Here is an 85,562-nt window from a genome sequence, read left to right as displayed (position 1 = left end):
TTTTGTTTTCACTGCGAGACGGTTCGACGCATCCTGCTCAACAATAGACTGGTCAGCTGAGTCCGGCGCAGAACGACGTTGCGGTTCTGATGATTCTTGTAGACCGGACTGACCCGGACTACGCGAACTAGGTTGAGCAGCATGCATCTTATAGCTCAAGGCACGAAATGGAAACGGATGGGAGCAAGAGCGCAGGCTGTAAATGAGAAATGTCGCGTTAGCCTGATCGCCGAGGCTCAGCCACTTTCCGGCCGCGATTAGGGTGGTGTCACCCTCAAAGGGAAAAAGGGCCTGCGGATAAACCTGCTGATTGGCGAGCGATGCTTTTAGGGCTGACGTGCCTATATGCACCGCAGCCCGCCATGCCGCCGGATCCAAGTGCAGGCGTCCAATGTCGGCGGCCGATGCACCAGAGATTTTCTCGGCCAAATGAAGGACAAGACACCGGGTTGCATTGTCGAACCTTGCGTGACCGTACAGAGACTTGCATCGCAGCGGCGGCAGAAACAGTTTGGTGATTAGGTTGCTTGACGATCCAAAATAGAATCGGATCAGCTCGATACAAGGAATGATAATGCGATGGCCGTCATCCAGCTCGACCATCACACAATACGAATGTGTGCACTGCAGATGCCAGGGATGTTCGGACAGCGGAACCAGAAAGCCCCTATCATCCAAGTTCAGACCAGCCTTGACCAGATGAACTGTGGCATCGTCGATTCGCAGATTTGGAAATTGTTCGAGCTGATAATCGGGGGCAGCCGCCAACTTTCCGTCGCGCCAGATGTCTCCGATGCGAAGCATTGGCAACGTCCCAACCGAAACCCAAACCTTGCGCTGAAATCGGGCAGGTGCGGTTGAGTCGCGCGATAGCAATATGGACGGATCGTCGTCGAAATTGTAATCGAGTACCCTCGACAAGTATAGGAGCAGTGAGGGCTGGGTACGTCGAATAGCTCGGTTCGGAAAGGCCAGCTCGCCAAACCAATCTATTCGCCAAAATTTCCCGTCCTGAGGAAATGCAGAGACAGAAGGCAAGTCATTGCTTACAAACGGTGTTTTCCGATCCAAGCCAGTCCGCCACCCTCAAATTGTCTCAATAACTTCTGAACTGTCGCATTATCTACTGGTCAGTCTCATTATCTTCTAATTGTTCACAGCCACGCCCGCGTTATGGGCCTGCTCGTCCGCATGGTACGAGCTGCGCACCATGGCGCCGACGGCCGCGTGCACGAAGCCCATCTTGTAGGCTTCTTCCTCGAACATCTTGAACACGTCCGGGTGCACATAGCGGCGCACCGGCAAGTGGTCACCCGACGGCGACAGGTACTGGCCGATGGTCAGCATGTCGACGTTGTGGCTGCGCAGGTCGCGCATCACTTGCAGGATTTCCTCGTCGGTTTCGCCCAGGCCAACCATGATGCCGGACTTGGTCACCGCGTTCGGGTACAGCGCCTTGAAGTCGCGCAGCAGTTCCAGCGAGTGCGTGTAGTCGGAACCGGGACGGGCTTCCTTGTACAGGCGCGGCACGGTTTCGAGGTTGTGGTTCATCACGTCCGGCAAGCCGTCGGCGAAGATCGCCAGCGCCTTGGCCAGGCGGCCGCGGAAGTCGGGCACCAGCACTTCGATGCGGGTGTTCGGCGAGAGCGCGCGCGTTTGCTTGATGCACTCGACAAAGTGGCCGGCGCCGCCGTCGCGCAGGTCGTCGCGGTCGACCGAGGTGATCACCACGTACGACAGGCGCAGTTCGGCGATGGTCTTGGACAGGTTGTGCGGCTCGTTCACGTCGAGCGGGTCGGGACGGCCGTGGCCGACGTCGCAGAACGGGCAGCGGCGCGTGCACTTGTCGCCCATGATCATGAAGGTCGCCGTGCCCTTGCCGAAGCATTCGCCGATGTTCGGGCAGCTCGCTTCTTCGCACACGGTCACCAGGTTGTTGGCGCGCAGGATGTCCTTGATTTCGTAGAAACGCGACGACGCCGAAGCGGCCTTGACGCGGATCCAGTCCGGCTTTTTCAGGCGCTCGACTTGTCCGATCGGCACGATCTTGATCGGAATGCGCGAGGTCTTGCTGGCGCCTTTTTGCTTGTCGCTGGCGTTGTAGACTGGGGCGATGCTGGTATCGGTGTCAGAAGTCATTTGGCTGCTTGCCCATGGGGCTCGGTGGTGTTGTTCGATGCGTTGTTATGCGATTCGTTGTACGGTGCGCCGCCCGATCCGAGCTGCTGCACCAGTTCGCGCGCCAGGGCTTGCTGCACGTCGGCCAGCGCGGCCTCGGCGCCCATGCTGCGCATGTCCACCGTTTCCAGGCCCGCATAGCCGCACGGGTTGATCCAGGAAAACGGCGCCAGGTCCATCGCCACATTGAGCGACACGCCATGGTAGGTGCAGCCGTTGCCGCGCACTTTGAGGCCGAGCGCGGCAATCTTGGCGCCCTTGCGCGGCCCGCCGGCGATGTAAATGCCGGGCGCGCCGGCAATGCGCTCGCCAGCCAGATTATACGCTCCCAGCACATTGATGATCGCCTGCTCGATTTTTTCGACGAATTGTCGAGCGTACAACTTGCCGCCCGGCTTGTTGCGGCGCAGGTCCATCAGCAGGTAGATCACCACCTGGCCGGGGCCGTGGAAAGTCACTTCGCCGCCGCGGTCGGTCTGCACCACGGGCACGCCGTGGGCCGGGGTGTCGGCGCCGGCCAGCAGGTGGGCGCGGTCGGCGCCCAGGCCCAGCGTAAAGACGGGCGGATGCTCGACGATCCACAGTTCGTCGGTGGTGTCGGGCTCGCGCGCGTCGGTAAAGGCGCGCATGGCGGCAAACACCGGCTCGTAGTCGGCACGGCCGAGGTCGCGGATGATCGCCTGCGCAGGGCGGATGGGGAGCATGGGTCGTCGATCGGGGATAAAGGGAGCCCTGCCATTATAAGCGAGGGCTCACCTGGATGCTGGTCAGAGGCCGCATGAGCATAGTTGACATTCGTTGCCTATGCCGCATTCGCTCATCTGGTATCGATGTCTGGAACAATGCCGGTGTTTGTATGGAGTTTTGCCGACTATCGGCGTGCGTTTCACAACTCGAAAAGACCGCTGGCTTTTTCGAGGTCATCGAAGAGCTCGTCGGCGGTGGCAAAGCGGGCGCGGTTGCTCTTGATAATCTCTTCGGCCTCAGCCATTGCCGCAAGCGTGGCGGCGTTAGGTGTCCTGGAGCCGAACGGCAGCGTCTTGTCGTCGATAACATGGCTAAGGAACATGCGCACCGCATCGGGAAGGGTTAAACCCATCGCCGCCAGTGTTTCGGTCGCCTGCGCCTTGGTCGTTTGGTCCACACGGACGCGTATTGTGGTCGTCGTTGAAGCAGTCATGATGACTTCCCCTGATTGTGCATCTCAAGACCATGTTATCGCGCACGGGGCGTCATCGCACACTGCGATTCGATTGAACGCCAGCCCATCTGCCCAGGTGCAGAAAGCCAGTTGACCGCCTTGATCCCGAACAAAGCAATGACTCGGCAATATTGATCGCAGCGTGCCACCAGCCGCATTAGCATAGTTGAAATGCTTCGTTGCCGCGCCAAACGCGCGCCGATAAGCTGGGTGCTCGATCATCACCCGTTCACCGCCATGGCCGCCGTCCTCGACACCCGTTTCGACATCGCTCCGCTGGGCGCGGCCATTAGCGGCCTCGACCTGTCCGTTCCGCTGAGCCGGGAAGATTTCGCCCTGATCCACCACGCCCACCTTGAGCACCGTGTGCTGGTGTTTCGCGACCAGCACATCACGCCGGCGCAGCAGGTGGCCTTCAGCCGCCGCTTCGGCCCGCTGCAAATCCATGTGCTGCGCCAGTTCCAGCTGCCCACCCAGCCGGAAGTGCTGATCATTTCCAACGTCAAGGAAAGCGGCCAGCCGCTCGGCCTGGGCGATGCCGGCCATTTCTGGCATTCGGACCTGTCGTACAAGGCGGTGCCCAGCCTGGGCTCGATGCTCCACGCGCAGGAGTTGCCGCTCGATGGAGGCGATACCCTGTTCGCCAACCAGCACCTGGCCTGGGACCAGCTGCCCGGCTACCTGCGGCGCGCCATCGACGGGCGCAGCGCCGAACACAGTTACCTCGCCAAATATGCCGAACTGCAAAAGCGCAGCCGGTGGCGCACCGACCTGACCCGCGCCCAGATCGACGAAGTGCGGCCGGCGGTGCATCCGATCGTGCGCACCCATCCGGAAACCGGGCGCCGCGCCCTGTTCGTCAGCGAGCATTTCACCACCCGCGTGACGGCCTGCCCGACAGCGACAGCCGCGCTGGCTGCCAACCCGGCGCGCGTTCGCGGCCGGCATGCTGTCGGGCGAGTTGCCCGGCTATGTGGCGGCGGCGCTGGCGGTGCTGGTCCAGGGTTACGCGCTGGGCGTGGCCGGCGCGCTGTTGCTCACCTCGCTGGCGATCGGCAGCCGCGCCGGGCGCGACCTGCCGGAAACCCTGACCGCGATGTTCAATCCGCTGCCGGCGATTGCGCTGCTTCCGCTGGCGCTGCTGTGGTTCGGCCTGGGCCGCGCCAGCCTGGTGTTCGTGCTGGTGCATTCGGTGATGTGGCCGCTGGCGCTGAACGCCTGCGCCGGTTTCGGCAGCGTCCCGGAAACGCTGCGCATGGCCGGACGCAATGTCGGCCTGAACGGGGCGCGGCTGGCGTTCCAGGTGATGATTCCGGCGGCGCTGCCGGCTATTCTGTCGGGATTGAAAATCGGCTGGGCGTTCGCGTGGCGCACCCTGATCGCGGCCAAGCTGGTATTCGGGACGACCTCGGGCAAGGGCGGGCTCGGCTGGTACATCTTCCAGAGCCGCAACGAACTGTTCACCGACAAGGTGTTTGCCGGGCTGGCGGCGGTGATCGCCATCGGTTTGCTGGTCGAAGGCCTGGTGTTCCAGACCCTCGAACGCCTGACGGTGCGCCGCTGGGGCATGCAGCGCCAGGCGCTGGGCTCGCCTACATGACGATCTTGACCATCGGATGGCCGTGCAGCGCGCGGTACAGGTCGTCGAGTTGGGCGCGGCTGGTGGCGCGCACGGTCACTGTCAGGCCGGTGTAATTGCCTTTCGGCGAAGGGCGCACTTCCATGCGGCCGATGTGAAACGTGGGGTCGAATTCGAGCACCACGTCGACGATGGTCGCCGCGAAATCCGCGTGGGTGGCGCCCATCACCTTGATCGGGAAGTCGCTCGGGTATTCGATAAGGGATTCAGTCGGGTCCATACACCATCCAGTTCTAAAAATTGACAACACAAATGACAACACAGCAGTATTCCCGTCACGGGAACACCGGTTTCAGGCTCTTGGTGACATTGTAGCCAAAAAAAGGCCAGCACTTGGCTGGCCTTGAACTATTCCCTTGGGGGGGAACAGGTGAGACTGGTACGGAGCCGGGCGGCTCAGCGAATATCTTGCTGCACGTTGTTGCGGCGATCCTGGCGTTCCTCGCGCGCGCGTTCGCGCTTGTCGGCCTGCTCGGCTTGCCGCTGTTGCTGCTGCTGCACTTGCTGCGGTTGCGGCTGTTGCGCTTGCTGTTGCTGCTGAGCCTGGCGTGCCGCGGCGGCCTCGCGCTGCTGGCGTTCGGCGTCGCGCTGCTGGCGCTCGGCCTGCTGGCGGCGCTCGTTGTCGGCGTCGCGCGCCTGGCGTTCAGCCTGCTGCTGGCGTTCGGCCTGCTGGCGGCGCGCGTTCTCGGCATCCTGCTGCTGGCGTTCGGCCTGCTGGCGGCGTGCATTGTCGGCATCGCGCTGCTGGCGCTCGGCTTGCTGGCGGCGCTCGTTGTCGTGCTCGCGCTGTTGCCGCTCGGCTTGCAGACGGCGTTCGTGGTCGGCGTCGCGCTGCACCCGTTCGACCTGCAGGCGCAGGTTGGCGTCGCGCTGCTGTCGCTCGGCCTGCTGGCGATGGTTGGCGTCGCGCTGCGCCTGCAGTTGCGCCTCGGCGTCGCGCTGGCGCCGTTCGTTGTCGATCGCTTGCTGGCGCTGGCTTTCGGCGCCGCGCAGGCGCTCCATCTCGCCCTCGCGCCGGCGCTCGGCCAGTTCGGCTTCGCGCTGGCGTTGCTGGCCCTCGGCGACACGGCGGCTGTCCACTTCGACTTCGCGCATGCGGCGCTCGTTGGCCATGTCGCGCTCGCGCCGTTCGATGTCGGCTTCGCGCTGGCGCCGGTCGCGTTCGGCCAGGCTGCGCTGAGGCTCGCCCACCGTGAGCACCGGCGGCGCCGGATTGGTCACGACCGCGCGCGGTACTTGCGGCGGCGTGCGCACCAGGCGCTCGTTATCGGACGGACGGCCATCGCGGCGGCTGTACGGCACCACCGGCTGGGCGCCGTTGGGCGGCACCGTGATGACGCGGCCCGGCCCGTTACGGTCGGGACGGCCATCGCCGTCGCGGTCGAAACGGTTCGACCAGTTGCCCTGCGGGCGCGGCGGCCCGCCGAACGGGGCGTTTTGCGTGGACTGCGGCGTGAGCACGGGCCGCGGCGCGCGCGGCACCACGATCTGGCCGCGGCCGTCGAACAGGTTCAGGCCGACCACCGTCAGGCCGTCGCGCCGGCCCGGGCGATAGTCGGGACGGGCGTGGCGGTTGTGGTGGCGCAGGTGTTCCGGGCGCAGGTGGTAGCCTGGCACGTAGTTCTCGCCCGGATTGAGCGGATACCAGCCCTGCGCCGGCGCGGCGCGGCGCCCGCCATGATCGGTGAAGGTGAGGTTCCAGTTATTGCCGCCAACCCAGCCCACCAGCGCCGGGGCCCACACCGGACGCCCGATATTGCGGCCCGGCGCCCACGACCAGCGCTGCTTGACCATCACCCAGCGCCCGTAGTGCGAGGGCGCGTAGCCCCACGGCGCGTTGTCGACCCAGGTCCAGCCCCACGGCGCCAGGTAGGTCCAGCGGCCGTCGCGGTACGGCACCCAGTCGGCCGCCACGCGGCGCGGGGTCCACAGGGGGCCGTAGTCGCTGTCCTCGCGCCACACGCCGTGCTGGTCGAGTTCTTCGTAGCCGGTCATTTCGCTGGTGACGTAGCGGTCGGACGTGGTGCGCACGTCGCGCTGGTCGCGCTGCAGGGCCCACTCGTCGAAACCGTCGCGTACCGCCAGCGCGGTGCGCACATCGTCCTCGTGCACGTCGACGCGCTTGCCGGCGCGTACCGTCAGGCTGGAGCCGCCCCCCTCGACCTGGGCCACGCCCTCGAACACCGACACGTTGGTGGTGTCGCGCACGCGTTCGGCATCGATGCGGATGCGGCCCACGTCCTTCATGCGCACCTGGCCTTGCGGCGTGGTGATTTCCAGGCCGCGCAGCACCTCGGCGTTGCGCACGCGGATGCTGGCGCTGCCGTAATGCAGGCGCAGGCGCAAGGTGTCGTCGTCGAGCTCGACAACTTCAAGCGAGGAATCGCTGTCGAGCCGCACCGAGGTCGACCCGATGCGGATTTCGGTGCGGCCGTCGCGCCCGGTGTTGATCTGGCTGCTGGAGGTCACCGGCCAGTTCACCAGCGCGGCCGTGGCTTCGTCGCCCACTTCGGAGCTGATATTGACCGGTCCCTGGGTCAGGGCGATGCGGCCCACGCGCGCGGGCGTATCGGCCAGCGCCAGCGTCGAGATGGCGGAAAACGCCAGCAGCATCACGGTTTTACGGAAAGGAATAGTCATACAAGCTCCAGGGGCGTACGAGGGATGGCGTCCAGTTGTAACGCGCGAGGGCGCGGGCGGACGACACGGGTTACAAACAGTTGCACATTCTGCGCTACTGTTACCTGTTGAGCAACTCAGCTGTGGTTGCCGCGCTTCACGAAAAACAGGGCGCCGCCGATGAACACCAGCACGGCGCCGAAAAAGCGGTTTTGCTTGCGCACCGCGCCGGCATCGCGGAAATAGTGCTGCATGGACGAGGCCAGGAAGGCGTAGCCGTGCATGACGATGGTATCGATGACCAGCATGGTGGCGCCAAGAATGAGCAGCTGCGGCAGCAGCGGCAGGGACTTCGAGATAAACGTCGGCAGCACCGCGACCATGAAAATGATGCCTTTGGGGTTGGTCGCATTGGTCAGGAAGCCCGTCAGCGCGCGCTTTTGCCAGGATGGATGGGCCGGCAAGGGCGCGCCGGCCTGGCCGGCGCCGGCCACCACCGGGGCGCGCCACTGCTGCACGCCGAGGACCATCAGGTACAGCGCGCCGATGATCTTGACGATATTGAACGCCAGTTCCGACGCCAGCAGCAGCGAACCGACGCCGGCGCCGGCGATGGCGAACACCAGCAGCAAGCCGCATTGCAGGCCGGCCACGGTGGCGCTGGCTTTGCGCAAGCCGTAGGCCAGGCCATGCGACATCGACAGCACGGCGCCCGAACCGGGTGAAATGGCGATCAGCGAACCGGCGATGACGAAGGCAATCCAGGTGGCGAGCGGCATGGGAATGTGGTGCGCAGTAAAGGGGACCAGCAGGATACAACAAGATACAGCAGGATGCGGCAGGATGCAGCAGGATGCAAAAGAAGGGGAAACACGCGGCAGCTGAAGCGGCGAAGCCGGTCTGGGACCGACGCCGCCGCTTCAGGCCGCGCGCAGAGTCGCTTGCTGCTTCGCTTACTTCTTCTTCGGGTTGACCGCAGCCTTCAGGGTCGCGCCAGCCGAAAACTTAGGCGACTTCGACGCAGCGATCTTGATCGCTTCGCCAGTCGATGGATTGCGGCCCTTGCGCGCAGCGCGCTTGGCAACGGAGAACGTACCGAAACCGGTGATACCAACCGTGTCGCCTTTTTTCAGACGCTCGGTGATGATATCGATGATCGTGTTCACCGCGCTGTTGGCAGCTGCGCCGGACATTTCTGTACGCTTCGCAAATTCCGCAATCAGTTCGCCTTTTTTCATAAAAATCCTCCCGTGTTAAAAGAGCGGGAAGATTAGCATAATTATTGCCTAGTGTAATAAATTCCGAAGAGTACGCGCAAAAGTAACCCCCGCTGTGACTGGATCACGACGATATCGGGGACGATCGTGCGCGGTCCGAAAAGCGCCGCGCGGGGGGTGTGCGCGATGCGCATCGGCGAGCGCCGCGCCCGCGCGGCGGCAGGCATCGGACGGGCCGGCGGCGCCGCCGGCGCGCTTACTCGGCCAGCGCCGGCTCGGGGCGCGCCTGCGGCAGGCGGGTGCGCAGGGCGGCGTTGATCAGGGTCTGGTAGCCCTTGCCGCTCTGCTCGGAAAGCGAGCGGAACTGCTGCAATACCTCGTCGTCGAGGTAGATGGTGATGCGCGTCTTGCGCTTGACCGGGCGGCCGGCGGTGTTGGCGGTGTTGGAAAAGTCGTACTCGGATTTCATGGTTGCCTCGCTTTACATCGAATGGTTGGCTTGCGTGCGTGGTATCGATCAGAGCAGGCCCGGATCGCATGGAAAATTGCCGGGCCTTGCACTGATTTCACTATACGTACATGACACGGCGACAACGCCCGGAAAGCGACGAGTTGCAGATTCCGGGGGGTGAAACGCAAAAAGCCGGGCTGAACGGACTCGGGTTAAGATGCTCCCTTTCGACCAACTTTGGAGCAGGACAGATGGCTGCAAGCAGTTTACTGGCATTAATCGACGACATCGCGACCATCCTCGATGATGTCGCGGTGATGAGCAAAGTGGCGGCCAAGAAGACCGCCGGGGTGCTCGGCGACGACCTGGCGCTCAATGCCCAGCAGGTGACGGGGGTGAAAGCGGACCGCGAATTGCCGGTGGTATGGGCGGTCGCGAAGGGTTCCTTCATGAACAAGGCGATCCTGGTGCCGGCCGCGCTGGTCATCAGCGCCTTCCTGCCGCAGGCCATCACGCCGCTGCTGATGATCGGCGGGGCCTACCTGTGCTTCGAGGGCTTCGAAAAGATCGCCCACAAATACCTGCACAGCCCGGCCGAGGACGCGGCCCACCACGAACAGCTGGTCAAGGCGCTCAGCGACGAGTCGGTCGACCTGGTCGCGCTCGAGAAAGAAAAGATCAAGGGCGCGGTGCGCACCGACTTCATCTTGTCGGCCGAGATCATCGTCATTTCGCTCGGCACGGTCGAAAAGGCGGCGTTCGGGCAGCAGGTGGCGGTCCTGACCACGATTGCCATCGTGATGACGGTGGGCGTGTACGGCCTGGTGGCCGGGATCGTCAAGCTGGACGACGCCGGCCTGTACCTGAGCGAACGCGCCAACGGCGCCGCGCGCGCCTTCGGCCGCCTGCTGCTGTCGGCCGCGCCCAAGCTGATGAAGACCCTGTCGGTGGTCGGCACGGCGGCCATGTTCATGGTCGGCGGCGGCATCCTGGAGCACGGCATCGGCGCGCTGCACCACCTGGTCGACGACGCGGCCACGGCCGCCGGCGCGGTGGCCGGCATCGGTCCGGTGCTCAAGGCGATTGTCCCGACCCTGATCGACGCCATCATCGGCATCGTCGCCGGCGCCCTGGTGCTGGGCGTGGTCATGGGCGCCAAGCGCCTGTTCAAGGGCAAGCAGGCGACCGGCCACGCCTGACCGTCATGCCACCCGGGCGCTGTCCGCGCCCGGTCACCGAAGTCTGACCGAAGCCATGCCAGGCGACCAGGGCGTTCTTACCTCATTATCACATCGCCGTCCTGTTCCAACTCGTCTGGGTAGGCCTCCGCCATGACAGTGTCCTCCAACACATGCAGCGCTGCGCTGCGGGGCCGATAGGCCTCCCATGCGGCAATGTCGGCACGTGGGTCCATGTGCGTGGCGCCCAGCACCCAGGGCGGCATCACGGGGGTACTGTCGCGCCAGAACTGCACGCCCTCCGCAACCAGTGGGTTATCCCGGTGGCGATATATCCAGCGAAGTTCCGCATTGGTAATGGAACGTACTTTTTGCTCGAATGGCAGTCCGCCGCCGGATGTCTCTTCACAGATGCCAGGAAGCTGATAGTTCTTGCCGAGGACCTTGCTCCAGTCGCTGCTCTTTGTGCCGTCACTGTTGCAGAGCTCACCAAGACCGTCGAGGATGAAATGGACGGCAGGTTGAGGTTTGCCAGCAGAGGGACGCAGCAGCGCCCACTCCAGTCCAGCTTTGCATTTACGGCGAAATAGCGCGTTCTTATGGGCATGTTCACCTCGCTGGAAAACAGTCTCCTGGCCAAGCACGCTTGCATATTTTCCCGTGCCGACGGCTTTCAGAAATTCCGCATTCCTTGGCGGTCTTACTGTGCGTTCCGGCCTAAGTCCCGGCTTGTCGCCGATGTTGTAGGCATCGATCGTCAAACCCAGGTCCAGAATGGCGTTCTCGAGGTCTGTCGCCCTCGTATGTGCGCCAAAATCTATCCGCTTCATATACTCAAGACGAGGTCCAGCGAGACCGTACATCAGATCGCCTCGAACGTAATCACGAAAAGGTGGTTTAAACGGCATATTTTTCCTCCGGGTCGGTTGAGCATCGCGATATCAAGCTTGGTTGCGCATCGATCCACGATAGGGCAAGGCGGCACTGCAAACAACATTCATTAGAATCATTAGGAAGCATGCGATTCCCCATCTTAGTGAGCGGCCTGAGCGTCCCGCGCGGCAGCCGTCCTGCCCGCCGACCTCGTCCTTACCTTCTCCGGGTTGCTGCGTTTCTTACGCGGAACTGACGAAACTATCCAAACTGTTGTTATCAGATCTGCATAACCCCCTTCGGAATTGACTTTGCCATATCTTCGTCCCAGTATGGTTCGGCAAGATTTCCGCTATTTACATGACTGAGTTGATAGGTTGAGTTAAAACAAAATTAATATTTCACCAAGGGAGCAGGTATGCAGACAACATTCGCACCGAAGAAGCACGTATTGGCATTATCGATTGCAGCGCTGTTCGCCACTGGAGCGGCAATCGCCCAGGACGCAGCACCGAATGACACTTCAAATACCGTGGTCGTGACCGGCACCCGCGTGGCCAACCGCACCGCGCTCGACACCGCCTCCCCGGTCGACATCATCTCGGCCGAATCGCTCAAGAATTCCGGCACCACCGAAATCAACCAGGCCCTGGCCGTGGCCCTGCCGTCGCTGAACTTCCCGCGTCCGGGCCTGGCCGACGGCACCGACACCATCCGCCCCGCCACCCTGCGCGGCATGGCGCCCGACCAGACCCTGGTGCTGGTGAACTCGAAACGCCGCCACGCTTCCTCGCTGGTGAACGTGAACGGCACCATCGGGCGCGGCTCGGCCGCCGTCGACCTGAACACGATCCCGACCGCGATCGTCAAGAATATCGAAGTGCTGCGCGATGGCGCGGCCGCCCAGTACGGCTCGGACGCGATCTCCGGCGTGGTCAACCTGCGCCTGCGCAGCAACCGCGACGGCGGCGAAGCGACCATCAATTACGGCGCGCGCCTGACCGAATACGAGTTCCTGACCGGCCCGGCCCCGGCCAACGCCACCTGGCAGGCCCAGAACTCGCGCAAGCGCACCGACGGCCAGACCGCCACGGTCAGCATGTGGAAGGGCCTGGCGCTGGGCGAAACCGGCTATCTGACCATCGCCGGCGAATTCAAGGACCAGAAGCACACCGAACGCAGCGGCTACGACATGCGCCAGCAGTACGCGCTGGCGGGCGGCGCGTTCGATCCGCGCGAAAACACCATCAACCGCTTCAACACCTGGTACGGCGAGCCGGAAATGAAGCAGTCGACCGTATTCGCGAATGCCGGCGACACGCTCGGCAACGGCGTCAAGGTCTACGGCTGGGCCAGCTACCAGAAGCGCGAAGCCAGTTCCGCCGGCTTCTTCCGCTGGTCCAACGATCCGCGCAACATCCCGTCGATCTACCCGGACGGCTTCATGCCGATCATCTCGCCGGTGGTCGACGACTTCGCCGCCACCGGTGGCGCCAGCTGGAGCATGGGCGAGTGGGAAATGGATACCTCGCTCGGCTACGGCAAGAACAAGATGGCGTTCACCATCGAAAACACCCTGAACCGCTCGATCGGCCCGAGCAGCAAGACCTCGTTCGACGCCGGCGGCTTCGAATACGACCAGCTGGTGTTCAACCTGACCGGGGTGCGCTCGGTGGCGCTGGCGGCCCTGTCGTCGCCGCTGAACGTGGCGGTCGGCGCCGAGGCGCGCCGCGAAGGCTACAGCCTGTTCGCCGGCGAGCCCGATTCCTACCGCTTCGGCGGCCAGCTGCTGCCGAACGGCCAGCCGACCGCGCCAGGCGCGCAAGTGTTTTCGGGCTTCCGTCCGCAGAATGAATCGGATACGCACCGCACCGCCATCGGCGCCTTTGTCGACCTGGAAGCGAACATCACCCCATCGCTGCTGACCTCGGTCGCGATCCGCGGCGAGCATTATTCCGACTTCGGCGACAGCCTGGCCGGCAAACTCGCGGCCCGCTACGATTTCAGCAAGGCGTTCGCCCTGCGCGCGTCGGTGCAAAATGGTTTCCGCGCGCCGTCGCCGCAGCAGCAGAACTTCACTTCGACGGCGACCAACTTCATCACCGGCGTGCCGTTCGAGATCACCACCTTCCGCCCGACCGATTCGGTCGCCGTGGCGCTCGGCGCCAAGCCGCTCGACGCCGAAAAATCGGTCAATGCCTCGCTCGGCGCCGTCATGCGCCTGGGCGGCGCCAACGTCACCATCGACGCCTACCGCATCAAGGTGCGCGACCGCATCGTGCTGTCGGAAAACCTCACGTCCGCCGATGTGCGCAATTTCCTGACCAAGCAGGGTTTCATCGGCGTGGGCGGCGGGCGCTTCTTCATCAACGGCGTCGATACCACCACCGATGGCGTGGACGTGGTGGTGAACTGGGCGGCCAATGGCGGCGCGGTCGGCAAGTTCGACTTCACGGTGGCCGGCAACTTCACCAAGACCGACGTGACCAAGGTTCCGGCCACGGCGCAACTGGCGGCGCTGCCGACGCCAACCCCGCTGTTCGACCGCCTCAACGTGCTGTCGCTGGAACAGGGCCAGCCGAAGAACAAGTTCAACGCCAGCACCAACTGGAAACTGGGCCAGATGGGCGCCACCCTGCGCGCCACGCGCTACGGCAAGGTGCTCTCGCCGAACGCCTCGCCGGCGCTGGACGTGACCCTGGGCGCGAAAACCGTGATCGACCTGGAAGGGCGTTACGCGGTGACCTCGAAGGTGAACCTGGCGTTCGGTGCGGAAAACCTGTTCGACAAGTATCCTGAATCGGTCGGCAATGCGCTCAATCCGAGCGGCAATGCGCCATTCCCGAACTACGCCGCGTTCGGGCGTGGCGGGCGCTTCGTGTACGCACGCGCCACCTACGCGTTCTGATGGGCGCGTAAGCTACAAGCCGTCGCTGCCGCCCATGCGGGAACGGCGGCGCAGCCTTGATGCCGCCAGGCCATCGCGCACACTCCACCCGAGTGCGGCGATGGCCAATCCGCTCAAGACCCGGCTGGCCCAGCCATGGTCCACGCGCACCAGTGCCGGCGGCAAGGCCGCCCACGCCAGCAACTGCTGCCCCAGCAGCGCAATGATGATCCCCAGGTTGACGAACAGCAGCACGTGCGCCGCGCGTTCGGTGGACGGCAGCGTGCGGATATCCACCTCCAGTACCTGATCGACCGTCGAGATCGCCAATTCCAGTGCCAGCAGCGCGACGATGGCCAGCGCAAACGTGCCATGCCACTCGAACCACGCCAGCGCGCCGGACAGCGCGGCAAACACCCCTTCGCGCGCGCTGTGCAGGCGCTGCTCGCGCGCCGCCCCGCGCCGGCGCGGCACTTTGGCGATCAGCTCGTGGTTGATCAGCACATCGAGCGCGCCAATGACGCCGTGACCGATGAGCGCGAGCAGAAAACCCGCTATCATCCCGACTCCGGTGCAGGCTAGTCGCGCCGGATCAGCAAGGCGCCCGCCGCCAGGCCCAGCCCGAAAGCGCCGTAGACCAGCGCCAGCGAGGGCCGCGACAGGCGTTTTTCAAAGCCGGGCTTGAGGCGCTCGGGCGTCATCCGGTAGTCGACGAAGCAGGCCACGGCCGACGCCGCCGCAGCCGCTTGCAGGGTGGCCAGCGGGTCTTTCCTGTCGAGCTGGCGGCCCATCAGGCGCTCGAACAGCACGGCCCAGAAGGTCGCGCTGGCATGGTGGATCACGTAGCCGGTCAGGGTGTAGCGCAGCGACGGACCGTCGCGCCGCGCCGCCTTGTCGCCCCAGAGCCAGTGGCTGATGGCATTGGTCGGGCCGTAGCTGCTGCCGTCGGTTGCCTTGCCCAGGGCGGCCAGGGCGGCGCTCGAGAGCAGGCTGGCGCTGGCGCCCGAGATAAGGCCGCGTTGGGTTGCAGATTTCCAGGTATCCATGAATGTCCTCGTGGAATTAAATGAACGTGTCGTGTTGGTATAGGCTCTATGGGTATGAATGGTAAGGAGGTCGGATGCGCATTTTGCTGACAGGAGCGAGCGGGTTTATCGGCAGGCATCTGCTGAACGTGTTGCTTGCCGAGGGTTACTACGTGGTGGCCGCCGTGCGCAAGCCGCCCGCCGCCACGCGTGCGCGCCTGCGCTATATCGAAGCCGACTTCGTCAAGGATACCGATAAATCGGTCTGGCTGTCGCGCCTGGACGGCATCGATGTGGTGATCAATACGGTGGGCATTTTTCGCGAGAGCGGCAAGCAGACCTTCGCCACGGTTCACAGCGATACGCCGCGCGCCCTGTTTGCCGCCTGCGTCGAGTCGGACGACGTGCGCATGGTGCTGCAGCTGTCCGCGCTGGGCGCCGACCAGCAGGCCGAGAGCGCCTATCACCTGAGCAAGAAGGCGGCCGACGATTACCTGGCGCTGCTGCCGCTGCGTTCGGCCATCCTGCAGCCGTCCCTGGTGTACGGCAAGGACGGGGTCAGCGCGCGCGTGTTCCGCACCCTGGCCAGCATGCCCTTGTGCGCCCGTTTCGGCAGCGCGCCGCAACTGGTGCAGCCGATCCACGTGGACGACGTGGCCAGCGCCATCGCCAGCCTGATCCGGCGCCCGCTGCCGGTCGGCCCGGGCGGCGCCACGGCCCAGCGCATCGCCCTGGTCGGCCCGGCTGCCTTGCCGTTCACCGATTATCTGGCAGCGTTGCGCAGCGGCATGGGCCTGGGCAAGCTGCGCGTGCTGCGCTTGCCGGCCTGGTGCGGCAGCGCGCTGGCCGGCCTGGCACGCCTGCTGCCGGGCAGCCTGCTCAACCGCGACGCCCTGCGCATGCTCGACCGCGGCAGCAGCGCCGATCCCGGCATGACGGTGCGCCTGATCGGCCGCCTGCCGCGTCCGGTCAACAGTTTCATCGACGACCCCGCCGCCGAGCGCATGCAGGCCAAGCTGCACTGGCTGATGCCGGTGCTGCGCATCAGCATCGCGGCGGTGTGGATTGCCACGGCGGCGGTGTCGGCCGGGCTGTACCCGGTCGAACAGAGTTACCAGTTGCTCGAACGCACAGGCGTGCCGGCCGCGCTGGCGCCGCTGATGCTGTACGGCGCCTGCGCGCTCGACCTGCTGATCGGGATCGGCATCCTGACCCTGAAGCGGCGCCGCTGGCTGTGGGCCGCGCAACTGCTGCTGATCGGTTTCTATACGCTGGTGATCGCGTTCAAGCTGCCCGAATTCCTGCTCCATCCCTACGGTCCGCTGACCAAGAACCTGCCCATGCTGGCGGCCATCTGGCTGCTGTTTGAACTGGAGGAAAAATAATGGACTACATGATCGTCAAATGGCTGCACATCCTGTCATCGACCTTTTTGTTCGGCACCGGCATCGGCTCGGCCTTCTACATGTTGTTCACCAGCCTGAGCCGCGACGTGCGCGCCATTGCCGTGGTCAGCCGCCACGTGGTGCTGGCCGACTGGATTTTTACCACCACCACCATCATCGTCCAGCCGGTGACCGGCCTGTACATGATCTACCTGGCCGGCTATCCCTTGACCAGCGCCTGGATTGCGTGGTCGTTCGCCCTGTATTTCTTTGCCGGCGCCTGCTGGCTGCCGGTGGTATGGATGCAGCTGCGCATGCGCGACATGGCCCAGGTGGCCGCGCGCGACGGCACCGAGCTGCCGCCCCTGTACTGGCGCTACCTGCGCTTCTGGGTGCTGCTGGGGATCCCGGCCTTCTTCGCGCTGGTCATCATCTTCTGGCTGATGGTGGCCAAACCCGTATGAGCACGCCCATGACCCCGTACGCGAATCTTTCGGGCGACTCCGGCGTGCAGGCTTACCGCATCGGCGCGCGCCAGATCGCCGTGCAGTTCGCCGGCGGCGCGGTGTATGTCTACACCCATGCCAGCGCCGGGCGCGAGCACGTGGAGCAGATGAAGCTGCTGGCGCAGGCGGGGCAGGGCCTGGCGACCTACATCAGCCGGCACGTGCACGACGCCTACGCCAGCAAGCAGCCTTAAAGGCCCGGCAACGATGCGGGCAACTGCACCCGGAAGCAGCAGCCTCCCGGCTCGCCCGCCAGGCAGCGCACTTCGCCGCCATGATGGCGCGCGATCTGGCGCACGAGACTGAGGCCCAGGCCGACGCCGCCGGCCGACTCGCTCGCGCCCGGTACCCGGTAAAACGGCTCGAAGATGCGTTCGCGCTCCGCCTCCGGCACGCCGGGGCCGCTGTCGCACACGTCGAGCACGATCGCTTCCTTGCCGTGCAGGCGCAGGCTGGCGTGCACGCCCGAGCCGGCGCCGTAGCGGGCCGCGTTTTCCAGCAGATTGCGCACCAGGCGCCGCAGCAGGCGCGCGTCGCCCGGCAGGGTCAGCGCCGCCGCGTCGAAGGTCGCGCCCACCCGCGTGCACTCCTCGGCCACGATGGCGGCCAGGTCGGCCTGCTCGTCGCTGCGCGCCAGCTCGGCGGTGGCGTCGAGCCGGCTGGCCAGCAGGACTTCATCGATCAACTGGTCGAGTTCGCCGATGTTGCGTGTGAGCTCGTCGCGAATCGCCGGCGCCGCCTGTTCCTGCATCAGTTCGACCGCCATGCGGATCCGCGCCAGCGGCGAGCGCAGTTCGTGCGAGGCGTTCGCCAGCAGGTTCTTCTGCGCGCCGACCAGCGCCTCGATGCGCGCCGCCGCCTGGTTGAAGCTGGTGGCCAGGCGCGCCACTTCATCCTTGCCTTCGACCGCGACGCGGGTGCCGAGCTGGCCGCCGCCCCAGGTTTCCACGCTCTCCTGCAAGCGTTCCAGGCGCCGCGTGAGGCGCCGCACCGCCGGGTAGGCGGCCACCGCCACCACCAGCGCGATCAGCACCAGCATCGCCAGCAGCCCGAGCGGGGCGCGCTTGCCGTAGGCGCGCTGGCCGACCAGCCAGCGGCCGTCCGGCAATTGCAAGGTGAACACCGCCATCGGTCCGAACAGCTTGGCGCCGCGCCGGGCCTTGGTCAGCGGCGGCAAGGGCTCGCCGGCGGCCGCGACCGGCACGCCGGCGCGCGTGTACAGCGCCAGGTCGGTGTGCAGGCGCCTGGCCCAGCGGGTCAGCGCGGCTTGCTGCTGCGCACTCGACGCGCTGGCGGGCGGCAGCACGCTGGACGCCAGCTCGGCGATGGCTTCGTTGCCCGAGTTCAGGTGTTCCGGATCGTAAAGCCAGTGCGCCAGCCCGAACAGGCAGGCCGCCAGTCCCAGGCTGATCATCAGCGCACCGTAAATGCGCAGGTACAGGCGGTGCGCCATCGAAAAACGCCGTCCGCGCGCTGCGCCATCGGCGCGCACCGCCTTGCGCTCGCGCCTACGCATCCTGGACCTTGGCGAACACATAGCCGGCACCGCGCACGGTGATGATGCGGCGCGGCTGCTTGGGATCGTCCTCGATGGCCTGGCGCAGGCGGCCGATATGCACATCGATCGAGCGGTCGAACGGTTCCAGCGACTCGCCCTTGACGGCGTCGATCAGGTGTTCGCGCGAGAGCACGCGCCCGGCGCGCTCGGCCAGCGCCAGCAGCAGGTCGAACTGGTAGGCCGTCAGGCTGCGCGGCTGGCCGTCGATGCTGACCTTGCGCGCGCCGGTGTCGATCGCCAGGCGCCCGAACTGGCGCACGCTGGCCTCGGCCCCGGCCAGCTGGGGACGGCGCAGCACGGCGCGCAGGCGCGCCAGCAGTTCGCGCGGCTCGAACGGCTTGGGCAGGTAATCGTCGGCACCGAGTTCCAGCCCCACCACGCGGTCGAACGGGTCGCCCTTGGCGGTGAGCATGACGATCGGCACCGAGGCCAGCGGCGCGCCCAGGGCGCGGATGCGCCGGCACACCTCCAGGCCGTCGGCGTCGGGCAGCATCAGGTCGAGCAGCACCAGCGCCGGCGCGTTCGACTGCAGCTCGGCCAGGCCGGCGGCAGCGGTGCCGGCGTGCGCCACCGTGTACCCGTTCTGGCCGAGGTAGGTGACGACCATGCCGGCCAGGCGCTCGTCGTCTTCGATCATCAAAATGCGCGGAAGCATGCTGGAGGTGACTTGTCGTCCAAAGTGTCGGAAGGCCCAAGGATACATGGCTCGGTGGATTCGGGGCAGGCGCTCATTGCATGCGTTTTTTCATGTGCGCGGCGAAGCGCACGCGCTGCTCGGGGGTGAGCACGTCGGCCGCGTCCGTCACCGCGTCCAGGATGCGTTTGCTGACATGGTCGAGCCGCTGCATTTCGTCCACGCGCAGCTGTTCCAGGGCGACCCGGTCGATGCTCGGGGCCGATAGCAGCGCGTGCGCCTTGTGGCGGCTGGCCTTGTGCTCGCGGTGCATCGGTTGCAGGTCGGCGAAAGCAGCTTTGGCGATGGCGGACAGGCGCGCCTTTTGCTCGGCCGTGCCGTCGCCCAGGAGATGTTCGACCATCCTGTCGATGTGCTTGGCGGCGTCGGCCGGGTCCATGGCGGCGACATGGCCGCGATGGCCGTGCATGCCGCGCCCTTCGCCGGCAAAGCTGGCGCCGGCCAGGGACATGGCGCCGGCGGCCAGCCCGAGGGCGGCGCCGACCAGCCAGCGGCGGCCGCGCCGCTTGGGGCCATGCTCGCCGTCAGGGTGGCCGTGGTGGTGGTGCGGATGCGGGTGCGAATGTTTATGCGGATTCATGGGCTGCCTTTCGTAAGTGCAAGACCAGGGTGGGCTCGCAGGGTTCCACTGTAGGCGGCGCCCCTGTCTGCTTCGTGTGCGGCCGGTAAAGTTTTGTAAAGCGGGCGCTTGTGCATCTTCGACGTTTCCAATATTAGGGAAACATCGAAGATGGAGTGGAAAATGGAAAACAAGAACGCACTGGCGGCGCTGTCCGCGCTGGCCCAGGAATCGCGGCTGGCGGTGTTCCGGCTGCTGATCGAAGCGGGGCCGGGCGGCATGTCGCCGGGGCAGATCGGCGAGCGGCTCGGCATTGCGCCATCGTCGCTATCGTTCCACCTGAAGGAACTGAGCCATGCGGGGCTGATCGCACCGACCCAGGGCGGGCGCTACCTGATCATTCACTTCAAGAAAATGCCCATGAAAAACGTCCTGTTCCTCTGCACCGCAACTCGTGCCGCTCGATTCTGGCCGAAGCGACCGTCAACCATCTGGCCCCGGCCGACCGGCGAAGTGCATCCGCGCTCGCTGGCCCTGCTGGCGCGCGAAGGCATTGCCAGCGCGGGGTATCACAGCAAGTCGTGGGATACGCTGCCGGTCGTGCCCGACATCGTCATCACGGTCTGCGGCAGCGCAGCCGGGGGAACCTGTCCCGCCTACCTGGGACCGGTGCTGCGCGCGTACTGGGGCGTGGACCACCCGGCCCATGCCAGCGGCACCGACGCGCAGATCGACGCCAGCTTCATGCAGGCGTACGCCACGCTGCGCGCGCGCATCGAGGCGCTGTTTGCGCTGCCCGCAGCCACCTTGGACGGCGCGCCCGACACCCTGAAACACGAACTCGACCGGATCGGTACGCTGCACGGATAACCGGCAGTCGGGAGCTGCACCGCAGTAACAAATTGTTACATCTTGCCATTCAGTTAAAAAAGCTGGAGGTGCGATGGCGAACAGTGTTGCCTAATACGTAGGCATACCCTGAAGACAAGTAAGTTAATACGGGCAGCAGATGAAATACCGGGGGAAGGAAGCACGCAAGGCCTACGGCATGTCCCGCATGGTCAAGGCGATCGACCGCGCCATCGACTCATCGTCCGACGAGGAGAAGGCACGCGCGGCGCGCTGGGCCTCGGCGTGGGGCGCGATCAGCGGGATTCACTCGCGTGGCATCCGGCTGCGCCGCACCGACCTGTTCAAGCAGCTGCCGCGCAGAAAAACGGCCTCGAACGCCTGACGCGCCGCCACGGCTGTTACACGCGCCCTAACTCCTCCATCACGATCCGCGTTGCCGCAGCCAGAATCTCGCTATTGGCCTTGGCGTCCGGCGCCGCCTGCGTGTAGTACAGCGCCAGCACCACCGGCGCACCCTTGGGCGGGAACACGATGCCGATATCGTTGCTTGAACCGTAAGCGCCGGTGCCCGTCTTGTCCGCCACTGCCCAGCCGGCCGGTACGCCCGCGCGGATGCGTGTCGCGCCGGTCGTGTTGCCGCGCATCCATGCCTGCAGCAAGTCGCGGTGTGCCGGCGGCAAGCCATCATCGAGCGCCACGCGGCGCAGCAGGGTCGCCATCGCCTCCGGGGTGGTGCTGTCGCGCGGATCGCCGGGAATCGCCGAGTTGAGCTCGGTTTCCCAGCGGTCCAGCCGGAACGCGGTATCGCCCACGCTGCGTGCGAACGCCGTGACGCCAGCCGGGCCGCCGATCATTTTCATGAGCAGGTTGGCGGCTGCGTTGTCGCTGTACTGGATGGTGGCCTCGCACAGCTCGGCCACCGTCATGCCCTTGTCCAGCTCTCGCTCGGTAATCGGGGAATACGTCACCAGGTCGGCCTTGGTGTAGCGGATGCGCTGTTCCAGCAAGCCCGGCACGTTCCTGGCGTGCGCGAGGATGGCGGCCGAGGCGATGGCCTTGAAGGTGCTGCACATCGGAAAACGCTCGCCGGCGCGATGTCCCAGCTGCCGGCCGTTGCCGGTATCGACCGCGGCCACGCCCAGACGTCCGCCGGCGGCCTTTTCCAGCGCCGCCAAGCGCGCTGGCGTGACGGCGACCGGGCCGGACGTTAAAGCGCAGCCCGCGAGCAGGGGAGCGCAGGCGCCCGCGACCAGCAAGGCGCGCCGGCGTGGGGAAAAGGGGAGTGAAGAAGTCATGGAGGCTTTCGGTTAGGGGGTGGACGGCACAGTGTTGTAGAGCCGCCATTCTCCACGATGCCTTGTCCCATCTCAACCATTGTCTTGTGGAAATATGGTCTTCTGTCGATATCCCCTCTCCGCTTGCGCACGGTGCGCAGGGCGCCGCCGGGCTGTCCACAGAAAAGGAAACTCCCGATGAAATCCGAATCGTTCCGCCTCACTATTTTCCACAAGCTGGTGATCACCTTGCTGGCGGTATCGCTCATTCCGCTGCTGGGCGTCTGGTACGCGGGCAGCAGCCAGGCGCGCTCCGACGCGACAGCGACCAGTTCGCAGCACCTGATGATGACCGCCAGCGGCATCGCCACCGGCATCAACGGCTGGGACGAGGCGAACGTGCGCGCGCTGCGCCAGACCGCCAAGCTCGACGACATCCGCAGCATGGAGCCGGCACGCCAGACGCCGATCCTGCGCGCCATGGGCGAAACCTACGATTGGGCCTTCGTGGTCTTCACGATCGAACCGACCGGCGAGAATATCGCGCGCAGCGACGACAAGCCGCTGACGCGCTTCGGCGAACGCAGCTATTTTCAGTCGGCCATGAAGGGCGAGATATCGAGCCGCCAGGTGCTGATCAGCAAGTCGACCGGCCGTCCCGCCCTGACCTTGGCCGTGCCGGTCCGCAATGCCATGGGCGGCACGGTCGGCGTGCTGGCCATGGCCATGAAGCTGGACGATATTTCCAGGGTCATCAAGGATACCCGCATCGGCGAGACCGGCTACGCGATCCTGCTCGACGCCGATAACAAGGTGATCGCCTCGGGCCGGCCCGACCAGGCCACCGACGCGGTGCAGGACATGAGCAACTATCCGGCCCTGAAGATCGATGGCATCGCCGATCAGCCGACCGTGTATGCGTCGGGCGAGAAGCGCGTGGTCGGCTACGCCCGCAAGTTGCCGCAGGGCTGGACCTTGCTGGTGGAACAGGATTACGCCGAAGCCTACGCCACGCTGGAACGCATCGAAACCGGCGCGCACGCACTGATCCTGCTGACCGCCGTGCTGGTGGTGGGCGTGGCCGCCTTCCTGGCCAAACAGTTGACGATGCCGATCAACCAACTGATCGTGGTAGCGGAACAGCTGAGCAAGGGCGAGTTTACGGAGACCATTCCGGGCACCATGCGGGGTGATGAGATCGGCTCGCTGGCGCGTGCCATCGAACGGCTGGGCATCAGCATCCAGATGGCCATCAGCCGGCTGAGCCGCAGAGCTTGACGCACGCAAGGGGAATGCCATGGCACACCAGGAGCTGATGCCGTTCGGCGGCATCGTGGAACAGTTGCGGCATTTCCGCGACCAGCGCCGCACCGGCACCGCGTTCATCGTCAGCGACGACAACCGCATGGCCCAGGTGCACATGGACAGCGGCAATATCGTCATGCTGCTGTGCCGCGGGCATCGCGGGGAAGCGGCGGTGGCGGCGATGCGCACCATGCTGCGCGCCAGCGTGCGCTTCGACGACAGTTATGTGGCGAAGCAGACGGGCACCGGGGCGGCCGGGGTCAACCTGATGGACTTGCTCAACGATCCGGCGCCGCTGCGCGCGCCGGCACGGGTGGGGCCGCTGCCGACGCGCCCGCGTCCGGCGCCGGCCGCGTTTGCGCGCGAGGACCTGCTCAAGCTCGAACGCATGCTGGCCGTGCACATCGGGCCGATGGCGACCATCGTCTGCGCCGAACATGCCAGCGAGGCGAGCGACCTGCGCACGCTGGTGATGGCGCTGGCGGCCGATATTCCGGACAAGAAGCAGGCGGCGGATTTCCGGCTCGATGCCGGGCGCGCGGTGGGGCTGGGGGCGGTTTAGGGTGGCGGGGAGGGTGCGGTTTCCAGGGTATGGCCACGACGAGCAGCAGCGCGCCCCCAGCCATCATCAGCAATGCGTTTTCCATGAATTGCATGGACCAGGCGAATTTGCCACATAGCATGCCGGCCCCGCATACCACCGCGCCGCTGTAGACAAGCACCTTGCGCCAGAGGGGCTGGTCGAGAAGCGGCTCGGCCAAAGTCGCGCCGGTCAGGGCCAGCGGTGTTTCAGCGGCGCCGGCCAGCATCGGCGGTCCTTCGGCGGCAACGGCCCGGGCCGCGCGTTTCAGCAGAATATCTTCGCCGCGCGCCGCTGCGGCAAACCCGCAGGCGGTACAGGTATCGCGCGCGGCGCTATTGCTGCGTCTGCAGATGTGGCATTGCCACTCGTAAGCTTGCATGGTCGGACATCCATAAGTGAATGCGACGCAGTGTAGCATCGGTTCACTTCACATTCAGCACATTCCCACCGCACATGCGCTTGCTACGCTCGTGGTCAGACAAGTTTCCCTGGAACGCCATGATCGACCATTACGAGGCGGTGCGGCTGCCTTTCAAGCCCGCGCTGCCATATCACACGCTCAGTGATTCCGTTCGCGCAGCGCTGTGGTTTGGCGGCGTGATCCTGCCGCTGATTTCGCTCGCGCTCGTGCACGTCGGCTATGTGGGGGGCAGCATGCCGCTACCGGGCACCATGCTGATCCACGTGTTCCTGATTATCAGCGTCCCGCTCGCCAATGCGCTGCTGCTGCGTGCAATGATGAGCGAGCGGCCTTCGCCGCCGCGCCCGCTGGCGTTGCTGCACGGTTTCGCAGCGACCGTCAGCACCATCTACACCATCGTCTTCCTGCCGCTGATTCCGATCACCACGGCCGTAATCCTGAGTTACGGCATCTTCTTGCTACTGGTGCTCGCACCGCTGCTGTCGCTGATCGCGTTGCTGGCCGGGCGCCGCCTGCTCGGCGAGATGGTGCGGGAGACCGGTGGGGCACCGCTGCCGTCCGCGTGGCCCGGTGTGCTGGTGGCGATGGCCGTCGTTGCCGCTGTCGAGTTACCGGCCGCCGTGACGCTGATCGGCATGCGCATGGCGACCAGCAGCGTGCATGCCACCAGGGCCGACGGCGTGCGCCTGCTGCGCCACTTGGGCAACGAGAAAATGATAGCAAGCATGTGCAAACGGCAGGACACCAGCGTCACGGACCTGAGCGGGCTGATGCTAACGATAGCCAACCCGATCAAGCGGACGCAAGCGTGCCCCGTGTCGTAGGCTTGCATCGTTGGTTATCCTGTCATTGCTGCGCAGTAGCGTATTATCGGCCGACTTCACATTCAGCACATTCCCACCGCACACGCGCTTGTTATGCTCGTGGTCTGTCAAGTTTCCTTTGGAATGCCATGATCGATCTGTGCGACTCCGCAAGCCCCGCCGTCGCGCCAGCGCCGCCCCACGCAGTGCGTTCTCATCTGCGCGCAGCGATCTGGTTCGCCGGCGTGATCCTGCCGGTGATCGCGCTCGCTGCCCTGTTCGTCGGCCTGCGCTGGGAAGGCGCTGTCCTGTCGCTCACCTTGAAGGTCTACATCGTCTTCATTGCCAGCGTCCCGCTGGCCAATGCCATGCTGATACGCGCGGTCGATAGCCAGCGGCTCGAGCTGTCGCGTCCGCTGGCGCTGCTGCACGGATTTGCGACCGGGATCAGCGCCGTCTTCACCATCTTGTTTCTGCCGCTCACACCGGTAGGCGTAGTGGGCCTGATTGTCTTCGGCATCGGCCTGCTGCTGCTCGCGCCGCTGCTGGCGCTGATCGCAACGCTGGCCGTGCGGCGCGTGCTCGCCTGCCGCCTGCTGCACAGCGGCGGCGCGGCGCTGCCCTCCGCGTGGCCCGGCGCGCTGCTGGCGCTGGCCATCGTCGGCGCCATGGAACTGCCGTCCGTCGTCACGCGGGCCGGCATGCGCATGGCGTCCGACAAGACACACGCCACCAGCACGAACGGCATACGTCTGCTGCGCTACCTCGGCAACGAGAAAATCATGCTGCGCATGTGCCACGGAGAGGGCGATTTCCCCGTCGACCTGACGGGGATAGTGCTAAACAAGCGCGGCTCGACCAGCGCCGAGGAAGCGCGCGCCGTCTACTACCGCACCACCGGCACCCCGTTCAGCGCCGTGCCGGCTCCTTCCGGGCGACCCGTGCACGCTGGTGATGGCGCTGGCGGCCCGTATGCCGGACAAGAAACAGGCCGCTGATTTCCGGCTCCAGCATCACAATACCGGCCCACTTCACGTTCAGCACATTCGCACCGCACACTGCCTTGTTATGCTCATGGTCTGTTAAGTTTCCTTTGGAACGCCATGATCGATCATCACGAGTCCGTAAGCCCCTCTCCCGCGCCGCCGCCAGCAGTGCGCTTTTCCGTTCGCGCAGCGATCTGGTTCGCCGGCGTGATCCTGCCGGTGATTGCGGTTGCGGCCCTGCTCATCGGGGTATTCTGGGCGCAGATGATCCATCTGCTCACCTTGTCCGCGCACCTGTTCCTGATTGCCAGCGTCCCGCTGGCCAATGCCCAGCTGATGATCGCCCTCAAGAGCGGGCAGCCTGCGCTGTCGCGCCCACTGGCGCTGCTGCACGGCTTCGCGATCGGGATCAGCGCCTTCTTCACCGTGCTGTTCCTGCCGGTCACGCTGGGCGGCGTGGCCATGATCATCTACTTCGGCATCGGCTTGCTGATGCTCGCACCGCTGCTGTCGCTGGTGGCGACACTGGCCGCGCGCCGCTTGCTCGGCCGCCGCCTGCTGGAGACGGGCGGCGCGCCGCTGCCCTCCGCCTGGCCCGGCGCACTGCTGGCGCTGGCCATCGTCGGCGCAATGGAACTGCCGACCGCCGTCACGCGGCTCGGCATGCGCATGGCGACCGACGAAGCACACGCCACCAGTGCGAACGGGATACGCCTGCTGCGCTACCTCGGCAACGAGGACATCATGCTGCGCCTGTGCTACGGAGATGGCAACGTCGGACTCGACCTGATCAGCAGCATGCTGATGAAGGGCCCCGGGACGAGCGCCGAGGACGCGCGCGCCGTCTACTACCGCCTCACCGGCACCCCGTTCAGCGATGTGGCGAACCTGCACCTGGCCAGTTCGCGTATCGATGGCACGCTCGATGCGCGTGCTGCACTCGGCTCGCTGGAATGGACCATGGTGCTTCGCAAGGAAAAGTACCATTGGAAGGAAGCGCACGCGCAGGTCACGTTACCGGCCGGCGCCGTGGTCACGCGCGTCACGATGCGCGACGACAGCGGGGAGCACGAGGCGACAGTCGCCGGGGGCGCACGGTCGCGCGCGGAGCAGGAGGAAATCGCTTGGTCCAAGCGTCCGCCCATCCTGGTGACCACGGCCGGCAAGGACCGCATCATGCTCGCGCTGCGTCCGGATCAGAAGGGAAGCGAGCTGACTTTGCGGATTGCGATGACCGCGCCGCTGGTGCTCAATGAAGCGCGCCTGGGCTATCTTCAGCTGCCCGCGTTCAGCGAACACAATTTCGAGATCCCGCCGGCCTTGCGCCATGCAGTGTCGGTGGAATCGGCCAGCGCGCTGCAGGGCGCGCCCGGCATGCGCGAGGAAACCGGCGCCACGCTGCCATTCGCGGTGCGCGGCGATATCGCCGAGCCGGTGCCCGGCGTCGGCGCGGCCATCATCAGCGCCTTGCGCGCGCCGGACGATACGCAGGCGTGGAGCCCCGACCCGACGGTGCAAAACGGAGCCATCGTGCAAACCATCAGCCAGAAAGCTGCCCGCATTCCGCGCCGCGTGGCGCTGGTCATCGACGGCTCGATGGCGCTGGCGGCGCAACGGGAGCAGCTGGCGCGCGCCGCGACCTCCTTCCCGGGCAATGTGGAACTGGGTGTGATCGTGGCCGGTAACGAGGCGCCGCAGGTGTTCCTGCACGATCATTCCGATTCGCTGGCCAGCGTGCGCCATCTGCAGGACATCGCGTATGAAGGAGGTCACGACAACAGCGCGGCGCTGCTGATGGCGTGGGAATGGGCGGCGGCCAGCAGCGACGGCGCGGTGGTGTGGATCCACGGGCCGCAACCCATCATGCCGCGCTCGGCGAACGCGCTGCTGCAGCACTACCGGCAGCGCCCGGACCAGGTGCGCATGTTTGCGCTGGAAGCGGTCACCGGTCCCAACGTTCTGTGGGAAAGGATGGAGGGCATCGCCGCCCTGTCACGCGTGCCGCGCATCGGGTCGCTGCACGACGACCTGGTGCGCCTGCTCAGTGGCTGGAAACCGGGGGCGCAGCAGATCGTGGCCGAACGCCGCCGCAGAACGGAGCGGCAGCCGGCGCAGGAACAGACCTCGCCGCACCTGACACACCTGTGGGCGGGCGAACGCGCCGCACTGCTGCGCGCGAAGAACGCCCTGGCCACGCCGCAGGAAGAAGAGCAATTGCGGGGCCTTGAGCAACTGCCGTTGGAGAAGACGGATACGCCGGTGCCCGGCGCGCAGCCGCAAGCGGTCACCGGCCGGAAAGCGGCGCAAGCGGCCGGCATGGGCATCGTGCCCGAACCGGAAACCGTGTTGATCACGGTCGTCGCTCTGGCCGTGCTGGGATGGCGCATGCGCTTCCATCTGCGCACGCCCTACCCGGCTTCGCCCGAGTGAGGCGCGAGCCTGGTCAGCTATCCAAAGTGCCGCTGACCAGGTCCGCCACCAGGGTGGTCAGGCGGCAGCGCGCCCGCGCGGGCGCAAACGTCTGCGCATGGCGCCATGCGCCGGGGGCGAAGGCGGCAAAGCCGTGCGCCTGCCACGGCGGCGAGCGGACCAGCGCCAGCTCGTCGCCGATGGCCTGGGCCAGCGCCGCGATGTCGCCCGTCGGCACCAGGCGCGCCAACCCGCCCGCGATGGCCGGCGTGTTGGAATTGTCGTAGCAGACCACCCGGCACCCGGCCGACAGCGCTTCGACGATCGGCACGCAAAACCCTTCATGGTAGGTGGGCAGGACGAATACGTCACCCTGCGCCAGCAAGCGCTGTTTGAGTTCGTCCGGGGCGTCGCCGTGCAGGCGCAGCGTGACGCGCGAGCCGAAAACGCGCGCCCACTCGGCAGCCGCGCCGTGCACCGCATCGACCAGCGCCGGCTCGGAGAAACCCAGGTTGGCCACCAGGTCGAGCGCGATGCGCGCGCTACTGTCGGCCCGCAGGCAGCGCGCCACCGCGTCCAGCAGGTCGGCCACGCCCTTCGACTGCACCAGGCGGCCGATGAAGACGATACGCACGATGCCATCGGCATGCCCCGGCTTGGCGGCGCAGGGCTGCGCCTGTCCGTGCACCGCCAGCGGCAGCACGCTCGCCGGGGTGGTCACGGCCGCCGCGCGCAGCACTGCCAGGTTGCTGGCGCTGTCGCAGGCCACGTGGTCGGCGAACATGACGTTTCCCATCTGCGCGAACGACTTGTCGATGGTGGCGTGATGTTCGGCGCCGACGAACTGCTTGGGCGTGATGTTATGGAACACCACCAGGCGCCGCGCATGCGCCGGCATCAGCATGATCAGGTCGAACAGCGGATAGAAAATCCCGAAATGGAAAATGACCGCATCGCTGGCCTGGAAATGCGGGTCGGGCACGATGTCGGTGACGTCGCGCACGAGCCGGTGCGGCACGGCGGCATGCTCGCAGGCGTAGGCGAACAGCACCACCTCGTGGCCGGCCTCGATCAGCCAGCCGATGTTGTCGGCGATGGCGTTCGAGATGGCGTCGTTCCTGACGCAGATGCCGTGGACGACCGAAATTTTCATTGACGCGCCTGCGCAAACCGGCCGAGCGCGATGCCGTACAACGGCGCGCTGTCCTGCGCCATGCGGGACGAGATGAATTTGTCTTCAAACAGCGCGCGCCCCGCGCGGCCCATGACGGCGCGCAGTTCTGGCGATGCGGCCAGCGTGCCGATGGCGCCGGCCAGCGCGGCACTGTCGTCCGGAGCCACCAGGATGCCGTTGACGCCATCGCTGACCACTTCGGGCATGCCGCCGGCGGCGCAGCCGATCACCGGGCGCGCCTCGCGCATGGCTTCGACGAACACCAGGCCGAACGACTCGTAGCGGCTGGGCGCCACGAACACGTCGCAATCGCGGTAGGCGGCGCGCAGGGTCGCATCGTCGACGCGGCCTTCAAACGTGACCCGCTCGCCCCACGCGGCCAACTGGCCATTGCGGCGGCAGTGTTCCTTGTAGCTGATCGCCGCGCCCGACATGAGCAGCGTATCGTCGCCGATGATGCGAAAGCGCACCCGCGGATGCTGCGCCAGCACCGGGTCGACCGCGGCAAGCAGCACGTCGATACCCTTGCGCGCTTCAAGGCGGCCGACGAACAGCACCGTGATGCTCCCATCGGCGCGGGTGGCCGGCGCCACCGCGTGCGGCACGTCGGGCATCCCGAGCGGCACCAGGCGCAGGGTGGCGTCGTCGAAGCGGAAGCCGTAAGCCTGCTCGATGTCGCGCCGGATCGCGGCGCTGTTGGCGCGAATCGCCTGCGAACGCTGCATGAGTTCCTTTTCGAGCGCCAGCATGGGCGTGCCGAAGCGCGCCATCCACGCGGCATCGTCGCGCAGTTCGGTGCGGCCCTGCAGCGAGAAATGCAGGGTCGTGTGCAGGCTGGTGACCAGCGGCCACTCGGCGGCCAGCAGAAAGGCCGCGCCTTCGGCATCCCAGATGGGCGCTTCGACCAGGTCCAGCGGACGCTGGCTGGCAATGCGGCGCGCCGCGGCCAGCGCGGTGGCGGACCAGTTCCAGATTTCTTGCGGGATGCTGCGCTCCATCGCTTCGCAGGTACGCGCGTACTCGCGCAGCGCGATCCGGTGCACCCACACACCGCCCACCAGTTCAACGTGGCTGTGGGTGGCGCTTTCGGTAATCACGTACACCTGGTGGCCTTCGGCGGCCAGCGCCTCGGCCAGGTCGCGGCTGAAGGTGGCGATGCCGCCGCGGTGATTGGGCGGGTAGTCGCGCGAGACCAGCACCAGCGTGCGGGCCTGCGCATTGCCGACGGTGGCAAACGGCAGGAATGCACCCTGCCAGCGCGCGCGTTTGGCGGCGTCGATGCCGCCGGCGACCGGTTTCAGGCCATGAAGAGTGCCGATGTTCCAGGCGCGCGCATGTTCGTCCTCGAACCGGGCGCGGCGCTCTTCGCCGGCGCTGCCGTTGGCGATCATGAATTCAAGGTGGCGCCGCTGCGACGCGGCCGCTTCGCCGTTGTGGGCGTCGATCTGGGCACGCGTGGCGTACGCCAGGCCGTGCTTGAGCGAGAAGTAGATGGTGTTCTTGAGGATCGGGTAAATCGCGCGCGGCAGCCGGGCATGATCGCGCACTTCGTTGGGCGCGGTCTTGTGGTGCACGTAGGCGTGCGGCAGCTGCTTGAGCAGGTAGCCGGCATCGACCAGCCGGCAGCAGACGTCGGTCTCGTCGAGGAAGTACTCGAACTCCTCGTCGAAACCGCGCACTTCCAGCAGCGCCGAACGCAGGAAGGAGGCGTTGGTCCCCTGCAGATAGGGAAATTCGCGCGAGCCGGGAAAGCACAGCTGCGGCGTGCCTTTGCGGTGGCTGATATCGACGTCGCCAAGCCGGTTGGCGGTGGCGTAGTGGTACTGGAAAGTGTAGCCGCTGCTGTCCAGCACGCGCCCGCCGGCGCCGCCCACGCCCGGCTCCTGGTAGGCCGCGGCCAGTTCGGTGAGCCATTCGGGTTCGGGAATGGCGTCGTCGTCGATGAACGCCACCACGTCGCCGGCGGCCATGCAGATGCCGATATTGCGCGACACCGACAGGTTGCCAACATCGCAGCGGGCGGTGCGGATGCGCGGCAGCCAGGACGCGATCACCTGCTCCGAATCGTCGGTGGAAGGTCCGTTGACGACGATAACCTCGAACCGGCCCGCGTAGCGCAGGCGGCACAGGCTCTCGAGCGTTTCCTGCAGCAGGGCGGCGCGGTTGAGGGTATTGATCACGATCGAAAAAGTGATCATGGGCGCTGCGCGGCCTCCAGCTGGTCGAGGCGCTCGCGCAGCGCTGCCAGGTCGCGCCCGATCAGGCGCAGCGCGACCGGCGTGGACACGACCAGGTTGGCCGGATCGCGCTCGGCCGCCAGTACGCGGGCGTTGAGCTCGGACATCGTCTTTAGCAGCATCGGCAACTGTTCCCTGGCCAGGGCATCGCGCCGCAGGTTATCGTCCGGCAGGCGCACGACGGCCACCACGGTCCGGATGAGGCGGCCCAGCAGCGGCCATCCCGCCATGCTGCGCACGGCACGTTTGATCAGCGTTTTCATCGGACAGCACCTATTTTCTCTATAGCAAGACTGGCGGATTCTGGGGGGGCATTAAGTATCTGTCAATAGTGCTCAAGAGGAAAGTGGGCTTGACGGCCTCAAATAGAATCTATATTCTATTTGAATGGTCAGACTCGCAAAATACAACGCACATACATTCATCGACGGCGCCATCGGCATCGCCGCCGCCTGCGGCATCGGCTCGGTGTCGATGTCGGCGATCGCCATCCGGGCCGGCGCGCCGATCGGATCGGTGTATCACCGCTTCGATTCGCGCAGCACGCTGCTGGCGCACGCCTGGCTGACGGTGAAAGCCGATTTTCGCGAACAGGTGGCCCGGCACTGGGATGAAGACGACACGTGGATACCGGTGGCGGCGTTGCTCGACTGGTGCCGCAGCAACCCGGTGTACGCGCGCTTTTTGCTGCAGTACGAAGACTGCCCGGACCTGGGCGCGCCGCCCGGGCCGGAACTGAACGCGCTGCTCGAAGCGGAGCAGGCGCGCCTTGATGCCTGCTTCGAGCGCTGCCTGCAACGCCGCGGCGCCGCAGGCGACGATGCGGCCCATACGCTGCGCTTCATGCTGATCGACGCCCCGATCGCCATCGTCAAACCCTACCTGGCCCAAAACAAGGCGATTCCCGCCACGCTCGACGCGATCCTGCGCGCCTCGCACGACGCCGTCGGGGCGCTGGCCGCCACACCTCACTGAGAAACCCCATGCGCTATTCCACACAAACAGAACACGGCAAACCGATTCCCCTGTACGACGAAGCGGGCTTCGAAGCCATGCGCGCGGCCGGCCGCGTGGCCGCCGACACGCTCGATTTCATCGCGCCGCACGTGCGCCCCGGCGTGTCGACGGCAACCCTGGACGCCATGTGCGAAGAATTCATGCGCGCCGCCGGCAGCATTCCGGCCACCATCGATTACCACGGCTACAAGCACGCCAGCTGCATTTCGGTGAACCACGTGGTCACGCACGGTATTCCGTCGGACAAAAAGATCCTGCGCGAGGGCGACATCGTCAACATCGACGTCACGCCCAAACTCAATGGCTGGTTCGGCGACACCAGCCGCACGTTTGAAGTGGGTACGGTATCGATCCTGGCCAGGCGCCTGGTGAGTTCAGCCTACGAGGCGATGATGACGGGCGTGCGCACGGTGCGTCCGGGCGCCACCCTGGGCGACGTCGGCGCGGCGATCGAGACGTATATCAAGGCGCAGGGCTTTTCATCGGTGCGCGATTTTTGCGGCCATGGCATCGGCCAGGTGTTCCACGATACGCCGCAGGTGACGCACTACGGCCGCCCCGGCACCGGCATCGTTCTCGAACCGGGCATGATTTTCACGATCGAACCGATGGTCAACGTCGGCACCCACCAGGTGACGGTGTTGCCGGACAAATGGACCACCGTGACCAAGGACCGCAAGTGGTCGGCCCAGTTCGAGCACTCGGTGGCGGTGACGGAGAGCGGCGTCGAAATCTTTACGCTGTCGGCCGCCGAGCGCTAACGGTTCTGGTAGGCGCCGATTTCGGCTTGCGCCGCCGCGCCCAAACGCTGGCGTATGCGTTGAAACATCGACTGCCTCCCGTTTAACTGTCTTCGTCCGTCACTGAACCGGCCAGGCGCTTGTGGGCGGCCTGTTTCGACACGCCCAGTGCCTGTGCAATGTCGCTCCACGACCAGCCCTGCTTCACCGCCGCGTTGACCGCCTTGCGTTCGAGCGCATCGGCGTAACGGCGCAGCGCCACGACCGCCGCCAGGGCTTCGGCGGGGGCGTCGGGGGAAGGCATCTGGCGCGGATCGATCATGGGAGCGAAGATAAGCCAGGAGGGCGATTCTGTCAACATATGTTGACGAACGGCCTGGATAACGCGGCACGGACGTTAATACCACATTTTTACGCTTGCCAAATTGGTATGCATAAAACATGGCAATCGGCACCCGGCCGCGGGATGCCGCCTGGAATCAAGTGTTGGTGCAGGCCTTGCCGGACAAGCCATCGGCCACGCCGCGCAAGGCCGGCTTTTGCTGATAGGCGCCGTCGAACAGCAGCGGCCAGTCGGCGTGCGCGTTTTTGAACAGGTCGCTGATGAGCCAGCTGCTTGGATCGCTCACGCCCCACACCGTCACGCCGCCGCGCAGTTGGGCCGGTACCGTGTCCATATACGCTTTCACGACTTCGCAATAGCGCTTTTTCTGCGCCAGCGCCAGTGCCGGCGTCAGTTCGCGCTTGATGTCGCCGGCCTGGTACGGCGGGCTGAATGGATTATTGATGGGGATATCGAGCTCGGTGATCTTGACCTTCAGATTGCGGTCCACGGCCCGTTTGAATGCGGCCGACATGGTGCTCACCGACGGATAATCCATAAAAATATGCATCTGGAAGCCGACCCCGCTGATCGGCACCGAACGCGCCTTGAAACCGTCGAGCATCTCGGTCAGGGTTTGCAGCTTGGCGGCGTCGGCCTCGATGTTGTAATCGTTGTAGTACAGGTCGGCCTTCTTGTCGACGGCGCGCGCATTGATGAACGCCTGTTCGATATAGTCGGTGCCCGTTTTCTGGTAAAAAATCGAATTGCGGTAGCCGCCGCCGTCGTTAATGGCTTCGTTCACCACATCCCAGCTCGCGACCTTGCCGGAGAAGTGCCTGGTGATCGTTTGCACGTGGGTCTTGAGCATCGCCAGCCAGGCCGCTTTGTCGCCCTGATAGTTTTTCATGAACGCCGGAACCTGATAGTCGGCGTGCCAGATCAGGGCGTGCGCGTGCAGGGTTTTGCCATTGTCCCTGGCGAACTTCAAAAAGTCGTCGGCCTGGGTGAAGTTATAGGTATCCTGGGCCGGATGCAGATAGCTCATCTTCATGATGTTACCGGCCGTGAGCTGGCTGAAATGCGTCTTGATGACTGCCTGCTGCGCCGGGCTGTTGGTATAGCTGAAGGCTTCATTGCCATAGGCGACCGAAACACCGACCGGGAATTTGGCCAGCCTGCTTAATCTGCTGACGTCGGTCCCGCTGGTTTTTTCGGATGAGCCGGAGTCGAAGCCGGTCATGCTGTCGTGCGCCTCGCCAGCCAACGCAGGCGGCGGCGCATCGTCGGCCTGCGGGATCGCATCGGCCACCGCGCCGGCGGCCACCGGCGGCGCTGGCGCGGCTGTGGGGCTGCCTGGGTCGGCGTCACCGCCGCAGGCGGAAAGGAGCAGGCATACACTGAACGTGGCAGAAGAAAGTCGCATCGGGTCTCCAGAATGGTTTTAGTGGGTTGCAACATTGAATGCAGCGAATCATGAAAACGTTTTCATTAGCAAATAAATAACGTTTTGATTTTTGGATTGTGCGGTAAACACATGCGCAAGTCAATCACCGCAATCCCGCCGCTACCACTTCCCGGCCTGCATTTGTCGGCCCCGACATCGTTATCTTTTTGCTTGCAACAGAACCTTCCATCCCGCACTGGTATTGCTCCCAGTGGCAATTTTGAAAACCAGTTGACTACCACTTTCACGGCGATCATCCTGACGGATTTTGAACTGCAAGCGAGCGCGCGATGTCGGCCCGGACCGGCTGTATGCGTGCTTCCGACGTCGTCCTGCCCGAAAGGTAAATCAACATGAAAACACTCACCACCATCGCCGGCGCCTGCGCGCTGTTATGCAGCGCCAGTGCCATGGCACACGGCTACATCACCCAGCCCGAATCGCGCAACCTGCTGTGCAAGCAAGGCGGCAACAGCGCCTGCGGCGCCATTCAGTGGGAACCGCAAAGTCTGGAGGCGCCATCCGGTTTTCCGGCCCAGGGACCGGCGGACGGCGTCATCGCCTCGGCCGCACTGGCGCAATTCGGCGAACTCAATGAACAGACCAGCAGCCGCTGGACCAAGCGCCCCATGCAGGCCGGCGCCAACGTCTTCAAGTGGCAGTTCACGGCCAACCACGCCACGCGCAACTGGCGCTATTACATCACCAAGTCGAACTGGAACCCGAACCAGAAGCTGACGCGCGCTTCGTTCGACCTGACCCCGTTCTGCGTGGTCGACGGCGGCAACCGCCAGCCGCCCGCGCAGGTCAGCCACAACTGCACGGTACCGCAGCGCACCGGCTACCAGGTGATCCTGGGCGTGTGGGAAATCGGCGATACGCCGAACAGTTTCTATAACATGGTCGATGTGCTGTTCAAGGATGGCGGAACGGTGCCGGTACCGGAATGGACGCAGCGCGGCGCGATTTATCCGTCGCTCGACCTGGCCGCCGGCGACAGCGTGGCCACGCGCGTGTTCGACGCCGCGGGCGAGAAACCGGAACTGCAAACCAAGGTCACCATCGGCAGCGCCAGCGAAGGCTTGCGCAATAACTGGGCGTATCTGCTGGCCACCCGCATCAACGCCGAACAACCGCAGCTGCACGCGGGCCAGATGGGCCAGGACGGCAAGATCACGCCGGTGTACGGGCAAAACACCGTGTATGCGAAAACGGCCAGCGCGCTGACCCGGGTCGAAGTGCAGATCAACAAGGACCAGACGCCGCCGCCGGCCGACTTCAGCGTCAGCGATTTGCGCACCTCGTATGTGATCAAGGGCGGGCAACTGGCGATCAACTTCAGCGTCAGCGCCAATGCCGACATGGACGTCAGCGCGTATGTGTACGACCAGGCGGGCGTGTCGAAGGGCTTTGCAACGGCGCCGCTGAACAACAACAGCGCGGCGCTGGCGCTGAACCTGAACGCACCCAAGGCGGGCGCGCACCAGCTGGTGCTCAAGGCGGTGGTCAAGGACGGCGGCGCGGTGCTGCAGAAGACCTTCCCGCTGACGCTGACGGAAGAGGGCGGCAGCGCGGCCTACGATCATGTGTTCCCGGCGTCGCTGGCCACCTACAAGGCCGGCACCCGCGTGCTGCAGCAGAAGAACGGCAAGGTCTACACCTGCAAGCCGTTCCCGTACAGCGGCTGGTGCACGCAGTGGACCGCGGCCTCGACGCATTATGAGCCGGGCGTGGGCGCCAACTGGCAGGACGCCTGGATCGCACCGTAAGCCGGCAGGCTTGCTTATCTGGTAGCGGCGGCGGGGGTGCTCATGCGCACCTCCGCCAGCTTCCACGATGCCAGGCCGTGTCGCTCCATCACGAGCGACATGCGCCGGTCGCCGGGTTTGTCCGGGTCGAGGTGCATGATGAACTGGCTCAAGCCGACACGCTCTGACGTGTACGTCGGATCGGGCTTCTTCGCCGCATCGCCTTCCACGCGCTGCGGGCGTGGCGTCAGCGTTCCCTGTTCCATCGCGCGCATGACGAATTCCGGCCGCACCATGGCGTCGACCATCTTGTCGGCCATGGCCATTCCCAGCATCTTGCCGATCGCCGCACCGGCCTCACCGAGCCCGCTGGTATCGCTGCGCTTGACTTCCCCGTTCATGGCGGCACCAAGCTGCGCCTTGACGCTTTCGCGCAGGCGCGGGTAGTCGACGCGCTCGTTGAAGCGCTCGGCGTTGTTCTCGCGGGCCGCCGCGCGCATCTGGTTCAGCGCGATCAGGGGGGAGTAGTACCAGTACGCCGCGCCGGCGGCGACGCAGAGCGTGGCGATACCGAGTTTGAGGTGAATTGCCTTCACGATGTCCTTCTGTAGGTTGACGGTGTGCCGATCGCACAGGGCGGATTCTACACGGCGCGCGCCGTCAAAACGTGATGATGAAGCGCGCCCCGGCGCCGACCGATTTGGCATAGCGCACGGCGCCGCCATTGCGGTATTGGTTCCATGAGATTGCGGCGCCGAAGATGGCTCCGCACAATATCCAGACGAGCATGAGGGTGAGTCTTGGTGCCTCATGTTCCTGCTGGGGACCGACTGGGCAGCGCTTGCGCAAGTCTGACCCAGCCATTCTACAAAGGTCGTGCGGTAGAATCGGAACGGTCGGCCCGCACTTTTGCGGCAGCCAATGCTCATTTCAGGTATCCGCATGCAGACACTGATTCAGATCATCGAAACGTGCTGGACCGGCGCATCGCGCGGCGCGCCGGGATCGGTTTTGCGAAACGCCGTTCCGGAGCGCGTTTCGATTCCCGATTGCACGCTGTCCGACCCGGTTCTGTTGCATCTTGTGCGATATGATGAAAGCCGCCGGTTCGCCATCGATCATGGTACGGAAGTGGTTCGTTTCGCCCAACAGCACAGCGAGGCCTTTCCGCTCACTATTGAACACACGGCGGCAGGCGTACATGTCGCTTTCCTTGGCTATCACGCCCGGCGCAGACCGGCGAAACCCGTTTCCGGCGTGCTGCTGGAACCGAACTGCTGGGTGCGGATCATCGGGAATTATCGCGTGGCGCAGGAGAGCGGCTGGGTGTACCGCAAGATCGTGTTCAACATCTTCCACGGCCCGGCGCTGCGGGCCAACGAACTGATGGCAAGCAAGCCGCCGGTCGCGCGCATCGATCATCAGCGTCACCTGTGGTGACGCGGTTGGCGAATCAGCCTGCGCCGACGTCGCGCAGCATGTAGACGTCGTCGTAAAACACACCGTCGACGCACAGGGCGCGCGGCTCGTGCCCAAATATGCGAAATCCCATCGATTCATACAGCGCCAGTGCTGCCGCGTTGCCGGCCGTAAGGGTCAGCGTCACCTGGCGCAGCCCGGGCATGGCGTCGGCGAAGGCCAGCGCGTGCGCGAGCAGCTGGCGGCCGACGCCCTTGTTGCGCCAGGCCGGCGCCACCACCATGCCGCGCACGAAGCCCTTGTGGCGCAGCTTGGGCGCACTCTCGCGGCCCACGCCGACGATGCCGACGAGTTCCGCGCCATCGAAGGCGCCGAAGCGGTTGCGTCCCGAGTCCGGGGCCATGTGCGCTTCGATGGTGGACAGCGGCGTGTCGCACTCTTCCTCGTAGCTGGAGCTGAAGGCGGACGGGCATTCCTGCAGGGACGCCAGGCGCAGCGACTGGAACGCGGAGGCATCGGAGGGAGCAAGGCGGCGAATCTGCATGGGAAGGCCAGTAGAGGGAGTCGGATGACGATGATAACCCAGGCGTCCTGCGCCCGTGGCAAGGGCTATTTTTGGCCGCCGGCGGGTGCGTAACACTGCCACAAGCCGGTTTTCCGTGATGCGATGCCGGCCCGCGCCGGCGCGACCAGGAACCCGGGCACATGGCGCGCCAGCGCCCGGCCAAAACGCTTGCGGTGCATGAATTCCACGAGTACGGTGATGTGCCGGCCATCGGCGGTATCGATCAGCCATTCGGTTTGATTGCTTTTGCTAAAGTCTTCGTAGGAACGCGAGAAGCGTATATCGCGTATCTCGTCCCAGCGCGCACTTTCGCTGCTTCCTTCGTATCTGTAAAAATGAAAACCGTCCTCTGTCATCTCGATCGCGTGATAGTTGACCGGTTTGCTGATCCCGGCCACGGTTCTGGCCAGGACGCACAGCCAGAACATGGTCCACACGAAGGCGGAGATCGCGGGAAATGTGGACGATACGGCCATCACCACGAACATGGCCAGGACCGTCACGCTCGACTCGATATGGTCGCGATTCATGGCCGCATGGCTTTGTTGAGGGTGTTCATGGAAAACGTGGCGGCCAGCGCGGCTTATTGGCAGCCGCCGAGCAGTTGGCGAACCTGCTGGACGAATTTCTGTGCCACCTGCGGTCCCTGCACTTCGCTTTTCATATAGCTCACGCGCAGTTTGACGAAGTTGTTTTTCATGGCGGTCAGATAGGACGCCGAGGCCAGTGTGCCTTCCGGCAGGTCGATCTCGAACTCGCGCACGATGAACTGGGGGCCGCAGCCGGCGAACGTGGTGGTTCGTTCGTTTTTTCCGACCGCTTGCGTCATGCGCACCTTGCCCGTGCCATCCCATGCTTTCAGGTCGGCGATGACTTGTTCAAAATGCTTGCGCACGACCGGCGCGTCGATATCCGCCGGCACGGAGGCCAGCCCGCCATTGTAGATATACAGCGCCCCGCGCATCCTGTCGCTGCCGGTATATTCGATCGCCACGCCGAGCGCCTTTTGCGGAAACGCCGTGCGACCCTGGAAGGTCAGGCCGGCGATTTCAAAGGGAAACGATACACCGATGGACGGTTCATACGTGATGGCTTGCGCCATGCTCGTGGTGGTGACGCAGCAAAGTGCGAGGGCGACTAGATGATTGCGCATGCTGGGGTTCCGGTGCGTGGGATCTGGGTTCAGACGGGGGAAGACGGGATTGTAGCCTGCCTGACCGTGGCGCTTTCGATTTGTCCGGCCGGCCCGAGGGAGCGGCGGCATTCATGCTGCTGAGAACAGCATGTCAGCCAGCGGCATCGTCCCAGGGACGCAGCATGTCCGCCGAGGGCAAGAATGATGGCGCGGCGCCGGGCAAGCCGACAACCTCTATGCCGCTCAACACACCCTCGCTTGAAAAGATGAATATGCCGGCCAGATCGTCGCCGGTGCCGAACACAAAATCGCCAAGGACGTGAACGCCAGCAGGGGCGGGGGGACGGCCCCGTACCTCGAAGTTGATGCTGGCGCAGCCGCATCCGCAGCGCCATGGCGTGACCTCCAGCAAGTCCAGCTGGCCGAGGTATTGCTGTGCGTCGGCGTCGCCGTTGCCTGGCATGTGGCGCACGAGTCCGGGCTCGGCTTCGGTGAGGGCACGATTGGCGGCAGCCGGCGGCACGGGGCCGTGGGTGGCGTGCGTGCCTGGCACACTCATCGGGCCGATGCAGACAGCCATCAGTCCAACGGCAAGCTTAACAAAACGATACCACTTTCCCGGCCGGGCAGGATATATTTTCACCAAGCAATGCCGCTTCATCGCATACCATAGCGTCCCAAGCGGACTGCCGGGAACGGACCAGTTCTTGTTTCATTTTTACTTCACAGCCATGTCCCCTTCCAAGCGCACGTCCACCGTCATCATGCTGCTCATCTTCGCCACCACCTGGATCAATCCGCCGTGGCCGGTGGAACAGGCGCTGCATAGTTCGCTCACGCTGGCCGGCTTTGCGCTGCTGTGGAAGTTTTCCCGGCGCGGTGGCTTGACCGACTTCGATTTCCTGCTCATTGCCGTGTTCCTGTCGGTGCACTCCATCGCCGCGCGCTGGCTCTATTCCAACGTGCCTTACGATGCGTGGGGACAGGCGCTGTTTCACTTTTCCATCGACCAGTCGTTCGGATGGACGCGGAATCACTTCGACCGGCTCGTGCATTTCCTGTTCGGCCTGTGCTTCACGCCAGGCGCCATTTCGTACCTGACTTCCCGGCGCGGGCTGTCGGTGCGGCTGGGATTCTATATTGCCGTGTCGGCCGTAATGGTCACCAGTCTCTGGTACGAGTGGTTCGAGTTCGCGGTGGCGATGATCCTGTCGTCGGAGGACGCCGAGTCGTACAACGGGCAACAGGGCGATATGTGGGATGCGCACAAGGACATGCTGCTCGCTACGCTGGGCAGCCTGGTGTGGGCCTGGTCGGCGTTGCGCGCGCCATCCGGCGGGCGTCGCCCTCATGCCGGCGTTGAACAATAAAGCGGGAAAGGCGGGAAACGTGCTTGACGGGACAGGCGCGGGACGCCGCTCAGTGCGGTGGCGCTTCCAGGTCGAACACGTCTTCGATGCTGGTGCCGAACAGGCGCGCGATCTTGTAGGCCAGCGGCAGGCTGGGATCGTACTTGTCGGTCTCGATGCAGTGCACGGTCTGGCGGCTGACGTCGAGCGCCGCCGCCAGGTCGGACTGGTTCATCGAACGGGCCTTGCGCAATTCGGCTATCCGGTTCTTCATTGCCGCTCCCGGCTCCCCGCGCTCAGGCCAGCAAGCCGTCGCGCTCCAGTTGTTCCACATGATCGCCCAGGGTGCTGGCGATGCTGCGATAGCTCAGCCCCAGCCCGGTGCGGCTGCGCGCGGTATTGTACAGCGCCGCGAAACCGACGTTGTCGCGCACATAGTCGCGCCGCATGCCAATGGCCGGTGCCGCCAGCCAGACCAGCCAGCGCGGCAGTTCGCGGCGTGGCATCCTGGCCCGGAAGGCGGGACAGCAGTCGCTGATGGTGGCGCCGATGCGCAGCAGCGGGCAGCTTTCGGCCACGAGCAAATAACGCCCATGCGCGGCTGGATCGAGCACGGCCCGCACGTGCGCCGCCGCCACGTCGCGCACGTCGACGACGCCCAGATGCAGGGCCGGCACGCCGGCCGCAAAGGAGCCCTTCAGAAATTGCTGCATCATCTTCACGCTTTCGGCGTCGCTGCGGCGCGACAGCGAGGGACCGAAGATGGCGCCGGGATTGAGCACGACCAGCTGCCATTGCGCTTGCGCGCCGCAGATGTCCCATGCCGCCCGTTCGGCACAGGTCTTGGCGTAGCTGTAAGGCTCGTCATCGGTGGTGCTGCCGGTATTCCAGTGCGATTCGTCCAGCATGTGGCCGGGATGGGCGTACGCGTCGCGCAGGCTGCTCATCATGGCCATGATGCTGCTGGTGAGGGCGACCCGGCGCAAGGTAGGACAGCGGTTGGCGCTGGCCAGCACGTTGCGCGTGCCGTCCACGGCGGGGCCGAGCATGTCGCGCTGCACGTCGCGCAGGGCGGCGCGGGTGTAGGGCGAGGCGGTGTGGATCAGGTAGTCGGCCTGGACCAGGGCGGCGTCGAAGGAGCCGTCGCGCAGCAGGTCGGCCGCGAACAGATGCAACTGGCCGGGATGGCGTGCGCCGAGCTGGAGGAGATGCGCGGTTTTGGCCTCGTCGCCAAGGTCGCGCACGGTGGCATGTACCTTGTGGCCGAGTGCCAGCGCTTCGGCCACGACCCACGATCCCAGGTAGCCGGCGGCGCCGGTGACGGCGATAGTGGCCATCAGTGCTGGCCGCGGCCGGCGAGCATCAGTCCCGGCGACCAGGTGGCCACCACGCTGAGGAAACCGGGGAAAGCGTGCAGCGGGCCGAACAGGCTGGCAGCGGCCGGGATTCTCGTCAGGTACATCGGGTCACTGAAAGTGCTGGTCTGCATACTGCTCCTCGGGTTGGGTCGGGATATCGGCGTGCCGCGGAGCAAACTGTAGGGCTATCGACGTTAAATGTATAGAACTCTTTACATTGCTGTTCTGGCGCAGGCAGCGGGAATTTGGTGCAATGTTGCATGCCAGCCACGCGCGGCCCGGCGTTGCGTTCGCGTGAATGCGTGGCAGGCAGAAGGGCGCGGCCGATTGTCGTCGCGGCGTATGATGTTAGCTATCCACAACGATATCCCTACCGGAGACGGCTTATGGCACGCCAGGAAGTCACATACGACGAAGTTGCAGAGGCGGCCATCAGCCTGCAGGACGACGGCACCCGGATCAGCATCGATGCGGTGCGCGAGGCGCTCGGCGCCGGTTCTCCCAACACCATTCACCAGCATCTGCTCGCCTGGCGCGCCAGCCAGGCCGCACCGCCCGAGCCGCCCAGGGCGGATATTCCGGACTCGGTCGCGACGGTCCTGAGCAACTGGGCGCAGCAGTTCGCGCACGAGGCCGGTGCCGGCGTGCGCGACGCGCTGGCGCAGTCCGACAGCGACATGGCGGACCTGTTCGCGGCAAGCCAGCAGCTCGAAGCCGAGCGCGACGACCTGCGCGCGCAGTTGACCGGCATGACGATCGCGCGCGACCAGGCGTTGGCGACAGTGGCTGAGCGGGACGAGGATATCCAGCGCCTGACGGTGGAGCTGCGCAACGCGCGCCTGGTTGCCACCGAAGCGCTGGTGGGCAAGGCAAAAGACCAGCTGGCCATCGAAGGCAAGAATGAGCAGCTGGTGGACTTGCGCGCGCAGATCGAGCGCAATGTGGCGTCGCAGGCGGCGGTATCGGATGCGCGCCTCACCGCCGAGATGGAGCTGATCGGCGCCGTGACCGCGCGCGACAATTTCGAGGCCGAGATCAAGGATCTGCGCGCCCGGCTCGATGCATCCAACGCAGACCGCAGCGCTTTGCGGGCCGAGGCGGAAGCGCTGCGCGCGCAGCTGTAGCCGGACCCGGCGCGCGGCGGCGTTCACCCGCATGGCGGTTCATGTCCGGTTAATGGACACGCCGCCATCGGTCATCAGGCTCGATCCGGTCGTGAAACTCGATGCGTCGGATGCCAGGTACAGCGCCGATTGCGCAATCTCCTGCGGCCGCGCCAGACGCTTTAATGCATACAGCCCCTCGACGAAGGCGCGCGCTTCGGGCGTATTGGCGACGGCGCGTCCCATCGGCGTATCGGTGCCGCCCGGCAAAAGCGCATTGGCGCGGATGCCCTGCGTGCCATATTCGACTGCGATCACTTGCATCAGGCCGATCAGGCCGGCCTTGCTGGCCGCATAGGCGCCCATGCCCGGAAAGCCGACGGTATGGCCGACAAAGGTCGACGTGAAAATGATCGAGCCGCCGCCGCGTTTGAGCATCGCCGGAATCTGATATTTCGCGCCGAGGAAGGCGCTGGTGAGGTTGGTGCCCAGGATAGCGTTCCAGGCCTCGGCCGACATGTCGGCAAGCGGCACGCTGTCGCCTGTCGTGCCGGCGTTATTGAAGGCGATATCAAGTCCGCCGAAGCTGCCGACGGCCACTTCCACCAGGGCGCGGGCGGTGTCTTCTTCCCTGATGTCGCCGGCGACGGCAATCGCTTCGCCGCCGCTGCGTTCGATTTCGGCGACGAGCGCGTCCAGCTCGGCCTGCCGGCGCGCCGTGACGACCACTTTGGCTCCCTCGCGCGCGAACAGCCTGGCCGTTTCGTAGCCAATGCCTGAACTTGCACCCGTCACAATTGCCACCTTGCCTGATAACTGGTTCATTTACCTATCCTTATGCTGCTTGTCTGTCGGGCTTTCAGCATAGGGAAGGCTTGATCGCCGATCTATCCGTTTCTTGCTGTGACATGCGGCGGGCGCGGATTCATTGAACCCGGCAATCGTTCTTTTGCGGCCGCAGGCGCGCGCCGCTATCCGCGTGCATGCGATTGGCTACAACGGGCACTGCATCACCCTTGCGCCAGATGCCTGGTGAAGAACGCCGTGAGCTTGTCCCACGGGATCAGATTGACGCGGTCGTACAGGTCCACGTGGCCGGCGCCGGGAACGATGAACAGTTCCTTGGGTTCGGCCGCAAGGCGATAGGCATCCTCGCTGAATTCCCTGGAATGCGCTTTGTCACCGGTGATGAAGAGCATGGGGCGAGGTGAAATCGTCTCGATGTCGTTGAACGGGTAAAAGTTCATGAACTTGACGTTGCTGCTGAGCGTAGGATGCGTCGTGTGTTTGCGCGAGGAGCCGTGCGGCGTGTATTCGCCCCGTTGGGTACGGTAAAAATCGTAGAACTCGCGCTGGATCGGATGGGTATCGCTGTTGAGCTCATGCACCGTCCCGCCCGTGTAGCGGATGTCGCCTCCCGCGAACTCCGCATGGCGCTGCTGCGCGGCTTCCTCGATGATCTTCTTTCTCTGTGCGACTGTCTGCGAATGGTTAAGCGCATTGCGGTTGGCGGCGCCCATGTCGTACATGCTGACCGTCGCAATGGCTTTCATGCGCGGGTCGATTTTGGCCGCACTGACGACAAAGCTGCCGCTGCCGCAGATGCCAAGGGCCCCGGTGCGATTGCGGTCGACAAACGGCTCGCTTCCCAGGAAATCGATCGCGGCACTGACATCCTCGGCGTAGATTTCCGGCGACACCAGGTTGCGAGGCTGGCCATCGCTCCCGCCCCAGAACGACAAATCGAGCGATAGTGTCACGAATCCCTGTTCGGCCATTTTCGTGGCATACAGATTCGCGCTCTGTTCCTTGACCGCCCCCATCGGATGACCGACCACGATGGCAGGATGCCGCTTGTTCCGGTCCAGCCCCTTGGGAATGAAAAGATTGCCTGCAACACCCATGCGATACTGGTTCTTGAAAGTGACTTTTTGCACGGTGACCCGGTCGCTCGTGTAAAAATTATTCGCGCCATTGGACAAGTCCCCGCTCGCCTGCGCGGCGAAAGCCGGACTGGCGCCAGTCACCGACATGACTCCCAACGCCGCTGCGCCGATGCCGGCCATTTTCAGGAAGCCGCGTCGCTCGGAAGCGGGGCCGGACAAATCGTCCGTGGAATCGTGCTCTGCGATGGATGCGATGATCATGGTTGACACTCCTGTTGACGGTTAAACGTGGTGCAAGTTTGACGATCAATCGGGGCTTGGACTAGATAATGAATGCTTAAATGGCTTATTAGCCCTTCTAATCAATCTTGCTGATAAACTGGGTCCATGGCACGACGCAACCTCAACGATTTACTGGCCTTCGTCACCGTCGCGCGCGAGGGCAGCTTCACCCGCGCCGCCGCTACGCTGGGCGTGACGCAATCGGCGCTGAGCCAGGCGATCAGCGGGCTGGAGGCGCGTTTGCGCATCCGTCTGCTGACCCGCACCACCCGCAGCGTGTCACCGACCGCGGCGGGCGAACGCCTGGCACTGGCGATCGGTCACCGCTTCGATGAAATCGAGGCCGAACTCGATGCCTTGACCGACTTGCGCGATAAGCCCGCCGGTACGGTGCGCCTCACTTCCGGCGACCATGTGCTGCACACGACCTTGCTGCCCAAGCTTGCGCCCTTGCTGCTGAAATACCCTGACGTGAAAGTGGAATTCGACGTCTGCTATGGCTTTCGCGACATCGTGGCCGACCGTTTCGATGCCGGCGTGCGTCTGGGCGACTACATCGACAAGGACATGATTGCGGTACCGATCGGCCCCGAGCTGCGCATGGCCGCTGTCGCCACGCCGGCCTACTTCGCCGCCAACCCCGGACCGGCAACCCCGCGCGAGCTCATTGCGCATCGCTGCATTAACATCCGTTTTTCAGCGCAGAGCGGCGTGTATGTCTGGGAGTTCGAGCGCGACGGCCAGCCCTTGAATGTGCGCGTCGATGGCCAGGTGGTGTTCAACACCACGCCGCATGTGGTGGCCGCGGCACTGGCCGGACTCGGTATCGCCTTTTTGCCGGAAGAGGAGTTCGCGCCGCATATCGAGCAGGGGCGCCTGGTGCGCGTGCTGGAGGACTGGTGTCCGCCGTTTGCCGGCTATTATCTGTACTACCCAAGCCGCCGGCAGTCGTCGCCGGCGTTCTCGCTGGTGCTCGATGCGCTGCGCGTGAGTCCGGCGGCTTGAGACTCGATGGCGCGATTACAGTGGCTGAACTTCGAGGCGCTCGACGATATCCCGGCTTCGCGTAATGAGAAACATGTTCGGCGCGCCGGCGCCAAGTACATGAAGCGGGCCGTGCTGACGGCATACCAGCGCAAGCGAAAGCGCAACAGGGTGGCGGGCGAGATGCTGTTCTCCAGATGGGTCGACTGGCGCCGAGTGTAGGGCCGGATGATTAGCGAAAGCCTAACAAGCGCCGATCCTGGTCCTGCCCATCACAAACCGCTGTTGCCACCGTCTCATGTGCGCGCCATCAAGCGCAGGCTCACGGCCAGGTCAGCGAAAACATGCCTTCCCGGGCCGAGCCGATCAGCACCTCGCGCGAGCCGGGCAAGTAGAGCAGCCGCCGGCTCGATGGCGGGATACCGGATCGCTCATCGAGCGTCGCGACATGGCGCCGCTCCGCATCGAGCAGTACCACTTGTCCTGCCGAGAACAGAATCCACCACCGGCCCGCGTCGTCGATGACGAGATCGACCGGATGGCCCAGCGGGCGAGACGGCTTTGGTTCAATCGCAAACAGCACGGGAACCATGCGCTCGCCGTCCCAGTACTGCACGGTAGCCCCGACCGCACCGATGATATTGCGTGACGCATTGCGGTACAGCGCTTCAACGCGCTCTGCCGATATGCGTCGTGGGGCTCCCCTGGCGTCGGCTTCAATGATGCCAATGCGCGTGCCGGCCCACACCCGGCCGTCAGGCCAGGCCATCAGCCGGCCGCTCGGCTGGGCCTGGCGGTCCGGCAGCGGCACGAAGCGGGCGTTGCCCTCGTTGGGCAGGAAGTGCAGGCCGGCGGAACCGCCGCCCAGCGGCGTGCTGCCGGCCGCGATCCAGATGCCGCCGGGCGTTATCGCCACATCGAGCGGCGTCGTGCCTTGTTCAAGCTCCACCGCTTGCGTTCCTCCTGGCCGCAGGCGTAGCAAGCCCTGCGACAGCTGCACGGCAATGATCTGGTCCGGCTCCGCGTACGCGGCGGCGCCGTACACGCCGGCCGGCAGGTCGATACCGGCCCGCCACTGGCGCGCCACCTGCCAGCCGTCGGCGCTGCGTGCCAGCTCCAGCAGGCCGGCAGTCGGCGAACTGAGAAGCGCAAGCGCGCCCTTCGCCTTGTACTCCATCGGCAAGGCGTCGATGGGAATCCCGGGCCCGGGCGCAGGCGTCAAGGCCAGCGGCGTGCCGTCCTTCCCAAGTTGCCAGACGGCGGCGTCGGTGGCCACCAGCAGGCCCAGGCGGGCGTCGTGCGTCAATGCGGTGGCGTTGCTCACGCGCGGGTCGGTGGAAATCGGCTTGAGCGGCCCGCAGGTCAAGGCATGAACGCCGGCGCCGGCGCGCGCGACGATCAGGTCCGGGCCCGATTGCACCAGCCCTGTCACCTGCTCCTTGAAGCTGGCCTTCGAGCAGTGGGGCCTGAGCCGGCCATTCTTGTCCAGGTTCATCACGACATGGCGGCGCGAGGCGGGATTGGCCGCGGACTGGGTCACCATCACCAGGATGGTGGAGCGGCCATCGGCTGCCCTGGCGATGGCGGCAACGCCAATGGTGCCGGCGGGCGCACCGTCGGCAAGGCGCCAGGTACGCAGCTGCCCACCGCACTGGCGGGCGTACCAGGGCCGCTGCGCCGCGCCATCGACCTGGATGCCGGCGAGGTGAAAACAGCCATCCTTGCGGTCGGCCAGCCCGGCCGTGGCCACGACCCCGCCGCCGAGCCGCACATCCCAGGGTTGCACGCGCTGGCCATCCCAGTGCCATAGCGATGCTTCAGGCTGGCCCTCGGCGCCGTAGGAATCGAGCTGGGTGAGCTGAAAGATCACCGAGCTCCCCCGGGTAGCGGCCAGCACCAGGTCGGCCGCCATGGTTTGCTGGCCCATTTCCGGTGGCGCGATCGGCGTGCTGCTGCGCTCGCGCGGGTCGACCAGCACCAGCCCGCCCTGGGTGCCCACCACCAGGCGGCCGTCGGGCAGCGCTGCGAGTTCCTGCGCGACGGCCGAGGGCAAGCCCTGGCCGACATCGAAGCGCATGGTGCGCGCAGCGCGTTCATACCCGATCAGGCCGCCGCCGCGGCTGGCCACCCACAAGCGCCCGTCCACGACCGCCATCGCGGCGCCCGCCAGGGGCGGCTCAAGCACGCGCCGCGCCGCCGGCAAGCTGGCGGCGAACGCGTGTCCGATCGATGCGACGGCGAACAGGGCGGCGATCACGCGCCCGGCGCACTTGCTCTGGTGTGGGGCGCGCATCAGTAGTCCGATCCTCCCGTGGTGGTGATGACGGCATAGGGCGGCGGAACGGTCCACAGGCCGGCGGCCGGAGAGGTGGAGATGCGTTCGTTGCCATCGAGGGCGTCGCGGGTGCGGGTGCGGTAGTACAGGCGCGTGAGGTGGCCGCCGCTTTGCAGCGTTGTCCACTGCGCCGCATTCGGGGTCCAGGTGTCGGAGCATTCCGGCGACGCCGGCGTGGCGGTGTTCAGGTCGACCACGCGCCAGCCGCTGTTGATGGTCGATGCCGGCGAGAAGGCCGGATCGGTCGACGCTTCGACAATATACTTGGCATTGCAGATCGCCGTGCCGCTGACGGGGCGGGCGCTGGTGCCGGTAAAGCGGAAGCGCGGGCCGGTCCAGACCTGGAAGGTCGGTGCGGGGCCGCCCAGCTTGAGGAAGTCCGTCTCGCGGTGCGAAATGCCGTCCACCACCAGATCGTCGGCGAGGTCGTTATCGTTCATGTCGATCACCGCGTCGCCGCCATTCTCGCCGGCGGGGCAGATGGCCGCATCGGAGGTGGTGTTGTCGCCGTCGATACAGGCCGATGGCAGGGCAAACACGCCGCCCTTCGCGAACCCGGCAAGCACTTTGTTGGTCGTGTGGTTGCCGTTGTGCGCGAACGCCGGCGGACCGCCCGGCAAGCCGGATGTGGCCCATTGCTCGACCATTTCAAGTTCCAGATCGCGCAGCACGTTATAGATGCCGCGGTCGCCGCTTCCGGGCGCGCCGGACAGGCCGGCGTTCTTGAGCGCCCGCGTGAAGCGCACAAAATACTGCGGATGTCCGGACGGCCTGCACTTGCTGCGCATGCCCTCGCGCACCTGCCACAGGATCGCCGAACCGATCTGCATGTCGGCGTAGTCGATGGTCGAAAAATCGCGGTGTTCGGGGAAATGGTCGCCCGGGATGGCGGGATTGAACGGCGTCGTCACTTCATGCAGGCGCGGCAACCTGCCGGCCTCGTCGTGGCCGCGGCTGCCCTGGCAGTTGTTGCTGGCATTCACGCCGCCCAGGTTCTTGGCGACCCAGCCGGCGGTGCAGTTGGTGTTATCGAAATGGTCGGCCCAGGCGTCGGCCAGGTCGTGCAACTTGCTCATGCCCACTGGAATGGCACAAGGCGCCATCCCGCACCAGTTGCTGGGGCGGTCGTCGGTAAATCGTTGCACGGCATTGTGCGCCAACTCGTGACTGACGACCGTGTTGTCGTGGGCAAAGTTCATGTAATTGGCGCCGGCCGTCGTGCCATCCGAATAGTTGGGACATGCCGCGTCGAAGTAGCCCTGGCAGGCGCCGAAGTCCATGCTGGACCAGGCATTGCAGCCGGCCGACCCCGACTCGATGCGCGGGTTCCATGGGCTGGTCGGGAAGGGCGTGAAGATCCCGTGCGAGATCGATTGCTTCCAATTCATATGGAACACGCCGAAGTAGTTAACCTGCTGGAACCTCGGATTGGCGCCGCTGGAACAGACGCCGCTCGCGCCGTTGTTGATGGGCGCCTGGTTGAAGTTCGCCAGGGTGGCGCTGCTCCCGCCCAGCGTGCTCGATACCGACACGTCCTCGGCATCGAAACCGTCGCCCTGGTGGTCCACGCGCGAGACGACGCCGGCCAGCTTGAGCGTGTATTGTCCGCCGAGCGCGGGATCGACCGCGAAGCTGCGCACCTGGGTCGCGCCGGTGCCGGGATCGCGCCGCCACACATTGCCCACCGCGTTGACATCGGAGACGAGCGGGCGCATTTTCAAAATGGTGCCTGTCGCGGCATCGGACCAGACCCGGAACGGCACCGGCCTGCCGAAGCTCATGCCGCGCACGACCATGCGCCATGCGTAGCGCAGGGAAACGCCGCCGGCGCTGTCGTTACCATAAGGCAGCAGTACCAGGAATGGGCCGTCGAGCACGCGCTTGCCGTCGACGCTGTCGATGCCCTTGACCCTGCTCAGGGCGGCATACGCGCGCAGATCGGCACCTTCCGGGCTTTGCGGGCGCGCGTTGGCGATCGAATAGCGGTGGATCAGCGAGCCGCGCACGCTGGTGACGGTCTGGCCTTCCCAGCGCGACGCCAGCAGCATGGTGTGCTCGATCGGCACGTCGCCTTCGACCTGCATGAAGGGATAGATAATTTCCTGGCGTTCGATGTCGGCCTTGAACTGCGAGTAGGTCAGGCCGCGCGCGATCATCAGGTTGCGCTCGACGTCGTCGGTTGGCGCGCGCTTGCCGAGGAAGGCGTCGACCATGTCCAGGGTGCGCGGGCGGGTGGCCTTTTCGTTGCCCTGATACTCAAGGGAGAGCAACTGGGCGACGCCGTCGAGCTGCGGACGCGTTTGCGGCAGGCCGGCATCCGGGGCGCGGCGCAGACGCCGCATGCCGCCTTCGAAGCGCATCGCGGTCAGCAGCGGCGTGATCACCTTATCGGCAACATCGGCGGCCGATAAGGTGACCGCCTGTCCTGGCGGGATGCGCAGGAAAACGTGGCCCATGTCCTGGTTGGGCAGGGACGCCCTGGCGCCCTGCGGCAAGGCGCGCAGATCGACCACCGGTGCGCGGCCGGGCTTGATGTCGGGGGTATCGATCGATGGGAAGGTAACTTCCGACGGGGCAGGGCCGTTGACCAAGCCCAGTGTGCCTGGCGGCGTGGCTGCCAGGGCGGTGCAACTGCCCATCAGGAGTGAGATTGCACCGAGCAATGGGCGCAGCTGAAAGCGGCGCGGGAGCGAGCGTAAAGAGTCCATGTTGCATCCTTCCAGGGAACCAACGAACGATTGACCAAAATCAGTATAGGTACTGTATTTACGGACAATCTCACCGATTGTCACTGTGGTGAAAATGGTAAAAAAGAGGCGCGGTAGCGCGGCTGGGCGGGCACGTTTGCAGCAGTCATCATGGGCCTTGAGGGTATGATGTTCATTCCCCTAGATCAACATCACGATGCCGCAGCCGCCGCGTGGCGCGGCCGTGTTCCCTACCGATGACTTTTTTGAAGAACCCCATGCGACCACGCTCGATGAACATCCTGATGGCCGCCGCAGGCCTGCTCGTTTCCGCCGCGATTCAGGCCGCACCCGGCAAAGCATGCGACGTCGACACTGGCAAGACATACCAGGCGAGCCAGGATCATGCGCGCGCCGTCGCTTGTTATGAAATTGGTGTGGCCAACGGTATCGGTGAAGCTTTCTTACTCCTCGGGAGCATGCGCCTCGATGGCCTGGGGGTGCCCCAGGACACGGCAAAGGCGAAGGAACTGTTCCTGCAAGCTGCGGCGAAAGGCGTGGCGCCGGCCATGTACAACCTCGGGGTGATGCACGAGCGTGGGGTTTTGGGAGCGCCGGATATGCCGGCGGCGGCAAAATACTATCGCCAGGCCGCCGATCTCGGTATGGCCGAGGCACAGGGGAACCTCGGTCTCATGTACTTGAATGGCAACCTGGTGCCCAGCAATTACGAGGAGGCTGAGCGGCTATTGACACTGGCTGCGGCGGATGGCCAGGTCCAGGCACAGTTCAACCTGGGCGTGCTCTACATTAATGGCTTCAAGAAAGCGACCCACCTCGGACAGGCGGCGGTCTGGCTTGAGCGCGCCGCCCTGCGCGGCCATCCTGTTGCTCCGAAAATCCTCGGTGACATGTACGCCGGCGGCCATGGCGTGACAGCGGACAGGAAGCAGGCTGCTACCTGGTTCTTCATCGCCGACCGGGCCGGCAATCCGGAGGCGACAAAGTCGCTGGGCAAGCTCCCGGGCGGCTTGAGCGAAGCGGAGCGCGAGGCTGCGCGCAAGGGTATGCGGGAATTCCTGGACAAGCAACAAGTCGTCATCGCGCGGGAAGCATCGTCCTCGCCCAACGACACGACTCCCATCCGTTCGCGGTGTGCCGTGGCCGTCATCACGATGGCGCCGCCAGAGTCGAGCGGCGACGGGGCAGTCCAATTCAAGCGCTTGATGGCCCTCACCAATCAAAATACCAGCGGATTTCTTATCGATCAACTGCGCGACTACCGCTTGCTGGTGTTGAAGATCGACGCTGCCGACGCCCTGCGCGCGGGTGAATCGATGACTACCGCGATGCGGGAAAATGACTGTTCCCAGGCGATCGAATTGACCCACGAGTATGGCAAGGTGGCGGGCGGCGGCGGCGGCGGCGGCGGCGGCTTCGTGCAATACACGCTGAACGTCTACAAGCGTCCCGCCAACGGCGCGCCACGGGGCGATATCGTCCACACCAAGGTCTACCGCACGAACATGGCCGACGCCTTCGAGAGTCTCGATTTCAGGACCCTGGCCGGCGTGTTCGTGGAGGATCTGAAAGCAAGCCGCATCCTGGTCGAAGCAGCCAGATAAGTTCCGTGCGCGATGGCGCCGGCCCGAACAAGATCATCACTTCCCTTTGCCTATGTATCGTACCGTCATCCCTCATTGCACCGTTGCCGGGCCGGTCGACCCGGTTCCGTACAGCCATTTCATCAGCGGGGCGATCCCGCGCAAATGCGACGCGTGCAAGGATATGTTCGAAGGCGGGTGTGTGAGGGCGATGGACCAGGTGGAAGGCTATCTAACGCTCGACCATGGCCCGTGTCCAGTGAAAGGGCCGACCCATCCCGTGCTGGTGGAAACCGAGTACTACACGAGCAAGGTCTTTGTTCCTGCAAAATGCCTTCGTTGCCTGCATTTGGATCTCGATCGCATCCGCGGCTTCGTCTGCAGGCGCGATAGCAAAACCTGGGGCGCGTTTCCACGCACCCTGGACTGGGGCGCCTGGCGTCCCGATCACCCCAATCTGGCCCTTCAAAGCGGCCGCTCGCTGACTGTGGAGATGCTTGAGGCAATTGTCGCGCGCGACGAAGTGCGCTGGATCAAAACCTTCCGTGCATCGCACGCAGATGCAACCATTCGCGAGGCGCGCGATGCGTTTGCGGAACTGGTTGCCAAGAGCGCGGACACAGCCGGCTGATGGGCTCACAAGGCCGGATGCGATTGGGCTGGTGCCGGCTGCTGAATGAAGTCGATGAAGGCACGCAAGGGCGCGGGCAGATGGCGCCGGCCAGCATAATATAAAGACGGGCCGGGAAAACTCAGCCACCACTCCTGCAGCACCGGCTGCAGCTGGCCGGAGGCCATGTAGGGCTCGAGCCACTCTTCAAACAGATACACCAGTCCATGCCCCGCCACGGCGGCGTGGACCGCCAGGTCGGCCACGGTGGGCGTGACGATCAAGGGCCCGCCTGGATCGACGGTCAATGCCTGGCCGTCGCGCTCGAACTCCCACGGATACACCAGCCCGCTGAGGAATTTGCCGCGCAGGCAGGCATGCTGCAGCAGATCGCGCGGATGTTGCGGCACGCCGCGCCGCGCCAGGTAGGCAGGCGAGGCAGCCAGTGCGAAACGTTCCGTGCGCGGTCCGATCGGCACTGCGATCATGTCCTGCTCCAGCCGCTCGCCGTAACGAATGCCGGCGTCGCAACCGCTGGCGACCAGGTCGACAAAATTGTTGTCGATGACGATGTCGAGCACGATGTCCGGATACATGCCCATAAACCGGTCCAGCATCGGCTGCAGGAAATGGCGCGCCGCGCTGACCGGCACGTTGAGACGCAAGGTGCCGCGCGGACTGTCGCGCAGCTCGTTGAGCACATCGAGTGCGCTGGCAACCTGCATCAACGCGGGTTGCAACCGGCTCAGCAGCAGTGCGCCGGCCTCGGTCGGCGCCACGTTGCGGGTGGTACGCTCCAGCAAGCGGATACCGAGCTGCGTTTCCAGCCGCCGTACCGCCTGGCTCAAGGCCGACGCCGACTGTCCGCTCGCGCGTGCGGCCTGGCGAAAGCCCCGGTGCTTGGCGACCAGCGCAAAGGTCGATAAATCCGCCATGGAATGGAGTTCTATGCTCATCGGTATGCCATCTTCATTGTGCGCAATTGTGTACAGCCTGTACGCCATTACCCCCATTATCACATGCAGTGATCCCCGCTAGTATCTGTGCATGTGACGACCTGCAAGCCATGGGCAGGTCGCACAGGCATCTGTCCAACCCCAGCAAAGGATTTCTGTGAACACCTATTCGCCTTCCCAGCATCAATTCAGGCCTGCCCACTGCGACCGCAATTTCAACCGCATTGGTTACGGCGCCATGCAACTGGCCGGCCCGCATGTGTGGGGCCCGCCGAAAGATCGCGCCGCCGCGGTAGCCGTGCTGCGCGAGGCGATCGAACTGGGAATCAACCATATCGACACGTCCGACTTTTACGGCCCGCATGTGACCAACCAGATTATTCGCGAAGCGCTGCATCCGTACCGTGACGACATCACCATCGTGACCAAGATCGGCTTTCTGCGTGGTGCCGACCAGTCGTGGATGCCGGCGGCGGCGCCCGCTCAACTGCGCGAGGCCGTGCACAGCAATCTGCTCAACCTGGGATTGGAAGCGCTCGATGTGGTTAATTTCCGCGCCCCGGGCCTGGAAGGCGCCGATGGGTCATCGATCGGTGACGCGCTGGAGGTGCTGGCCAGATTGAAGAATGAGGGATTGATCCGGCATATCGGACTGAGTAACGTCAACGCGCAACAGGTGGCCGAAGCGCAAGCGATTACCGGGATCGTCTGCGTGCAGAATCATTACAACCTGGTCCATCGCGGCGACGATGCGCTGATCGACAAGCTCGCCGTGCAGGGCATCGCCTACGTGCCGTTTTTCCCGTTGGGCGGATTCACGCCGCTGCAGTCGGGAACCCTGAACGAGGTGGCGGCAGCCATGGGCATCAAGCCGATGCAGGTGGCGCTGGCCTGGCTGCTCCAGCGTGCGCCGAACATCCTGGTAATACCTGGCACGTCGTCGCTGGCCCATCTGCATGAGAACGTTGCGGCGGGCGGGCTGCAACTCGATGCCTCGGCATTGGCGGCGCTGAACGCCATGTGAGTCGATTTTCCAGCTGCCGGAGCACGAGCAAGTACCGGCACTGCCGCGTATCAAGGGCTTGTCTCATACCAAAAAAGTATCAAGAGAAAGGTATTGGATCACACTTGAAGGTCGGGCATACAGTGTGCGTACTTGATCGGCCCGAAGGCGAGCGCACGGTGATTGCGGATGGCCTGACCAGCCCCGTGGAGCTGGCACGTGCACCCGATGGCAGCCTGATGGTGGCTACGTGGGGCGCCAACAGCGCGCTTACCGGTCTGCTGAACTTGCCACCTGATCAGTGCAAGGGCCGACGCGTTTCAACTCGTACTCGAGCGCCTCTAATGACGAGGCCAGCGCATCCTCATTCGCCGACCACCCTCCTTGCTGCTTGCACTCGCGAAGGATGCGATGCGATTGCAAAATGAATGAATCGATAAACGGCCTGGCCGCAGCTTCGCCTGTCGCCGTTTCGAAGCCGCTCGGTATTGCGTTCACGGCCCGGAACTCAAACGTAGCAGCGGATGTTTTCAGCACTTTCACCGCATAATCTCCTTCCATGAAAGGCACGGTCACGGTGCAACGATCGTTAACCGACAAGCGCAGCAGTGCCTGTGCCCACCATCCCAAGATGGTGACCACAAAATCGTCCCACCCCTCCGTCGGAAATGCAACGCCTCCGATGGTGAGGAAGAGGACCCCTGTAGCTGACCCATTTGGCCGCGTCTTCACCGTCGTTGGGTCGGTAGTCAAAAAGGTGTCGATGTTCATGTTTCAGTTGTCCTGACAGCGCAAAGTGGTGGGTTTTGGTCGAGCGCCGCAGATTGCCTGACGCAATCCGAAGTATGAGGCAAGCTGCATGAACTGACGCGGCATCTTGACAACTGCCGGTAAGGCGCGGGTAACGGTGTTCCGATGGACTCAAGCCTGTTTCCCTGATAGCGAACGCGGACGCCCGATGTCCTTTTCCGGTTCCCGCATCCGGCATGGCGTTGTGCGCGAATGTGTGTTTAACTTCATCACCGGTACCCGACAAACTGACGAAATAACGCGCGCTGCCGTGCGCGTCCTTTTGAGAAAAATCGAGGCAGGCATGGCGATCAACAGCGCGCACGCGACTCTCCCCGACGGCGATGACGGTGCCGATCCCGGCCTGCTGGCCGACTTGCTGGCGCAGCTGGGATATGCCGAGTATGTCGGGCATTTCAATCCCCTGGCGCCCGATCCCGCGGCCTGGCGCGCTTGCCGGCTGGCCGCGCCAGCCGCCTTGCAAGAATTGATCGCGCTGTTCCTGCTCAACGAGCCGGTCGCCATCGATGCCCTGCCTCCGGCGTTGCAGGCGCTCTTGCCGGACCTGGCCGCGCTGGCACTGATCGTCGAGGAACCCGGAGCCCGGGTCAGCACGGGCGGCCTTGTGCTCCTGCCTATCCTCGGCCACTGGCTGTTTTGCCACCCGCCGCAGGCGAACCCCGGTTTCTATTTCAACGAAGACAGCATGGCCCTGCTGACCCGCATGGCGCCCGGCCGCGGGACCTGCCTGGACCTGTGCGCCGGGCCGGGCTTGCACGCGCTGCACAGCGCCCGCTACGCGGACCGGGTGACAGCGGTCGAAATCGATCCCGCCTGCGCGCAACTGGCGCGCATCAACGCGCGCCTGAACCGCGTCGCCGGCCGGATGGAAGTGCTTGAAGGCGACCTGTATCAGCCCGTGGCCGGACGGCGCTTCGACACGCTGACCGCCAATCCGCCGCTGTTGCCGTATCCGGCCGGCTTGCGCCCGCCCGCCATCGGCCATGGCGGGCCGGACGGCATGGAAATCGTCTGGGCGATCCTCCATGGCTTGCCGCATGCCTTGAGCGAGCGCGGACTGTGCCAGCTGGTGGGCATGAGCTTGAGCGATGGCCGCAAGCCCCTCGCCACCGATCAGGTGGCGGCGCTGGCGAAGACCAGCGGGCTCGACATTCGCCTGACGGGTCTGTCGCACATTTCCCTCGGTCCCGGCAGCGCGTACCTTGGCGCCTTGCTCTACACGGTATGCCTGGTGTCGGGAGAACCGTTCGCACGGGTCGAGGAGGCGATGATGACGCTGCTCGGCGACGCAGGCGCAAGCCATGTTTGTCCGATCTTCCTGAGCGCCCGCCACGGCGCCGGGCAATTCGAATTGCTCGAACTGCCCAGCGATTACCAGCACGCGCGCTGGCACGCGGGAGCGCGGCAATGACGACCGTGATCAAGATCGGCGGCAGCCTGATTCCCGGCCATATCGCGCCCCTGTGCCGGGCCCTGAAGGCGGCGCCGCCGCAGCGCAAGCTGGTGCTGCTGGCCGGGGGCGGCGAGATCGTCGATGTCATTCGCGGCTACCGGCGCGCGCTCGGCCTGGACAACGACACCACCTATGCCATGGCATTGCTCGCGCTGGACCAGCACGCGTTTCTGCTCTGCGCGCTGGGGGCATTTCCCCTGGTGCGCAGCCTGCGCGAGGCTGGCGCCAGCGCCGATCCGCTCAGCGTGCTGGCCCCGGCCGCCGACATGCTGGCCGCCGCGCCGGGCGAGGGGGTCGATATCGACCGCGCCACGTCCGATTCGGTGGCCGCCCTGATCGCCGCGAAACTCGGCGCCGACCTGGTCGTCCTGACCGACGTCGATGGCATCTATAGTGGCGATCCCAAGACGTACCCGGATGCCGCACTGCTCGACCGGGTCGACGCCGGCACCTTGTTGCAAGCGACCTCGCTCGACGCCGAGGCCGCGGCCACGATCCGGCGCTACCGCATCAAGACCGCGGTGCTCAATGGCATGCAGCCGGAGCGGCTGCTCGCCTATCTGGCCGGACGCACGACGCGCGGGACGGAAATTATCTTCTGACAGCGTCACCTGGCATGGATCGCGGCGCGGCGCGGCCAGCCCGGGGCACCATCGTGGGCTGCGCGGCTGTGGTGGTGCCGGCGCGGAACACATCCATGGCCTGGGCCAGCATGTCCCTGGCGCTCAGGCGCCCATCGATGCGGGTGAGGGGAATAGCCGCGACATACTCAAGCATGGTTTCCCGTATCGCCCGCTGGAACGGCATGAAGTTGGCGACATCGCCATTGCACTCGAAGAAATTGATGTCCGATTTACGTTCCAGGGCCAGGGCCACGGGCGTATCGAGATAGACAATGTGCCCGGGGCGCGGCAGCGTCTGGCATAGCGGTTCCAAGAACGGCGCCGCCATCTCCAGCACCTCCATCTTGGCCACGAATTTGTACCAGTAGGAATCGACCACCACCGTCTTGCCCTCCGCCAGCGCCGGTTCGATCATCATTTCGTACTCGAGCGCAGCAAGGTAGCAAAACTGCGCGGCCCGCGAACGCGGCCCCAGGCAGCGCAGCGTGTCGTGCGGGCTCAGGCCGGGCAGGAGCTCCGGCAGCAAGGTCACGCTCGATAGCTGTTTCCAGTTCACCGTCACAATGTCCGGGCACCGTATGGCGAGGGCGTCGAGCAGGGTCGACTTGCCGCTGCCGTCGCCACCCAGCAGACAAAAAAAGCGGTCGTTGGCCGGATCGTTCATTGCATGGCTCCTTTTGCGTTGTTGGCCGGGGCGCTGCCCTTCAGTGCACGCATGACATAGTTGACAGCCGCGCCAGGGCGCGCGGTATCGGGGCGCGGCTGCCGCGTGTTCCAGGTGGTCTCGGGCCGGCTCTGCAGCAGCACGATATTGCCGGGAAAGGCCGCGTGGCGATCGATGGCCCATTCGATGTCCTGGGGCACGCCAAAATGCCGCTCGACCCGCTTGGCCAGCGCGGCCAGCGCCATCACTTCGCGCGCGCTCAGGCAGGGCGCCGTGCGCCGCCCGGCGGGCACCGCCATCTTGCGTACGGCGTCCAGCTCGCCGTCGACCTGGTATTCGCACACTTTGTCCGCGATGGTTGCGCTAATGAGGTGCAAGGTCACCTTGTCGACCAGATAGCGGTCGGGATCGACTTCGCCGGCCACCACGCTCTCGCCGAAGCCCCAGCCTGCTTCGATCACGATCTTGGATGGATCGCCGTTGCCCGGATTGAGCGTAAACAGCACCCCGGCCGCCCTGGCGTCGACCATGGCCTGGACCCCGACGGCAATCAATGCACGCTCCGGCGGAAACCCGGCACTGCGGCGGTAAGCCATGGCTTGGGCGGTAAACAGGCTGGACCAGCACTGGCGCGTCCTGGCCAGAAGCGCATCGGTGCCTTTGACCCAGAGCCAGGTCTCCTGCTGTCCGGCGAAACTGTGCGTGGCCAGGCATTCGGAAGTCGCGCTGGAGCGCACCGCCACGCACGCAAGGTCCACGCCCATCGCCTGGGCCAGGCGCCGGTAGCCCAGCGCGAGCTGCTCGGCGATGGCGTCGGCGACCGGGCTTGTTTCGATCAGGTCGCGAATGCGGCGGCTGGCCGCCGCCAGGGCGGCCGGGTCGTCGCCGGTGGTCGCGGCCAGCATGCGCGCCAGCTGCGCGCCGGGACCGCTGCCGAGGAAGCCGGCATAGGCATCGGTGCCGAGGACGAAGCCGGGAGGGACGGGAAAGCCGGCATGGATCAGCTCACCCAGGCGGGCAACCTTGCCGCCCACCAGGGCGATATCGCCGAGACGGCAGGCGGCGAACGAACGCGTCAGTTGTGCGGCCCCGGCCGTTGCGCCGCGCATCAGTCGATCACCGCCACGCAGCCGGTATCGCCATCGACACGCACCCGCTGCCCGGTCCGTATCACCTGGGTACCCACGCCGGTACCGACCACTGCCGGCAAGCCGTACTCGCGGGCGACGATCGCGCCATGGCTCATGATGCCGCCGACATCGGACACCACCGCCTTGATGCGCCCGAAGATCGGCGCCCAGCTGGGCGAGGTGACGGGGCAGATCAGGATATCGTCCTGCAGCACATCGGGCAACTGGTCCGCACTGGACACCACCCTGGCCCTGCCTTCGACCACGCCGGGCGACGCAGCGCAGCCCTTCAGGCGCACCGCGGCACCGCTGCCGGTATCGGTATCGGAAGAGGCGCCCAGCCAATTCCGGATCGTCTCCCCGGTCAGGCCCCACAGCATGATCACCAGGGGATCGGCGACGTTCTCGGGTGGCACCCCCAGGGCCGGCGGCGCCGTCCAGTTGCACAGTCCCGCGCGGATGTGCTTGCGCCGCACGATCTCGGCCGGCCACATCGCCGGTCCGCGCGCCGGCGTCGCCACGGCCCAGCCGGTGACCAGATCGAACAGCGCGGCCTCGATCTCGTAACGGTTGAGATGGAAGATATCGTCGATCTCATGCACGAATCCATGCGCCTTGAACACCTTGCCGAATTCCCGGATCTTGTTCCAGAAAACAGTGTGGTGCCAATGTTCGACGAAGAAATTGTGATTCTCGACGTAGGGAAACACGGTGCGCGAGAGCTGCAGCAGCTCGGCGAAACAGCCGCGGTCCTCTTCCGAGCCGAGCAGCGCCATGTATTCGGCGGCGATGCGCTCGCGCTCCTGGCGCACCGCGTCCAGCGGCCGCTCGATGTCGTCGCCGCGTTCGAGCCGTTCGACATAGTCGCGCATGGCGAGCAGCGGCAGCGACAGGTCGTCGATCCAGCTGCGGTCTTCGTGGGAGAACCCGGTGCCGCTGGAGAAATTGAACCACGGCTGTTTGGCGCGATCGAGGGCGCTCAGCCAGGTCCGCCCCGCTTCGCAGGCGCGCATGGCGGCCAGCACGCTGTCGGCATCGGCCTCGCCCTTGAGCAGGTGCTGCAGGCCGAGATCGATCGCCAGCCGCGCCAGCTTCTTGAGTTCGTCATCGGGCTGGAACAGCAGCACGTCGATGCCGGCCACCATCTGGGCGACGGTCTGGACCTCGATGCCGGGAAACGCCCCCTTGCAGAAATCCATGAAGCTCAGGTAAGCGGTGTAGCCGAGATTGAGCATCTCGAAGTGATACTGCCAGATCTTGAGCAGGCTTTCGATGACCCGGTTCCAGGCAACGATGAGTTGATAGCCCGAACCGATGCCGCGGCCTTCGGTGACCATGGCCTCGGGTTCGATGTCGGGCAGGTCGCCGATCTCGATCGCCTCCAGCTCGGCAATATGGGTACGCACCTTGGCCTGCCACTGCGCGTACAAGCTGTCCCAGTTCTCGAAATAATACCCGGCGCGCTGCTTGAAGACGCTGGCACGCTGTTCGATCAGGGCGGGATCGTCGATGCCATTCGGGCTCAGGTACAGATAGCCGTTCAGGATGCGCTGGTCGATGCCCAGGGCAGGGGGAATCAGGAACACGCGCGTGTTGTACTGCGACACGCCGATCCAGTGCGCCTCGCAGATGATGGCGTCGAACGGGTAGAGCGGCGCGGGATGGTGGATCTTGTCGGCGAACCAGAACTTGCTTTCCTCGAAGACGCGCCGCTCCTCGCTGAAGGTGTGATAGTAGGGATAGAGTTGCTGCCAACCCTCGCCGCCGGGCGGCGTCGGGATGTCGAAGGGACTGGGAAAGCTGGACGCGGCTGGACGCGGAGCGGGCGCCTCTGGCGTCGCGCCGCGGTCCGCTTGCAGCGCCGCAGGGCAGGCTGGCGCGATCAGGCCGGCATCGGCGAGCCGGGACGCGAGCGCGTCGAGCCGCCGTTGCGCCGGCATGGCATCGCTCGCGCCATCGGCATGGCGGGCTGGCGCCGGCCCGCTGGCCGCGCCGTCGAACAGGAGCGCCAGCCTGAATTCCTCGCCGCTCAGATCGAGCACGACGCCGAACTCGTTGATGCGCGCGATTTTCACACCCGTGGCGGTGCGGCAGAAGTCCATGTCCAGGGCCAGCGGCGGCAATGCGGTGCCAGGCATGTCCGCCCGGCTCTCGCCGTCATGGCGCTGCGCCGTTTGGTCCAGCAGGGCTTGTTCAGCCCAGAAGAAGACCGCGCGCGCGAAGGCCGAGACCGAATGGACGTAGGCCAGCGACTGCGCGTCGTGGTGCTCGGGAATCCGTTGCAAGCGCCAATACAGCTCGCTCGCGGCCAGGCCCGAGGGGCGGCAGGCCAGGGACGACTCCCAGTTGTCCGGGAGCCGCTGGAGCAGGCGGTGGCGCCATTTGGAGATCGGATTCGACAGGCCGTGCCCGGCCAGCAAGGCATCGATCGCATGGCCGAGCAGCTTGTGCGCGGCGAACACCAGGGTGGGAAAATCGCCGCACTCCTGGTAGCCGGCCATGTCGACCTGGATCGTCTTGGCGGTGTGGCGCGCCACCTGCAATTTCAGGCGCAGCAGATGGGATATGCGCGGCCGGTATCCGGGGTCACGCTGCTGGTCCGGCGGCTGTTGCCAAACCAGGCCGCAGGCCAGCCGGTGCAGCAGCACGCGTTCGTCATGGCTGAAGCCGGATTGATCGGATGCATCCCAGGCACGGCTGGCCCAGGTGTCCAGGCGGTCGAGCAGGGACCGGACCCGGCCCCAGGGCAGGATGCGCACATCGACCAGGCAGGTGCCGAGCGAAAAGATGAACTCGTCCTTGTAGCCGAACGCGTCGCTCTTGCGCTCGGTGACCAGGATCATGTCGAGGTCGGACTTGTGCGAGCCCAGCCCCTCCGCCAGGGAACCGGCCGCCAGCAGGATGTCGCCCGCCTCCAGGCCGATCAGGCTCTCCACATTGGCGATGACGCCAGCCTGGTCCGTGCCGCCCAGGCGCAAGAATTCGTCTATGTTCATAAGTGGTTCCAAAGGAGCTGGCACTTCAGTGCCGATACCACGGGCCGGCGCATTGCCTGCCCGGCGTCGCCGCGCCTGGCGGCGGCGCCGGTGACAGCGCGAAACTCAGTCGAACACGCCTTGCTTGAACTCATCGACGGTAATGTCGTTGAAGTCCTGGAAGCGCCTGCAGAACAGGTCGATCAAGCGCTCGATGCCGGCCTCGGCGGACATCTCTTCGATGAGCTTCGCGGTATAGCTGACATGCCTGAGTTCATCGCGCAGCAGCCGGTCGAGCAGCTTTCTGACCTTGGGCAGTGCGTGCTCGTCGCAGCAGGCGAACAGCGCGCGCCGCTGCATCAGGTGATGCAGCGTGGTGCGGATCTCGGCGATGTTCATCTGGATGAAATCATCGATGGTCGGCGCCCGGCCATACGGCGAGCCCTCGACGATGAACAGCGATTGCGCCATCGTGTATCCGGGCGAGAGTTGGCGCAATTGCTCCCGGAACTCGTCGTCCACCGAGTGCGGCAGGGCCAGGTCGAGCAGGGCCAGATAGAAGGTGGCATGGTTGGACTCGTCGACGGCATGCTGCTTGAGCAGGGCCTGGATGCCGGGGTCGTCGGCGCAGGCGGCCAGCGACCAGAGCCGGGTCGCGCCTTCGCCTTCGCGATACGAGTTCGTCAGCAGCGAGGCGGCCATCCAGCGCCGGTCCGCCGAGGCTTCGCGATAGGCGTCTTCATACACCTGCGATGCATACGGCGGACTGGCGCTTAAAGCGGTGCCGAGGGCGTCCAGATAGTGCGGACACTGCTCCGAGAAGCCGGACTCGTCCAGAGCAGCCTGGGCAGCGATGAAGACGCGCTCGGTGGACTGCTCGGAAGCGAGCAGCGTGTCGATATCGACAATATTCGTCCGGATCGGTGTCGTCACATTAGCGAGTTGCATCACCTTGCGCTCCTAGATCGCGCGCGAGACAGGGTCGAACGGCGAGTTCATCGCCACGAAGGCGCGATCGGCGTTCGGGAATTTCCTGGCGATCTCATCCAGGGTGGCTTGATCGAGGACCAGTTTTCCATCCTTGATTTGGCCGGACAGCACCATTCCGAGCCGGTTCTTCTCGAGTTTTTTTACAGCGGGAAGGACATCTTCTATTTTGTAAGAAGGAGCGGGGGTGGGAGAAGTCGAATTAGACATAGGTAACTCCTGTTTTAAATGAGGGAAGGAAATAAGGATAATGAACTCATCTGTTCATCATCGATGACCGTGTCATTAATAAACAAAAACTTCCAAGAAACAAGACGCAGCGATTTTTAATACGTTTGCGAAACTATTAAGGTATTTTTTATCTTTCCTCCTTTCTGTATAGCTTATGCAGAAAATCCAGTAAGAAATTTCCGTTTTTCAATATCCTGATTATCGAGGCAAAATCGCTCTACCGCCTGACGGGCGTAGGGCGCCTTCGATTGGAGTAACGGGATTTTTATTCTGCTCCAGAAAAAACCATCAAATCTATCAGATTGTCACCGGCGGCGATTTAATCAGCATGAGTGCATTAAAAATGCGGGAATAACAACACTGTATTATTGATGAGTTTTAATGCGCGCGATGACAAGCGCAGCGCGAGCGCGGCGGGATCAGCGGCAGGGTGAGGATCATTCTGGTGTGGAAATAATATCCCCACGGAATTCAGATATTCCTGCCGGATAAAACCTGCAGCCGCAGCGAGGTGGCGAGGCTGCCGATCGGGCGGCCTTATCGGGCGCGTCAGGCAGCGACCAGCTTGCGCAGCCACCCCAGCAGCACCGTGGGCAGCAGCTCGGCGCGCTGCAGCAGCGCGTAGGCATGCTCGCCGAACACGGCCGGCAGGTAGTTCGCGGCCTGGCGGTCGATGGTCAGGCAGAACGGCGAGATGCCCTGCAGGCGCGCCTCGGTGACGGCCTGGCGCAAGTCTTCCACGCCATAGCGCCCGTCGTACTGGTCGACATCGTTCGGCTTGCCATCCGAAATCACGATCAGCAGCTTGTGCCGGGCCGCCTGCATCATCAGGGCGGCGCTGGCGTGGCGCACGGCGGCGCCGGCCCGGGTATAGTTTTCCGGCTCCAGCCCGGCGATGCGCAGCGCCACGTCATTGCCGTACGGTTCCTGGAAGCGCTTGATGGCGCGCACCACGACCCCGCCCGGCCCCTCGCCGGAAAAGCCGAGCACGCTGAACGGCTCGCCCAGGCCCTGCAGGGCCGCGCAGACCATCAGCAGCGCTTCGCGTTCGACGTCGATCACGCGGCACTGGCCGGACACCCAGCTGTCGGTCGAGCCGCTGATATCGACCAGCAGCATCACGGCCAGGTCGCGCCTGGCGCGCCGTTCGGCTTCGTACAGGCGCTGGTCGAGGTTGCCGCCGGCGAGCTTCTGCGCCTGGTTGTCGATCCAGCCCTGCAGGTCGATGGCATCGCCGTCGAGCTGCTGGCGCAGCCGGGTGCGCTGGGCGCGCAGCAGTTCGAACTGGCGCCGCACCTCGCGCAGCATCGGCGCCTGGCGCCGGAAGATGGCGTCCACCGTGGCCTGCGCGCCGGGCAGCGCGGTGCACACCGTGACGATGGCGCCGGGATCGCGGTAGCAACGGGTTTTCCAGTCCCATTCCGGATACGGACAGGCTTCGCCGCCGGCGGCCTGCGGCGCCATGCCCGGCTGCCTGGCCTGGGCGTCGGGCGGGTCGTCCGAAAGCAGCACTTCGCGCGCCGCGCCGGGGGTCGACACCATGCGCGCTTCGGGCAGTTCGGACAGCGCGTCGGCAAAGTCTTCGGCGGCGCTGCTGGTGTCGCGGTCGGTAGGCCGCTGCACGCCCATGGCGTCTTCGGCCTGCTCGTGCGGCTGGGCGGTCTGCACCATCATCGGTCCGGCCGGCTGCTCGTCGTCCTCCTCCTGCGGCTGGCGCGCGCGCGGCCGCCGCGCCAGCCGGGCGCTGCGGCGCGGCCCGGAATCGTCCTCGCGTTCGCCGTCGCGGGAACAGGCCCGGGCCGCGCCGCCGGCCGCCGCCGGCATCAATTCGCCCAGCCACTCGTCGCGTACCAGGACCCGGCGCAGCGCCGCTCCGGCCAGCGGGACCAGGCCGGCCGCCATGCCGCGCGCCTGTTCCAGCACCTGGAGGGCGGTGCCGGCAGCGGCGGGCGCGCCCGACAGCACGGCGTGCAGCGCCTGTTCGAGCGGGCGCAGGGATGGCGCGAGCGTGCGCAGGGGCGGCCGCGCGGCCAGCGCCGCCAGGCGAAAATCCTGTAGCGCGCCGGCCATGCCGGGCAGGAGCCGCGCCAGCGCATCGTCGGCCGCGCGCGCTTCGAGCAGGTGGTAGCAGGCTTGCACCCAGGCGCTCTCGCGCTGCGGGTAGTGCAGGGCGCTGCCGCGCGTGGCGCGCATGGCTTGCTGCAGCAGCAACAGGCGATAGCGCGCCAGCGCGCGCTGTTCCACGCCGCCCGAGCCGATGGCGCGCGGCAGCCAGATGCTGTCGCCATCGGTGCCCGGCAGCGCAGCGGCCGCAGGAGGCGCCTCATGGCGGCGCAGGATCTTGTCGAGAAAGGTGCGCGGCGAGGGTGGCTGGGAAGGGCGCAGCCGGAAGGTGCGGCCGAAGACGGCGTGGGCCAGCAGATCGAGACGGGCGGCCACGTCGGCCAGTTCCAGCTGCGGCACGCCGGGACGCGGGCGGTGGCGCCGCCAGTATGCCTGCATGAAGACGGTGGCATGCCGGGCGGCATCGGTGATGACGTCCTCCGCCTCCGCCATGGCTAGATGAAACTGGCGCCGACCAGGTCGCGCATGGCGCCCACCAGGGCCGGTTCGTCCGACAGGGGAGCGACGATGGCCGCGTAGCAGGCGTCGGCCACCGGGATGCCGCTGCCGATCAGGCGCGCGGCGGCGATCAGCAGGCGCGTGCTGGGCACCTCGGCCAGGCCGCGGTCGCGCAACTGGCGCAGGCGGGTGCCCAGCGTGACCAGGGCGATGGCCAGGCTCGCTTCGACCTGCCCCTCGTGCTCCACGATGGCGGCCTCGCGCGCGGGCGGCGGAAAGTCGAAATCGAAGGCGACGAAGCGCTGGCGCGTGGACGGCTTCATGTCCTTGAGCATGCGCTGGTAGCCGGGGTTATAGGACACCACCAGCTGGAATCCGGGCGCCGCCGCCACGGTTTCGCCGGTCTTGTCGATCGGCAGCATGCGCCGGTGGTCGCTCAGCGGGTGCAGCACCACCACCGTGTCCTGGCGCGCCTCGACCACTTCGTCCAGATAGCAGATGGCGCCTTCGCGCACCGCGCGGGTCAGCGGGCCGTCGTGCCAGGCGGTGCCGGCGGCGCCGATCAGGAAGCGTCCCACCAGGTCGGATGTGCTCAGGTCGTCGTGACAGGAAATGGTGATCAGCGGACGCTGCAGGCGCCAGGCCATGTATTCCACGAAGCGCGTCTTGCCGCAGCCGGTCGGGCCCTTGAGCATCACCGCCAGCTGGCGCCGGTGGCACTGCTCGAACAATGCCACCTCGCCGGCGTTTTCCAGGTAATAGGGCGCCGCTGCCGCGGGATCATCCTTGCTCACGCCGGCTGCACCCCTGGCGCCGGTGCCGCTGCGTCGCCTTCCTCGACCGGCCCCAGGCGCGGTGCGAAGCGGAAGAAATCGATGATGAACAGCGCCACCCCGATCGCGAACAGGGACCCGGTGGCGAGCAGCATGACGAAGTGAATCTGGATTTTGAGCTGGGTGTCCAGGAAGCCCAGGCCCATGATGCGTTCCAGGTACACCTGGCCGATGCCGGCCGTTGCGAACGACAGCGTCATGCCGAACATGCCGCCGAGCTGCAGCCAGAACGACCAGTAGCCCATCGCCGTGCCTTCTTCCGGACGCCGCGACAGCCCCGGCATGGCATAGGTGATCATGGCCAGGACGATCATGACATAGGCGCCATAGAAGGCGGCGTGGCCGTGCATGGCCGTGATCAGGGTGCCGTGGGTCCATTTGTTTACGGCCGGGAAGGTGTGCGCCAGGCCCAGCAGGCCGGCGCCGAACAGGGTAAACACGGCGCTGCCCACGGTCCAGTGCAAGGCCAGCTTGTTCGGATGCGCCATGCCGGAGCGCTTGATGGTCGAGTAGGCGTAGATGGCCATGCCGACCAGGGCCACCGGTTCGAGGGCGCTGAAGATGCCGCCGATGGGCAGCCAGTAGGCCGGCACGCCGACCCAGTAGTAGTGGTGCGCCGTACCCAGGATGCCGGCAATGAAGACCAGCCCCACGATCACGTACAGCCACTTCTCCATCACCTCGCGGTCGGCGCCGGACAGGCGGATCAGGAGATAGGCCAGGAAGCCGCCCTGGATCATTTCCCATACCCCCTCCACCCACAGGTGGATGGTCCACCAGCGATAGTAGATCGAGACGGTGTAGTTTTCATAGTGCAGCAGGGCCGGCAGGTAGAGCAAGGCGGCCAGGCCCAGCCCGCCCAGCAGCACGCCCTCGGTGGTGGTCAGGCGGCCCGACTTTTTGATGGTCATGCCCACGTTGTAGAGGAACATGAGCATGACGATGACGATCACGATCTTGTGCGGCAAAGGCTGCTCCAGCAGCTTGTTTCCGGTGCCCCAGCGAAACAGATAACCGATGATGGCGGTCACGCCCATCAGCACCCACAGCACCAGCTGGATGTAGGCCAGCTTGGTGCTGTGCAGCTCGGTGCGCGATTCGTCCGGCACCATCCAGTAGGTGGCGCCCATGAAGCCGCACAGAACCCAGACGATCAGCAGGTTGGTATGGATGACCTTGGTGACATCGAACGGCAGGATATACAGCAAGGGATCGGGCCCCAGGTACTTGGCAGCCGAGAGCAGGCCGAACACCAGCTGCAGGCCGAACAGGGACAGCGCGACGGCGAAGTACCAATAGGCGACAGACTGCGACTTATATCTCATGACTATAGCTCCGCAAAACAATTCGGCTCCAGCGTTGCTGGGCAATGACGCTTACTTCAGCGAGGACAGGTAGGCGACCAGTTGGGTAATCTGCTCCGGCGCGAGGGCCTTGCCGTAGGTGTCGGGCATGAAGGACTGGCCATTGGCCGAGTACATGGCGCCCGGCACCACGTGCGCGCTGGGCGACACCAGCGACTCCCGGATATATCCTTCCACATCGGTGGCCTTGCCCGTGTAGCCGGCGCCGGCCAGCAGCGCCGTGCTGCGCCCCACCAGGCCTGCCAGCGATGGCCCGGCCAGATTGACGCCGGGCGCGGTGGAATGGCAGGCGCTGCATGCCGGCACCGCGCTGCGGAACACCCGTTCGCCCAGCGCGATCGGATTGTCGTCGCCGGTGGTGGGCCGCGCCGCCGGTGGCGTGGCCGCCGCACCGGGTGCGGCCGCCGTGGCCACGTCGGTGCCGGGGAAGGTGGCGCCGGTGACCAGGATCGGGCGCGGCGGCCAGCCCTGGTTGTCGACATTCGATACCCAGTCGAGGAAAGCGATCAAGGCTGCAATGTCGGTGTCGCTGATATCCTGCTTGGGCATGAGGCGCCGGTGCCGCGTTTCGTCGTAAAACTTGGACGGATCCTTCATGTACGCGGTGAGGTAGGCGTTGCCACGCAGCTTGGTGATCTTGGTCAGGTCGGGAGCGTAGTAGGCCCCCTCGCCAAAGATCGTGTGGCAGTTGATGCAGTTGTTTTCATGCCACACATCCTTGCCGCGCGTGACCTGGGCAGTGATCTTGTCGGCATTGGTCAGGCGGCCGAACTGGCGGTGGCTGTCGAGCGTCAGGGCGAGAAAGGCGAGCGTGGCCACCACGGTGGACCCAATCGCAAACAGACGCGCTTGTCGTTTGTTCATGGTGCCTTCCTAGACTGAAATGGCGGGCCAGTAGCGCACCGAGATGATCGCCGCGTAAGCGATGGCTGCGAGCATGAGCAGGATCACCATGTACGCAAACCATTTAAGGGGAGAAATCCATCCTTGCATAGTGCCTCCTTGCTGGGAACTGCAGCCACACTAGCACGATTAACATGATTATTCTTGTTTAAAAAAACATATGCGAGGAATTTGTCCATGGTCGCGATCGGCGTGCACGGTGGGTTTGCCCCGGCTGATTCGAGCGAAAAATCCTTCCCGCATCAGCCGCGAAGCCGCCTGACTTGCTACGGCGCAAGCGCTGAAAACCCAATCTACGCGGGCTTCCCACCATCTTCCCTGAAGAAGCTGGCTCGGATAATGACAGAGCAATTTTGCACTGTTACAGGAAAACTGATGGAGGAACGTTGTTAACAGCGTATTTTTGCTCTCTTAGCCCACTTCAGCAGACAGTCACAGCGCAATACTGCAATTTCACCCTGTTATTGATGATACAGAGCGGTGCAGTGCTATAATAAAGTGAAATTGCTCTGTTATGGATGTAACATGAAAATCAAGTCGTTTGAGCAGATGGGTGCCGTTCTGCGCGCCACCCGTCTCGCGCTCAATGTCCCGCTGGCCGACCTGGCCGAGACATTGGAGACGTCCCAAACCCTGTTGCGGCGGCAGGAACAAGGCCACTCTACGGTAGCGCTCAAGAAACTTTTTGCGACAATGAAAGAGCTTGGGATCGAAATGCATCTGTCCATGCCACCGGCAATGGATGAAAGTGCCATCGACCTGGATGGCAAGACCACGACGAGGAAGCGAGCTCGACCATGAACCGGGAACTGTGCGCCTACATTGACAAGTCCTTCGTCGGTACGCTGTCGGAAAACACCGGAGTGTGGTCGTTCCAATACGATCAGGCATGGGTCGAACAGGGATATGAACTCTCTCCCGGCCTGCCTCTGAGGACGGCTCGACATGAAGACGGTGGAACCGTTCGTCCGGTCCAGTGGTTCTTCGACAATCTGCTACCGGAGGCGGACGCCAGGCTGCAGCTGATGACGTACATGAAGAACGGCGTCACGGCCGGCGTGGATGCCTGGACCATCCTGGCGCACTTTGGCGCCGAATCGGCAGGCGCCCTGACCTTGCTTGCACCAGGGAACGCGTTGCCGGAAGCGGGCCTGCTGCCACTCTCCGACGACGAACTTGAAGCGCGCATCAAGGCGATGCCCCGACAGCCGCTCTCGGCCAAGGCGCCGAAAAAAATGTCGCTGGCCGGAGCCCAGCAAAAACTTGCCATCGTCAAGATTGACGGGCAGCTTTTCGAGCCGACCGGTGCGCGCGCGTCCACCCACATCTTGAAAGCTGACGCGCCGCGAAGGGTGACCAGCCGGAGAAGAAATGCTTCCTCTCCGGCGCTGGATTACCTGCGATAGACGCGAACGTAGTCGACCTGCATCCGGTTCGGGAACGCGGTGGATGCATCCGGACTGCCAGGCCAGTTGCCGCCGACGGCCAGGTTAAACAGGAGGAAGTACGGCGCATGGAACTCCGACGTGCCGTTGATGCCGCCGGCGATATTGACTTCGTGGAACTTGTTACCGTCCACATACCAGCGGATCACCGAGGCATCCCACTCCACGGCATACACGTGGAACTGCGAGAAGTCCAGCTTGCCCGATGGGCCGCCATAATTGGCATACGCGTTGTTATGATCCGACCAGTGGATGGTGCCGTGGGTAACCGCTTCGGAATTGACGTGCTCCATGATGTCGATTTCGCCGCTTGCGGGCCAGCCCGCGCTGCTGATGGAGTTACCCAGCATCCAGAAAGCCGGCCACGTGCCCTTGCCGGTCGGGATCTTCATGCGCGCTTCCATCCGCCCGTACTGCCAGCTGGCCTTGTTCTGGGTGGTAATGCGGCCCGAGGTGTACTGCTTGCCCATATAGGCTTCCTTGCGCGCCTCGATGACCAGTTCGCCGCCGCCGACACGGATGTTCTCCGGACGCGCGGTGTAGTACTGCAGCTCGTTGTTGCCGCCGCCATGTCCGTTGACCTCGATGTTCCACTTCGAGGTGTCCAATGCGGTGCCGTTGAACTCGTCCGCCCAGGCCAGCGTCCAGCCGGGTGGTGGTGGCGTTGAGCCGCAGCTGGCGCCGGCGATACTGATCCAGTTCAGGTTGAAGCCCGCGCTGCTGACGAAGGTGCCGAGGTTGTAGGTACCGGCATTCACGTTAATCGTGCGCTGCACGGTGGTCCAGTTCTGCCAGCCGCCCGTTGCCGGAACCGAGGTGGTGCCGAGCGGGATCGTGCCTCCGTTGAGGTCGGCCGAAATCACGCCGCCAGCGGAAGGGGCCGCGACACGGTAGGCAATGGTATAGGCGCCGCTGGTGGGAAAGGTGATGTTGTTGTGTGCCAGCCATTCGCCGTTGGCAGTCCAGGCAACGTTATACCCTCCGCCGGCATCGGTGGTGGCTTCAATATCGACATTGTCGGTGCGGTGCTGGTTACCCGTATTGCCGGCAGTGGTGTCGAACGCGTTGGCATAGTCTTCAGCCTGGAGCGTGCAGACGGCGGCGATGTTGGCGCTGGAACCTGCCGCGCTACCTGTCTGCGCCAGGGATATGGGAGTTTTCCCGCCATCGCCGCTGTCGCCCGACGTGTTACCGCCACAGCCGGCCATAGTGCCGCCAGCCAATAATGATGCCAGCACGACGTTAATCGTCTTCATCTTCATGTTGAAAGTCTCCGAAGTTATCGTTAGGTTTTACGTTCGGGCAACAACCACTTCCAAGCGGCGTTATCAGCGATAACGATGTTGATGGAAGCGTTTCCACTGCGCTTGAGTATCCAGCACATTGGGCGTATTGTCAAAACCCGCACAAGCCTGGCCTCAGTCTCGGCCCGGTTCTGTCGGGTTTACGCCAATGTTTCTTCACGTCATTAAGCGCTCCGCACCCAATCGGCTACCACAGCAAGCGCAAGCAACCCGGCAATGAACCCGGAGCTCCCCTTGTTCTTGCTGCCCGCAGCAGCATCGCCTCCCATGTGAATTTTGCATAAGCATTGTCGTTGCCACCTGTTCATGGGAATATTGCGCCATGCGACGGTTGGAATTCCCGGGCCGTAAGGAAAAAACGACGTGAACACCAGAGACCTGCTCTTCGCATTTGCCGCACTGCTCCCGCTCGCCCCCCATGGCGCGGCGCAGGAGTCGCCGACCTTGCGAAAAATCGCGGAAACGGGCGTCATCAGCATTGGCTTTCGCGACAAATCGATCCCGTTTTCCTATCTCGACAAGCAGCAGCGGCCGACCGGCTATTCGATCGAACTGTGCTATCGCATCGTCGACGCCATCCGCACCCGGCTCAAGGCGCCCGGCCTGGAAGTGATGCTGCGCCCGGTCACCTCCGCCAACCGCAGCGCGTTCATGGTCAACGGCATCGTCGACCTCGAATGCGGCTCGACCACCAACACGCTCGAGCGGCAAAAGGAGCTGGCGTTTTCGGTGACGACCTTCGTCGCGGCCACCAGCCTGGTAGCGAAAAAGACGGCCCACATCGATTCGCTGCAAGCGCTCAAGGGCTCGACCGTCGTGTCGACGGCCGGCACCACGGCCATCAACGCGCTGGCGGAAACCGCTCAGGCACTGGGGCTCGACCTGCACATCATTCCGGGCAGGGATCACGCCGAAGCGTTTTCGCTGGTCGAGGCCAACCGCGCCGTCGCGTTCGTGATGGACGATGTGCTTCTGCACGGGCTGGTCGCCGCCGCCAAGGACCCGGGCATGTATGCCATCGCCGCCACCGATTTGCCGGTGCAGCCGTACGGGATTGTCGTGCGCAAGAACGACCCCGAATTCAAGAAACTGGTGGACGAAGCCATCGTCGCGCTGTTCAAGTCCGGCGAAGTGCAGCAGATCTACCGCAAGTGGTTCGCGCCACTCCAGCTACCGATGAGCCCGGCGCTGAAGAAGGCGATTGCCTCCCCCACCGATTCGGGCGACCCGGCCGCCTACCGGTGAAGCAGGGAATTGGCGCGGTCTACCGCGCCCCTGCGCAACGAGCCTGCCTTGCAAGGCAGGCTTCCTTCGCCCGTTATCATAGGGCTAATCCTCGCAAAGATTTTTCGCCGTCCCGCAGCACGTAAAACGCGTCATGAAAATGGCGTCGCCTGCAAAAAACCACCGTCCCTTTAGGAGATCGCATGCTTCACAAAAATCCCGCGCAATCGATGATCGCGCTGTTCGGCCTCTTGGTCTGCATGGCCTCGGCCACGCAGGCGCAACAAGCCGCGCCCAAGCTGCCCAACGTGACCATCCTGGCCACCGGCGGCACCATCGCCGGCTCCGGCGCGACCAGCACCACCACGGTCGGCTACACCGCCGCCACGGTCGGCGTGCAGCGCCTGATCGCGGCGGTGCCCGAACTGGCCAAGGTTGCCAACGTCAGCGGCGAACAGACGTTCCAGATCGCCAGCGAGAACATGACCAACGAGCACTGGCTCACGCTGGCCAAGCGCGTCAACGTCCTGCTGGCCCAATCGAACGTGGACGGCATCGTCATCACCCACGGCACCGACACGCTGGAAGAAACGGCATATTTCCTGAACCTGGTGGTCAAGAGCCGCAAGCCGGTGGTGCTGGTGGGCGCGATGCGGCCATCGACCGCGATCTCGGCCGACGGCCCGATCAATTTGTACAATTCGGTGATGCTGGCGGCCAGTCCCGAGGCGGTCGGCAAGGGCGTACTGGTGGCGATGAACGACCAGATCCAGTCGGCGCGCGATGTGACCAAGGTCAATACCTCGACGCTGGACTCTTTCCGCACGCCGGAACTGGGCCTGCTCGGTTATATCCAGGGCGGCAAGCCATTCTTCTATCGCCAGCAAATGCGCAAGCACACCACCGAGAGCGAATTCGACATCGGCGCGCTGCAGGCGCTGCCGCAAGTGGACATCGTGTATGGCTATGCGAACGTCGGACCGGTAGCGGTCGATGCGCTCATGGCCGCAGGCGCCAAGGGCATCATCCACGCAGGCGTGGGCGACGGCAGCCTGGCCGCCAGGGTCAAGCCGGCACTGGTTGCCGCGCGTGCCAAGGGGGCGGTCGTGGTGCGGGCCAGCCGCGTGGGCCAGGGCATCCTGGCGCGCAACGGCGAAGCCAATGACGACGAACTGGACTTCGTGGTGGCCGACACCTTGAGTGCGCAGAAGGCGCGCATCCTGCTGATGCTGGCGCTGACCAAGACCGGCAGCACCAAGGAGATTCAGCGGATGTTCTATACCTACTAAGTTCTGCCTGGGAGCCTGCCCTGCAAGGCAGGCCCCCTACCCAGGCGGCTAGAGCGCGCCGCCCGGCGCCGGCCGGAAGTCGTCGATGACGATGCCGTGCCGGTGCAGCTTGTCGTACAGGGTCTTCTTGCCGATGCCGAGCGCATCGCAGATCGCTTGCGGACGTCCGCCGTGCTGCTTGAGCGCCTGTTCCACCAGGGTCTTTTCGACCATGTCCATCTGCTGCGCCAAGGTCATCGGGGCCGCGGCCGAATCGGCGGCGCCCAGGTGCATCCCCGGCAGTCCCAGCACGAAACGGTCGGCCGCGTTGCGCAGTTCGCGCACGTTGCCGGGCCAGTCGCCGGCCATCAGCTTGAGCATGTCCTGTCCGGCCAGGGCCGGGGCATCGCGCCCGTAGCGCAGCGCCGCCTGCAGCGAAAAATGTTCGAACAGGATCGGAATGTCCTCGCGCCGTTCGCGCAGCGGCGGCAGTTCGAGCACGGCGACGTTGAGCCGGTAATACAGGTCGCTGCGAAACTTCTGCTGCGCGCTCAGTTCCTTCAGGTCGCTCTTGGTGGCGGCGACGATCCGGAAGTCGACCGGCACACCCTGGTTCGAGCCGAGCCGCTCGATCTTGCGTTCCTGGAGCGCGCGCAGCAGCTTGACCTGGAGCGCCATCGGCATGCTTTCAATTTCATCGAGCAGCAAGGTGCCGCCGTCGGCATGCTCGATCTTGCCCACGCGGCGCTTGCTGGCGCTGGTGAAGGCGCCCGCTTCATGCCCGAAGATCTCGCTCTCGAACAGGCTTTCGGGCAGGCCGCCGCAATTGATCGCGACGAAGTTGGCCTTGCTGCGTTTGCTGTACTCGTGCAGGCAACGCGCCACCACTTCCTTGCCGGTGCCGGTTTCGCCGAACACCAGCACGTCGGCCGGCGTATCGGCCAGGTTCAATATCTGGCGCCGCAGTTCGCGTATCGCCGGCGAGTTGCCGAGCAAGGTCGCCTCGATCCCGCGCCGGTCCTGCAGCTGGCGCTGCAGCGAGTCCACTTCAAGGCGCAGCGCGCGCTTTTCCATGGCGCGCGACGCCACCTCGACCAGGCGCTCCATCGCGAACGGCTTCTCGATGAAATCGTAGGCGCCGCAACGCATTGCCTCGACCGCCATCGAGACGTCGCCATGGCCGGTCACCATGATCACCGGGATGGTGGCGTCGACCGCGCACACCCGGCGCAGCAGTTCGAATCCATCCATGCCGGGCAGGCGCACGTCGCTGATGACGATGCCGGCAAAGCTGGTGCGCAGTTGCCCGAGCGCGTCCTCGGCCGACTCGAACGGCGCCACGTCGAACCCGGCCAGCTCCAGCGTTTCGGCGACGCTGCTGCGCACGGCCAGGTCGTCTTCGACGAACACGATGGTGAAACCTTCATACATGACTTGTTTCCTCTATTAGTGGCAGGTCCAGTTCGAAGGCGGCACCGCCCGCACAATTCGACGCGCGCAAGGTGCCGCCGAAGTCGCGCACGATGTCGGCCGAAATGGCCAGGCCGAGTCCCAGTCCCTGGCCCGGCAGCTTGGTGCTGAAAAACGGCTCGAACAGGCGCGCCATCACGGCTTGCGGAATGCCGGCGCCGCTGTCGCTGACCCGGATGTGCGCGCGTCCGCCCGCGCTCCACAGGCGGATGGCCAGGTTCTTGACCGGCGCGTCCAGCATGGCGTCGAGCGCGTTGGCGCACAGGTTGATCAGCACCTGTTCGAGCCGGTTGGCGTCGCACATGGCGCGCACCGACGGCGCCAGGTCCAGCTGCACGCAGGCGTGTTCGGTGCGGATCCGGTTTTCCAGCAGCTGCAAGGTATTGTCGACCGCCTTGGACAGGGTCAGCGGGGCCATGGCCAGGGGCGTCTTGCGCGAGAAGGATTTGAGCTGCTCGGTCAGGCGGCCCATGCGTTCAGTCAGGTCGGTCACCGAGCGCAGGTTCTTTTCCACGCGCGCCAGGTCGCCGCGCTTGAGCAGCAGCTGGGCATTGAAGGAAAGCGAAAGCAGCGCGGTGAGCGGCTGGCTGATTTCGTGCGTGATACCGGCCGACATCTGGCCGAGCAGGGCGAGTTTGCTGGCGTGCAGCAGGTCGTCCTGGGAAGCGCGCAGCACCTGTTCGGCGTGTTCGCGTTCGCCGATTTCGTGCAGCAGTGCGCGGTTCATCGCATGCAATTCGGCGGTGCGGTCGGCCACGCGCCGTTCCAATTCGTCGTGCGCGCGCTGCAGCGCTTCGCGCGCGTGCAGGCGGCTCGCGATCGCGCGCCGGCGCATCGCCACGAACATCGCGAGCAAACCGAGGAACCCGGCCAGCAGGCCAGCGGCCACGGCGTTTTGCCCGGCCTGCAGCTTGACCGGCGCGGCATTGGTGAGCGTGAGCAGGCGCCAGCCCTGGCGCGCCATCGGCCGGCTCAGGCTTGCGTAGCGGGTCGATGGCGCGGCCGGGTTGAGTGCGGGCCACGCGACGACCGGCTTGCCCTGGTCGATGGCCTGGAGGTCGGCCTTGCGGTTGCGCCACTGGGGCGCGGACGAGAGAACGATCGTGCCGTCGGCGTCGAGCACCATGAAAAAATCGTTGTGCGGCTGCGCGGCCGACGCCACCCAGGTCGACTCGATCGGGTCGAGGCTGATCTTGACCACCACCACGCCAAGCACCAGGCCGCCTTGCAGCACTTGCTGGGCAAAATAATACTCGGGCGAGTTGCGCGCCGCCGCGCGCGAAAAATAGCGCGCAGGCCCGCCCTGCATGGCGCCGGAAAAATACGGCAGGGCGGCCAGATCCATGCCGACGCTGGTCTCCGGCTGGTACCAGTTGCTGGCCGCCCGCACCAGGCCCGCCGTGTCGAGCACGAAGATGGAGAGCGAGCCGGCGCGCGCGTTCAGGCTGGTCAGGCGCTTGTTGGCGCGCTCGCCCAGGCCGGCGCCGCCCGGGTTCCTCAGCAGGGCATGGACGTCATGATCGAGGGCGACGATGCCGGGCAGGTATTCATGCCGGCCCAGTTCGCTTTCGAGGGCCGCCGCGTACAGGTCGAGCTGCTGCGCCTGGACCTCGCCAAGCTGCGCATAGCCGCGCCGTTCGCTCCATGCATACACGAAGGCGACGGCGGCGCTCAGGCCGATGATCGCGGCCCATGCCGCGACTGTGCCCGCGGAGCGGGAAACGGCAAATTGTCGGAACGCCTGCAATGCTCACCTCGGCGCGTGTGGTTAGGGTTGGCGCGGTCCGGCAAGGGGAGGCGACTGCGGTCTATCTTACCCCAGAACATTCTGCCGGATATTAATTTCGGCAATAGCCAACAGCCCGGGTTTCTAAATCCACACGCCGCAAAACGGGTTTGTGTGGAATACCGCACGCGCGCCGCTGATCGGCGTTTCCGGACGATTGAAAATATCCATTCCAATCAAGGCGCTGGGGCGCTTCCCGGAATATTTACATTGCTGGCATGCAAACTGCTATGCATAGGAGGTAGGGATGGAAACACATGCCGAATAATCGGCAGTGCAATGGGTGACGGTCAATCGCGCCGGCCCATTAAAAAATAAATATAAGCGGGAGACAGCAATGGACATGAAATGGGTCGAAGACTTTCTTTGCCTGGCCGATACGCGAAGCTTTTCGCGTTCCGCCAGCGAGCGGCACTCCAGCCAGCCGGCATTCAGCCGGCGCATCCGCTCGCTTGAAACCTGGCTCGGCGCCACGCTCGTGGACCGCAGCTGCAACCCTCCCTCGCTTACGCCGGCAGGCCACGTATTCCGCGGCCATGCACTCGGCATTATGCAACAGGTCCACAAGGCCAAGCATATCCTGCGGCACGCTTCGGATTATCCCGGCGGCGCCATTTAGATTATTCCCCAGCGCGGCAATTCACCTGTTCCATGCACGGCGTGGAATGGACCGGTATTGCCGATCAAATATAAAAAACGATAAATTACAGAGGAAACGAATGAATAAGATCATTATCGCCATCATGGCATCGAGCCTGGTTCCGGCAGCCGCCATGGCGCAGTCGGCGGTGACCGTGTATGGCGTGGCCGACGTCGGCTTTGTGCGCGAAACGGGCGGCGCGGCGGGCAGTGTCAACACGATCAACAGCGGGGTCGCCTCCGGTTCGCGGCTGGGCTTCAAAGGCACGGAAGACCTCGGCGGCGGCGTCAACGCCTACTTCGTCCTGGAACACGGCGTCAATATCGATACCGGCAGCTCGGCCCAGGGCGGCCTGCTGTTCGGACGCCAGGCATTCCTGGGCGTATCCAGCAAGCTCGGTGCGGTCAGCTTCGGGCGCCAGTATTCGCCGTACTACCGCGCCATGCGCGACATCGTCGATCCGTTCTGCGACGGTTTGGCCGGCCAGGCGGGCAACATCACGGTCTCGAACGCCCGCCTCGACAACATGGCCGGCTACGCGTCGCCGACACTCTATGGCTTTGCGGCGGAGCTGGCCGTGGGCATGGGTGAAGTGCCGGACAATTCAGCCGCCAAGCGCGCCTACAGCACGGTGCTGTCGTATACGGCCAAGACCCTGGTCGTCACGCTGGGCTGGCATCAGCAGCAAAATGCGCTGGCCACCGACAGCAGCGCCAATACGCTGCTCGGCGCCAAATACAACTGGGGCGTGGCCGAAGGGCACCTGGGCTACGCGCGCAACAAGGGCCTGCTCGGTGCGCGCAGCGAAGACGCGATCGTCGGCGTGAGCGTGCCTTTCGGCGCGCACAAGGCGTACGCCTCGTATGTCCGGCATGACGACACCACGCACGCCAACCGCGACGCTTCCCAATGGGCGCTCGGCTACACCTATGCACTGTCCAAACGCACCGACGTGTACGCGGCCTATGCGCGCATCGGCAACCGCAATGGCGCCAGCTTCAAGGTCGGCAACGCCACCACGGACGGCACCGGCAACACCGGGGCAAACCTGGGCATGCGCCACACCTTCTGATCCTGTTGAGTTCCCCCCGGCCGCCGGGCGGCCGGTTTATCGCTTCGTGCTTTCTTCACCCCTTTGGAGTTACCCGACATGAATTATGCAAAATATCTCGTTGTACTGCTCAGTGCATCCCTGTTCGGCGCCACCGCGCAGGCGCAGGAACCGACCGGCACGCTGGCCAAGATCAAGAAGAGCGGCGTCATCACGCTGGGCGTGCGCGACGGTTCCATTCCCTTTTCCTACCTGGACGACAAGCAGCAGTACCAGGGCTATTCGATCGACCTGTGCATGAAGGTGGTCGCCGCCCTGCAAAAGCGCCCGGGCCTGGCCTCCTTGAAGGTGGCGATGAATCCGGTGACCTCGGCCAACCGCATTCCGCTGATGGCCAACGGGACCATCGACCTCGAATGCGGCTCGACCACCAACAACCTGGAGCGCCAGCAGCAGGTCGCCTTCGCCCCGACCATGTTCGTGGTCGCCAACCGCCTGCTGGCCAAAAAGACGTCGAATATCCATACGCTGGCCGACATGAAGGGCAAGACGCTGGTGGCCACCGCCGGCACCTCGACCCTGAAGCAGATGACGATCCTCAACCGCGAGCAAAACCTGGGCATGAACATCGTCGTCGGCAAGGATCATCCCGAATCGTTCCTGATGGTCGAGACCGGGCGCGCCGCGGCCGAGGCCAACGATGACATCCTGCTGGCGTCGCAACGCGCCAACGCCAAGCGGCCGGACGACTACCAGATCACGGCCGACGCGCTGTCGGTCGAGCCGTACGGGATCATGCTGCGCAAGGACGACCCGGCCTTCAAGAAGGCGGTCGACGACGCCCTCATCGCCTATTACAAGTCGGGCGACGACGTGTATCGCCTGTACCACAAGTGGTTCCTGTCGCCGATTCCGCCAAAGAACATCAACCTGCGCTTCCCGATGCCGCCGGAGCTGATCAACGTGCTCGCCCGGCCGACCGATTCGCCCGACCCGGCCGCGTATGCGGTGGTGCCGGACGCGCAAAAAGCGGCCTCCAAAAAGCGTTAATTTTTCTGTAGCCCAGCCTGGAACAATACTAAATACTATGAACTATCACTGGAACTGGCGCATCTTCTGGGAGATTGCGCCCGATGGTGCCGGCACGTATCTCGACACCCTATTCTCGGGCTTGATGTGGACCTTGGCCACCGCGCTGACGGCCTGGATCATGGCGCTGGCGCTCGGCCTTGTGGTCGGCACCGTGCGCACCACACCGAACAGATGGCTGGTACGCCTGGCCAACGGCTATATCGAACTTTTTCGCAACGTGCCGCTGCTGGTGCAGATGTTCCTGTGGTATTTCGTCGCTCCCGACGTGCTGCCGCAAGCCGTCGGCGACTGGATCAAGGCCCTGCCCAACGCGCCGTTCGTCACGGCGGTGCTGTGCCTGGGCTTGTTTACCTCGGCGCGGGTGGCGGTACAGGTTTCGGCCGGCATCGCCGCTTTGCCGAGCGGGCAAAAAATGGCCGGCACCGCGCTCGGCCTGACCTTGCCGCAGACCTACCGCTACGTGCTGCTGCCGATGGCATCGCGCGTGATCCTGCCGCCGCTGACCAGCGAGTTCCTCAACATCATCAAGAACAGTTCGGTGGCCTTGACCATCGGCCTGATGGAACTGACTGCCAGCGCCCGCGCGATCCAGGAGTTTTCATTCCAGGTATTCGAGGCCTTCAGCGCCGCGACGCTGGTCTACGTGATGGTCAACGCCGTGGTCGTGTTCATCATGCACCGGATCGAGAAAAAAATGGCGATTCCCGGCTTGATCGTCGCCGGCGGCGCGGCGGGGGGACACTGAGATGGCACTCGACTTCGATTTCGACGTGATCGCCCGCTCGTGGGTCTATCTGTTCCAGACCGGGATGGTCTTCACGCTCAAGCTGACCGTGCTGGCCATGACCGGCGGGATCGTGCTCGGTACGCTGCTGGCGCTGATGCGCCTGTCCAGCATCCGCGCGGTGTCGCTGCTGGCGTCCGGCTACGTCAACCTGGTGCGCTCGATCCCCCTGGTGCTGGTGATCTTCTGGTTCTACTTCCTGGTGCCGTATATCGCCGCCTGGATCATCGGCGCCAACGAGCCGGTACAGGTGGGCGCTTTCACGTCCGCGCTGATCACCTTCATCATGTTCGAGGCGGCCTACTACTGCGAGATCATGCGCAGCGGGATCGGCTCGATCCCGCGCGGGCAGGTATGGGCAGGGCGGGCGCTGGGCATGACCTACTGGCAGACCATGAGCCACGTGGTGCTGCCGCAGGCGTTTCGCAACATGATTCCCCTGCTGCTGACGCAGACGATCGTCCTGTTCCAGGACGTGTCGCTGGTGTACGTGCTGTCGATTCCCGATTTTGTCGGCGCCGCCAGCAAGGTCGCCCAGCGCGACGGCCGCCTGGTCGAGATGTACAGCTTCGTGGCGCTGGTGTATCTGGTCCTGGGCCTGGGGCTGTCGTCCCTGGTGCGCCGTCTGCAGCAGCGCGTGGCGATCATCCGCTAGCGCTTTCAAATTGGAGAAGAAAAATGATAGAACTTAACAATATCAGCAAATGGTACGGCAAGTTCCAGGTGCTCACCGAGTGCACCACGCGGGTCGGCAAAGGCGATGTGATGGTCATCTGCGGCCCGTCGGGTTCGGGCAAGTCGACCCTGATCAAGACCGTCAACGGCCTTGAGCCGTTCCAGAAGGGGGGCATCAGGGTGGACGGCGTGGAGGTGGGCGACCCGAAAACCAACCTGTCCAAGCTGCGCGCGCGGATCGGGATGGTGTTCCAGAATTTCGAGCTGTTCCCGCATTTGTCGATCCGGGAAAACCTGACCATCGGACAGGTCAAGGTGCTGGGGCGCAGCGCCGACGAGGCCAACGCCAAGGGCCTGAAGTACCTGGACCGGGTCGGCCTGCTGGCGCAGCAGGATAAATTTCCGGGCCAGCTGTCGGGCGGCCAGCAGCAGCGCGTGGCCATCGCCAGGGCCTTGTCGATGGATCCGATCGCGATGCTGTTCGACGAGCCCACCTCCGCGCTCGACCCCGAAATGATCAACGAAGTGCTCGACGTGATGGTCGGCCTGGCGCAGGAGGGGATGACGATGATGGTCGTCACCCACGAAATGGGTTTCGCCAAACGGGTGGCCAACCGCATCGTCTTCATGGACCAGGGGAAGATCATCGAGGACTGCACCAAGGACGAGTTCTTCGGCACCCGGCGCTCGGACCGCGCGGCCGACTTCCTGGCCAAGATCATCCACTAAAAGACACCACCTTCAAACTACAACAACGGAGCCGCCGCATGACACGCCAGCACGACATTCCATCCTACCTCCTCCCCAAGGAAAACAACCCCTGGAGCGTTTACCTCGAACAGATCGACCGCGTGACGCCGCACCTTGGTGCACTGGCGCGCTGGGTCGAGACGCTCAAGCGGCCCAAGCGCATCCTGATCGTCGACGTGCCGATCGAGCGCGACGACGGCAGCATCGCCCACTTCGAGGGCTACCGCGTACAGCACAACATGTCGCGCGGCCCCGGCAAGGGCGGGGTGCGCTTCCACCAGGACGTGACGCTGTCGGAAGTGATGGCGCTGTCGGCATGGATGACGGTCAAGAACGCCGCCGTCAATGTGCCGTACGGCGGCGCCAAGGGCGGAATCCGGGTCGACCCGAGGACGCTGTCGCAGGGCGAACTGCAGCGCATGACGCGCCGCTATACCAGCGAGATCGGCATCATCATCGGGCCGAACAAGGACATTCCCGCCCCGGACGTGAACACCAACGAGCAGACCATGGCGTGGATGATGGATACCTACTCGATGAACCAGGGCAGCACGGCGACCGGCGTGGTGACGGGCAAGCCGATTTCGCTGGGCGGCAGCCTGGGACGGCGCGACGCCACCGGGCGCGGCGTGTATGTCGCCGGCTGCGAGGCTGCCCTCAAGTGCGGCATGCAGATCGAGGGCGCCAGGGTCGCGGTACAGGGCTTCGGCAATGTGGGCGGGATCGCCGCGCGCCTGTTTTCGGAGGCCGGCGCGCTGGTGGTGGCGGTGCAGGACCACGGCGGCACGATCGTGCATGACGGCGGCCTGGACGTGGAAGCCTTGCTGGCGCACGTGGCGCAGACGGGCAGCGTGGTGGGCTTTGCCGGCGCCGAGGACAGTATTGCGCCGGAGCGCTTCTGGAACGTCGCTTGCGACATCCTGATTCCGGCCGCGCTGGAGCAGCAGATCACCAGGGAGAACGCCGCCCAGATT

General features: G+C 64.8%; 83 protein-coding genes and 5 pseudogenes. 40 read left to right on the top strand and 48 right to left on the bottom strand.

Features of this window, described 5'->3' with window-relative positions:
* From RBA41_RS28150 to RBA41_RS28135, 4 genes and pseudogenes are all read right to left on the bottom strand, one after another.
* Positions 1-804 (bottom strand): annotated as a pseudogene (locus RBA41_RS28150) (hypothetical protein); the annotation flags it as partial.
* Between the two features lie 342 nt (positions 805-1,146).
* Positions 1,147-2,139: a lipoyl synthase gene (lipA, locus tag RBA41_RS28145; RefSeq protein WP_306627688.1), complete on the bottom strand. Its 993-nt coding sequence runs from the start codon at positions 2,137-2,139 to the stop codon at positions 1,147-1,149.
* Positions 2,136-2,882, bottom strand: a complete 747-nt coding sequence (gene lipB / locus RBA41_RS28140; protein WP_306627687.1) for a lipoyl(octanoyl) transferase LipB — start codon at positions 2,880-2,882, stop codon at positions 2,136-2,138. The genes lipA and lipB overlap by 4 nt, the downstream gene beginning before the upstream one ends.
* 182 nt (positions 2,883-3,064) lie before the next feature.
* Complete coding sequence (locus RBA41_RS28135; protein ID WP_306627686.1) at positions 3,065-3,358, bottom strand: type II toxin-antitoxin system RelB/DinJ family antitoxin; 294 nt, start codon at positions 3,356-3,358, stop codon at positions 3,065-3,067.
* A gap of 258 nt (positions 3,359-3,616) precedes the next feature.
* On the opposite strand from RBA41_RS28135, the pseudogene RBA41_RS28130 reads away from it, so the two are divergent.
* Both RBA41_RS28130 and RBA41_RS28125 read left to right on the top strand, forming a co-directional pair.
* Positions 3,617-4,290 (top strand): annotated as a pseudogene (locus RBA41_RS28130) (TauD/TfdA dioxygenase family protein); the annotation flags it as partial.
* Positions 4,287-4,979: pseudogene (locus tag RBA41_RS28125) on the top strand (ABC transporter permease); the annotation flags it as partial. The pseudogenes RBA41_RS28130 and RBA41_RS28125, both read left to right, overlap by 4 nt.
* Here RBA41_RS28125 and RBA41_RS28120 read toward each other — a convergent pair.
* From RBA41_RS28120 to RBA41_RS28100, 5 genes are all read right to left on the bottom strand, one after another.
* Positions 4,972-5,238 (bottom strand): DUF493 family protein, encoded by a 267-nt coding sequence (locus RBA41_RS28120; RefSeq protein ID WP_167090974.1) that lies wholly within the window; start codon positions 5,236-5,238, stop codon positions 4,972-4,974. The pseudogene RBA41_RS28125 and the gene RBA41_RS28120 sit on opposite strands and share 8 nt — an antisense overlap.
* A 176-nt stretch (positions 5,239-5,414) precedes the next feature.
* On the bottom strand, positions 5,415-7,658 hold the full coding sequence (locus RBA41_RS28115; protein ID WP_306627685.1) for a DUF6600 domain-containing protein: 2,244 nt from the start codon (positions 7,656-7,658) through the stop codon (positions 5,415-5,417).
* 116 nt (positions 7,659-7,774) lie between these two features.
* Positions 7,775-8,416 carry a LysE family transporter gene (locus tag RBA41_RS28110; RefSeq protein WP_306627684.1) on the bottom strand — a complete coding sequence of 214 codons (642 nt, stop codon included), beginning with the start codon at positions 8,414-8,416 and terminating at the stop codon, positions 7,775-7,777.
* A 174-nt stretch (positions 8,417-8,590) separates the two neighbouring features.
* Positions 8,591-8,875: an HU family DNA-binding protein gene (locus RBA41_RS28105; protein ID WP_054265369.1), complete on the bottom strand. Its 285-nt coding sequence runs from the start codon at positions 8,873-8,875 to the stop codon at positions 8,591-8,593.
* A 235-nt stretch (positions 8,876-9,110) separates the two neighbouring features.
* Positions 9,111-9,323, bottom strand: coding sequence for a BrnA antitoxin family protein (locus RBA41_RS28100; protein WP_306627683.1), 213 nt, complete (start codon positions 9,321-9,323; stop codon positions 9,111-9,113).
* A 233-nt stretch (positions 9,324-9,556) separates the two neighbouring features.
* Here RBA41_RS28100 and RBA41_RS28095 point away from each other — a divergent pair, with 233 nt between their 5' ends.
* Positions 9,557-10,504, top strand: coding sequence for a DUF808 domain-containing protein (locus tag RBA41_RS28095; protein ID WP_306627682.1), 948 nt, complete (start codon positions 9,557-9,559; stop codon positions 10,502-10,504).
* A 77-nt stretch (positions 10,505-10,581) separates the two neighbouring features.
* Here RBA41_RS28095 and RBA41_RS28090 read toward each other — a convergent pair whose 3' ends face one another.
* Positions 10,582-11,391 carry a hypothetical protein gene (locus RBA41_RS28090; protein ID WP_306627681.1) on the bottom strand — a complete coding sequence of 270 codons (810 nt, stop codon included), beginning with the start codon at positions 11,389-11,391 and terminating at the stop codon, positions 10,582-10,584.
* A 383-nt stretch (positions 11,392-11,774) separates the two neighbouring features.
* Between RBA41_RS28090 and RBA41_RS28085 the strand changes: the two genes are divergently transcribed.
* Positions 11,775-14,264 (top strand): TonB-dependent receptor plug domain-containing protein, encoded by a 2,490-nt coding sequence (locus RBA41_RS28085; RefSeq protein ID WP_306627680.1) that lies wholly within the window; start codon positions 11,775-11,777, stop codon positions 14,262-14,264.
* A gap of 12 nt (positions 14,265-14,276) precedes the next feature.
* On the opposite strand, the gene RBA41_RS28080 is transcribed toward RBA41_RS28085, so the two are convergent.
* Both RBA41_RS28080 and RBA41_RS28075 read right to left on the bottom strand, forming a co-directional pair.
* Positions 14,277-14,804, bottom strand: coding sequence for a hypothetical protein (locus RBA41_RS28080; protein WP_306627679.1), 528 nt, complete (start codon positions 14,802-14,804; stop codon positions 14,277-14,279).
* A 17-nt stretch (positions 14,805-14,821) separates the two neighbouring features.
* Complete coding sequence (locus RBA41_RS28075) at positions 14,822-15,289, bottom strand: hypothetical protein (protein ID WP_306627678.1); 468 nt, start codon at positions 15,287-15,289, stop codon at positions 14,822-14,824.
* A 74-nt stretch (positions 15,290-15,363) separates the two neighbouring features.
* Between RBA41_RS28075 and RBA41_RS28070 the strand changes: the two genes are divergently transcribed.
* Genes RBA41_RS28070 through RBA41_RS28060 form a run of 3 tightly spaced genes read left to right on the top strand, consistent with a single transcriptional unit; the run spans position 15,364 to position 17,353 of the window.
* A complete protein-coding gene (locus RBA41_RS28070) occupies positions 15,364-16,653 on the top strand; it encodes an SDR family oxidoreductase (RefSeq protein ID WP_306627677.1) in 1,290 nt (429 codons plus the stop codon).
* Entirely contained in the window at positions 16,653-17,117 is a 465-nt protein-coding gene (locus RBA41_RS28065; protein ID WP_306627676.1) for a DUF2269 family protein, read from the top strand. Before RBA41_RS28070 ends, RBA41_RS28065 begins: the two co-directional genes overlap by 1 nt.
* A gap of 8 nt (positions 17,118-17,125) precedes the next feature.
* A complete protein-coding gene (locus RBA41_RS28060; protein ID WP_306627675.1) occupies positions 17,126-17,353 on the top strand; it encodes a hypothetical protein in 228 nt (75 codons plus the stop codon).
* Here RBA41_RS28060 and RBA41_RS28055 read toward each other — a convergent pair.
* The 3 genes from RBA41_RS28055 to RBA41_RS28045 form a co-directional block, all read right to left on the bottom strand.
* A complete protein-coding gene (locus RBA41_RS28055; protein ID WP_306627674.1) occupies positions 17,350-18,675 on the bottom strand; it encodes a HAMP domain-containing sensor histidine kinase in 1,326 nt (441 codons plus the stop codon). The genes RBA41_RS28060 and RBA41_RS28055 overlap by 4 nt on opposite strands.
* Positions 18,668-19,372 (bottom strand): response regulator transcription factor, encoded by a 705-nt coding sequence (locus tag RBA41_RS28050; RefSeq protein WP_306627673.1) that lies wholly within the window; start codon positions 19,370-19,372, stop codon positions 18,668-18,670. Before RBA41_RS28050 ends, RBA41_RS28055 begins: the two co-directional genes overlap by 8 nt.
* 73 nt (positions 19,373-19,445) lie before the next feature.
* Positions 19,446-19,991 (bottom strand): periplasmic heavy metal sensor, encoded by a 546-nt coding sequence (locus RBA41_RS28045; protein ID WP_306627672.1) that lies wholly within the window; start codon positions 19,989-19,991, stop codon positions 19,446-19,448.
* 162 nt (positions 19,992-20,153) lie between these two features.
* Here RBA41_RS28045 and RBA41_RS28040 point away from each other — a divergent pair.
* The 3 genes and pseudogenes from RBA41_RS28040 to RBA41_RS28030 all read left to right on the top strand — a co-directional run.
* Positions 20,154-20,331, top strand: a pseudogene (locus RBA41_RS28040) (ArsR/SmtB family transcription factor); the annotation flags it as partial.
* Between the two features lie 59 nt (positions 20,332-20,390).
* A pseudogene (locus tag RBA41_RS28035) lies at positions 20,391-20,840 on the top strand (arsenate reductase ArsC).
* A gap of 139 nt (positions 20,841-20,979) precedes the next feature.
* Positions 20,980-21,204 carry a hypothetical protein gene (locus RBA41_RS28030; RefSeq protein ID WP_099873190.1) on the top strand — a complete coding sequence of 75 codons (225 nt, stop codon included), beginning with the start codon at positions 20,980-20,982 and terminating at the stop codon, positions 21,202-21,204.
* A gap of 16 nt (positions 21,205-21,220) precedes the next feature.
* Here the strand turns inward: RBA41_RS28030 and bla are convergent, their stop codons facing one another.
* Positions 21,221-22,117, bottom strand: a complete 897-nt coding sequence (gene bla / locus RBA41_RS28025; protein ID WP_306627671.1) for a class A beta-lactamase — start codon at positions 22,115-22,117, stop codon at positions 21,221-21,223.
* A gap of 177 nt (positions 22,118-22,294) precedes the next feature.
* Between bla and RBA41_RS28020 the strand changes: the two genes are divergently transcribed.
* The 5 genes from RBA41_RS28020 (at position 22,295) to RBA41_RS28000 (ending at position 28,624) form a co-directional block, all read left to right on the top strand.
* Complete coding sequence (locus RBA41_RS28020; RefSeq protein WP_306627670.1) at positions 22,295-23,374, top strand: HAMP domain-containing protein; 1,080 nt, start codon at positions 22,295-22,297, stop codon at positions 23,372-23,374.
* A 19-nt stretch (positions 23,375-23,393) separates the two neighbouring features.
* A complete protein-coding gene (locus RBA41_RS28015; protein ID WP_306627669.1) occupies positions 23,394-23,963 on the top strand; it encodes a DUF8082 domain-containing protein in 570 nt (189 codons plus the stop codon).
* A gap of 519 nt (positions 23,964-24,482) precedes the next feature.
* On the top strand, positions 24,483-25,229 hold the full coding sequence (locus tag RBA41_RS28010) for a hypothetical protein (protein WP_306627668.1): 747 nt from the start codon (positions 24,483-24,485) through the stop codon (positions 25,227-25,229).
* 128 nt (positions 25,230-25,357) lie between these two features.
* Entirely contained in the window at positions 25,358-26,206 is an 849-nt protein-coding gene (locus tag RBA41_RS28005) for a hypothetical protein (RefSeq protein WP_306627667.1), read from the top strand.
* 105 nt (positions 26,207-26,311) lie between these two features.
* Positions 26,312-28,624, top strand: a complete 2,313-nt coding sequence (locus RBA41_RS28000; RefSeq protein WP_306627666.1) for a vWA domain-containing protein — start codon at positions 26,312-26,314, stop codon at positions 28,622-28,624.
* Positions 28,625-28,637: 13 nt separating this feature from the next.
* Here the strand turns inward: RBA41_RS28000 and RBA41_RS27995 are convergent, their stop codons facing one another.
* Genes RBA41_RS27995 through RBA41_RS27985 form a run of 3 tightly spaced genes read right to left on the bottom strand, consistent with a single transcriptional unit; the run spans position 28,638 to position 32,277 of the window.
* Complete coding sequence (locus tag RBA41_RS27995; protein WP_306627665.1) at positions 28,638-29,756, bottom strand: glycosyltransferase family 4 protein; 1,119 nt, start codon at positions 29,754-29,756, stop codon at positions 28,638-28,640.
* The gene (locus RBA41_RS27990) at positions 29,753-31,975 is read right to left on the bottom strand and encodes a glycosyltransferase (RefSeq protein ID WP_306627664.1); all 2,223 of its coding nucleotides are present in this window, start codon (positions 31,973-31,975) and stop codon (positions 29,753-29,755) included. The genes RBA41_RS27995 and RBA41_RS27990 overlap by 4 nt, the downstream gene beginning before the upstream one ends.
* On the bottom strand, positions 31,972-32,277 hold the full coding sequence (locus RBA41_RS27985; RefSeq protein WP_306627663.1) for a hypothetical protein: 306 nt from the start codon (positions 32,275-32,277) through the stop codon (positions 31,972-31,974). The genes RBA41_RS27990 and RBA41_RS27985 overlap by 4 nt, the downstream gene beginning before the upstream one ends.
* 124 nt (positions 32,278-32,401) lie before the next feature.
* On the opposite strand from RBA41_RS27985, the gene RBA41_RS27980 reads away from it, so the two are divergent.
* Together RBA41_RS27980 and map are read left to right on the top strand one after the other, a co-directional pair.
* On the top strand, positions 32,402-32,989 hold the full coding sequence (locus tag RBA41_RS27980; RefSeq protein WP_306627662.1) for a TetR/AcrR family transcriptional regulator: 588 nt from the start codon (positions 32,402-32,404) through the stop codon (positions 32,987-32,989).
* Between the two features lie 8 nt (positions 32,990-32,997).
* Positions 32,998-33,792, top strand: coding sequence for a type I methionyl aminopeptidase (map, locus tag RBA41_RS27975; protein ID WP_306627661.1), 795 nt, complete (start codon positions 32,998-33,000; stop codon positions 33,790-33,792).
* An 82-nt stretch (positions 33,793-33,874) separates the two neighbouring features.
* Here the strand turns inward: map and RBA41_RS27970 are convergent, their stop codons facing one another.
* Both RBA41_RS27970 and RBA41_RS27965 read right to left on the bottom strand, forming a co-directional pair.
* Positions 33,875-34,132, bottom strand: coding sequence for a helix-turn-helix domain-containing protein (locus RBA41_RS27970; protein ID WP_306627660.1), 258 nt, complete (start codon positions 34,130-34,132; stop codon positions 33,875-33,877).
* Positions 34,133-34,250: 118 nt separating this feature from the next.
* Entirely contained in the window at positions 34,251-35,519 is a 1,269-nt protein-coding gene (locus RBA41_RS27965; protein ID WP_306627659.1) for an endo-1,4-beta-xylanase, read from the bottom strand.
* Between the two features lie 374 nt (positions 35,520-35,893).
* Between RBA41_RS27965 and gbpA the strand changes: the two genes are divergently transcribed.
* Positions 35,894-37,309: an N-acetylglucosamine-binding protein GbpA gene (gbpA, locus tag RBA41_RS27960; protein ID WP_306627658.1), complete on the top strand. Its 1,416-nt coding sequence runs from the start codon at positions 35,894-35,896 to the stop codon at positions 37,307-37,309.
* Between the two features lie 14 nt (positions 37,310-37,323).
* Here gbpA and RBA41_RS27955 read toward each other — a convergent pair whose 3' ends face one another.
* Both RBA41_RS27955 and RBA41_RS27950 read right to left on the bottom strand, forming a co-directional pair.
* The gene (locus tag RBA41_RS27955; RefSeq protein WP_306627657.1) at positions 37,324-37,884 is read right to left on the bottom strand and encodes a DUF2939 domain-containing protein; all 561 of its coding nucleotides are present in this window, start codon (positions 37,882-37,884) and stop codon (positions 37,324-37,326) included.
* Positions 37,885-37,948: 64 nt separating this feature from the next.
* Positions 37,949-38,077, bottom strand: a complete 129-nt coding sequence (locus tag RBA41_RS27950; RefSeq protein ID WP_306627656.1) for a hypothetical protein — start codon at positions 38,075-38,077, stop codon at positions 37,949-37,951.
* 153 nt (positions 38,078-38,230) lie between these two features.
* Between RBA41_RS27950 and RBA41_RS27945 the strand changes: the two genes are divergently transcribed.
* On the top strand, positions 38,231-38,728 hold the full coding sequence (locus RBA41_RS27945; RefSeq protein WP_306627655.1) for a hypothetical protein: 498 nt from the start codon (positions 38,231-38,233) through the stop codon (positions 38,726-38,728).
* A 13-nt stretch (positions 38,729-38,741) separates the two neighbouring features.
* Here the strand turns inward: RBA41_RS27945 and RBA41_RS27940 are convergent, their stop codons facing one another.
* The 4 genes from RBA41_RS27940 to RBA41_RS27925 all read right to left on the bottom strand — a co-directional run bounded on the left by RBA41_RS27940 (position 38,742) and on the right by RBA41_RS27925 (position 40,966).
* The gene (locus RBA41_RS27940; protein ID WP_306627654.1) at positions 38,742-39,251 is read right to left on the bottom strand and encodes a GNAT family N-acetyltransferase; all 510 of its coding nucleotides are present in this window, start codon (positions 39,249-39,251) and stop codon (positions 38,742-38,744) included.
* Positions 39,252-39,316: 65 nt separating this feature from the next.
* On the bottom strand, positions 39,317-39,775 hold the full coding sequence (locus tag RBA41_RS27935) for a hypothetical protein (protein WP_306627653.1): 459 nt from the start codon (positions 39,773-39,775) through the stop codon (positions 39,317-39,319).
* 80 nt (positions 39,776-39,855) lie between these two features.
* Complete coding sequence (locus tag RBA41_RS27930; RefSeq protein ID WP_306627652.1) at positions 39,856-40,536, bottom strand: hypothetical protein; 681 nt, start codon at positions 40,534-40,536, stop codon at positions 39,856-39,858.
* A 22-nt stretch (positions 40,537-40,558) separates the two neighbouring features.
* Positions 40,559-40,966 carry a hypothetical protein gene (locus RBA41_RS27925; RefSeq protein WP_306627651.1) on the bottom strand — a complete coding sequence of 136 codons (408 nt, stop codon included), beginning with the start codon at positions 40,964-40,966 and terminating at the stop codon, positions 40,559-40,561.
* A gap of 172 nt (positions 40,967-41,138) precedes the next feature.
* Between RBA41_RS27925 and RBA41_RS27920 the strand changes: the two genes are divergently transcribed.
* Entirely contained in the window at positions 41,139-41,777 is a 639-nt protein-coding gene (locus RBA41_RS27920) for a DUF2238 domain-containing protein (RefSeq protein WP_306627650.1), read from the top strand.
* A gap of 49 nt (positions 41,778-41,826) precedes the next feature.
* Here RBA41_RS27920 and RBA41_RS27915 read toward each other — a convergent pair whose 3' ends face one another.
* Genes RBA41_RS27915 through RBA41_RS27905 form a run of 3 tightly spaced genes read right to left on the bottom strand, consistent with a single transcriptional unit; the run spans position 41,827 to position 43,245 of the window.
* Positions 41,827-42,030, bottom strand: a complete 204-nt coding sequence (locus RBA41_RS27915) for a helix-turn-helix transcriptional regulator (protein WP_306627649.1) — start codon at positions 42,028-42,030, stop codon at positions 41,827-41,829.
* Between the two features lie 22 nt (positions 42,031-42,052).
* Positions 42,053-43,093, bottom strand: coding sequence for an NAD-dependent epimerase/dehydratase family protein (locus RBA41_RS27910; protein ID WP_306627648.1), 1,041 nt, complete (start codon positions 43,091-43,093; stop codon positions 42,053-42,055).
* A complete protein-coding gene (locus tag RBA41_RS27905; protein ID WP_306627647.1) occupies positions 43,093-43,245 on the bottom strand; it encodes a hypothetical protein in 153 nt (50 codons plus the stop codon). Before RBA41_RS27905 ends, RBA41_RS27910 begins: the two co-directional genes overlap by 1 nt.
* Before the next feature lie 255 nt (positions 43,246-43,500).
* Between RBA41_RS27905 and RBA41_RS27900 the strand changes: the two genes are divergently transcribed.
* Positions 43,501-44,238, top strand: a complete 738-nt coding sequence (locus RBA41_RS27900) for a DNA-binding protein (RefSeq protein WP_306627646.1) — start codon at positions 43,501-43,503, stop codon at positions 44,236-44,238.
* 39 nt (positions 44,239-44,277) lie between these two features.
* Here the strand turns inward: RBA41_RS27900 and RBA41_RS27895 are convergent, their stop codons facing one another.
* Both RBA41_RS27895 and RBA41_RS27890 read right to left on the bottom strand, forming a co-directional pair.
* Positions 44,278-45,042 carry an SDR family oxidoreductase gene (locus RBA41_RS27895; RefSeq protein WP_306627645.1) on the bottom strand — a complete coding sequence of 255 codons (765 nt, stop codon included), beginning with the start codon at positions 45,040-45,042 and terminating at the stop codon, positions 44,278-44,280.
* Between the two features lie 185 nt (positions 45,043-45,227).
* On the bottom strand, positions 45,228-46,364 hold the full coding sequence (locus tag RBA41_RS27890) for an alpha/beta hydrolase (RefSeq protein WP_306627644.1): 1,137 nt from the start codon (positions 46,362-46,364) through the stop codon (positions 45,228-45,230).
* A 126-nt stretch (positions 46,365-46,490) separates the two neighbouring features.
* On the opposite strand from RBA41_RS27890, the gene RBA41_RS27885 reads away from it, so the two are divergent.
* Together RBA41_RS27885 and RBA41_RS27880 are read left to right on the top strand one after the other, a co-directional pair.
* Complete coding sequence (locus RBA41_RS27885) at positions 46,491-47,390, top strand: LysR family transcriptional regulator (RefSeq protein WP_306627643.1); 900 nt, start codon at positions 46,491-46,493, stop codon at positions 47,388-47,390.
* A 6-nt stretch (positions 47,391-47,396) separates the two neighbouring features.
* Positions 47,397-47,591, top strand: coding sequence for a hypothetical protein (locus RBA41_RS27880; RefSeq protein ID WP_306627642.1), 195 nt, complete (start codon positions 47,397-47,399; stop codon positions 47,589-47,591).
* 100 nt (positions 47,592-47,691) lie between these two features.
* On the opposite strand, the gene RBA41_RS27875 is transcribed toward RBA41_RS27880, so the two are convergent.
* Positions 47,692-49,662: a hypothetical protein gene (locus RBA41_RS27875; protein ID WP_306627641.1), complete on the bottom strand. Its 1,971-nt coding sequence runs from the start codon at positions 49,660-49,662 to the stop codon at positions 47,692-47,694.
* On the bottom strand, positions 49,662-52,412 hold the full coding sequence (locus RBA41_RS27870) for a hypothetical protein (protein WP_306627640.1): 2,751 nt from the start codon (positions 52,410-52,412) through the stop codon (positions 49,662-49,664). The genes RBA41_RS27875 and RBA41_RS27870 overlap by 1 nt, the downstream gene beginning before the upstream one ends.
* A gap of 272 nt (positions 52,413-52,684) precedes the next feature.
* On the opposite strand from RBA41_RS27870, the gene RBA41_RS27865 reads away from it, so the two are divergent.
* Positions 52,685-54,016 (top strand): tetratricopeptide repeat protein, encoded by a 1,332-nt coding sequence (locus tag RBA41_RS27865; RefSeq protein WP_306627639.1) that lies wholly within the window; start codon positions 52,685-52,687, stop codon positions 54,014-54,016.
* A 52-nt stretch (positions 54,017-54,068) separates the two neighbouring features.
* Positions 54,069-54,626: a hypothetical protein gene (locus RBA41_RS27860; RefSeq protein WP_306627638.1), complete on the top strand. Its 558-nt coding sequence runs from the start codon at positions 54,069-54,071 to the stop codon at positions 54,624-54,626.
* Positions 54,627-54,631: 5 nt separating this feature from the next.
* Here the strand turns inward: RBA41_RS27860 and RBA41_RS27855 are convergent, their stop codons facing one another.
* Positions 54,632-55,561 carry a LysR family transcriptional regulator gene (locus RBA41_RS27855; RefSeq protein WP_306627637.1) on the bottom strand — a complete coding sequence of 310 codons (930 nt, stop codon included), beginning with the start codon at positions 55,559-55,561 and terminating at the stop codon, positions 54,632-54,634.
* 238 nt (positions 55,562-55,799) lie between these two features.
* Here RBA41_RS27855 and RBA41_RS27850 point away from each other — a divergent pair, with 238 nt between their 5' ends.
* On the top strand, positions 55,800-56,585 hold the full coding sequence (locus tag RBA41_RS27850) for an oxidoreductase (RefSeq protein ID WP_374709614.1): 786 nt from the start codon (positions 55,800-55,802) through the stop codon (positions 56,583-56,585).
* A gap of 249 nt (positions 56,586-56,834) precedes the next feature.
* Here the strand turns inward: RBA41_RS27850 and RBA41_RS27845 are convergent, their stop codons facing one another.
* Complete coding sequence (locus tag RBA41_RS27845) at positions 56,835-57,335, bottom strand: hypothetical protein (RefSeq protein ID WP_306627635.1); 501 nt, start codon at positions 57,333-57,335, stop codon at positions 56,835-56,837.
* Positions 57,336-57,657: 322 nt separating this feature from the next.
* On the opposite strand from RBA41_RS27845, the gene RBA41_RS27840 reads away from it, so the two are divergent.
* On the top strand, positions 57,658-58,785 hold the full coding sequence (locus tag RBA41_RS27840; RefSeq protein ID WP_306627634.1) for a methyltransferase: 1,128 nt from the start codon (positions 57,658-57,660) through the stop codon (positions 58,783-58,785).
* Complete coding sequence (locus RBA41_RS27835; protein ID WP_306627633.1) at positions 58,782-59,429, top strand: amino acid kinase family protein; 648 nt, start codon at positions 58,782-58,784, stop codon at positions 59,427-59,429. The genes RBA41_RS27840 and RBA41_RS27835 overlap by 4 nt, the downstream gene beginning before the upstream one ends.
* Here the strand turns inward: RBA41_RS27835 and RBA41_RS27830 are convergent.
* The 9 genes from RBA41_RS27830 to RBA41_RS27790 form a co-directional block, all read right to left on the bottom strand.
* Positions 59,419-60,114 carry a dTMP kinase gene (locus RBA41_RS27830; RefSeq protein ID WP_306627632.1) on the bottom strand — a complete coding sequence of 232 codons (696 nt, stop codon included), beginning with the start codon at positions 60,112-60,114 and terminating at the stop codon, positions 59,419-59,421. The genes RBA41_RS27835 and RBA41_RS27830 overlap by 11 nt on opposite strands.
* Positions 60,111-61,223, bottom strand: a complete 1,113-nt coding sequence (locus tag RBA41_RS27825) for a PEP/pyruvate-binding domain-containing protein (protein ID WP_306627631.1) — start codon at positions 61,221-61,223, stop codon at positions 60,111-60,113. Before RBA41_RS27825 ends, RBA41_RS27830 begins: the two co-directional genes overlap by 4 nt.
* The gene (locus RBA41_RS27820; RefSeq protein WP_306627630.1) at positions 61,223-64,240 is read right to left on the bottom strand and encodes a PEP-utilizing enzyme; all 3,018 of its coding nucleotides are present in this window, start codon (positions 64,238-64,240) and stop codon (positions 61,223-61,225) included. Before RBA41_RS27820 ends, RBA41_RS27825 begins: the two co-directional genes overlap by 1 nt.
* A gap of 105 nt (positions 64,241-64,345) precedes the next feature.
* Positions 64,346-65,167, bottom strand: a complete 822-nt coding sequence (locus RBA41_RS27815) for a hypothetical protein (RefSeq protein WP_306627629.1) — start codon at positions 65,165-65,167, stop codon at positions 64,346-64,348.
* 12 nt (positions 65,168-65,179) lie between these two features.
* Positions 65,180-65,416, bottom strand: coding sequence for a hypothetical protein (locus tag RBA41_RS27810; protein ID WP_306627628.1), 237 nt, complete (start codon positions 65,414-65,416; stop codon positions 65,180-65,182).
* A 570-nt stretch (positions 65,417-65,986) separates the two neighbouring features.
* Entirely contained in the window at positions 65,987-67,993 is a 2,007-nt protein-coding gene (locus RBA41_RS27805) for a nitric oxide reductase activation protein NorD (protein ID WP_306627627.1), read from the bottom strand.
* A gap of 2 nt (positions 67,994-67,995) precedes the next feature.
* Entirely contained in the window at positions 67,996-68,793 is a 798-nt protein-coding gene (locus tag RBA41_RS27800) for a CbbQ/NirQ/NorQ/GpvN family protein (protein WP_306627626.1), read from the bottom strand.
* Positions 68,790-70,157: a cbb3-type cytochrome c oxidase subunit I gene (locus RBA41_RS27795; RefSeq protein ID WP_306627625.1), complete on the bottom strand. Its 1,368-nt coding sequence runs from the start codon at positions 70,155-70,157 to the stop codon at positions 68,790-68,792. The genes RBA41_RS27800 and RBA41_RS27795 overlap by 4 nt, the downstream gene beginning before the upstream one ends.
* Positions 70,158-70,208: 51 nt before the next feature.
* Positions 70,209-71,060: a c-type cytochrome gene (locus RBA41_RS27790; RefSeq protein ID WP_306627624.1), complete on the bottom strand. Its 852-nt coding sequence runs from the start codon at positions 71,058-71,060 to the stop codon at positions 70,209-70,211.
* Positions 71,061-71,276: 216 nt separating this feature from the next.
* Here RBA41_RS27790 and RBA41_RS27785 point away from each other — a divergent pair, with 216 nt between their 5' ends.
* The 3 genes from RBA41_RS27785 (at position 71,277) to RBA41_RS27775 (ending at position 72,505) form a co-directional block, all read left to right on the top strand.
* Positions 71,277-71,492: a hypothetical protein gene (locus tag RBA41_RS27785; RefSeq protein ID WP_306627623.1), complete on the top strand. Its 216-nt coding sequence runs from the start codon at positions 71,277-71,279 to the stop codon at positions 71,490-71,492.
* A 132-nt stretch (positions 71,493-71,624) separates the two neighbouring features.
* Entirely contained in the window at positions 71,625-71,900 is a 276-nt protein-coding gene (locus RBA41_RS27780) for a helix-turn-helix domain-containing protein (protein ID WP_306627622.1), read from the top strand.
* On the top strand, positions 71,897-72,505 hold the full coding sequence (locus RBA41_RS27775; protein WP_306627621.1) for a HipA N-terminal domain-containing protein: 609 nt from the start codon (positions 71,897-71,899) through the stop codon (positions 72,503-72,505). The genes RBA41_RS27780 and RBA41_RS27775 overlap by 4 nt, the downstream gene beginning before the upstream one ends.
* On the opposite strand, the gene RBA41_RS27770 is transcribed toward RBA41_RS27775, so the two are convergent.
* A complete protein-coding gene (locus RBA41_RS27770; RefSeq protein ID WP_306627620.1) occupies positions 72,493-73,806 on the bottom strand; it encodes a carbohydrate-binding protein in 1,314 nt (437 codons plus the stop codon). The two genes, RBA41_RS27775 and RBA41_RS27770, sit on opposite strands and share 13 nt — an antisense overlap.
* A 405-nt stretch (positions 73,807-74,211) precedes the next feature.
* On the opposite strand from RBA41_RS27770, the gene RBA41_RS27765 reads away from it, so the two are divergent.
* Both RBA41_RS27765 and RBA41_RS27760 read left to right on the top strand, forming a co-directional pair.
* Positions 74,212-75,093, top strand: a complete 882-nt coding sequence (locus RBA41_RS27765; protein ID WP_306627619.1) for an amino acid ABC transporter substrate-binding protein — start codon at positions 74,212-74,214, stop codon at positions 75,091-75,093.
* Between the two features lie 182 nt (positions 75,094-75,275).
* A complete protein-coding gene (locus RBA41_RS27760) occupies positions 75,276-76,361 on the top strand; it encodes a type II asparaginase (RefSeq protein ID WP_306627618.1) in 1,086 nt (361 codons plus the stop codon).
* Between the two features lie 48 nt (positions 76,362-76,409).
* Here the strand turns inward: RBA41_RS27760 and RBA41_RS27755 are convergent, their stop codons facing one another.
* Together RBA41_RS27755 and RBA41_RS27750 are read right to left on the bottom strand one after the other, a co-directional pair.
* The gene (locus RBA41_RS27755; RefSeq protein ID WP_306627617.1) at positions 76,410-77,771 is read right to left on the bottom strand and encodes a sigma-54-dependent transcriptional regulator; all 1,362 of its coding nucleotides are present in this window, start codon (positions 77,769-77,771) and stop codon (positions 76,410-76,412) included.
* Positions 77,764-79,557, bottom strand: a complete 1,794-nt coding sequence (locus RBA41_RS27750) for a sensor histidine kinase (RefSeq protein ID WP_306627616.1) — start codon at positions 79,555-79,557, stop codon at positions 77,764-77,766. The genes RBA41_RS27755 and RBA41_RS27750 overlap by 8 nt, the downstream gene beginning before the upstream one ends.
* Before the next feature lie 376 nt (positions 79,558-79,933).
* On the opposite strand from RBA41_RS27750, the gene RBA41_RS27745 reads away from it, so the two are divergent.
* The 7 genes from RBA41_RS27745 to RBA41_RS27715 form a co-directional block, all read left to right on the top strand.
* Positions 79,934-80,215 carry a LysR family transcriptional regulator gene (locus tag RBA41_RS27745; protein ID WP_099873264.1) on the top strand — a complete coding sequence of 94 codons (282 nt, stop codon included), beginning with the start codon at positions 79,934-79,936 and terminating at the stop codon, positions 80,213-80,215.
* 100 nt (positions 80,216-80,315) lie between these two features.
* Entirely contained in the window at positions 80,316-81,308 is a 993-nt protein-coding gene (locus RBA41_RS27740; RefSeq protein ID WP_306627615.1) for a porin, read from the top strand.
* A gap of 78 nt (positions 81,309-81,386) precedes the next feature.
* Positions 81,387-82,337 carry a transporter substrate-binding domain-containing protein gene (locus RBA41_RS27735; protein WP_306627614.1) on the top strand — a complete coding sequence of 317 codons (951 nt, stop codon included), beginning with the start codon at positions 81,387-81,389 and terminating at the stop codon, positions 82,335-82,337.
* 37 nt (positions 82,338-82,374) lie between these two features.
* The gene (locus tag RBA41_RS27730; RefSeq protein WP_306627613.1) at positions 82,375-83,124 is read left to right on the top strand and encodes an amino acid ABC transporter permease; all 750 of its coding nucleotides are present in this window, start codon (positions 82,375-82,377) and stop codon (positions 83,122-83,124) included.
* Between the two features lies 1 nt (position 83,125).
* Positions 83,126-83,818 (top strand): amino acid ABC transporter permease, encoded by a 693-nt coding sequence (locus tag RBA41_RS27725; protein ID WP_099873273.1) that lies wholly within the window; start codon positions 83,126-83,128, stop codon positions 83,816-83,818.
* A 23-nt stretch (positions 83,819-83,841) separates the two neighbouring features.
* Positions 83,842-84,567 carry an amino acid ABC transporter ATP-binding protein gene (locus RBA41_RS27720; RefSeq protein WP_306627612.1) on the top strand — a complete coding sequence of 242 codons (726 nt, stop codon included), beginning with the start codon at positions 83,842-83,844 and terminating at the stop codon, positions 84,565-84,567.
* Between the two features lie 38 nt (positions 84,568-84,605).
* A partial coding sequence (locus tag RBA41_RS27715; RefSeq protein ID WP_306627611.1) for a Glu/Leu/Phe/Val family dehydrogenase occupies positions 84,606-85,562 on the top strand: 957 nt, incomplete at its 3' end.

This window comes from Massilia scottii (assembly GCF_030846495.1).
In the GTDB taxonomy this organism is placed as follows: Bacteria; Pseudomonadota; Gammaproteobacteria; order Burkholderiales; family Burkholderiaceae_D; genus Telluria_A; species Telluria_A violaceinigra.
Note: the sequence above shows the minus strand (reverse complement) of the source record. Positions and strands in the feature narration are given on the sequence as shown.

What these genes read in the sequence shown, in the direction of transcription:
- RBA41_RS27720 (WP_306627612.1), top strand. Translation starts at nt 83,842, where the DNA reads ATGATAGAACTTAACAATATCAGCAAATGGTACGGCAAGTTCCAGGTG.
- gbpA (WP_306627658.1), top strand. Translation starts at nt 35,894, where the DNA reads ATGAAAACACTCACCACCATCGCCGGCGCCTGCGCGCTGTTATGCAGC.
- RBA41_RS27770 (WP_306627620.1), bottom strand. Translation starts at nt 73,806, where the DNA reads ATGAAGATGAAGACGATTAACGTCGTGCTGGCATCATTATTGGCTGGC.
- RBA41_RS27850 (WP_374709614.1), top strand. Translation starts at nt 55,800, where the DNA reads ATGCAACTGGCCGGCCCGCATGTGTGGGGCCCGCCGAAAGATCGCGCC.
- RBA41_RS27865 (WP_306627639.1), top strand. Translation starts at nt 52,685, where the DNA reads ATGAACATCCTGATGGCCGCCGCAGGCCTGCTCGTTTCCGCCGCGATT.
- RBA41_RS28085 (WP_306627680.1), top strand. Translation starts at nt 11,775, where the DNA reads ATGCAGACAACATTCGCACCGAAGAAGCACGTATTGGCATTATCGATT.
- RBA41_RS27795 (WP_306627625.1), bottom strand. Translation starts at nt 70,157, where the DNA reads ATGAGATATAAGTCGCAGTCTGTCGCCTATTGGTACTTCGCCGTCGCG.
- RBA41_RS27940 (WP_306627654.1), bottom strand. Translation starts at nt 39,251, where the DNA reads ATGCAGATTCGCCGCCTTGCTCCCTCCGATGCCTCCGCGTTCCAGTCG.
- RBA41_RS27845 (WP_306627635.1), bottom strand. Translation starts at nt 57,335, where the DNA reads ATGAACATCGACACCTTTTTGACTACCGACCCAACGACGGTGAAGACG.
- RBA41_RS27870 (WP_306627640.1), bottom strand. Translation starts at nt 52,412, where the DNA reads ATGGACTCTTTACGCTCGCTCCCGCGCCGCTTTCAGCTGCGCCCATTG.
- map (WP_306627661.1), top strand. Translation starts at nt 32,998, where the DNA reads ATGCGCTATTCCACACAAACAGAACACGGCAAACCGATTCCCCTGTAC.
- RBA41_RS28000 (WP_306627666.1), top strand. Translation starts at nt 26,312, where the DNA reads ATGATCGATCATCACGAGTCCGTAAGCCCCTCTCCCGCGCCGCCGCCA.
- RBA41_RS28055 (WP_306627674.1), bottom strand. Translation starts at nt 18,675, where the DNA reads ATGCGTAGGCGCGAGCGCAAGGCGGTGCGCGCCGATGGCGCAGCGCGC.
- RBA41_RS28100 (WP_306627683.1), bottom strand. Translation starts at nt 9,323, where the DNA reads ATGAAATCCGAGTACGACTTTTCCAACACCGCCAACACCGCCGGCCGC.
- RBA41_RS27840 (WP_306627634.1), top strand. Translation starts at nt 57,658, where the DNA reads ATGGCGATCAACAGCGCGCACGCGACTCTCCCCGACGGCGATGACGGT.
- RBA41_RS27820 (WP_306627630.1), bottom strand. Translation starts at nt 64,240, where the DNA reads ATGAACATAGACGAATTCTTGCGCCTGGGCGGCACGGACCAGGCTGGC.
- RBA41_RS27760 (WP_306627618.1), top strand. Translation starts at nt 75,276, where the DNA reads ATGCTTCACAAAAATCCCGCGCAATCGATGATCGCGCTGTTCGGCCTC.
- RBA41_RS28010 (WP_306627668.1), top strand. Translation starts at nt 24,483, where the DNA reads ATGATCGACCATTACGAGGCGGTGCGGCTGCCTTTCAAGCCCGCGCTG.
- RBA41_RS28030 (WP_099873190.1), top strand. Translation starts at nt 20,980, where the DNA reads ATGAAATACCGGGGGAAGGAAGCACGCAAGGCCTACGGCATGTCCCGC.
- RBA41_RS27730 (WP_306627613.1), top strand. Translation starts at nt 82,375, where the DNA reads ATGAACTATCACTGGAACTGGCGCATCTTCTGGGAGATTGCGCCCGAT.
- RBA41_RS28045 (WP_306627672.1), bottom strand. Translation starts at nt 19,991, where the DNA reads ATGAATCCGCATAAACATTCGCACCCGCATCCGCACCACCACCACGGC.
- RBA41_RS28120 (WP_167090974.1), bottom strand. Translation starts at nt 5,238, where the DNA reads ATGGACCCGACTGAATCCCTTATCGAATACCCGAGCGACTTCCCGATC.
- RBA41_RS27965 (WP_306627659.1), bottom strand. Translation starts at nt 35,519, where the DNA reads ATGCGACTTTCTTCTGCCACGTTCAGTGTATGCCTGCTCCTTTCCGCC.
- RBA41_RS27985 (WP_306627663.1), bottom strand. Translation starts at nt 32,277, where the DNA reads ATGAAAACGCTGATCAAACGTGCCGTGCGCAGCATGGCGGGATGGCCG.
- RBA41_RS28135 (WP_306627686.1), bottom strand. Translation starts at nt 3,358, where the DNA reads ATGACTGCTTCAACGACGACCACAATACGCGTCCGTGTGGACCAAACG.
- RBA41_RS27875 (WP_306627641.1), bottom strand. Translation starts at nt 49,662, where the DNA reads ATGCGCGCCCCACACCAGAGCAAGTGCGCCGGGCGCGTGATCGCCGCC.
- RBA41_RS28050 (WP_306627673.1), bottom strand. Translation starts at nt 19,372, where the DNA reads ATGCTTCCGCGCATTTTGATGATCGAAGACGACGAGCGCCTGGCCGGC.
- RBA41_RS28115 (WP_306627685.1), bottom strand. Translation starts at nt 7,658, where the DNA reads ATGACTATTCCTTTCCGTAAAACCGTGATGCTGCTGGCGTTTTCCGCC.
- RBA41_RS27880 (WP_306627642.1), top strand. Translation starts at nt 47,397, where the DNA reads ATGGCGCGATTACAGTGGCTGAACTTCGAGGCGCTCGACGATATCCCG.
- RBA41_RS27775 (WP_306627621.1), top strand. Translation starts at nt 71,897, where the DNA reads ATGAACCGGGAACTGTGCGCCTACATTGACAAGTCCTTCGTCGGTACG.
- RBA41_RS27920 (WP_306627650.1), top strand. Translation starts at nt 41,139, where the DNA reads ATGTCCCCTTCCAAGCGCACGTCCACCGTCATCATGCTGCTCATCTTC.
- RBA41_RS27925 (WP_306627651.1), bottom strand. Translation starts at nt 40,966, where the DNA reads ATGAGTGTGCCAGGCACGCACGCCACCCACGGCCCCGTGCCGCCGGCT.
- RBA41_RS27830 (WP_306627632.1), bottom strand. Translation starts at nt 60,114, where the DNA reads ATGAACGATCCGGCCAACGACCGCTTTTTTTGTCTGCTGGGTGGCGAC.
- RBA41_RS27835 (WP_306627633.1), top strand. Translation starts at nt 58,782, where the DNA reads ATGACGACCGTGATCAAGATCGGCGGCAGCCTGATTCCCGGCCATATC.
- RBA41_RS27980 (WP_306627662.1), top strand. Translation starts at nt 32,402, where the DNA reads ATGGTCAGACTCGCAAAATACAACGCACATACATTCATCGACGGCGCC.
- RBA41_RS27755 (WP_306627617.1), bottom strand. Translation starts at nt 77,771, where the DNA reads ATGTATGAAGGTTTCACCATCGTGTTCGTCGAAGACGACCTGGCCGTG.
- RBA41_RS28105 (WP_054265369.1), bottom strand. Translation starts at nt 8,875, where the DNA reads ATGAAAAAAGGCGAACTGATTGCGGAATTTGCGAAGCGTACAGAAATG.
- RBA41_RS27790 (WP_306627624.1), bottom strand. Translation starts at nt 71,060, where the DNA reads ATGAACAAACGACAAGCGCGTCTGTTTGCGATTGGGTCCACCGTGGTG.
- RBA41_RS28015 (WP_306627669.1), top strand. Translation starts at nt 23,394, where the DNA reads ATGGCACACCAGGAGCTGATGCCGTTCGGCGGCATCGTGGAACAGTTG.
- RBA41_RS28080 (WP_306627679.1), bottom strand. Translation starts at nt 14,804, where the DNA reads ATGATAGCGGGTTTTCTGCTCGCGCTCATCGGTCACGGCGTCATTGGC.
- RBA41_RS27745 (WP_099873264.1), top strand. Translation starts at nt 79,934, where the DNA reads ATGGACATGAAATGGGTCGAAGACTTTCTTTGCCTGGCCGATACGCGA.
- RBA41_RS27825 (WP_306627631.1), bottom strand. Translation starts at nt 61,223, where the DNA reads ATGCGCGGCGCAACGGCCGGGGCCGCACAACTGACGCGTTCGTTCGCC.
- RBA41_RS27805 (WP_306627627.1), bottom strand. Translation starts at nt 67,993, where the DNA reads ATGGCGGAGGCGGAGGACGTCATCACCGATGCCGCCCGGCATGCCACC.
- RBA41_RS27855 (WP_306627637.1), bottom strand. Translation starts at nt 55,561, where the DNA reads ATGAGCATAGAACTCCATTCCATGGCGGATTTATCGACCTTTGCGCTG.
- RBA41_RS27810 (WP_306627628.1), bottom strand. Translation starts at nt 65,416, where the DNA reads ATGTCTAATTCGACTTCTCCCACCCCCGCTCCTTCTTACAAAATAGAA.
- RBA41_RS28020 (WP_306627670.1), top strand. Translation starts at nt 22,295, where the DNA reads ATGAAATCCGAATCGTTCCGCCTCACTATTTTCCACAAGCTGGTGATC.
- lipA (WP_306627688.1), bottom strand. Translation starts at nt 2,139, where the DNA reads ATGACTTCTGACACCGATACCAGCATCGCCCCAGTCTACAACGCCAGC.
- RBA41_RS27895 (WP_306627645.1), bottom strand. Translation starts at nt 45,042, where the DNA reads ATGAACCAGTTATCAGGCAAGGTGGCAATTGTGACGGGTGCAAGTTCA.
- RBA41_RS27910 (WP_306627648.1), bottom strand. Translation starts at nt 43,093, where the DNA reads ATGGCCACTATCGCCGTCACCGGCGCCGCCGGCTACCTGGGATCGTGG.
- RBA41_RS27815 (WP_306627629.1), bottom strand. Translation starts at nt 65,167, where the DNA reads ATGCAACTCGCTAATGTGACGACACCGATCCGGACGAATATTGTCGAT.
- RBA41_RS27905 (WP_306627647.1), bottom strand. Translation starts at nt 43,245, where the DNA reads ATGCAGACCAGCACTTTCAGTGACCCGATGTACCTGACGAGAATCCCG.
- RBA41_RS27995 (WP_306627665.1), bottom strand. Translation starts at nt 29,756, where the DNA reads ATGAAAATTTCGGTCGTCCACGGCATCTGCGTCAGGAACGACGCCATC.
- RBA41_RS28110 (WP_306627684.1), bottom strand. Translation starts at nt 8,416, where the DNA reads ATGCCGCTCGCCACCTGGATTGCCTTCGTCATCGCCGGTTCGCTGATC.
- RBA41_RS28075 (WP_306627678.1), bottom strand. Translation starts at nt 15,289, where the DNA reads ATGGATACCTGGAAATCTGCAACCCAACGCGGCCTTATCTCGGGCGCC.
- RBA41_RS27740 (WP_306627615.1), top strand. Translation starts at nt 80,316, where the DNA reads ATGAATAAGATCATTATCGCCATCATGGCATCGAGCCTGGTTCCGGCA.
- RBA41_RS28090 (WP_306627681.1), bottom strand. Translation starts at nt 11,391, where the DNA reads ATGCCGTTTAAACCACCTTTTCGTGATTACGTTCGAGGCGATCTGATG.
- RBA41_RS27785 (WP_306627623.1), top strand. Translation starts at nt 71,277, where the DNA reads ATGGTCGCGATCGGCGTGCACGGTGGGTTTGCCCCGGCTGATTCGAGC.
- RBA41_RS27950 (WP_306627656.1), bottom strand. Translation starts at nt 38,077, where the DNA reads ATGCTCGTCTGGATATTGTGCGGAGCCATCTTCGGCGCCGCAATCTCA.
- RBA41_RS28005 (WP_306627667.1), top strand. Translation starts at nt 25,358, where the DNA reads ATGATCGATCTGTGCGACTCCGCAAGCCCCGCCGTCGCGCCAGCGCCG.
- RBA41_RS27930 (WP_306627652.1), bottom strand. Translation starts at nt 40,536, where the DNA reads ATGCCGCCGCTCCCTCGGGCCGGCCGGACAAATCGAAAGCGCCACGGT.
- RBA41_RS28065 (WP_306627676.1), top strand. Translation starts at nt 16,653, where the DNA reads ATGGACTACATGATCGTCAAATGGCTGCACATCCTGTCATCGACCTTT.
- RBA41_RS27890 (WP_306627644.1), bottom strand. Translation starts at nt 46,364, where the DNA reads ATGATCATCGCATCCATCGCAGAGCACGATTCCACGGACGATTTGTCC.
- RBA41_RS27725 (WP_099873273.1), top strand. Translation starts at nt 83,126, where the DNA reads ATGGCACTCGACTTCGATTTCGACGTGATCGCCCGCTCGTGGGTCTAT.
- RBA41_RS27780 (WP_306627622.1), top strand. Translation starts at nt 71,625, where the DNA reads ATGAAAATCAAGTCGTTTGAGCAGATGGGTGCCGTTCTGCGCGCCACC.
- lipB (WP_306627687.1), bottom strand. Translation starts at nt 2,882, where the DNA reads ATGCTCCCCATCCGCCCTGCGCAGGCGATCATCCGCGACCTCGGCCGT.
- RBA41_RS27915 (WP_306627649.1), bottom strand. Translation starts at nt 42,030, where the DNA reads ATGAAGAACCGGATAGCCGAATTGCGCAAGGCCCGTTCGATGAACCAG.
- RBA41_RS27860 (WP_306627638.1), top strand. Translation starts at nt 54,069, where the DNA reads ATGTATCGTACCGTCATCCCTCATTGCACCGTTGCCGGGCCGGTCGAC.
- RBA41_RS27735 (WP_306627614.1), top strand. Translation starts at nt 81,387, where the DNA reads ATGAATTATGCAAAATATCTCGTTGTACTGCTCAGTGCATCCCTGTTC.
- bla (WP_306627671.1), bottom strand. Translation starts at nt 22,117, where the DNA reads ATGACTTCTTCACTCCCCTTTTCCCCACGCCGGCGCGCCTTGCTGGTC.
- RBA41_RS27990 (WP_306627664.1), bottom strand. Translation starts at nt 31,975, where the DNA reads ATGATCACTTTTTCGATCGTGATCAATACCCTCAACCGCGCCGCCCTG.
- RBA41_RS28095 (WP_306627682.1), top strand. Translation starts at nt 9,557, where the DNA reads ATGGCTGCAAGCAGTTTACTGGCATTAATCGACGACATCGCGACCATC.
- RBA41_RS28060 (WP_306627675.1), top strand. Translation starts at nt 17,126, where the DNA reads ATGACCCCGTACGCGAATCTTTCGGGCGACTCCGGCGTGCAGGCTTAC.
- RBA41_RS28070 (WP_306627677.1), top strand. Translation starts at nt 15,364, where the DNA reads ATGCGCATTTTGCTGACAGGAGCGAGCGGGTTTATCGGCAGGCATCTG.
- RBA41_RS27885 (WP_306627643.1), top strand. Translation starts at nt 46,491, where the DNA reads ATGGCACGACGCAACCTCAACGATTTACTGGCCTTCGTCACCGTCGCG.
- RBA41_RS27945 (WP_306627655.1), top strand. Translation starts at nt 38,231, where the DNA reads ATGCAGACACTGATTCAGATCATCGAAACGTGCTGGACCGGCGCATCG.
- RBA41_RS27970 (WP_306627660.1), bottom strand. Translation starts at nt 34,132, where the DNA reads ATGTTGACAGAATCGCCCTCCTGGCTTATCTTCGCTCCCATGATCGAT.
- RBA41_RS27900 (WP_306627646.1), top strand. Translation starts at nt 43,501, where the DNA reads ATGGCACGCCAGGAAGTCACATACGACGAAGTTGCAGAGGCGGCCATC.